This is a genomic window from Aporhodopirellula rubra (assembly GCF_014192335.1).
In the GTDB taxonomy this organism is placed as follows: domain Bacteria; phylum Planctomycetota; class Planctomycetia; order Pirellulales; family Pirellulaceae; genus Rhodopirellula; species Rhodopirellula rubra.
Window position 1 is genome coordinate 1 of the sequence record NZ_JACHXU010000019.1, and the last position, 115,343, is coordinate 115,343.

General features: G+C 54.6%; 83 protein-coding genes, 1 tRNA gene and 1 pseudogene. 34 read left to right on the forward strand and 51 right to left on the reverse strand.

Annotation, left to right across the window (positions count from 1 at the left end):
- The 6 genes and pseudogenes from FHS27_RS22025 to FHS27_RS22050 all read left to right on the forward strand — a co-directional run.
- Positions 1-678, forward strand: a pseudogene (locus FHS27_RS22025) (hypothetical protein); the annotation flags it as partial.
- 240 nt (positions 679-918) lie between these two features.
- A complete protein-coding gene (locus tag FHS27_RS22030) occupies positions 919-1,353 on the forward strand; it encodes an ATP-binding protein (protein WP_221225304.1) in 435 nt (144 codons plus the stop codon).
- A gap of 729 nt (positions 1,354-2,082) precedes the next feature.
- Complete coding sequence (locus tag FHS27_RS22035; protein WP_184307078.1) at positions 2,083-2,376, forward strand: hypothetical protein; 294 nt, start codon at positions 2,083-2,085, stop codon at positions 2,374-2,376.
- 143 nt (positions 2,377-2,519) lie between these two features.
- On the forward strand, positions 2,520-3,713 hold the full coding sequence (locus FHS27_RS22040; protein WP_184307080.1) for a DUF1559 domain-containing protein: 1,194 nt from the start codon (positions 2,520-2,522) through the stop codon (positions 3,711-3,713).
- A gap of 253 nt (positions 3,714-3,966) precedes the next feature.
- Positions 3,967-7,128: an FG-GAP-like repeat-containing protein gene (locus tag FHS27_RS22045; protein ID WP_184307081.1), complete on the forward strand. Its 3,162-nt coding sequence runs from the start codon at positions 3,967-3,969 to the stop codon at positions 7,126-7,128.
- A gap of 96 nt (positions 7,129-7,224) precedes the next feature.
- Positions 7,225-10,287 carry a CRTAC1 family protein gene (locus FHS27_RS22050; protein WP_221225305.1) on the forward strand — a complete coding sequence of 1,021 codons (3,063 nt, stop codon included), beginning with the start codon at positions 7,225-7,227 and terminating at the stop codon, positions 10,285-10,287.
- 186 nt (positions 10,288-10,473) lie between these two features.
- Here the strand turns inward: FHS27_RS22050 and FHS27_RS22055 are convergent, their stop codons facing one another.
- Positions 10,474-11,637, reverse strand: a complete 1,164-nt coding sequence (locus FHS27_RS22055) for an AraC family transcriptional regulator (RefSeq protein ID WP_184307085.1) — start codon at positions 11,635-11,637, stop codon at positions 10,474-10,476.
- Between the two features lie 234 nt (positions 11,638-11,871).
- Positions 11,872-13,284 (reverse strand): PQQ-binding-like beta-propeller repeat protein, encoded by a 1,413-nt coding sequence (locus tag FHS27_RS22060; RefSeq protein WP_221225308.1) that lies wholly within the window; start codon positions 13,282-13,284, stop codon positions 11,872-11,874.
- A gap of 369 nt (positions 13,285-13,653) precedes the next feature.
- Between FHS27_RS22060 and FHS27_RS22065 the strand changes: the two genes are divergently transcribed.
- Together FHS27_RS22065 and FHS27_RS22070 are read left to right on the forward strand one after the other, a co-directional pair.
- Positions 13,654-14,541, forward strand: a complete 888-nt coding sequence (locus FHS27_RS22065; protein ID WP_184307089.1) for a dienelactone hydrolase family protein — start codon at positions 13,654-13,656, stop codon at positions 14,539-14,541.
- Between the two features lie 382 nt (positions 14,542-14,923).
- On the forward strand, positions 14,924-16,414 hold the full coding sequence (locus tag FHS27_RS22070) for a sialate O-acetylesterase (protein WP_184307091.1): 1,491 nt from the start codon (positions 14,924-14,926) through the stop codon (positions 16,412-16,414).
- A 110-nt stretch (positions 16,415-16,524) separates the two neighbouring features.
- On the opposite strand, the gene FHS27_RS22075 is transcribed toward FHS27_RS22070, so the two are convergent.
- Positions 16,525-18,675 carry a glycosyl hydrolase family 95 catalytic domain-containing protein gene (locus FHS27_RS22075; RefSeq protein WP_246420577.1) on the reverse strand — a complete coding sequence of 717 codons (2,151 nt, stop codon included), beginning with the start codon at positions 18,673-18,675 and terminating at the stop codon, positions 16,525-16,527.
- Between the two features lie 528 nt (positions 18,676-19,203).
- On the opposite strand from FHS27_RS22075, the gene FHS27_RS22080 reads away from it, so the two are divergent.
- A complete protein-coding gene (locus FHS27_RS22080; protein ID WP_315854656.1) occupies positions 19,204-20,973 on the forward strand; it encodes a sulfatase in 1,770 nt (589 codons plus the stop codon).
- 17 nt (positions 20,974-20,990) lie between these two features.
- Here the strand turns inward: FHS27_RS22080 and FHS27_RS22085 are convergent, their stop codons facing one another.
- Positions 20,991-22,394 (reverse strand): outer membrane protein assembly factor BamB family protein, encoded by a 1,404-nt coding sequence (locus tag FHS27_RS22085; protein ID WP_184307095.1) that lies wholly within the window; start codon positions 22,392-22,394, stop codon positions 20,991-20,993.
- A 5-nt stretch (positions 22,395-22,399) separates the two neighbouring features.
- Positions 22,400-23,548: an FG-GAP repeat domain-containing protein gene (locus FHS27_RS22090; RefSeq protein WP_184307097.1), complete on the reverse strand. Its 1,149-nt coding sequence runs from the start codon at positions 23,546-23,548 to the stop codon at positions 22,400-22,402.
- 258 nt (positions 23,549-23,806) lie between these two features.
- Between FHS27_RS22090 and FHS27_RS22095 the strand changes: the two genes are divergently transcribed.
- The gene (locus FHS27_RS22095) at positions 23,807-25,336 is read left to right on the forward strand and encodes a twin-arginine translocation signal domain-containing protein (protein ID WP_184307099.1); all 1,530 of its coding nucleotides are present in this window, start codon (positions 23,807-23,809) and stop codon (positions 25,334-25,336) included.
- A gap of 408 nt (positions 25,337-25,744) precedes the next feature.
- Entirely contained in the window at positions 25,745-26,173 is a 429-nt protein-coding gene (locus FHS27_RS22100) for a hypothetical protein (RefSeq protein WP_184307101.1), read from the forward strand.
- A gap of 502 nt (positions 26,174-26,675) precedes the next feature.
- Here FHS27_RS22100 and FHS27_RS22105 read toward each other — a convergent pair.
- The 5 genes from FHS27_RS22105 to FHS27_RS22125 all read right to left on the reverse strand — a co-directional run bounded on the left by FHS27_RS22105 (position 26,676) and on the right by FHS27_RS22125 (position 32,466).
- On the reverse strand, positions 26,676-27,584 hold the full coding sequence (locus FHS27_RS22105; protein ID WP_184307102.1) for an RNA polymerase sigma factor: 909 nt from the start codon (positions 27,582-27,584) through the stop codon (positions 26,676-26,678).
- A 172-nt stretch (positions 27,585-27,756) separates the two neighbouring features.
- Entirely contained in the window at positions 27,757-28,983 is a 1,227-nt protein-coding gene (locus FHS27_RS22110; RefSeq protein WP_184307104.1) for a hypothetical protein, read from the reverse strand.
- A complete protein-coding gene (locus tag FHS27_RS22115; protein ID WP_184307106.1) occupies positions 28,980-30,632 on the reverse strand; it encodes a serine/threonine protein kinase in 1,653 nt (550 codons plus the stop codon). The genes FHS27_RS22110 and FHS27_RS22115 overlap by 4 nt, the downstream gene beginning before the upstream one ends.
- Entirely contained in the window at positions 30,632-31,555 is a 924-nt protein-coding gene (locus FHS27_RS22120; RefSeq protein WP_246420579.1) for a hypothetical protein, read from the reverse strand. The genes FHS27_RS22115 and FHS27_RS22120 overlap by 1 nt, the downstream gene beginning before the upstream one ends.
- Before the next feature lie 74 nt (positions 31,556-31,629).
- Positions 31,630-32,466 (reverse strand): signal peptide-containing protein, encoded by an 837-nt coding sequence (locus FHS27_RS22125; protein WP_184307110.1) that lies wholly within the window; start codon positions 32,464-32,466, stop codon positions 31,630-31,632.
- 337 nt (positions 32,467-32,803) lie between these two features.
- Here FHS27_RS22125 and FHS27_RS22130 point away from each other — a divergent pair, with 337 nt between their 5' ends.
- The 9 genes from FHS27_RS22130 (at position 32,804) to FHS27_RS22170 (ending at position 42,242) form a co-directional block, all read left to right on the forward strand.
- Positions 32,804-36,037 carry a S9 family peptidase gene (locus FHS27_RS22130; RefSeq protein ID WP_184307112.1) on the forward strand — a complete coding sequence of 1,078 codons (3,234 nt, stop codon included), beginning with the start codon at positions 32,804-32,806 and terminating at the stop codon, positions 36,035-36,037.
- Positions 36,038-36,487: 450 nt separating this feature from the next.
- Positions 36,488-37,714 carry an ACR3 family arsenite efflux transporter gene (arsB, locus tag FHS27_RS22135; protein ID WP_184307114.1) on the forward strand — a complete coding sequence of 409 codons (1,227 nt, stop codon included), beginning with the start codon at positions 36,488-36,490 and terminating at the stop codon, positions 37,712-37,714.
- A complete protein-coding gene (locus FHS27_RS22140; RefSeq protein WP_184307116.1) occupies positions 37,711-37,971 on the forward strand; it encodes a hypothetical protein in 261 nt (86 codons plus the stop codon). The genes arsB and FHS27_RS22140 overlap by 4 nt, the downstream gene beginning before the upstream one ends.
- Positions 37,972-38,144: 173 nt before the next feature.
- Positions 38,145-38,468 carry an ArsR/SmtB family transcription factor gene (locus FHS27_RS22145; RefSeq protein WP_184307117.1) on the forward strand — a complete coding sequence of 108 codons (324 nt, stop codon included), beginning with the start codon at positions 38,145-38,147 and terminating at the stop codon, positions 38,466-38,468.
- A 67-nt stretch (positions 38,469-38,535) separates the two neighbouring features.
- Positions 38,536-39,951 carry a permease gene (locus FHS27_RS22150; RefSeq protein WP_184307119.1) on the forward strand — a complete coding sequence of 472 codons (1,416 nt, stop codon included), beginning with the start codon at positions 38,536-38,538 and terminating at the stop codon, positions 39,949-39,951.
- Between the two features lie 16 nt (positions 39,952-39,967).
- The gene (locus tag FHS27_RS22155) at positions 39,968-40,204 is read left to right on the forward strand and encodes a thioredoxin family protein (RefSeq protein WP_083904821.1); all 237 of its coding nucleotides are present in this window, start codon (positions 39,968-39,970) and stop codon (positions 40,202-40,204) included.
- A gap of 358 nt (positions 40,205-40,562) precedes the next feature.
- The gene (locus FHS27_RS22160) at positions 40,563-41,036 is read left to right on the forward strand and encodes a nitrophenyl compound nitroreductase subunit ArsF family protein (protein ID WP_184307121.1); all 474 of its coding nucleotides are present in this window, start codon (positions 40,563-40,565) and stop codon (positions 41,034-41,036) included.
- Positions 41,037-41,046: 10 nt separating this feature from the next.
- Entirely contained in the window at positions 41,047-41,562 is a 516-nt protein-coding gene (locus tag FHS27_RS22165) for a nitrophenyl compound nitroreductase subunit ArsF family protein (RefSeq protein ID WP_184307123.1), read from the forward strand.
- Complete coding sequence (locus FHS27_RS22170) at positions 41,559-42,242, forward strand: aromatic aminobenezylarsenical efflux permease ArsG family transporter (RefSeq protein ID WP_184307125.1); 684 nt, start codon at positions 41,559-41,561, stop codon at positions 42,240-42,242. The genes FHS27_RS22165 and FHS27_RS22170 overlap by 4 nt, the downstream gene beginning before the upstream one ends.
- 84 nt (positions 42,243-42,326) lie before the next feature.
- Here the strand turns inward: FHS27_RS22170 and FHS27_RS22175 are convergent, their stop codons facing one another.
- From FHS27_RS22175 to FHS27_RS22215, 9 genes are all read right to left on the reverse strand, one after another.
- A complete protein-coding gene (locus tag FHS27_RS22175) occupies positions 42,327-44,558 on the reverse strand; it encodes an amino acid permease (protein WP_184307127.1) in 2,232 nt (743 codons plus the stop codon).
- 352 nt (positions 44,559-44,910) lie between these two features.
- A complete protein-coding gene (locus tag FHS27_RS22180; protein ID WP_246420581.1) occupies positions 44,911-46,302 on the reverse strand; it encodes an MFS transporter in 1,392 nt (463 codons plus the stop codon).
- Entirely contained in the window at positions 46,247-47,023 is a 777-nt protein-coding gene (locus FHS27_RS22185) for an N-formylglutamate amidohydrolase (RefSeq protein ID WP_184307300.1), read from the reverse strand. The genes FHS27_RS22180 and FHS27_RS22185 overlap by 56 nt, the downstream gene beginning before the upstream one ends.
- Positions 47,020-48,252 carry a glutamate-cysteine ligase family protein gene (locus FHS27_RS22190; protein WP_184307129.1) on the reverse strand — a complete coding sequence of 411 codons (1,233 nt, stop codon included), beginning with the start codon at positions 48,250-48,252 and terminating at the stop codon, positions 47,020-47,022. Before FHS27_RS22190 ends, FHS27_RS22185 begins: the two co-directional genes overlap by 4 nt.
- Positions 48,253-48,354: 102 nt before the next feature.
- Positions 48,355-49,827: a RimK family protein gene (locus FHS27_RS22195; protein ID WP_184307130.1), complete on the reverse strand. Its 1,473-nt coding sequence runs from the start codon at positions 49,825-49,827 to the stop codon at positions 48,355-48,357.
- 4 nt (positions 49,828-49,831) lie between these two features.
- Complete coding sequence (locus FHS27_RS22200; RefSeq protein WP_184307302.1) at positions 49,832-50,581, reverse strand: cysteine peptidase family C39 domain-containing protein; 750 nt, start codon at positions 50,579-50,581, stop codon at positions 49,832-49,834.
- A complete protein-coding gene (locus FHS27_RS22205) occupies positions 50,569-50,817 on the reverse strand; it encodes a hypothetical protein (protein WP_184307319.1) in 249 nt (82 codons plus the stop codon). The genes FHS27_RS22200 and FHS27_RS22205 overlap by 13 nt, the downstream gene beginning before the upstream one ends.
- A 473-nt stretch (positions 50,818-51,290) precedes the next feature.
- Positions 51,291-52,949, reverse strand: a complete 1,659-nt coding sequence (locus FHS27_RS22210) for a sulfatase family protein (RefSeq protein WP_184307133.1) — start codon at positions 52,947-52,949, stop codon at positions 51,291-51,293.
- A 112-nt stretch (positions 52,950-53,061) separates the two neighbouring features.
- Positions 53,062-56,493 carry a PVC-type heme-binding CxxCH protein gene (locus FHS27_RS22215; protein ID WP_390854249.1) on the reverse strand — a complete coding sequence of 1,144 codons (3,432 nt, stop codon included), beginning with the start codon at positions 56,491-56,493 and terminating at the stop codon, positions 53,062-53,064.
- A 456-nt stretch (positions 56,494-56,949) separates the two neighbouring features.
- On the opposite strand from FHS27_RS22215, the gene FHS27_RS22220 reads away from it, so the two are divergent.
- Positions 56,950-57,204, forward strand: coding sequence for a hypothetical protein (locus tag FHS27_RS22220; protein ID WP_246420586.1), 255 nt, complete (start codon positions 56,950-56,952; stop codon positions 57,202-57,204).
- Positions 57,205-57,411: 207 nt separating this feature from the next.
- Complete coding sequence (locus tag FHS27_RS22225; protein WP_184307137.1) at positions 57,412-58,404, forward strand: tyrosine-type recombinase/integrase; 993 nt, start codon at positions 57,412-57,414, stop codon at positions 58,402-58,404.
- Positions 58,405-58,439: 35 nt separating this feature from the next.
- On the opposite strand, the gene FHS27_RS31700 is transcribed toward FHS27_RS22225, so the two are convergent.
- The 8 genes from FHS27_RS31700 to FHS27_RS22265 form a co-directional block, all read right to left on the reverse strand.
- Positions 58,440-58,652, reverse strand: a complete 213-nt coding sequence (locus FHS27_RS31700) for a helix-turn-helix domain-containing protein (protein WP_184307139.1) — start codon at positions 58,650-58,652, stop codon at positions 58,440-58,442.
- Entirely contained in the window at positions 58,606-58,827 is a 222-nt protein-coding gene (locus FHS27_RS22235; protein ID WP_184307321.1) for a hypothetical protein, read from the reverse strand. The genes FHS27_RS31700 and FHS27_RS22235 overlap by 47 nt, the downstream gene beginning before the upstream one ends.
- Complete coding sequence (locus tag FHS27_RS22240; RefSeq protein ID WP_184307141.1) at positions 58,820-59,170, reverse strand: hypothetical protein; 351 nt, start codon at positions 59,168-59,170, stop codon at positions 58,820-58,822. Before FHS27_RS22240 ends, FHS27_RS22235 begins: the two co-directional genes overlap by 8 nt.
- Before the next feature lie 104 nt (positions 59,171-59,274).
- Entirely contained in the window at positions 59,275-60,027 is a 753-nt protein-coding gene (locus tag FHS27_RS22245; protein ID WP_184307143.1) for a bifunctional DNA primase/polymerase, read from the reverse strand.
- A gap of 383 nt (positions 60,028-60,410) precedes the next feature.
- Complete coding sequence (locus tag FHS27_RS22250) at positions 60,411-60,677, reverse strand: hypothetical protein (protein WP_184307146.1); 267 nt, start codon at positions 60,675-60,677, stop codon at positions 60,411-60,413.
- Positions 60,674-61,366: a hypothetical protein gene (locus FHS27_RS22255; protein ID WP_184307148.1), complete on the reverse strand. Its 693-nt coding sequence runs from the start codon at positions 61,364-61,366 to the stop codon at positions 60,674-60,676. Before FHS27_RS22255 ends, FHS27_RS22250 begins: the two co-directional genes overlap by 4 nt.
- Complete coding sequence (locus tag FHS27_RS22260; RefSeq protein ID WP_184307149.1) at positions 61,366-62,001, reverse strand: hypothetical protein; 636 nt, start codon at positions 61,999-62,001, stop codon at positions 61,366-61,368. The genes FHS27_RS22255 and FHS27_RS22260 overlap by 1 nt, the downstream gene beginning before the upstream one ends.
- Before the next feature lie 358 nt (positions 62,002-62,359).
- Positions 62,360-63,217, reverse strand: coding sequence for a hypothetical protein (locus tag FHS27_RS22265; protein ID WP_184307151.1), 858 nt, complete (start codon positions 63,215-63,217; stop codon positions 62,360-62,362).
- Positions 63,218-64,808: 1,591 nt separating this feature from the next.
- Between FHS27_RS22265 and FHS27_RS22270 the strand changes: the two genes are divergently transcribed.
- Positions 64,809-65,807 carry a tyrosine-type recombinase/integrase gene (locus FHS27_RS22270; RefSeq protein ID WP_184307153.1) on the forward strand — a complete coding sequence of 333 codons (999 nt, stop codon included), beginning with the start codon at positions 64,809-64,811 and terminating at the stop codon, positions 65,805-65,807.
- A 37-nt stretch (positions 65,808-65,844) separates the two neighbouring features.
- Here FHS27_RS22270 and FHS27_RS22275 read toward each other — a convergent pair whose 3' ends face one another.
- The 6 genes from FHS27_RS22275 to FHS27_RS22300 form a co-directional block, all read right to left on the reverse strand.
- Positions 65,845-66,168, reverse strand: a complete 324-nt coding sequence (locus FHS27_RS22275; protein WP_184307155.1) for a DUF262 domain-containing protein — start codon at positions 66,166-66,168, stop codon at positions 65,845-65,847.
- A 30-nt stretch (positions 66,169-66,198) separates the two neighbouring features.
- A complete protein-coding gene (locus tag FHS27_RS22280) occupies positions 66,199-69,309 on the reverse strand; it encodes a UvrD-helicase domain-containing protein (RefSeq protein WP_184307157.1) in 3,111 nt (1,036 codons plus the stop codon).
- A complete protein-coding gene (locus FHS27_RS22285; protein ID WP_184307159.1) occupies positions 69,306-71,990 on the reverse strand; it encodes a PD-(D/E)XK nuclease family protein in 2,685 nt (894 codons plus the stop codon). Before FHS27_RS22285 ends, FHS27_RS22280 begins: the two co-directional genes overlap by 4 nt.
- A 58-nt stretch (positions 71,991-72,048) precedes the next feature.
- Complete coding sequence (locus FHS27_RS22290; protein ID WP_184307161.1) at positions 72,049-74,925, reverse strand: DNA methyltransferase; 2,877 nt, start codon at positions 74,923-74,925, stop codon at positions 72,049-72,051.
- A gap of 84 nt (positions 74,926-75,009) precedes the next feature.
- On the reverse strand, positions 75,010-75,900 hold the full coding sequence (locus tag FHS27_RS22295) for an ImmA/IrrE family metallo-endopeptidase (protein WP_184307163.1): 891 nt from the start codon (positions 75,898-75,900) through the stop codon (positions 75,010-75,012).
- Between the two features lie 119 nt (positions 75,901-76,019).
- Positions 76,020-76,469: a helix-turn-helix domain-containing protein gene (locus FHS27_RS22300; RefSeq protein ID WP_221225306.1), complete on the reverse strand. Its 450-nt coding sequence runs from the start codon at positions 76,467-76,469 to the stop codon at positions 76,020-76,022.
- A gap of 158 nt (positions 76,470-76,627) precedes the next feature.
- Between FHS27_RS22300 and FHS27_RS22305 the strand changes: the two genes are divergently transcribed.
- The 3 genes from FHS27_RS22305 to FHS27_RS22315 are packed head-to-tail and all read left to right on the forward strand — an operon-like array spanning position 76,628 to position 79,582.
- Positions 76,628-76,861, forward strand: a complete 234-nt coding sequence (locus tag FHS27_RS22305; RefSeq protein WP_184307165.1) for a DUF2188 domain-containing protein — start codon at positions 76,628-76,630, stop codon at positions 76,859-76,861.
- Between the two features lie 4 nt (positions 76,862-76,865).
- Positions 76,866-78,002 carry an SAVED domain-containing protein gene (locus FHS27_RS22310; protein WP_184307168.1) on the forward strand — a complete coding sequence of 379 codons (1,137 nt, stop codon included), beginning with the start codon at positions 76,866-76,868 and terminating at the stop codon, positions 78,000-78,002.
- Entirely contained in the window at positions 77,999-79,582 is a 1,584-nt protein-coding gene (locus FHS27_RS22315; RefSeq protein ID WP_184307170.1) for a nucleotidyltransferase, read from the forward strand. Before FHS27_RS22310 ends, FHS27_RS22315 begins: the two co-directional genes overlap by 4 nt.
- A gap of 222 nt (positions 79,583-79,804) precedes the next feature.
- Here FHS27_RS22315 and FHS27_RS22320 read toward each other — a convergent pair whose 3' ends face one another.
- The 13 genes from FHS27_RS22320 to FHS27_RS22380 form a co-directional block, all read right to left on the reverse strand.
- Positions 79,805-79,945, reverse strand: a complete 141-nt coding sequence (locus tag FHS27_RS22320; protein WP_184307172.1) for a hypothetical protein — start codon at positions 79,943-79,945, stop codon at positions 79,805-79,807.
- A 67-nt stretch (positions 79,946-80,012) separates the two neighbouring features.
- Complete coding sequence (locus FHS27_RS22325; RefSeq protein ID WP_184307174.1) at positions 80,013-80,264, reverse strand: hypothetical protein; 252 nt, start codon at positions 80,262-80,264, stop codon at positions 80,013-80,015.
- On the reverse strand, positions 80,264-80,473 hold the full coding sequence (locus tag FHS27_RS22330) for a hypothetical protein (protein ID WP_184307176.1): 210 nt from the start codon (positions 80,471-80,473) through the stop codon (positions 80,264-80,266). Before FHS27_RS22330 ends, FHS27_RS22325 begins: the two co-directional genes overlap by 1 nt.
- Positions 80,474-80,582: 109 nt before the next feature.
- Positions 80,583-81,089: a DUF6884 domain-containing protein gene (locus FHS27_RS22335; RefSeq protein WP_390854285.1), complete on the reverse strand. Its 507-nt coding sequence runs from the start codon at positions 81,087-81,089 to the stop codon at positions 80,583-80,585.
- Between the two features lie 28 nt (positions 81,090-81,117).
- Positions 81,118-81,735 carry an HNH endonuclease gene (locus FHS27_RS22340; RefSeq protein WP_184307180.1) on the reverse strand — a complete coding sequence of 206 codons (618 nt, stop codon included), beginning with the start codon at positions 81,733-81,735 and terminating at the stop codon, positions 81,118-81,120.
- On the reverse strand, positions 81,728-82,072 hold the full coding sequence (locus tag FHS27_RS22345) for a hypothetical protein (protein ID WP_184307182.1): 345 nt from the start codon (positions 82,070-82,072) through the stop codon (positions 81,728-81,730). The genes FHS27_RS22340 and FHS27_RS22345 overlap by 8 nt, the downstream gene beginning before the upstream one ends.
- A 126-nt stretch (positions 82,073-82,198) precedes the next feature.
- Positions 82,199-82,507: a hypothetical protein gene (locus FHS27_RS22350; protein WP_184307184.1), complete on the reverse strand. Its 309-nt coding sequence runs from the start codon at positions 82,505-82,507 to the stop codon at positions 82,199-82,201.
- A 74-nt stretch (positions 82,508-82,581) separates the two neighbouring features.
- Complete coding sequence (locus tag FHS27_RS31705; protein WP_246420588.1) at positions 82,582-82,857, reverse strand: DUF2958 domain-containing protein; 276 nt, start codon at positions 82,855-82,857, stop codon at positions 82,582-82,584.
- 261 nt (positions 82,858-83,118) lie between these two features.
- Positions 83,119-83,397, reverse strand: a complete 279-nt coding sequence (locus tag FHS27_RS22360; RefSeq protein WP_184307186.1) for a hypothetical protein — start codon at positions 83,395-83,397, stop codon at positions 83,119-83,121.
- Positions 83,398-83,519: 122 nt separating this feature from the next.
- Positions 83,520-83,804, reverse strand: coding sequence for a hypothetical protein (locus tag FHS27_RS22365; RefSeq protein WP_184307188.1), 285 nt, complete (start codon positions 83,802-83,804; stop codon positions 83,520-83,522).
- 189 nt (positions 83,805-83,993) lie between these two features.
- Positions 83,994-84,968, reverse strand: coding sequence for a JAB domain-containing protein (locus FHS27_RS22370; protein WP_184307190.1), 975 nt, complete (start codon positions 84,966-84,968; stop codon positions 83,994-83,996).
- Positions 84,969-85,021: 53 nt separating this feature from the next.
- Complete coding sequence (locus tag FHS27_RS22375; RefSeq protein WP_184307192.1) at positions 85,022-87,208, reverse strand: type IV secretory system conjugative DNA transfer family protein; 2,187 nt, start codon at positions 87,206-87,208, stop codon at positions 85,022-85,024.
- A 293-nt stretch (positions 87,209-87,501) separates the two neighbouring features.
- The gene (locus FHS27_RS22380; protein ID WP_184307194.1) at positions 87,502-88,383 is read right to left on the reverse strand and encodes a replication-relaxation family protein; all 882 of its coding nucleotides are present in this window, start codon (positions 88,381-88,383) and stop codon (positions 87,502-87,504) included.
- 55 nt (positions 88,384-88,438) lie between these two features.
- Between FHS27_RS22380 and FHS27_RS22385 the strand changes: the two genes are divergently transcribed.
- Positions 88,439-89,635: a DNA primase gene (locus FHS27_RS22385; RefSeq protein WP_246420590.1), complete on the forward strand. Its 1,197-nt coding sequence runs from the start codon at positions 88,439-88,441 to the stop codon at positions 89,633-89,635.
- Positions 89,636-90,397: 762 nt separating this feature from the next.
- Here FHS27_RS22385 and FHS27_RS22390 read toward each other — a convergent pair.
- From FHS27_RS22390 to FHS27_RS22400, 3 genes are all read right to left on the reverse strand, one after another.
- Positions 90,398-91,744 (reverse strand): hypothetical protein, encoded by a 1,347-nt coding sequence (locus FHS27_RS22390; RefSeq protein WP_315854658.1) that lies wholly within the window; start codon positions 91,742-91,744, stop codon positions 90,398-90,400.
- A 108-nt stretch (positions 91,745-91,852) separates the two neighbouring features.
- Positions 91,853-92,398, reverse strand: coding sequence for a hypothetical protein (locus FHS27_RS22395; protein ID WP_184307199.1), 546 nt, complete (start codon positions 92,396-92,398; stop codon positions 91,853-91,855).
- Positions 92,399-93,523: 1,125 nt separating this feature from the next.
- Positions 93,524-93,597, reverse strand: a tRNA-Asp gene (locus FHS27_RS22400).
- 348 nt (positions 93,598-93,945) lie between these two features.
- Here FHS27_RS22400 and FHS27_RS22405 point away from each other — a divergent pair.
- Complete coding sequence (locus FHS27_RS22405) at positions 93,946-94,116, forward strand: hypothetical protein (protein ID WP_184307201.1); 171 nt, start codon at positions 93,946-93,948, stop codon at positions 94,114-94,116.
- A gap of 311 nt (positions 94,117-94,427) precedes the next feature.
- On the opposite strand, the gene FHS27_RS22410 is transcribed toward FHS27_RS22405, so the two are convergent.
- The gene (locus FHS27_RS22410; RefSeq protein WP_184307203.1) at positions 94,428-97,922 is read right to left on the reverse strand and encodes a pyruvate carboxylase; all 3,495 of its coding nucleotides are present in this window, start codon (positions 97,920-97,922) and stop codon (positions 94,428-94,430) included.
- A gap of 531 nt (positions 97,923-98,453) precedes the next feature.
- Positions 98,454-99,038 (reverse strand): hypothetical protein, encoded by a 585-nt coding sequence (locus FHS27_RS22415; protein WP_184307205.1) that lies wholly within the window; start codon positions 99,036-99,038, stop codon positions 98,454-98,456.
- A gap of 358 nt (positions 99,039-99,396) precedes the next feature.
- Here FHS27_RS22415 and FHS27_RS22420 point away from each other — a divergent pair, with 358 nt between their 5' ends.
- The 6 genes from FHS27_RS22420 to FHS27_RS22445 all read left to right on the forward strand — a co-directional run bounded on the left by FHS27_RS22420 (position 99,397) and on the right by FHS27_RS22445 (position 115,094).
- Entirely contained in the window at positions 99,397-100,449 is a 1,053-nt protein-coding gene (locus FHS27_RS22420; RefSeq protein WP_246420592.1) for a DUF58 domain-containing protein, read from the forward strand.
- Positions 100,446-102,926, forward strand: a complete 2,481-nt coding sequence (locus tag FHS27_RS22425; RefSeq protein WP_184307209.1) for a BatA domain-containing protein — start codon at positions 100,446-100,448, stop codon at positions 102,924-102,926. Before FHS27_RS22420 ends, FHS27_RS22425 begins: the two co-directional genes overlap by 4 nt.
- 26 nt (positions 102,927-102,952) lie before the next feature.
- The gene (locus FHS27_RS22430; protein ID WP_315854659.1) at positions 102,953-105,631 is read left to right on the forward strand and encodes a VWA domain-containing protein; all 2,679 of its coding nucleotides are present in this window, start codon (positions 102,953-102,955) and stop codon (positions 105,629-105,631) included.
- The gene (locus FHS27_RS22435; protein WP_184307211.1) at positions 105,628-111,675 is read left to right on the forward strand and encodes a hypothetical protein; all 6,048 of its coding nucleotides are present in this window, start codon (positions 105,628-105,630) and stop codon (positions 111,673-111,675) included. The genes FHS27_RS22430 and FHS27_RS22435 overlap by 4 nt, the downstream gene beginning before the upstream one ends.
- On the forward strand, positions 111,672-112,784 hold the full coding sequence (locus tag FHS27_RS22440) for a prenyltransferase/squalene oxidase repeat-containing protein (RefSeq protein WP_184307213.1): 1,113 nt from the start codon (positions 111,672-111,674) through the stop codon (positions 112,782-112,784). Before FHS27_RS22435 ends, FHS27_RS22440 begins: the two co-directional genes overlap by 4 nt.
- Positions 112,785-113,054: 270 nt before the next feature.
- A complete protein-coding gene (locus tag FHS27_RS22445; protein ID WP_184307215.1) occupies positions 113,055-115,094 on the forward strand; it encodes a flagellin N-terminal helical domain-containing protein in 2,040 nt (679 codons plus the stop codon).
- The last annotated feature ends 249 nt before the right edge of the window (positions 115,095-115,343 follow it).

Genomic DNA, 115,343 nt, shown 5'->3' on the forward strand with positions numbered 1-115,343 from the left:
TCCAGGAGGTGGGGCTTGTTGCCCACTCAAACCCGATCACTTACGTTTTTACTAGAGAGACCATCACGAGTTTCAACAACGAATGGGACATCCCCCGAGACCAACGACGAAGAGACTGATGACGAAAACGAAGATGTTGAAGACGACGAACATGATTGTCATGAAGGCGTCCGGCTGCACCACCATCATCGATTTGGCGTTGTCAGCGTCGGGTTGTTTGGGGGCGATGCGGAATCGCTGATCACTCGGTTCGATACCGATGACGATGGATCGTTGACCGAAGAGGAAGTGTCCGATCGCGTGTGGGCGAAACTCACCGCCGTCGGTGTCGACTCCGACGCGGACGGAATCGTGACTCTCGTGGAACTCGAAACGGCAATCGATACCGCTCGTCAAGAAGCTTTCGACACGAAAGACGTCAACGCCGATGGATTGTTGAGCGAGGACGAAGTCAGCGAGCGTTTCTGGAGCAAAATTTCTGACGCCGATACCGATTCCGTCGAAGGCGTTTCGCTGGATGAGCTCGATGCGTTTTATACCGAGCAGGCTGCGGAGCGAGTGGACTCGGCGGGCGAATTTCGGCATCGCCATCGAATCGCGGACGAAGTGTTCGCATCGATCGGGCGTGCTCAATCAAGTTCGCGCGCCACGGCTTTCCGATTCGGCCGAGGCCGGTAGTGGGCTGCGATTGAAATCGAACCCTGAGGCTTCAACCGGCGTGTCGCTTAAAAAGATGACGCCGGTTCGGCCCTGTTGCTACCCATTTCTGTAATCTATCGAGCGTCGCAATCGTTCAATGCAGAGGGATCCGCCCTTCGTTTGTTGTGAAAAGATTTTGGATTCATCCGTTACCTGGATCGTGGTCTGGTGTTTTATCGCTATACCCACCGCGCGTCAGGAGACTACGGAGTGAATCCTATGCAATCGCACACTGTCATTTGCCCGCAAGGTCATCACCTGCGCGCTTCACAACGCGTGGTTGGTAAAACACTGCCATGTCCCGTTTGCAAAGAAATGGTCATCGTTGACGCATCGTCTGCGGTACCGCCGAGTCATCTTGCCTCGCCCTCACGTGTGAATTCGCCGGTTGGTCGCGATTCGACTAAACAAGAATCGATCTCTCGGCTGGCGCCCGCTCCAGGCGAGAAACGCGATACGCTTTCGGACACCGGCGTGATGCGTATCCTCGGTGACTTCGTCGCTCCTCGGGTCGATCCCGTCGTGGAGGATGAACGCAAGTTCCGAAGCTGTCCGGTTTGTGGATGTGGTGTTGTTGAGTCGGCGTCCGTTTGTAAAACGTGTCAGTGCTACATTGGCCCGTCACCGGACTTCTTCAAAAACTTTGCAAAGTGAACCGCCTTATTCCATCGATCTCAAAACACGATTCGATTAAATCGCCAACTGCACTTGTGCGTGGTGATCATGCATAAGGCGACTGGCCACGCCGTTGGTCCAAAGATAGTGCAGGTCGCAAAGGGTGTGTCGGGTGATTCCCTAATGTCCGCGTAATCCGCATTGTTGACATAGGACGCAAAACTCAGTCCGTTCGCCAATCGTACAGGCAGAGTCTCATCTGCAGTTGGCGGCTCTGTGTGAGTTGCAGTTTGGTTCTGATGCATTTGCGCCAAATTTTTGCAACGCCGACCTGCTTTTGTGATCGATCGGCCGCGCCACTCTCGGGATGCTCTTACGTTTCCGGGAAAATGTGGTTGCCTAAAGAGTTGGGCTCTTGAGTGCGTTCGCTATGGCGCTGTTGATCGGCGTATTGGTCATTGGAGTCGTGTCATGGTCGGTCTGGGCCGAGCCAATTTCGCGAATCTATATCGTGTCTTGGAGTCCGCCACTACCTCGGTCGTTTCGGACCAAACTGAGGGAAACGCGACAAAGGGCAATTTCCTCGTTTCCGATGCGTTGCAAGACGTAGAATTGAATGCTCTTCAAAACACCTTTAGCCCCGTGTTACGGCGGCAGGGTTTGTGAATGGAAGCGGGGATTGGAGATTGCCTGAGGGTTGGATTCTCACGCAAACTCGTTTTTACGGCGACCGGGTTGCGTGAGAAATAACATGTTTAATACGCGATATTGCATGTCGCTGTTTGGTCTTCCGTTCTATTTTCAGCTCTGACAGTTTTCGTCGCCAGCGGATTGTTGGCGAATTTGATAATCAATACCGAGGAAGAAATCATGATTTGCCGTGTCGCTCTGGTTGTTTTAGTGTTTGTTGCAGCGCCCTTGGTAGGGGGTTGTGGAGGTACCGATGGCGGTGCGCAAAAAGTAGAGACCACTGAATTCACTGCGGCTGACGCTGCACGTCTCGAAGAGCGGGCTGCGCAGCAGATGTCGGAAAGCGATCGTCGTCGCTCTGAGCAAAAATAGACTTGTGAAATATTGCATTGCAAGAACGTATTATTGCATTGCCGGATCGAGGTGGACAGTCGATGATTAAATATTAGTGAAAGTGGGGTTTTCGAACCTCGCTTTCACATACCCACTTTTCTTACTTAACAGGGACTTTTAAAATGAGCAGAAAACATTTCAATCAACGCGGCTTTACGCTGGTTGAGCTTTTGGTCGTGATCGCGATTATCGGCGTTCTCGTCGGTTTGTTGTTGCCGGCCGTCCAGGCCGCACGTGAAGCGGCTCGTCGGATGAGTTGCAGTAACAACTTCAAGCAAATCGGTTTGGGGCTCCACAACTACCACGCTGCCTATAACATGTTGCCGATGAATTTCGGCGGCACGGACAATGAAGGCGGAACGGGCTGGACTCAAAACAACGAATTGCAAGCCAGCTTTCTTGTCGGGTTGACCCCATTCGTTGAGCAACAGGCCGTATGGGAGCAAATCAGCAATCCAATGTCTGTCGGTCGCGATGGCAGTGCTCTCTCGCCTGTCTTCCCAGCAATGGGGCCAATTCCATGGCACACGAACTACACGCCATGGATGACGCAAATCGGTACGTTCCGATGCCCAAGTGACCCGACCGTTCCAGGTGCGAATGAAGTTGGTTTCACCAACTACGCTGCCTGTCACGGCGACTCGTTCTGGGAACAAACGAACGTTGGTATCGAAGCGAACGGTAATTCCCATGGCGATGCGACTTGGGGAGAAAGCAACACGAAGAAGTATGCTCGTGGGGTCTTCACTGCGAAACACTTCACTCGATTCCGAAATATCTTGGATGGACTGTCGAACACTCTGATGTGCGGCGAAATCGTTGTTGACAACGGGCAGCGTGAAATCGTCGGTACCGCAATTCGTGCAGGGGACGATTCGCACAACTTGTCACCTGGTTCGTGGGCAACAAACACTGCGGCCACTCCAGCCATCGACGTTGAGCGTCCTCAGTTCTACACCTATGAGCATGGTGAATTCGATGTACCCGAACGAGACCGTGGTCGTGGACGTTTGTGGACCAGTGGCCGCGAAAACAGCAGCCGATTCCACGCTATCCGTCCACCCAATAGTTACAACGTGATGCGTTGGTGGGATAACCACGGGATGTGGGGGGCATCGAGTCGTCACCAAGGTGGTGCTCACGTCCTGATGGGCGACGGGGCAGTCAAGTTCATCACGGACTCGGTCGACACCGGCGACCAAAACGCATTGCCAATCGGCCCCGGCGGTCGTGGTCTTGGAGAAGAAAGTCCATACGGTGTTTGGGGAGCGGCGGGAACGATCGCATCCAAGGAAACACTGACTCTTGAGAATTAGTTCTCAGGATCTCTGCTGAATGAATTGCAACGAGTGTTTTCGAACATTCGGTTCAATTTCAACACCATGGGCGGGCTCTTACGAGTTCGCCCATGTTTTTTATTTTGGGGTAGAGGCTAACTTGAGTTATTGCCGGAAGGTTGTGAAGATGAGATGTTGCAAGCCAAGTCTTGTCGTCCCGTCAGCAATTTTCTCAGGTAGCTACTTGTAATGATACAGGCGGCTTCGGCGACTTAATCGGAGGGGTGTTCCCGTGGGACTGAATCGAATGCTGCGGGCCATTGATGGTTGGCGTTTTGAATTCTGCCCTGAATGGATTTGGTGCGGGCTGGTGGTGGGGGCTTTATTACTGCCGGTGGGGTGCGGAGCTGAGATCGCCAGTCCGGAGCCGGGCACGAATGCGTCATCGGGGGCTTCAGGTAAAACTGAATCCGTCTTTTCAAACGACATTCAATCGGCTTCGGGGCAGCAGTCGGGCGATGAGTCGAAAGGCGGGATGGAGGGGGGATCGGGAAATGACGCTACGAGCGTTACTGATCCCGTAGGAGGGGACTGGAGATCGGTGGCTCGAGAGTTCATTGAGGACCGCCAATACCAGCAAGCGATTGCCGCGTTGACCGCCAAATTGATTCGTGATCCTGAAACTCCCGAGGCGAGTTTGATGCTGGCGGAATGTTACGCTGGCCTGCAAAATTTTGATCTCGCGATTGAGACTTCTGAAGGGATACCCCTGCGAGAGGAAGGGCAGAGCGTCTCGCCGTTCGGGCTAGCAGCGCTCGGGCAATCTGCGATGTGGTGTGTGAATGCACATCGGTATGATGATGCGATTGCTAAATATCTCGAGTTGATTGACGCCATACCCACTTCGGGGCGTGCGCATCGGGAAGTTGCTTACTTGCTCAACCGACAAGGTCGCCGTCATGAGGCGGCTCGGCATATCCGCGTGCTGTGCAAGATGGGCGACATTCGCCGTGACGAATTGCACTCCTTGATGGTCCTCAGTGATGCGATCTATGACGATCCTGGGCAGTTGTCTGAATCGAAAGCCGGTGAGCGACGCTATGAACCAATCGGAGCGTCGGGGGTGGCGCGAAAACTGTTTGCGGAAGCTCGTTATGTCGACGCGGCGAGTCTACTGGAGGAGTCAGTGGTCAGCGGTCAATCGCAGGGAGCGGTTCGCGCTCTGTTTGGTCGTTGTCTGGCTGAGGCGCAGGACGATCAGCGTTTTGCACGCTGGGTAACGACCAACGACGACGAGTCGTTGCAGTACGCCGAATATTGGGCCGCCATGGGGGCTTGGCTGGTCAACCAGCAGCGTTTTGACGAGGCAGTCCGTGCGTTGTCGGAGGCCATTCTTCTCGATCCAACGGACGTTCGATCTTATCGACGGTTGGAGCAGTGTTTCACTGCGTTGCAGCGAACGGACGATGCGAAGCGATGGTACGATCGGCATCAGTTGTTGCGAGAAGTAACGCTCGCTAGCAATATGATTGGATCCAGTTCACCTCCGCAGCAAGCCTCCTTCGCCACCGTTTCTGACGGTTTGAAACGACTCGGTCGACCGTTAGAGGCGTTGCTTTGGGAAGTGATGGGATTGCAATCGCTCAGTCAGAACGATGCGCAAATGGCAGCCGATGGGCTGACTCTCGATTCGCGATTTGAAGAATTGAACCAACGACTTCTCAAAATCGTTCGTTCGGGAGATTCATTTCCGTCGCGCGAAGAGCGTTTGATTGGATTGGACTACCGATCTTATCCTATGTTTCATTTCGACCCCGCGCTCGTGAGCGTGAAAGAACGTGCTCCGAATCGGAAGGCCTCAGCAACGACGACTCCCCATTGGGTTGATGTGGCGAGGGACGTAGGTGTCACACACAGTTATCAGGTGGCGTCGAATCCACAGGACTCCGAGTTTTCGATCTATCAGGTCGTTGGTGGCGGTGTTGCCGTGATCGACTATGACCTTGATGGGCATGTGGATTTATATTTTGCCCAGGGAGGAGCGGATCCGCCGGATTTCCAGGGGCAAATCTCGAATCAGTTATACCGTCAATCGGAGTCGAAATTCATTGACGTTAGTAGTCGATCTGGAACGATCGAGACTCGGTACAGCACCGGAGTGACAGCGGGTGACTGGAACCAAGATGGTTTTCCTGATTTGATCGTTGCCAATCTGGGGATCAATTCGCTGATGATTAACAATGGCGACGGAACGTTTCGTCGTGAGCCGACTGATGAGTTGGATGATCTGTCGATGGTGAGTTCGTCGATCGGGATGGCGGATTTGGATGGCGATCATTTGCCCGATCTATTCGAGCAAACCTATGTGCACGATCCTGCTTTCACGCGTAGGCCGACACGTAACGCAGGTGGAATTGTCGAGATTCTGTCTCCGTTTCTCTTTCAGCCTGGTATGGATCGAATCCTCTTTAATGATGGAATGGGAGGGCGTGTCGCAACCGACGTCAGCGTTTCGGGTGACGCACGTGGTACGGGCCTTGGGCTCGTTATCGCGGATTTTGATGGGCAGTCGGGTAACGAAATTTACGTTGCCAACGATATGCTGCCAAATCAGCTTTGGAAACGAACTGACGAAAAGAAGCTTGCCGATATGGCACCGATGTCGGGTGCCTCGTTAGGGCATGATGGGACGCGAACATCGTCGATGGGAGTTGCGGCGGGCGATTTTGATCTCAACGGATCTCTCGATCTGCACATCACTAATTTTGAAAATGCGCCGGTACGGCTTTACCTTAGTCAACGCGGCGTCTATCGAGATCGCGCGATCACCTTTGGCCTCGCCGAACCGAGTTATGAGTTCGTCGGCTTTGGAACGCAGGCGATCGATTATGACAACGATGGACTCGAGGATTTGGTTGTCGCCAACGGGCATGTCGAGAACACTGGAATCGAGACTTCGCCTTTTGCACAGTTTCCGCAAACGTTTACAAATCTGGGCGACCGATTTCGGTTGGTTGATTTCGGCGGCGAATCAGAGTATTTCATGACACCGCATGTCGGGCGTGCTCTCGCTCGTGCGGATATTAATTCCGATGGACGTGACGACTGTGTGGTGACTCATCTCGGCGAAAATTCAGCCATCTTGATCAACGAGACGAAGTCAGAGAATCACTTTCTGAGAGTCAAATTGGTTGGGACGCATAGCGAAAGAGATGCTATTGGAGCGACAGTGAGTATCGGAACAAAGTCGCACTCTTCGCAAACGAAATGGGTAACTTCTGGCGATGGTTACTTATGCCGTAACGAGCAAGTTGTGACATTCGGATTGGGGAAAGATGCTGAGGTCCAAACGCTTGGAGTGAGTTGGCCCGATGGAACGCAGGAAACGTTTGAAAATATTGCGGTCGATCGAACGTACTTAATCGTTCAGGATCAGGGCGAGTTTGAGTATTAGGGCGATGGTTTCTACCGCTCCTGTTTCGGTTGAAAAGTGGCCGTCGAGTTGATCAACGCGAGCGGTGTTTCAAATCGAGAGATGAAGGCATTCAATATGAAGGACGCTCGAATCGTCGCCGCTCATCAGTGGGGACGCTACGCTCCTTTCACTCTAGCGGTGATGTTTGGGTTTGTTTTCCCGTTCGTTGGGTGCACAAAGCAAACAGGGCCCGACGCCCCGCCGGCTGGGCAATCGAGTCACCTGTCGACGCAGGCACGTGCTGAGGCGAGTGCGAAGGCCCCGAAGTCGAGAACGGAAAAAGAGCTACTGTCGCGGGCTCGACAGGAGATGCAGCGTGGAGACGTTGATTCCGCACGACGGTACCTTCGCGAGTTTCTGGTTGGTTTGCCCGACGATCGTGATCTCATTCAGAATGCCGCCGAGTTGTTCGTCTCGCTCGGCGACATCGGCGACGCTGTGCAATTGTATGGTGATCTCGTTGCATCCGCAGACGTTCCTTCGAAAGAACTGTTGTACGGATACGCAAGGGGTTTGATGCAACAAGGGCGACCGTTTGAGACAGTTGAGGTGCTTCGGCAGGCTGTTGCGGCATACCCGAATGATGCGTCAGCACGTCGTGATCTGGCGGGGTTGTTGGCGTCGTTGGGATTACAAAGCGAGGCTGGAGAACACTTGCGGTGGTTAGTCCAGCGTGGTTTTGGTGGCCCGCAAGAGTTAGTGATACTCTCGGATTTGACTCGACCGCAAACGGATGAAAAGACATGTGAATATGCACTGGAGAATTATCCCGAGGACCAACGTCCCCGCTATTCGCTCGCAGTGAAAGCAGCTCATTCAGGGAAATGGGATGAGGTCGCCGGTCACTGCCAACGCTTGCTCGAAACGCACCCCACGTTTGTGCCCGGGATAGCGTTGTACGGTCGCGTAATTGTGGAGCGACACCCCGCGAGCGGCAGTGACTCAAACTGGTTGTCCTGGAAGGCAGCGTTGCCGGAAACCATCGAGAAATACCCTGATTATTGGCACGCGTTAGGCGGAAACTCGCTACGGCAAAACGACGACGAGGAAGCGGCGTTTGCGTTTTGGAAAGCCGGGTTGCTTAATGAGAATGATACCGAAGCGATTCATCAGTTGACCAATTGTCTTGCAAAGCTAGGGATTGAGGACGCATGGCGTAGCGAACTCGCTGAGCGAATTGATGGTATCTCACGATTGCGTCAGTTGGTTGATTTGATTTCGTTGAATCAACTGAACTCGCAAAAGACAGCTGTGGAGATTTCATCGGTGTTGGTGTCTCTCGGTCGCCTTTGGGAGGCGGCATCTTGGTTGCGTGCAGGATCCAAGATGACATCGGATCTCGAGCCAGAATTAGGTGACCGGTATCGCGATGTCCGTGCGAAAATGACGTCGAAGACGCCCTGGATGTTAGCTACCTCACGCGTGGTGGGATCGCGTGATCTGAGTGCATTTGACTCATCCGGCAAAGAAGACCGCGTTGCGCTGAGCGATAACCCGGCGCCAGCGATGAATGCCAATACTGAGTCGGCGCCGACGGCGATTCGATTTAAAGATGAAGCATCCAAACGGGCGCTTCACCACAGGTGTGTGATATCAAAGCCGGACGGCGAGGAGTCTGATTTGTGGATTTATCAATCAATCGCCGGTGGTGCCGCCGTGCTCGACTTTGATTGTGACGGTTGGCCTGATTTCTATTTCACATCGATGGATGGTCAGCCAATGAAATCTGATTCGCAACCCAATCATTTATACCGCAATTTGCAATCACGTTTTGAACGCTGTACGGAATATGCGAGCGTCGGCGATCGTGGTTTTTCTCAAGGGGTTGCCGTTGGTGATTTCAATAGCGATGGGTTTCCTGATTTGATGGTATCCAATATTGGTGTCAACCGTTTGTATCAAAACAACGGCGATGGGACGTTTCGCGAAGTCGCGAAAGAGCGAGGTTTGGGCGGTGAGGATTGGACGACATCGGTGGCGTTGGCCGATGTTGATTTGGATGGTGTCATGGATGTTTTCGAGGTGGGTTATTGTCGTGGTGATCTTCCTTTTCAAAGCAAATGCACACGAGATGGTTTCACTCGGACTTGTTCACCACTTTCGTTCCCCGCACAACCTGACCGAGTTTGGAAAGGAACGGAGAATGGACGGTTTATCGATTTCAGTTCAAATTGGCTCGTCGGCCAGCAACCCAGTTATGGATTAGCCATCCTCGTCGGGCAATTTGATGCCGCACCGGGTCTGGATTTGTTCGTCGCGAATGATATGGCGCCGAACCACTTCTGGTCGACGCGAAATGACGGGAGCGACGACTTTCGGCTTTCTGAGCAAGCGGCGATTGCCGGGGTTGCTGTCGATGAACGCTCGCGTCGCCAAGCGTCCATGGGGATGACCGTCGGCGATCCTGATCACGATGGTGATTTTGATTTCTTTATTACGAACCATGCGAACGAGTCGAATACGTACTACGAGCAGGTTCATCCTGGCACTTGGATCGACCAAACGAGGAAGGTCGGTTTGAGAGAGTCTTCGATTCCCATGCTGGGATTCGGGACGACCTGGTTTGACGCCGATAACGATGGTGAATTGGAATTGCTGGTCTGCAACGGACACGTTGACGACTTCTCGCATCTCGGGGAGCCGTTGCGAATGCCAATGCAGTTGTATCGACGCCATGTGAACGGACGGTGGAATTTGTTGCCCGTTAGTGACATTGGTGAACCCATGGCGAAGAAGCGAGTGGCACGCAATGTGGTTCTCGCGGACGTTGATCGCGATGGCAGAACGGACGCCGCAGTGACTGGGCTTTTCGATCCGGTGGCGTTGTTGATGAACGATTCTGAGGTTCGTGGTCAATCCGTAAGTGTTTATCTGCGCGGGACCAGCAGTCATCGGGATGCGGTGGGTTCGATCGTCACGGCGAAAATCGGAGAACGGCTCTTGCGGCAGCAATTGATTGCGGGAGACGGTTTTCAATGCAGTTCTGAAAAATGCCTTCGTTTCGCGGTCCCTGAAAACACATCGATCGAGCAAGTGACCGTTCAGTGGCCCGGAGGACGCATCTCACAATATGAAACATTGATGCAATCAGGTCGCATCCTACTGATCGAAAACGAATCAGAGCCGTACAGCTATTGAATGCTGGTCTCAAACGTTCGTGCGACGCGACGGTGAAATTTCGACGGTGAAAATCCGATGAGGTCCAGTGACGGCTATCGCCATTCTGGGTTGGTCGTCGTTGAAAAGGTGATCGATAAGATTGGGACGCTTTGTCAGGTGGACGCGAGACGTGTGAGTGATGCGAACCAAGAGATGCAGTCGCTGTTAAACGCCTCGGTGTTCGCGTCGATATTGGCCGGGCGGTTTTCCGGTGGCCCGCCGGAACGCGACGCTCATGTATTCTTGGGTTTGGAATCCGCTCTGCGAGGCGATCTGGGCGAGTGTCAAATCGCTGTTTCGGAGCAGCATTCGTACGTTTTCGAGGCGTCGTCGCGCGATCTCCTCGTGGGGTGAGCAGCCGAGGCGATCTTGGAATCGGTATTCGAGTATGCGTCGTGAGAGTGGGACGCGTTTGAGGATATCTTGAACCGTGATCGTTTCGCGAAAGTGATCGCGAATGAATCGCACCGCGTTCGCGATATCTGGGTCATCGATTGCGACAATATCGGTCGACTGCCGCGTGTTGAGGCCTATCGGCGGGACCAGAATTGACGCCGTCTTTTTTGAAGAACTGCGTGTTTTGTTGTTCATCAGGTCATCGAGCATCTCGGCTGCTTTGCGTCCCGTTTGGTGAGCGGCAGGCGTGATGCTCGACAGCGGCGGTGTGCACAGGTCGCAGATCAGTTCATCGTCGTCGATCCCGAGAACGGCGATTTCGAATGGCACGCGCAAATCATTTTCGCGGCAGATTTCGAGCACCACGTGTGCCTTTTTGTCGTAACAGGCTAGCAGCCCGACGGGTTTGGGGAGTCCCTTGAGCCATTGTGTCAGGAGGCCTCGGTCGGCGTCGGGCGAAACCTGTTTGTGTGATTTCGAAACGTAAACCGAACACCCGTAGCCTTCCTCGGCGGCGCATCGAACGAAGGCTTTCTCGCGGTTATTGGACCACGCGAAAACGGAATCACCGCAATACGCAAACGTATCGAAACCTCGTTCACGAAAGTGCCGAAATGCCATCGCCGCGATCGCTTCGTCGTCTGTTTCGACAAACGGAATCTCCGGCAATTGCCGCGCCGCACTGACGTCGACGACGGGAATATTGAGAGGGGCGATCGCTTTCGCAATCGCACTGTTTTCGATGCGCGCAATGACGCCGTCGCCGTCCCATTGATGGAGCCAGTTCGGTGGAGTGGCGCCGCGTTCCTGTTCGGGCAGGTAGACGGACCATTCGTTTTTTTCGTGGATATACGAGGCGATTCCGCGAAGCAATCCTCTCGCGTACGAGTTGGATGTTTCGATGAGCAACGCGACTTTTTTCTTCTTCGACACAACAAACTCAATAGGATAACTGTCGAACAGGATCTTTTTCCATCGTGTCAACGAGCCCTGCGTTGGTGAAACCCGGGGAGGTTTTCTTGCGCAGCGAAAAGGATCGATCTAACAGTTCATACCATATCGAATTGGACGTCGTCTGTGTTAGGCGAAGATCATCCGCGGCCAGATGTTTGGGCTGCGAACCGGTCGCCGATTCGCAGCCGTTTGTATTTCTCGACAGCGATCGTGCTACTGATTTCGAATGCAGTAGAGGTGCTCTTTTCCGCGGAGGAAAATTTCATCGCCGACGATGGCGGCCGATGCGTCGATTGTCTCATCGAGTTTGTTCGACGCGATGACCTCAAAATTCTTGCCGTGTTTCAGGACCACGGTCGTTCCGTCGCGGCCGGTCAAGTAGACATGGTTTGCGGCGGCTACCGGCGATGCGTAGACCGTCGAGAGGTCAGGAACGCGAGTTTGGTCGATCAGAAGTTCGCCTGTTTTGGCGTCGCGTGACACAAGAACCCCGTTGTTGGATTTGAAGAAATACAGTTGCCCTTGATAGAGAACGGGCGAGGGAACGTAAGGGGCTGCGTCCTCTTCGATCCAAGTGATCGTTTCGCTGTCGGTGATGTCGCCGTGCGAGTTCAGTGGGATCGAGTAGATTGCGTATCCGCGATATCCCGTCATCACGATCACGTTGTCTTCGAACCGAACCGGTGAGGGAATCGGGTTCCCCGCTTGTCCGCCGCATTCCCAGATGATTTCACCCGACGCCAGGTCATAACTGCGAACGCGATTGGACCCGTTCGCGATGACTTGAACACGTCCGTCGTATTCGGTGATCAGGGGCGTGGACCAGGTCGTTTGTTCATCGCGTGGTTGCCGCCACTTTTCTTCGCCGGTTTGGGCATCGAGTGCGACGATGAAGGAGTCCCCTTCGTGGTCAAACGGCACCACGAGTGTTCCTTTGTAGATTGCGGCGGAACTGCCCTCGCCGAATTGGTTGCGGGTTTGCATCTTGCCGAGATCTTTGCTCCACAGCAAATTGCCGTCGAGGTCCAAGCAGTGGACGCCTCGCGAACCGAATGAGACGTAGATTCGCTCACCGTCTGTAACCGGCGATGAGGAGGCGAACGTGTTGGTGTTGTGACCGGACTCGTGTGGAACTTGTTCGATGGCGGTCGTTCGCCATATTTCTTTACCGGTCGCGCGATCAAGGCACAGCACCATGAATGCGTAATAATGGGTTGGGGAGGCGCCACCACCGGACCCCCGCCGGCCTCGACGTCCACCGCGTGCATCGCCACCGCGACCACCTCGCTCGCCACCACGCTGTGCACCGCCGCGATCGCTTGCATTGCGATCACCGGCATCGGGCGTGTTTCTGTCGCTTTCTGTTTGAGCTGTGGGCGTGGCGTCGGCTCCCTCTTTGACGCGATCGGTCTTCATCGCCGCGGAGACATAGATGCGGTCACCTAGGACGATCGGGGTTGAGCTGCCTGTTCCGGGCACGGGGACCTTCCAGGCGATGTTTTCGGACTCGCTCCAACTCGTCGGCGGATTGGTCGACGCCGAGGCACCCGACCCGTCTGGTCCTCGCCATTGAGGCCAATCGTTGATGAAGCCTTCGGCGGAAGTGTGGGTGATAGCACAGAACATGAGCAGAGTCAGTACAGCGGATTGAATCTTCACGCGACGGTTCCATTGGAAAGTGGGGGAGACAGGACGGTACGGGGATGGAACACCGGTTTAAGTCTGAAGTCTCGTTTTCGCGTGCGGATTCGAAACCTCGAACGCGTGGTGGGGTTTTTCAACGGACCGCGATTCACGAGTGATCGGTTCGCAATCATTCTCGGTGCGAGGCCGCACGGCGTACGCAGGAGTCCGTTCATTTATTTGGCGGCGGGATTCGACTCGTCCCCGTTCGAGCATGTGCCATGGGTCGCTTGGTCGAATCACGTGTTCTGATCGAGCACCGATCACTTTGTTTTCTCCCTCCCCACTCTATCTGCAAACGGTAACTGTCTGATGAAACGTACGACTGCCAAAGATCTCGACCAGGGCTTGCTCGACTTATACGACGACTATGCCCACGGGCGGCTGACTCGTCGAGATTACGTAAAACGATTGACTGCGTTTGCAGTTGGCGGGCTCACCGTGGAAACGTTGGAACAAACACTCGCACCCAACTACGCACTGGCAGAGCAGGTTTCGCCGGACGACCCGCGGATCAAAACGGAAACGATCGAGTACGCCTCGCCTCAAGGTGGTGGAACGATCAAGGGGCTGCTGGCACGGCCTGCGACCGGCGAGTCGTTCCCCGCTGTGGTTGTGATTCACGAAAACCGCGGGCTGAATCCGTACGTTGCGGATGTCGCACGACGCCTCGCCGTTGACGGTTTTTTGGCTCTCGCGCCTGATGCTCTGTCGCCGCTCGGTGGATACCCCGGCAACGACGACGACGGACGAGCGATGCAGGCGAAGCGAGATCGGACCGAGATGCTCGAGGACTTTATTGCTGCGGCAAAATTGCTGGACACTCACGAATTGTCGACTGGCAAAGTTGGCGCCGTCGGGTTCTGTTTCGGCGGAGGGATCGTCAATCAACTCGCCGTTCGGATTCCCGATATTCTTGACGCGGGCGTTCCCTTTTACGGACGGCAACCGGAGGCCACCGACGTGTCCAAAATCAAAACGCCGTTACTGATTCAGAACGCGGGCCTCGATCGGCGGATCCTCGCCGGTGCACCCGCGTTCGAAAAGGCCCTCGCGGAGAACGGCGTTCCGTTCGAAGCTCACGTCTACGAGGACGTCAATCACGGTTTCCATAACGACACGACTCCACGTTATGACGAACCGGCGGCAAAGCTAGCTTGGACACGCACAATTGCGTGGTTCAAAAAATACCTTGCATAAAAGTTTGCTCGGTTGGCTAAGCAATTTTCAACTCTGCGTTTTGGGATATTCGGCGTAGATTCGACCGATTTGTGCCCTGCCGGTTTGAAAGGGTGAGGCCTGCGCATATTTGAGATGTTTGCGTCTAACACGATGAACAGAGGCATCGACGCGAACAGTCCCTACGCTCGAAATGCGAAACTTGATCGATAGTTTGCGAAAGAGTAGCCTCAACCGCGAACGTTTTTTTATCGACATGCACTGTTGAAAATAGGCATGTTGTGGGGGCTCAATCAGCCCTTGAGGAAACGTTCACGTTGTTGAGTTACCGATGGTGACGTCTGTCACATCGAGTGTTCGAGATCGCATCTCTGTTAAAAGAAAACTGTTAAGAAATCGAGTTATGCACCTAGCCGTCCGAGTCGCCCGACAAACGATCGCATTTGCGATGTTGTGGGTGTTGATGTTTTCCGCCGCGTTTGCCGCCGAGGTGAAGCCGCTCCGCGTTGCGGGCATATTCGGTGATCAGATGGTTCTGCAGCAGCAAAGCGTGAACCCGATTTGGGGGACGGCGGAAGCAAACTCGCGAGTGTCCGTGAATGGATCGTGGTCGGATCAAACGGTTTCGACCGTTGCGGACGGCCAAGGGAATTGGCGTGTTGAGTTGGAAACGCCTGCGGCGGGTGGCCCGTTCTCGGTCACGATTAAGACAAGCGACGATGAGCTCCAACTCAGTGATGTGTATGTCGGTGAGGTTTGGATTTGTTCGGGACAGTCCAACATGCAGTGGCGGATGCGTGGTTTCGGCGTGGATCATTTCAAAGCGGACGTCGAAAAGGCAAACTATCCTCGCATCCGGTACACCGAAGTTCCGGCGATGTTGGCTTTGGAAGGCCAGGACGACGTCGACGTGAAGTGGACCGTGTGCGATCCGCAGACGGTGCTGAATCTCAGCGCGGTGGGTTACTTCTTTGGCTCGCAACTGCACCAAGAACTCGACGTGCCGATCGGGCTGGTCTCGACGAATTGGGGTGGATCGAGTGTGGAGGCCTGGGTCAGCCCTGAGGTTCTGCGCGAGCAATTTCCCGAGTTCAATGAAGTGCTCGATGGGTATCCTACAATCATGAAGAACGCGGGCGTTAAATTCATGCGTGGGCAAGAGAAACCGAAGGGGCTGAACCAGAGAAGTCCAGCGCTTTTGTACAACAGCATGATCCGCCCTTTGATTCCGTTTTCGTTCCGTGGTGTGATTTGGTACCAAGGCGAATCAAACGTGCAGAATCCGAAACAGTATCAAACGTTGTTTCCTGCGATGATTCGCGATTGGCGGACGCGTTGGGGACAGGGCGATTTCCCGTTCTACTTTGTTCAAATCGCTCCGTTTGCTTACAAAACGAATCCGATGAGTGCGGCGTTCTTACGCGAAGCTCAAATGATGTCGTTGACCGAGCCGAACACCGGGATGGTGGTGACGATGGACATCGGTGACGCCACCAACATTCACCCGAAACAAAAGAAACCCGTTGGCGAACGGCTCGCGAAGATGGCGTTGGCTCGCGACTACGGTCGTTCGGATGTAGTCGATGACGGACCTCTGTATCAAAATTACTCGGTCGAGGATGGAGCCATTCGGCTCACGTTCACTGAATTGGGTGGCGGATTGGTCGCTCGTGATGGTAATGCGTTGAGCCACTTCACGATCGCGGGTGCGGACAAGAAATTCGTCGAAGCGGAAGCGATCATCGATGGCGATTCGATTGTCGTTAGCAGCGAAAACGTGCCTGACCCTGTTGCGGTGCGATTCGGATGGGGCAGCGGTGACATGCCAAACCTCTCCAACAAAGCAGGCCTGCCTGCGTCTTCATTCCGAACAGATGATTGGCCGATCCAGTAGCAGGTTAGCTGCCTCATCGGCGTGGTTACAGACTCCGTTTGTGACCACGTCGTGTAAAAGACGGTCGCGAAGGTTCGGTCGCCGCTAACTCGATCGCATCCGGTGGCGAACTAGGTGCCGGGTGTGACGAGTCCGAATGGATTGGGATTCGTGGTGTCGGCGGAGGTGGTGATCACGGGCGTTGGCTGTGGAGTTCCTTTCGGCCAGAACAGAACGCGATCGCCTTTGGGTAGCGAAACCCGGTAAATGCCATCGGGCAATCGTTCGACTTGCGCGTTTTCCGACGTTGTCCAATGTGCGTCGATCAGTTGAGGTTGGACCTCGACGCTGCCGCCGGTTTCCGCGGTGATCTCTAACCATCGAGTTGCTCCTGACTCGCGTTTGGCACTGACGAGGAAAGCACCTTCGCACCGGAAACGATCGAATTGGGCGTTATCCCATTTTTTCGGGACGGCGGGAAACACTCGGATTCGACCACCCCAACTCTGTAGCAACATTTCCTGCATGGTGGTCGCGCCGTGCAGTGGAGTTTCGATGACAGGCAACGTTCCCAATTCCGTGTAGAACGTGTTGGGGTGTAGGAACGACTTGAGTCGATTGAGGAACTCGTAGGCTCGTTCGCCGTCACCCAGAATCGCCGCGATGCAGGCTCCTCCGGTCACGGAATATCCGGCCATGGGTTTGCCGTGACCGTGCCAATTTTCCAGACTCAATTCGATCAGTTCCCGGTCGGCTGGCTCCTCCGGCGTCAGGGTGTGCAGTGGGTAGATCGCGAGCAAATGCGACCAATGGCGATGCGGGCCTTTCAGTGACACGTCGCGACCGATCATGCGTCCGGTCTCGTTGACGTGAGTCGGGACAAGTTTGGCTTGCAAGGTTTTCCAAAACGGAATCAATGGTTGTTCCGATTCGTCCAAACCCAATTCGGATGTTAGTTCCAAGAGACGACCGGAGCCCCAACGGAGCAAATCGATATCGTACGTGCAATCTTCGGCGACGCGGTATTCGGGGCTGTAGGAAAGTGGCAAATGAAGATAGCCGTCGGGCTCTTCGACTAAAAAGTGTCGGTAGTAGTTCACTGCGCGAACGAGCAGGGGATACAGAACGCGATCTCGTAATTCTTCGTCTTGCCAATACATGTATTCGAGGTCAACGTTGTGCAGTGCCCACAGTAGGTTCGCCGATTCGCGACCAATGTTGCCGTCTTTCGGTGGGCGTCCTTTGCCAGGTTGTCCGGCGTGACCCGCTAAATCCCAACCTGACGAGCTGCGTCCGATCGCGTAGGAGTCATGGCGGTACTCTTGGGCAACATTGAGTGCGAGTTGATCGCGACATTCATCGAGTCGCCGTCCGAGCGCCGCGCCCATGCCTCGCCGATTTGCGGTCGCGAAACCACTGTGTGAGAGTTGTGCGTTGAGGTTCCACCAGATCGCATTCCAGGCGGTCGGTTGTAGCCACGGGCCTTGATTGTCGATGATCCATTTGTCGGCTCGCGTCGCACACGCGAGTTTGTATTGTTGGATCCAATAGAACGCGTCCCAGTATTCGTCACCGGTGGACAGGAAACTTTGGCGGTAGTAGTCCTGCCACCACTGGTGATGTTGGTCGGTCCATTCGTCTTGGTCTGACGAAACGGCCTTCCGCACGGCAGCGATCGCGTGGCTCTCTGCATCGGCTTCTGGGAACGAATGCATCACGCTCAGCCACAACGTTGTATGATCACCCGTTTGGGATTGGTGCCACGCCACCGCTGTTTGACCACCGGCGTGAAGATTGTGAACGGCGGTTTGAATTTCACCGGCGTGGGTGGTGAGAACGGCCGGAGGGTTGGCCGGGGACCGTGGCAGTTTTGCTCGCAGTGCTCGCGGGTTGCGAGCATCGACGGGGACATAGACGAATTTCGCGCCGGCGAGATCGGCTTCGGCTGTGAGATCAAAACGCATCACCGGTTCGTTGGCGTGCACGATCGTTGACCAGCGAGCTTCGCCTGCGTCCGACCGTACCTCTCCGCTCGCTTCGGCATTCCAAAGTGAGAGGCGAGACGAGCTCTTTTTCAATGCCTCGGGAAACTCAATCCTTAGATGACCAATGTTGATACGGCCGCGGTTGAGAACTTCGACGTTTTTTTCGCTGAAATCGTCTTCGCTGGCCGGCCGATGGTCGTGGGCGGCGGAGTTGCCGATGCTCCAGCGAAGCGTTCGGTCGTCCTCGCGATACATCATCGTTCCCTGCTCGCCGTTGCCGAGAAAGGGAGCTTCCATCCAACGGGTTGGGAGTCGGTCCCAAATCAGATCGTGTTTCGACAATTCATCTGACCACGCGATTGTGTTCTCAGCCGCTCTCGTTGTCGAGCAAGTGACCGATTGCGTTAGTAGGATTCCTGCGCAGATAAGCATGCATGAAAACACCCGCGCACAACATAAGCGATTGTTGTTTGATGTTTTCAATATGTAGGAATCAGAACGAAGAATGGGTGTCTTCATGGTATCGTTTCACGCGAGTTAATTGAGGCGGTAGCGAACCTCCGTTCTAGTCGGACGCGCAATCGTTATCTAGGTGTGGATTGGTACTGCCCCCGTGACGTGTCACCCTTGTTGTGTCCCGAAGGCGATCCAAATGCCGTTCTTGCGATTGTGAATGCGTGCGATCGTCATCGTCGAGTATGTTGGTCGGCAACGATGCGATCGAAGGGTCGTTCTTGATTGTTGTTCACACGAATCAAGCATCGGGCCGAGTGTTGGCGATGACGCTGTTGATGACCACGCGTGGACTGATCTTCGAAACAGAAAATGAATCACGATATGCAACTGAAAACGTTCTCGAAAATCTTGTTGTTGACCCTGATCTTGGTGCCTTGTTCGGTCAATGCTGGGGAACGCCCGAATGTGTTGTTCATCGCGGTTGATGATCTGCGTCCGTCGATCGGTTGCTACGGCGATCCACACGCGATCACGCCGAATTTGGATCGATTGGCGGCGAGTGGTGTGCAGTTCAATCGAGCGTATTGCCAAGTCGCGGTTTGCAATCCTTCACGAGCCAGTTTGATGACGGGGCTGCGGCCGGACAAATTGGGTGTTTGGACGTTGCCGATTCACTTTCGCGAGGCGATGCCCGACGCGATCACGATGCCGCAGTGGTTTCGTAAGTTTGGCTATACGGCGGTCAGCCACGGTAAGATCTACCACAATCCGACGCCTGATCCGCAATCGTGGAGCGAACCGATTCGCAGCCTTCCCTCGCTGCCTTATGTCTATCCCGAAGGCACGCGGACGCGGGTGAAGAAGGTGCAGGACGGTTTGCCCAAGAACGATTGGCGGAAGAACAACTTGCGTGGCCCGAGTACGGCGTCACCGGATTTTGCGGACGATCAAGTTCTCGATGGGGCGAGGACGAAGATGGCGATAGAAGATTTGCGACGTCTGGGAAAACAGTCTGAACCGTTCTTTTTGGCGATGGGGTTTATCAGGCCACACTTGGCATGGGTTGCACCGAAAAAGTATTGGGACATGCACGACCCGAGTGAGTTGCCCGTCGTTTCCGATCAGCGAATCACGCCAAACACGCCCGCCTATGCACTGCATAACAACAGCGAGTTGACGCACTACGTTGATCTCAAGGATCTGCCGCGTCCGTGGGACGACCGTGACGTCTCGGCGGAAAAGGCTCGCCATTTGATGCACGCGTATTATGCCTGCGTTTCTTACGTTGACGCACAAATCGGTCGGCTTTTGGACGCTCTCGAAGAGGAGGGGCTCGCCGATAATACGATCGTTGTTTTGTGGAGTGATCACGGTTGGAAACTCGGCGAGTATCGCGGTTGGGGGAAGATGACCAATTACGAAATCGACGCTCGCGTGCCTTTGTTGATCGCGGGGCCGGGCGTGCAAGAGGTCGGCAAGCAGACCGACCAACTGGCCGAGTTGTTGGATTTGTTTCCAACGCTCTGTGAAATGACAGGCATCGAAGTGCCGAAGTTTGTCGATGGGAAAAGTTTGATGCCGATCTTAAAGGATGTCGACGCGAGCGTTCACGAAGGCGCGGTCAATCAATACTATCGCAACTTCGGCGGCAACCAATACATGGGCTACTCGATCCGAACGAACGAGTACCGCTTGATCGAATGGCGTGATTTCGACAGTGGGCACGTTACCGATCGTGAGTTGTACGATCACCGGACGGAACACTCCGAAACCGTCAACATTGTTGAGTCCGCCGACAAAGGTGTGGTCGACCAGCTCACAGATGTCTTACTGCAAACGCATCCTCGTAAAGGATTGGTGATGCGACCCCTGATTCATTCCGATCCGCACCCCGAGAAGTTGCAGTCGGAGATGTTTTTTCAAAATGCCACCGATTCGGTCGTCCAGGTTTATCCGATTACTCCCGCCGGGCGACGCGGCAAGGTTCTCAGGTTGCAACCCGATGGATTACGAACGGTCAGCGCGATCGTCGGTACCGTTTATGTCGCCGAGTCAGTCGATGGATCGATTTACGAAATTCATACCGCAACCGAGTCAGGGGTGACTGTTGTCTTTCGCGACGGTGCGATATCGGAGTGAATGGCTTTGGGGGTCGTCTAATTTGACGGGGACTGATCGGGATGGATCGCAACGAGACGTTTGGTGGTGCGAACGAAAAGTGTTCCGCTGGAAACCGCGGGCGTCGCGAAACAGGGCTCACCCATCGGATTGGTTTCGAGGACGTTGAATTCGGGGCCCGATTCAAGAACGTAGACGTTGCCGTCTTCGGAGGCACAGATGACTTTTTCGTTGTCTGCGATTAGCGACGCGATTACACCGGCGCCTTTGCCGAGGCGTTTCTCAAACATCTTTTCACCCGTCCTCGCGTGGAAGCAACGTACGACTCCGTTGGAGTTTCCGAGGTAGAGGTAGTCGCCTGACACGACGGGTGTCGACATGTACGATCCGCCACGTTCGACGCTCCAAACGATTGCGTTTGAGTCCTCATCCGATTCTTCATCTGATTTGTCTTCGGAATTAACGCTCAGCGTGCCGCGTGAGTCGGGACGCACGACGTAGATTGGGGCTTTTCCGCCGTGAGCGTTGGTGATGTAGATCCATCCGTTGGCCTCAAACGGAGTCGGGATCGGATTGTCGCCGCCGCCCTCGAGTCGCCACAACTCTTCGCCTGTTCCGAAATCGTAAGACACGATCCAAGGCCAACCGTTCACGATCATCTGAGTGGTGTCCTCGGTTTGGTAAATCAGCGGGCTGCCCCAACTTCGTTCACAAACGTCGGCCCGGTCGACTTTCCAAACTTCTTCCCCGTCGGTCAGGTTCAGCACCGTGGCAAACGGATGATCTGGATCGTCGCAGATCAACGCGATTCGATTGTCGTGGATCGCGGGTGAACTGGCGTAGCCCCAACCGATTCCGTATTTGCTAACATCGATCACGCCGAGGTCACGTTTCCAAATCAACGTTCCATCGAGATCGTAGCAATACAAACCTTCGGATCCGAAACACGCGACCACGCGGTCACCGCTGACGCAAACGGTCGTGTTTGCATGGGTGGCTTTGCTGTGGCGGGTTGCACGCGGCATGCCCTGATGGGCGATTTGACGCCAAAGTTCGCCGCCGGTCGCTTTGTCGTAGCACAGGACAATCCAGCTTTGCTCGCCATCGTTTTCGGCCGCTTCGATATTGCCACCCGCGGCGATGTTGAGTTCAGGTTCGCCGTCGTCCGCGATCGCCGTGAGCAAGAACACTCTGTCACCGGCCACCACGGGACTCGAATGTCCCAGTCCAGGAACCTCGGTTTCCCAAATCACACCTTCGTGAGGTCCGTTTTCGGGATCGGCGTTCCAAGATTGTGGAATCGAACCGTCGCTCGCCACACCACGGGCACCTTCTCCGCGGAACGCGGCCCAATCGGTCGGTGATTGAGCACACGCGTGGCACGCCAGTGTGAGCGAGAGAGCGGCGATTGGAATCGTTGTCAGGAAAGGCTTCCAGATCATGCGTTTTACTTTTTTGCGGGACGGTTGAGAAAGAAGCGGTTCATCGAACCTGAGTTTGCCACGGCGATATCGGCAAACCCGTCGTTGTCAAGATCACCGACGCAGAGACCGTAGGTGGCAAACGAATCGCCAAATGGGACATCGTCAAAAACGAGAATGTCCGACGTCGGATCTTTTCCTCGTTGAAAGGAGACCGACCCGGGGGCATCCACGTTTCCGACGATGATGTCGAGCAACCCGTCGTTGTCCATGTCGGCGATGGCCAACGCATAGGTTTGATCTTCGGCGTTGCCGAGGCTTTGTGTTTGCGACACTCCTCCCATCCCGTCACCGAGGTAGATCAGGTTGGTTTGCCCGATGTTTCCGACGACCCAATCCAGATTGCCGTCGTTGTTGAGATCGGCGACCGCGATGGAACGCGATTGATCCTGACCGCTGCCAAACGGAATGCGTTGAGCAAACGTCAGGCTGTTGTTTCCGAGGAGAATTTCGTTGGGTTGGCGATCTCGATTGGCGAGCAGCAAATCGACATGCCCGTCATTGTTGACGTCGCCGGCAGCAACATCGATGGTCGAATCGTTGTCCGTTCCAAATGAAGGGCCCTTTCGAAAGTTGGCATGGGCGTCGTTGAGGTAGACACGATTAGGGCGTCCGCGACACGTGGCGATCAGGTCGATATCGCCATCCCGATCGATGTCGAACGTCATTAGACTGCGTAAACTCGAGACGTCACCGAATTCGGAATGCTCCGCTAGGTTTCCTGCGCCATCATTGAGAAAAATCTGCCCCTTGGCCATGTCGTTGCCCGTCGCGATGTCCAAATCGCCATCGTTGTCCAAATCGGCGAATTCGCAGGCGTAGGTTGGACGCATGTCGGTACCCAGCGGTCGGAGGACGCTGAATTTGGCACGTCCCTGATTGACGAACAACTCGTTGCGCTGGGGCCAATGCCGGCCGTTTGCGGCAACAATGTCGAGATCTCCGTCGCCGTCGATGTCTCCCATTCGAACGGAAGCGGAGCGGAAGGTTTCCGTACCGAGCGTCATTCGTTCACTGGTCACGAAGAGACGGTTCTCCGCGTGCAGAGACGTGCTGCAAACACTGGCCAGGGTCGCGGCGATCAAACAAAAGACGCGTTGGCGGTGGTCGGTCATGTGGCGTTCCGGCGTCGCGTTGCGGTAAGAAATCGAGCGATGGGCGGCTCGGACAGTTTAGTCCTAGCCGTATGCGTTGGCCACGCGATATGCGCAAAAGACCGTGCTTACAGCATCCGTTTTGGACAATGGAAGATGGCAGTCCGTTTGGCAAAACGTTACGTGCGATCGAGAATCGTTAGACGCTTTGAGATTGTGCGCGGTAACATACAGTGACGTAGGGCGGACCTGATTCGTATTAGAAAAGAGGGGATCGAAATGGACGGTAAATCGAACACTCGTGCGCGACGCAATTTTCTGCGGATGGCGGGGGTAACCGGAGCGACGGTAGGGCTGGGGCAGTTTGAGTTTCTCGGTCGGTTGCCGCGGCTTTCGGCGGCGGAGACGCGATTGCCTGCCGACGCGGTTCAGTTCTCGTCCGACATCGAGCCGCTCGTGCGGTTGCTGGAAGAGACGCCGCGTGAGAAGGTCATCGAAACGTTTGCCCGGCGAATTCAATCCGGCACGAGCTACCGCGAAGTGTTGGCCGCGTTGTTGTTGGCCGGGGTTCGTAACGTCCAGCCGCGTCCGAGTGTCGGATTTAAATTTCACGCTGTCCTAGTTGTTAACTCCGCACATCTCGCTAGTCTCGCGGCCCCGGACACGGACCGGTGGCTGCCTATCTTCTGGGCGCTCGATTACTTCAAGTCTTCACAGGCACGCGATGTCAGCGAAGGAGATTGGACGATGTCCGCCATTGACGAGTCAAAGGTGCCACCGTCGCACCAAGCCGAGAACGCGTTCCGGGACGCGATGGATCGATGGGACGAAGAGGCGGCCGACGTCGCGATCGTCGCTTTATGCCGAACCGCACCAGCGGCAAAAGTATTCGACGTGCTGGCTCATTACGGTTGTCGTGACTTTCGCAGTATCGGACACAAAGCGATCTACGTTGCGAACTCTTATCGAACGCTGCAGTGTATCGGTTGGCGGTACGCCGAACCGGTTCTTCGCTCGCTCACCTACGCGATCCTGAATCACAGCGGCGAGCCTAATCCGTCGACCAGTGATTTGGCGGCTGATGCGGCATGGCAGGTCACCACTCGCAGGAGTAACGGTCTCAGTGAGAGTTGGAGACACGGACGTCTCGATTCAGGGGCAACCTCCTCGTTGCTGAGTACGCTTCGTGAGGCCACTCCTGGTGAAGCGGTCGATGCCACCGCGACGATGTTGGAAGATGGAATCGCACCGCAATCCATCAGTGATGCGTTGTTCCTGTCCGCAGCCGAAATGCTAGGCCAACAACCCGGCATCGTGTCGCTGCATTCAGCAACGTCAACCAATGCGTTGCAGTATGCATTTCGATCGACGTATCGCGACGAAACCCGGCGCGAACTGTTGCTGCAGAACGCAGCGTTCATTCCCTACTTCCGGCAGTCCATGCGGTCACGCGGAAACGTCCGTTCGATGGAGATCGATCGAGTTGATGCAGTCGACCCATCTGCGGCAACGGTGAATCAGATATTCGAAACCGTCTCGAAGGATCGCGAAAAGGCGTCAGCAGAGATACGAGGGTTCCTCGGATCCGGCGGGCAACCCGAGACGCTCATCAACGAAGCTCGACGGCTCGTGTTTTTGAAGGGCAACGATTCGCACGACTACAAATTCAGTTCCGCTGTCCTGGAAGACTACTACGCGATCTCACCCGAATTTCGTTCCGCCTACCTCGCCAACGCCGCGTACCTCTTGCCAGGCAGCAAAGACCGCGACAACGGATTAGTCGACCGCGTTCACGCCGCAATTGCGTAGCGTGTTTCCGTTGGCTGCCCGCAATCAAAAAACGCATCTTGTTGTGACAATGCTGGTTCCAGGACTCACGACAATCTCGGCGTTCCTACGGATCTGAGATGCCCTCCGGATCTGGAGGAAATACTCTTTCTAATTGCGTTCACTTTGTTTGATTTATCGTGATTGCCTGTTCGTCTTGCGGCACGTCAGCATCTGTAAGAACGCTAATTCTCCACAATTTACTTGCATTCTAGCTTTTCGACGCCAATAATCTGGCCTGCTTCCGGTGCGGGGGTTGTGGGTGGCCCCCTGGGGGTGGTTGGTGTTGCTGGATGCTGTCCGCGTCTGCTGGATGGGCCACGTTCACTACCAAAGCATCTGCAGGAGCTTTCCAGTCAGCGAGTGAACTTAAAGAGCAGGACTCTCAAGATGACCAATGTATCGATCCGCATTGTTGCGACGTTTTTGTTTGGCATGCTCGCAGCAACCTGCTTTGCACCTGTTGCCACATCGCAAGACAATTTTGATGGTGCCGTATGGGCATTTAAGATGTCAAAAAAGCAGGAGCCGAAAAAGATCATAGGAGGTCGGTTTCGCGTGTCTAACCATGTCTTATTTCAGAAATTCGACCCATCCGACGCGCAATTTTCAAAAAGGGTTGGGAAAAATCATCCTAACGGGCAGAAAACTCGGTTTGACGTTGATGACTTCCGTGTATTCACAGAGCCGAAGAAACGGCTCATTCTGATTAAGGGGACAGGGCGACTATCGATGGACAAAATTGGAGAATGGAGCGGAATTTTCACCGACGGGAGAGGATCTAATTGGACATTTAAGGCGTCGAGAATCAAGGAATAATCTCGTCTCTGTTTCATGAATGTAATGAGATAGGCATCGATCGAATGATGGTTTTGCACGTTCCAGGATCGACGCGAGACTCCGGCCAGCTTTTGAATCTTGTTGCAGTGTTGAAATGTAATTGGGTTCCGTCAATCTAAGAAGATCAGCGAAAAAGAGTTTCACCGAGTCCTCGCTCGTTAATGACGCGACGATGGACACTTTGTCGAGTGCCCCGCATTGGCTGTCTAACGGTTCCATCTTTATGAACATGTTTGTCTTAGGTTGCTCAGTTCAGACGGTTTGCAGGGACATGTTCAATGCCTACGCATTGTGCTTTCGGAATTCGTGTTGCACTCATGCATGGGCAGCACTGTTGCGAGTTCCGTCGCTGTTAAGAGTCTTTGTTCGAAAGCCTTCAGGGATCTTGCGGGAGCATGCGTGAAGGAAGGATTCCGTCATCTCACCTTCCAAACGCACGGTGGCACTGTCCTGCTTGCGTGATGGCAAAACGCTTCACCTCTCAGTCGAGAGTTGGCTTTAGGAATCCGATTGTGGATTGAAAGAGTCGGTCGTCGCGGCGGTTCGGTGTTGGGACGGATTTCAGTTCCGTGAGGTTCGCGAGGCAGTAGCGGCAGCCGAGAGTTTCGACATGGAATGAAACGAAGTCTTGCCACGGCGGTGGTAGGATGCCAAGTGTGTACCGGCGTAGTGTCGAGCGTTTGGGGCAGCTAGGCCGATGGACTTCCCAGGCGGTGATCAGGTCCGTTTCGATCCTCTCTGACGCTGCGTTCACCGGTCCCAATACGCAACAGACTTGGTCGTTGAGCCGTTGGAGTAGTCGATGTTTGACGACTGCGACTTCGTTGGGGGCAATGGATATCAATTCGGCGAGTTTTTGATTTCGAAGGCCTGCGTAGAACAAACCCTCGGCAATTTTGAGATCACGGAACTTATGCGACTCGCGTAGTTCGTTGGTTACGCTGCCGATCGCGACGCTGAGTGCGTTTTGATGGGCGTCAATCTGTTCTTCGTTATGAACGTGCTGACTCGCGGTCGTGTCTTTCGATGGAACATTTTCCAAGTTGAGGTGCACTGGCTCATCGCCGATCTCGCACGCATGAACCACGTGATGTTGTCCGCGGGAGCGGTAGTGGTCCACAATCCGGCGACGCAGAATCCGAAACAGAAACGATTCCAGCGATGCGTTACCCTGGAAACGGTTCATCGATTGGAGGAACCCGATGAATGTTTCTTGAACGAGATCTTGAGCAGTCGCGGACTGGTCGAGTCGACCGAGGGCAAACGCGAATAGTCGCTGTTCGTATCGATTCACGAGTTGACGCCATCCGTCGGCATCACCGGCACGCACGAGTCGCAACAAAAGCGTTTCTGCTGCGTTCAATGCATTGGTACTGTTCGTGTCGGACATTGTTCAATCGCATGTCAAAAAGAGACAGCTTAGCCGAAGAGCATGACGGTTTCGGCCGCATCAGCAACTAAAGCACTTCAAATGATGCCGTGCACGTTCACCGTGGCTGCATTGACCAAGATTCAGCTCCCCGAGATTTGCCTGCATCGGCTACTGAGATTTGGGAGATGTGCTAGCTAATCGTTTTGCGATGGTACCCCTGCGTCAACAGATTGCCGAAGACGCAAATCGCAATCGCTGCCAAGATGATGAGGGTTGCAATGACGGTGTTTGCCCGGATCATCATGCTAGACGAGGTTGCAACTGCGGCCGCATGATCAGTCGCTGTGGCTTGCATCGTTCCTTGCGAGAGGTCGATTAGCACCGCTTCCCGCCATACGTCGCCGTACGGACGTGACAGTTTTTGTGCGAAGCGATCGATGACATTGGTTTCATTGATCAAGGTGTGGATTCCCGAGTTTTTCGCGAACGATGTGAGCTGAACTTGTGATTGCGCGTTCTGCATCGCGGATTGTCGAGCCTCGGCTTCGGTGGACGCGAGCGATTCGCTGTACCCCACGACAAATTGCTTTATGGAAAACTCGGAAACAATCTGTTCGAAGTGGTTGACCCAGGGTTTGGCGACGAAGTTGACTCGTGTTTCCACCGATCGGTTGCCTGCTTCGATGCGAGCATCGACATGGCCAGACTCTGAGGGAATGCGAGGATTCCATGCCGCTGCTGTGTTGATCTTGCGAATGAGGGCCGAAAGGCTGACGACGATCGTTCGTTCATTTGCGGAGGGAGGCAGATTCGACTCAGCGTCGTCATGATCGGATTCCAAAACACGTGCGTCTGGGAATCGCTTTTCAAGAGATCTGGAAAACGTCGAACGAAACGTCGTCCGATTCTCATTGAAGGATCGATCGGCCCGAACGTTGATGATGAGCGAATCTGCGGGCTCCGTGTCGCTTTCAGGAAGCAGGCCGTTTTGTGTTATCTGTTCGGCGACCAAATGGGCAAGTGGGCCCGCTGTCTCGATCATGCTCGGATAAAGGTCGGCGCGAAAATCTTCTAGCTCAGTCGTCGACCAATTGGCGGGTCGTGAATCAGGAGATGCGGTTACCATGAAAGCGGGAGCGTCAACCGCCTTGGGCTTCGCCGTCGTACTCGTTTGGGAGCGTGCTGTCGCCACGGTTGGCATATCCCGCGCAGCATCTACTTTTTGCACTCGCCCAACAGCGAGGAAGCTAATTGCGATCAAGGGCAGGATCATTACCGCCATCAGCATGCCCAATGCGGCAGCGGCTCCGTGTCGGCGTCCTACGGCGATCAGTAGCGCGACGACGCCCACGAGGATGCAGCCGAGGATCGATAAGAAGAGGGCGACCATTAATATTCCAATAATACTGATGTTCATGATTTGGCAAAGGCAGGAGATGCAGGTTGGTTTTTGACGAGAAGGTTTGGGCTTTTCTGGTCGACCGTGTCTGATGGATTGACTGCTTGACCGGTGGAATTGATCGGACGTCGATGAGGCGCGACTAGTTGAATGACGATTGACGATGCGCATGCGATCGCTATGCCGAATAGAATGTGATCTTCGCCCTCGTCATACAGTGCTGTTGCAATCATCGTGATGCCTCCGGCCATCCCTGTTTTTGTCATGCTGATACGAGGGTAGCGGTCGGCGGATAGGAGGCATCGGTAGTCCATGATCGCATGGGCAGTCATGAGGCCAACGACGATGCTGATGTAAGGGTTCAACTCCATATGCGGCGGCATGGAATCGAAAAGAATGCCGATCACGATGAAGGGGGCAACCGCGATGCCACGCGTTAGAATTGCGTTGAGCAGACCGGAGCCATGCGGCATCGCTGCGAGGTAGCCCCAACACGCGATTGAACTACCGGCCGCACACACCAGCGAGAGTGTGAATACATCGCCCCAAAACCAGGGCTTTAGATCTCCCATGCATCCCAACGGTACAAGCATCAGGCATGCCGCCGCGGCAATCAGCAATCGCACCCCGATCGAAGTCGAATCTTTCGCGAGTGGTCCAGTTTGATTCGGTCGCCACCGCAACCCCACGGAGCTCAGGTCTGAACCGCTGGGACGCTCGAACGGTAATGATTCGTCTTGGTGAGTGTCTCGCAACGCGACCGGAGTCACGAATGTTTCCGCCAAGGCGGCCTCGGATGGCTTCGAGTCGGCACGTTGCCGGACCGCCCTTTCTCCAATCATCGATAACGTTGCCGGCGGTCGGGAATGATCGAGGGTGTTGCCCGGCGTGAGATCCCGTTTCATCTCGCTGGCGGATTGGTATCTCTGATCTGGATCTCGATTCATCGCCTTGGCAACGATCCGGTCAAACGGGGCGGGCAGGCCACTGACATCGGGATCGCTCGAGAGGTGTTTCATGAGCACCTCGCCCATGCTGTCGCCTTCAAACGGTGGTGCCCCCGTCAGCATCTCGAAGAGGATCACGCCAAGTGCGTAGATGTCAACGGTCTTATCGTATTGCCCCCGACTGATTTCAGGTGCCATGTAATGCACACTGCCGACGGTGGTCGTGTGGCCGCTGCGATGACTGGTGGTGATCGCTTTGCTGAGACTGTAGTCGCCAATTTTGACCACGCCGTCCTCGAAGAAAATATTGTTCGGTTTGAGATCGCGATGGACCACGCCAGCGTCGTGCAAGTAGGACAGTCCGCTGCACAGTTCACGTAGAAAATAGGTGGCCTGTTCGGTACCGAGACCCGACGGAGCTTCGTCCAGAATCTCCCGTAAATTGGCACCGGCAACGTATTCCATGATGACCCACGCGGTGCCCTCATGGTCTTTCTTGACATCAAAGATCATCACGAGGTGTTGCGATTTCAGGTTCATGCAATGGCTGATGCCACGCAGTTCAATGTCCTCGTAGTTCTGAACCGCCTTCAACGCAACTTCACGGCCGGCATCGCTGATCGCGAAGTACACTTCGCCAAATCCACCTCTGCCGAGTGCATGTTGGATCGTGTAGCCATCCAGTGGTGAATCGCCGGTTTGGTATCGGTACGCAGGCATCAAACCATCGCTTCCGATTTTGAGTGAGTGGTCAGTGTGAATCGCGTGCCCTCGATACTCAGACTGCCGCCGGTCTTGAGATTTTGCACGTCAGAGCCGCCTTGTCGGTGAAGCGAGTAGCCGTCACGCGTTGGTTGCAAGATCACGGGCGGACCGGAGGTGGGTAACGAGAAATGGCATCCCGATCTTCCAAACAAGAGCGAGTCGGCCAATAGCACAACTCGGCGGATGTCGCGGCGAAGTAGCATCACGCCATTGATCTCGAGTATCGCCGAATCGCTAGCAGCGACCGGTTTGGTGAATCGTAATCGGCCTCGACGTCCAACCGATATCGAATCACAGAAGGAGAGTAGCCGCTGTTGAGGTGTGCGCAAAAAGTAGTCTTCCTCGTCGCGATTGATTGAGATCGGTTCGGTGTTATCTTCGGTTTGCAACACAATGTCGTACTGGGTGGACGATGAACGGGGGCCAATCGATACGGTATCGGATTGAAGCAGGAGCAGGCTGCCGATTCCGTCCACCTGCAGGATATCGCCAGTGAGTTTCGCGTGAGTTTTCATTGCGTCGGCTTGAGGGCTTCTCATCTCTCGATCGTGCTGTGCGATGCGGTGTTTCAGTTTCGCGATGTCGATTTGTGGGCCACCCAACTGGAATGCAGCGTCCGCATCATATTGTGCATCATCGTGACGCTGCTCATCAAAATGTTGGTTGCCGCGACGGATCAACTCCGTGATGATCCGATCGGTCAGCATCTGCGTTTCGTGGTGGTGTCGGTATAGCGACGATTTCAAAAGTGCAAACTGTATCAGAGTGAACGCTTCATCCAATCTGCCGGCTTCCAACGCGAGCTTGGTTTGCTCGAGATCGTTGTGGCACGGATCGTCGTGGCAAAGATCTCTGTTACACAGATTATCGTTACACAAGGTGATTGCCTCCAATCGAGTTCGATTCGCATCGGCTGTTTCCGGCGGGGACGGCAAGTGCTACCTGACGAGGCTCATTTTGAGGTCAGTTCGAGGCGCGAATTCTTGTCGGTTGAAATACTTTGGCTCCCGTTCTCTTTGCCGAAATGCTCATCGTAGGCGGTCAAAACCGCGTCTTCGGTCAAAACGGATGGCTCGAGTGGAATCGCAAACTCATCTTGTTCATGATCAAGTACACGCTGAGCGACGGCCAAACGGGTTTCGATTTGGTCGAGCAGTTGATCTGCGCTAGAGAGACCGCTGCCGTCGATTGCGATCCCGGCGTCGACCTGGGATGCCTTCAGTAATCGATCCTGAGCCACCAGCATTTCGACTTTCTGTTCGAGTTGCAATTTGCGGTTTCGCATTTGGTCCAACATCGTGAGTGCCGCGTTCAATCCGTCACGTCGTTTTTGCAGCAAGTCGCTCTTTGTGGTGATCGCGAGTTCACCTTGTTGGAAGCGTTCCAGCCGAGAACGTAATTGTTCGGCGAGTTGTTCACGCGAGACCATCCGTCCGCCGATCGCGTAGGAGACCTGCTGAACACGCATTCGGTTTCGAAGTGAAGCGAGCGTCGCCTTCTCTTCGTGCAGCTTTTGGCTGCTCGCGAGGATATCGTTTTCGAGGGCTTTGATCGCGACTTCCTCTTCGGCAATCACGCGAACCTGCGTTTGCAGGTCTGGAAGGATCGCATCGATCAAATCGCGAGCCCGTCGGAGTTCAAATTCTAGCGGAACAGCATCCTGGACTGATTCCTGTACCGCCCGCGTCGAAGTCCGAATGTAGCTGGTGAAATTGGCTCCCAGCAAAAGGAAGCCTCCTACGATTAATACGGCGGTTGCCCACAGTGAGTATTTAACGATGTGAAGCATGTTGGTTGACCCTCCCGAGAGTCCTGAGTGGAACTGTTCGAACCGCGATAAGCGGTCTCTATCCAGGCAGTCGTACGTTGCAAGAGAATGTTGCACGACAAACGAAAAAAAAACAGAACCGTTGCATGGGCGGATACGGCACCATTGATCGCTGTCGCGCGAAATCGGCCCTGACGTATCAACACGGTATTTACGGCGTTTTTGTGTCGTTTCGAGTTCTGGCTAGATGAAGTGGCGATCGGTTCGCATTTGATTTGCACGCCTCCGCCGGAGTCATCTGGGTTGAATGTGATTATCTTGTGTCGCTCGGATTCGATCGCTTCCCCGGACTTCACCAATGCCTTCACATTCTGTTTTCGGACCTCGTCTTTGCGTTTATGCATGGGTGTTCACTTTTGCCAGCTGCATCGCCGTCGACGGGCTTCACTCGCAGGACGTCACTCGGAAAACGCTCGACCATGGCGACTACGACGTCTGGAATTCTCTCTCCGGCCCGAGTCTCTCGCATGACGGGAATTGGATCCTGTACACGGTCAAGAGTGGCGAGATCGACGGGGAAGGCACGTTGCATATCCAGCAGACCACAACGGGGCGCGAGTACGTTATCGAACGCGGAACGGGAGCACGTTTCACCGCCGACAGCCGATTCGTGATTTACCGCATCACACCGGAAAAGAAGAAGGTGAAGCAACTGCGGAAGCAGAAAAAGGATTCTGATGAGATGCCCCAAGCGATCCTGCAGATCGTCGAACTCGATTCAGGCGACGTGATGACATTGGAAGGTGTGCGATCGTTCGCACTTCCCAAGGAGAACGGGGATTGGGTTGCCTGCCTGATGGAGAAGTCGAATGAACCCGACGAAATCGACAAGACCGCCTCGGGGGATCGCGAGATCTACGTGGTCACACCTGAAGGACTTCAGCGACCCGCGAAGAAACTGAAGCTGAAGAGTCGCGAGGAAGTTGCTCGGCAACGCGGGAGCATCGAGGCGGCTGCGAAGACGGAAGTTGCAGAAGAGACTGCATCGGAGAAACACGACGAGGATGAGGATGACGAATCCGAGCAGAAGGACAAGCCGACCGGCACGCCGCTTAAATTGATTCACCTCGATACCCAAGTGGTGCGGACGTTTCCCGCCGTTCGATCGTTTCGCTTTTCGAAAGAAGGGAAGTGGCTCGCCTTCGTAACCTCCGTTGACGCCCCCGAATCAGGCGAACGAAAACCTTCGAACCAATCGGACAAGCAAAAGGGGAAGAAAGCCAAGGGGGCGGAATCCAAAGAGCGAGACGCAAGCGAGCAAACGGATCGTGGCCCTGGCGACGGCGTTCACGTCATCGAGCTTAAGTCACTCGCTTTGCGTACGATTGTGAGCGGTGTCGGTGAATACAAAAATCTGGCGTTCAACGAAGACGGTTCGCGATTGGCGTTCATCGGTAACAAAGAGGATTACGAGTCGAAAACGCCTTCGTGGGATCTCTACCAATGGAACGCGGGTGCGAAGAAGGCAACCCGTCTCGTCACCGAAGGCGACCAGGGGCTCCCGGCGCGATGGTGGATTGCGCCACAATCCATCCCCATTTTTTCAGACGATGACCGTCGGTTGTATTTTCAGACGGCGCCGATCCCTGAAGCGGTTTTGAAACAGCGAAAGGCAAAGGCAAAGGCCAAGGCAAAGGCGGAGGAGCGAGAAGTCGAGGACGATGATTCCGACGATCGTGCCAAACTCGATATTTGGCATTGGCAGGATCCGACACTGCAACCGCAACAACTCCTCGAGGCGGAACGCGAACGCAATCGACGCTACCGTGCTGCCTACGTCTTTAAATCAAAACGAATGATCCAATTGGAGGACAGCGAGATCCCGTCGATCCGCGTCGACGAACGATCGCCCGCTCAACTCGCGGTTGCCAACACGGATGTTCCCTATCGTAAAACGCTCTCGTGGGAGGTTCCGGGATTTCAGGATGTTTATCTCGTGAATCTCAATTCGGGGCGTCGCGAGCGGGTGTTGGAAAACGTTCGATGGGATGCGTCGATTTCACCACACGGGAAGTATCTTGTTTGGTTCGATGCGGAGCAAGAGAAGTGGTTCGCCAAAGCGACCAAGGGGAAGGATGCTAAAACGATCGAAATCAGCAAAGGGATCAAACACTCGCTTCATGACGAACTCGACGACCACCCCACCCTTCCGCCCGCGTATGGAACGGCGGGGTGGATGGACGATGATCGAGCCATCTTGATCTACGACTCGCACGACATTTGGAAACTCGATCCGACCGGTGAATCGAAACCCAACTGCATCACGCAGGGGCAGGGCCGGAAACGTGATATCCGCTTTCGCTATCGTCGGCTCGATCAAGAGCAGCGTTCGATTGACCCAGCCGCGACATTGATCCTGACCGCGTTTCACCGCGATACGAAAGCAAGCGGCTTCTACGCACTTGATCTGGCAAGCCTTGAGCGGGACGGCAAGAAGCAGAACGCAAAGGAAGGGGACACGAAAAAGAAGTCGCTGCGGCAATTGATTATCTTGGATGAGAATCTTTCGGAATTACAAAAGGCCAAAGAGAGTGACCGAGTGGTTTTCACTCGCAGCACGTTTCGGCGGTTTCCTGATCTTTGGACGAGCACGACCGATTTCGAGGAAATTCACCGCGTTAGCGATGCCAATCCGCAACAGGATGAGTACTCATGGGGCACCGCCGAGTTGACTCATTGGAAAGCGCAGGATGATCAAGCTCTCGACGGAATTCTGATGAAGCCGGATGGTTTCGATCCGTCCAAACAGTACCCGATGCTCGTCTATTTTTATGAACGCAGCTCGGATAATCTGCATCGCTACTTTCCACCGGCGGCGGGGCGTTCGATCATCTGTTTTAGTTTTTATGTCAGCCGTGGGTATGTCGTCTTCATTCCGGACATCCCCTACACGACGGGACAGCCCGGCCAGAGTGCCGCCAATGCGATCCTTCCGGGCGTTGACCATTTGATCGCCCAGGGGTTCGTGGACAAAGATCGAATCGGAATGCAGGGCCATAGTTGGGGCGGCTATCAAACGGCTTACCTCGTGACGCAGACCGATCGGTTCGCATGCGCCGAAGCGGGAGCCCCGGTGAGCAACATGACCAGTGCGTACGGCGGGATTCGTTGGAGCAGCGGTAGGAGTCGCATGTTTCAATACGAGAGGACCCAAAGCCGGATCGGTGAGGACCTTTGGTCGGCGCGGAAAAAGTACATCGAGAATTCTCCGCTCTTCTTCGCCGACAAAGTCAACACACCGCTCTTGATTCTGCACAACGATCAAGACGGTGCGGTTCCCTGGTATCAGGGAATCGAGCTGTTCGTTGCGTTGCGGCGTCTCGAGAAACCAGCGTGGATGCTTAACTACAACGGTGATCCGCACTGGGTGATGGGGGACCACAATCGCCGCGACTTTGCGATTCGCATGCAACAGTTCTTTGACCACTATCTCAAAGATGCACCCGAGCCGGAGTGGATGGCCGTGGGTGTGCCCGCGGTCGAAAAGGGTGAGAACTTCGGCCTCGATTTGCTCGAACCGATGGAAGAGTGATGTTGTGCGATCGCGCAATATCGGCTGAGAGTGCGGCCGCATCCAAGATGCGTGTCCAGTGACGTGAATCGTGTCTGCTCTCGCACGCAATCACGATTTGACTGTGCACGGTGACGAATCTGCCGACGTGGGTGGAGCAAAATGTCGCAATTGACGCCTCGCGGGAGTCGGCGTATCGTGTATCGTAGATAGGCGATAGGGGTTCTCGCAGGGTGACCGTTTGGTTGTCGGTTCGGTCGAAAGCAACACTTGCGTGTCACCGAGAGCGAAGCGTAGTCATAATGCGAACTTATGTGGCTTTTTTTTGCACTTGAAGATCGTTTATCGCCGATAGGCGATTTTGTGGGGCCGATGTCAGATGCTCTGCCGGAAAACGAAGTGAGCAACGTGGAACGAGCGACTCGGTGAACATAGCCGGCCGATCGAAAGAGGTTTCAAAGGAGATTGGAAATGAATCAAGAGAGCAACTGTCCCGTCGACGAGTCAAAACAGATGGGGGTCTTTGAACGCTATCTGACGGTTTGGGTTGCGGCGTGCATCGTGATTGGAATCGCGCTGGGAAAAATTTCGCCAGGTTTGTCGAAGTCGCTCGATGGGATGGCGATTTACGTCAATGACGCTCCGGTGATTTCGATTCCGATTGCCATTTGTTTGTTTTTCATGATGTATCCGATCATGGTCAAGATTGACTTTGGCGAAGTGGTCCGCGCTGGCAAATCGCTTCGTCCGGTCGGATTGACACTGTTCATCAACTGGGCGATCAAGCCGTTCACGATGTACGCGATCGCCAGCTTTTTTCTGGGGACCGTCTTTCTCGGGTTCATCGGGCCTGATGCGGTGGACCTCGTGAAGGCTCCGCTGGGCAGCAATCTCGAACTCGGTGCGACCTATGGCGCCGGTGAAGTCGTGTTGGTCGATGGAGTGAAGATGTTGCAGGTTCCGCTTTGGCGTAGCTATCTCGCCGGTTGCATCCTGTTAGGCATTGCTCCGTGTACGGCGATGGTGTTGGTGTGGGGGTATCTGTCCAAAGGGAACGATGGCCACACGTTGGTCATGGTGGCAGTCAATTCGTTAACCATGCTCGTGCTATACGGTGTGCTGGGAGGATTCCTCTTGGGCGTCGGTCAGTTGCCTGTCCCGTGGCAAGCGTTGTTGCTCTCGATCTTGGTTTACGTCGCGTTGCCGTTGGTCGCGGGATACCTGTCCCGTCGGTGGCTGATTGGTGCGAAAGGCGAACAGTGGTTTCGCGAATCGTTCCTTCACTATTTGACGCCGGTCACGATCACCGCGTTGTTGGCGACGTTGGTGTTGTTGTTTTCGTTCAAAGGCGAAACCATTGTTGCCAATCCACTGACAATTCTTTGGATCGCGATCCCCCTGACTATTCAAACGATTGCCATTTTCGCCCTCGGCTATGTGGCGTCGAAGTTGTTCGGGTTCACGTACGAGACCGCGGCACCGACAGCGATGATCGGTGCGTCCAATCATTTCGAGGTCGCGATCGCAACGGCCACGATGCTTTACGGATTGTCATCGGGGGCAGCCCTCGCGACGGTCGTTGGCGTACTGATCGAAGTCCCGCTGATGCTGATGTTGGTCAAGTTTTGCCTGCGGACGCAGGGATGGTTCTCGACGGCATCACCGCGTGCGGCCGCCATCCAAGGAGTCAATCGATGAACGACCACGCGCACCCGGATTGCTTTGGCGAGATGTTTCCCAATGGATTGCGTTTGCAAGCGAACCGTCCTAACCGAGGCAAAGTCTTCACGGTGAATTTGACGAAGGAGGCCGGTTTCTATCCTGGATTCAGCCGTCGCTCGGTCGAGACGGACGTAGAACAGTGGGACGAGTGTCAGCGGTGCCCCGTTTTCGATCATTGCTACAAACTCTGTATGGCGAAGGTCGCGTTGGAGTCCGTCGTGCAGAATGGCTGAACTTTGGAGAACGCGTCCGCATGGCAAAAGTGAATTGGCCTAACCCGTCCTGGCATTTCAGGGCAGATCCGGTAGCAGGATTTCGGGCGACGCTTTCGTTGATGTTGACGTTGGTATGTCGCAGGCCTATGTTTGCATAAAGATGCAAATACGCAAATGACGATAGTGGTGACATGAATAAAGAAGAGAAAGCCAAATACGAAACGCGAGTGAAGGTGCTCAAGGCGCTGGCTCACCCGGCACGGTTGAAGCTGATCGATGTGTTGGCGGAGCATGAGGAGGTTTGCGTTTGCGACTTAACCGAAGCGATCGGGACGGACATGTCCACGGTTTCTCGGCACCTCACTCAGCTCAAAAATGCGGGCATCGTTGAGAGTGAAAAACACGGGCAGATGGTGTTTTATCGTCTGAGAGTTAAGTGTTTGACGGGCCTGTTCGGATGTATCGAATCGGTCGTCCAGGGACATTTGAAGAGTCAGTTGAAAGTGCTGTCCTAGCGGCAGCCTTTTTTTATTAGTGTAATTGCACACTTGTGCAAATACGCACGAAAGGGTGTTGAGAGTCATGAACCGGGAATTGAAAATCTTTGCTGCTTTTCTAGCCGTCTTCCTGTTTGCCTATTTCGTGCCACTGGCGACACCGAGTTTTGCTGAGGGGACGAGTCCGGTTGCCGCGATGGTGACCGGCGCGATCGTCGAAGCGTTTGTGCTTTTGCAGTGGTACGCTCGCAACCATACGCTGGCCTGCGTGGTCCCCGCATTGTTTATCGCTGGTGCGATCACGACGTTTCTGACGAAGGAGTCCGTGCTGAAACATCTGGGCCCCAAGGCGAACAAGGTCGAGGCGTATAGCGTTGCTTCGATTTCGGGCACGGTGTTGGCCGTTTGTTCTTGCAGCGTTCTGCCGATGTTCGCGGGCATCTATCGAATTGGTGCGGGGCTCGGTCCGGCGGCCTGTTTTCTCTACGCCGGACCGGCCATCAATGTGTTGGCGATCTTTCTGACCGCTCGCGTGCTCGGGTTCGAATTGGGCGTGGCTCGTGTGATCGGAGCGATCGTCTTTGGGGTGATCATCGGAATTTTGATGTCGATGTTCTTCCGCAGTAGCGAAGAGGATCGAAATCAGGCGACCTTGGCGATGCCCGATCCGCCCGCTTCCAAACGGCCTCTGTGGCAATCGGCGGCGATGTTGGCTGCGATGTTGTTATTCCTTATTTTTAGCGACTGGTTTAACCCAGGCGACAAAGACGTGCAGCTCACCGACGGGACTCAGTTCGCCGCGACGCTGCAGTATGAAACTGAAAACAGCTACGACCTTCGGCTGAAGGCGGCGGTGCTCGGACACGAGCAGGCGGACGTGGTGCGGTTGGCCAAGTCCGAAATTGCCAGCATCAAAGATGTCGAAACTTGGGTGACCACGATCCATCACTACCGCTGGTATCTCGCGGGAATGATGGGGCTAGTCGTCGTGGCCATGAGCGTTGCTTGGTTGGACCGAGAGGACTTCGGCCAATGGATGGATCACACCTGGGAGTTTGCGAAATTGCTGGTGCCGTTGCTCTTTGGCGGCGTGTTCGTCGTTGGGTTCCTCGGTGCGTTGGTGCCTGAAAAGCAGGTCGCTGCTCTGGTGGGCGACAACAGCTTCACGTCGAATTTGATTGCGTCGATCATCGGCTGTTTGTTCTACTTCGCGACGCTGACCGAGGTCCCTATTCTAGAAGCGTTGATGCGAAACGGCATGGCGTCGGGACCGGCGTTGGCGTTGTTGTTGGCGGGGCCAGCTCTGTCGCTGCCCAGCATTCTGGTGATTCGCAGCGTTGTTGGTAATGCGAAAACGGCCGCGTTCGTTGCGCTCGTGATCGTCATGGCAACCGTGGCAGGGATGGGATACGGGACGCTTTATCCGAGTCATGCTCAACCCACGGCGGATGCAGTTGCGTCCGCCGATTTCGTTTCACTCACACACTCTCTCAAACCTTAGAAAAGAGGAAATGGTAATGATGACTGTTCAAGTACTCGGGACCGGATGTAGGAAGTGCGTCGCGTTGAAGGAGCACGTCGATGCGGCGATTCAGCAAGCCGGCATCCAAGCGGACGTGCAAAAAGTCGAAGACATCAACGAGATCGTCAAGTTTGGTGTGATGAGCACACCGGCTCTCGCGGTCGACGGCGAAGTCAAGATCGTCGGCAAGGTGGCGACGGTTGATGAAATCGTGAAAGTCTTGCAGAGCTAACGCAACCGGTTCGTATGCGTGGGCACCGAGCGAATGTCCAGTGTTGTTTGCTTCGCCAGGTAGGTCCGGATCTCCAAGGTGGACACCGAATCGAACCCACGGTTTGCGTGAGTCTTAAAGACAAACGCGTGCGTGTCAGTTACCCGACGGGCGACAACGTAGGTGGCATTGGACAGGTTTCACCGGTGGTTCGTGGCCGAGGGCGAAGCGAGCAGATTGTCGCACACGACGTCAAAAACATTGCATCCTGCTACGGTATGATCACAAGATGACACCCGAAATGAGCCCGGTGGGATGATCGCTAACGTAGCGGAGCCCATGCTAGCTCAAACAAAACAAAATAATTTGGGAGTGTTCCGTGAACAGAATCAAAAGCGTGTTTTCGATTGGGTTGCTGTTGTTTGTCGGAGCGACGGTCGCGACCGCGGTCGTCAAGCAATCCGGCGAAGAGCCCGCGGTCGACAATGCGACTTCGGCGCGAGCAGATGCGTTGCCATCAGATGGGCTGGTCGCCACGTTTTTTCACGGTGACGTTCGATGTCCGACTTGTCGAAACATCGAGAACTACGCCCAACAGGCGATAGAGGAAAACTTCGCAGGACAATTGACATCCGGTGATCTTCATTGGCACACGGCCAATTACGAAGCTCCTGCGAACAAGCACTACGCGGATGACTACGAGATCTTCTCGTCGACGGTGGTTCTGGTCCGCATGGTTGATGGGAAACCTGCCGACTGGCGAAACCTGAATCGTGTCTGGGAATTTGTCGGCGACGAGCAAGCGTTCAAGGGATATGTCGTCGAGCAGGCGGAAGAAATGTTGAAGATGTAAGACCGGAGTATTGTCAGTACCAACAACGGAATTCAACGGAGAAGTCAAAATGCGTCAACGAGTGATCGGTATTGTGGTCTGGTGTCTCGTGTCCGCCACCGTCATGGTCACGCACGCCGCCGGCGATGATGTGACGAAAGCGAAAAGCGACGTTCTCGCACCATCACATCAGGTGATCGCGGCCTATTTTCATCGCACCGAACGGTGTCCGACGTGTAAACGGATCGGAGCTTTGGCGAGTGAAACGATGACGAAGGGGTTTGTGTCCGAGATGGAGTCGAAGGCGGTTCAAATTCGGTTGGTTGACTTTCAGGATCCGAAGTACTCGCAGTTAGCGGCGTACTACAAGATCAAGGGACCGACTCTCATCCTGATGGACGTTAACGATGGAAAGGTGACACGGTGGATGCCAATGCCGAAGGTTTGGCAATTTGTCGGGCAGCCTGAGAAATTCCACGCGTATGTCGGTGATGCCGTGAAAGGATATTTGAACGGAACGCTCGTTGAGCCCGAGGTGAATCAATGACTGAGATCGCCGTCGCCGCGTTCTCGGCATTGTGGTTGGGCGTTCTGACTTCGATCAGTCCGTGTCCTTTGGCGACAAATATTGCTGCCATCAGCTACATCGGCGGTCGGGGGGAAGACACTCGTCGCGTGCTAATCGCGGGAGTGCTCTACACGCTGGGCCGGATGGTCGCGTACCTGGGGCTCGCTTTCGTGCTCGTGAACACGATGCTGTCGGTTCCGCAGGCGTCGATGTTCTTGCAAAAGTACATGCACATGTTTCTCGGGCCGCTATTGATTATCGTCGCCATGTTTTTGCTGGGCGTGATCCAGATTGATGTCGGTGGTGGCGGTGTGTCCGAACGGTTGAAGGACCGAGTCGACTCGCTCGGTATCTGGGGATCGCTACTGTTGGGGATCGTGTTTGCGCTCGCGTTTTGTCCGACCTCAGCCGCCTTGTTTTTCGGCAACGTGATGGCCTCACTCGGTGCGGGTTCGACTTTTACGATGCCGCTGCTGTACGGCATCGGAACAGCAGTGCCGGTCATCGTGTTCGCTCTACTGATTGCGATCGGTTCCAAAAAACTCGGCACCGCGTTCAATGCCGTCGGCAAGATTGAGTGGTGGGCGCGAAACGCGACCGGCGCGGTCATGTTGGTGATCGGCGTCTACATGTCGGTTCGCTACGTCTTCATGGCATAGACGCTCGTGGCATGTTCTCGTTTCCGTCCGGTGATTCTCCGATCGCACATTGCCGGACGCGCTAACAACGGAGAGTTTCTTCGCCTACGATTCCAATGCCATGCCACCGGCGCTATCGATGAAGAGCACGCGGGGAAGGTTGCCTGCGATGGATTCCATGCGTTGATAGAGTTCCATCTCGTGGCCTTCCTCGGGAGTTTGGAAACCGAGCAAGACGATCGCGGCGTCGGCAGACTCTTTAGGAATCACTTCATGTGCCGGGCGATCAGTCACGACAACGTTTGGTAGGAAGGTGATACGTGAGGCGGCGCCGAGTTCGGACATGTGGCGTTCGACTTCCGGTTTCGTTTCAACGGAATCCACCACCCGCATCATTCGGATTGTATTGTTTCGCCATCCCGGGTTTTTGTGCAGCAGGTGGGCGAGCAACAGCATCAACGCTCCGTTGGCCATCCCACGCCACCATACGTCGATGGTCCCTTGTGGAACGCTCCAATGTTCATCCAACGCGGTCGATTCGTCGGAGTCCGTGGTGTTGTCGCGATGCGATGTGAATCGGGCCGCCAGGATGCTGCGGTTCATTCTCGCGATGACGCGTATGTTCGCCCCAAACGATTCGGCTTTCTCCTCACGCGGCCAACCCATCAGCACCGTGTTCGGACGGATGCCTCCGATACCGTGGCACTGAATTAACGACTCGATCCCGTCGGACAGCATTTCGTTGCACGTCACCACGGGGAATGCGTCGAGTTCTTCGCGGGCGATGAAATTGCGAAGCGTCTTTTCGTACCGCTCGCGTCGTTCAGCGTGATCCTCGATGTCACCGCAGACGACGTGTGCCAACGTCAGAATGCCGTGCCCGGAGGTTAGCCAGTATCCCAAAATCGGGATGTGAGGGCGTGTCCATCCCGTTCCACTGAGTGCCATGATGACGGGACGCCAGTTTTTCGGATGATAGGCCTCGAGTTCCAAACGCAGCAGCGCCTTTCGTGCCCGTTCGAACATCACTCCGCTCTGCAAATCACCCCATCGGGATTCAATTTCTTTGGATCGGATGTACCAATGAAGCCCGCCGATGAACGCGATCGAAACGGTCGCCCAAACCCAATTGATCAGGAACATTACGCCGACGCAGCCGAGCGTGCCGAGTAGTGACGTAACCCAGTGGCTGTATCGGAACGTCGGGCGGTAGCTGGGGTTTTTCGTAATCGCTTCGTAGAACGTCGCTAGGTTCAGCAGCCCGTACGTGATCATGAAGAACATCGTGATGATCGGCGCGATCGCGTTGAGGTCGCCTAATAGGATACACACTTGGGCGACGATAAAGGTTAGCACGGTGGCGCGTCGTGGTTCGTTCGTTTCGCCGCTGCCGGCACCGAAAAACTCGAGCGAAGAGAAGATTTGATCTCTCGCGAACGCTTGCAAGATTCGCGGTGCACCCATCATGCTGCCCAAGGCAGATGAGAGCGTGGCGGCGAACACGCCCGCCGTGATCGCCAGCGGCCAAACCGCGATATCGCGGATGACCATGTTGTTGTTGACCAATTCTTCGGCCGGTCGGGCACATCCCAACAGGAAGGCTTGCGACAGATAGACGACCGCCGTCACGGCAATGGCCAACAGCGTGCCTCGCGGAATCGAGCGCGACGGGTTCGCCAAATCGCCCGACATGTTCGTTCCCGCCATAATCCCCGTCACCGCGGGGAAGAACAACGCAAACATGGTGAAGAGACTTTCGCCGTCGGAAAACCGCGGCGTCATGTTTGCGTGTAAATATTCCGGATTGAAATCTTGGATCGCGCCGGCGTAGAACGATGCTAGCGCCGCGACCAGAATCGCGAGGATGAAATATTGCACACGGATCGTCCAACCGGCGCCGATGTAGACGCAAATGAACGTGAGCAGATTGACGAAGGTGGCGACCTCCGTGAAATAGGGTGCGAGTTTCGGAAACGTCACCGAGAACGCTTCGGTGAAACCGATCACGTACATCGCCACCGAGATCGCCTGAGCGGAGAAGAACAGCACGCCGATCGCGCCGCCAAACTCGACACCCAAACTGCGGCTGATCAGGTAGTACGCTCCACCGCCTTTGACGCGGGTGTTCGTCGCGATCGAGGACAGCGACAACGTGGTCAGCGTCGTGATGGTCTTCGCAGCCAAGACAATCAAAATCGCATCAAAGATTCCTGCTTGGCCGACGACTTGGCCGAACCGCAGGAACATGATCACGCCCAGGATCGTGAGCGTGCATGGAGTGAACACGCCACCGAACGTTCCAAACTTGCCCGGTTGACCTCCTTGCAGGTCCGTCATCGGCGATGACAGCGATTGGTCTTTTTGGAAGTAGATACGACTGCGCCTTTTTGTTCTGACACGCTTTCCGATGCGATGGCGAGATTGTAACGCTCGCCGTGGCTATCGCGTCAGCGGTACGGCTTCGATAAACCGATGGGACAAAAGCTATCTCTTAAGGAAGCCACTGGGTGACGGATTTCGTCGTTGCCGCTCGCGGTAGTGGCGGTGCGATCGCCCGGGCCTGGCATCTCGAAGATGCAGCAGGGCGGGACCGGTCGTTTTGCATTCGATTTTTGCGACGAAAGACAAACGGCGAGCGAAGACATCGAACGATGCCGTGTCTGTCTTAACGCATCGGCGGGTGACGACGCTAGGGCTCTTCAGCACTGGCGATGATCGGCGCCGTCACGCTGGCGGCACCCGGACGGACCGAGAGGATGCGCATTCGGATTGCTTTCAACGAAACGTTCGGCAAGACGATTCCCGCCAACAGCGCGAGACACAACATGCGACCGACCGACGAAATCCCAAACAGGTAATAGTAGGTCTCCGATTCGCAGCCGAATTGCGAAAGGATGGCCGCTCCCGTGAGTGCGCCCAAGCACACCGCCAACGTGTTTGCGAAGTTATAGTAGGTCAATAAACGCGTCCGTTGATTTGCAGGCAGCATCTCGAAGAACAGCAGGAAGAACCCGAGTTCATACGCCGCCCACGCCACGCCGCTGACCATTTGGATCATTGCGAGCCAATAGATATTGGTCGATACGATCCAAAGCGACGCCAACGGCACCAAACCGATTCCGCCGAACCACAGCACTTTCGTCGCACCGGCCTTTTCGGCAACCCGGCCCCAAAATGATAACGCGATGACTTTGCTGAGAAACGCGATCGCGACCAAGCTGACATAGACGCCGTAACCGAACTCCAACTGTCCGAGCATGTAAGGGACGAAGTACGGCCCGCTGAGTTGGATGAACACTTGCATTGCGACGAGGTACACCAGCAGACGCAGGGCCGCGCGAGTGCTAGTTGTTTGTGGCACGTCTGCGGACGTGTTCGCGGCCGTATTCGCAACGCTATCCGATTCGGCCGAGGAAAGCTCTACCGAGGTTTCGTCGAGACCGCTGGGTTCCCGGGTCCGGTGCAAAAAACCGGCGGACATCAATCGCAGCAATGCCGCCAATCCGAATAGGCCCGCAAAGCCCAGTAGCGCGATGCCTTCACGTGATGTCCAGTGCAGAACGAGTCCGGCGATCATCAATGTGCCGAACGTGCACGATTGCTGCAAACGAGAACGACGAGAGAAAAAACGAGCACGTTGTTGCGACGGGACAATTTGTTCGATCCAAGTGTTCCACGCCGGGCCGGTCGACAATCCCGCGGCCCAGTAGACCGACGCGATCAGCAACATCATCGGCAGGGTGAGGAACTCGTGCCAGGCCGCCAACGCGAGCGGCACGAACGCGAGTGCTTGCAACGCGGCGCCGGCAACGATCCAACGCCGGAATCCGCCGACCCACTGAATCGCCATGGGAGAGATTAACTGCAACACGCCACCGACCAACAGCGGGATGCTGGCTACCAGACCCGATGCGGTTTCGCCGAGGCCGACCGCTAACGCGAACGCGGAAAAGTAGCTTTCGCCGCAACCGACCATTCCGCCGAAACAAGCTGCGTCGCCCATGCTGCGACCCAAATTGCGCTCGTCACCCTCCTCCTTTTCCAGGTCTGCGACTTCGCGAAAGGTGAGTATCCGATCCATCGAAAGTGAGTGTCCGGTGGGGAAGAGTTTGCAGGAGAGCTATTACCGGTTTGGCGAAGGCGTTCAAAGATCGTTTTGCAAATCGGTTGTTGATTTCAATTTCCACACCAACGTAGTCGCGGGCCGCGTATTGTCGACGCAAAGCGGCCGTAAAACCGTCGTCGACGCCCTTATACGGTTCGTTGGGGCGCACCCGCAGCGAAGGGGAACTGCTCGCGAGTCTCTGCCGCCATTGCTCGCAAAACTCTACCTCGCAATTGCGACCCGGATCGAACAAAAGTCCGACGTCAATGTGCCTCCACACACCCTTGAATCGAGGCGTGAAGGTGTGGACCGACAGATGGATAACGGGACGCGATTCGGCCAATTGCTGATCGATCGCCGCGACGGTTCGTTGACGGTAGGGATGGTAGTGGGCCGCCAACAACTCTGTTTGTTCGTGCGGAGAGAGATGACGCGTGTATTTTGAAAAAAGTTCAGCGTTGTCGATCGAGCGATTCAGGTCGACGAGCAAACGAGTCGTCGTCGACGCGATAAGTTCGGCGCCAAGGTGCTGTTGGAACTGTTCGGCGGCGGCCAGTGCACCGGGATCGTAGCCTCGATGGCTCCGCAGATCGGCTCGAGCGCCGGCGCTCTTGAACAGCTCGTCGTAAGCGGGCGGAACGGTATTTCCGCCGTGTTCACAGGTGACTAGGAACGACGCGTCGACGAAACCGGTCACGGCTGGAACGGTTCCCAGTTGTCGAGGCAATCGGCGATTTCATCGTAAACGTGATGCAACGCTTGCCTGTCAAAGTTACCACCGAGGCTCGTTAAGATTCGTGTTGCGAGGGTGCCGTGATCCAAGATGATCTCCAGAGGCGCGTATAGCGTCGCGAGCGTCTGGTCGTCACGGCGGACTCGGCCGAGCAGCGTGGCCCACAATTCTTTCGCCGTCAAAGATGATTTGGTTACGTTGAACAAACGCAGGAAGTCAGCGTCGTCGATCACAGCATTCTCAGCGAGAATCGTGGTGCGTTCGAGCAGTTCGCGCAGCCGCGTCGTCGAAAAACCCTGTTGATCGCTCAAGTTTGACCAGTCTTCGCGGACCAATGATTTGATCACCGCAATCGCAGCGGCGCAGATCGCAACGTCGGCCCCGGGGTATTCCTGGACGTCCATCACACGCAGCTCAATCGAACCGCGGTCAAATCGAGCGATTGCCCCTCGCGCGTTCAAAAAGTCGACTTCAAACACACCGTCGGGATCGTGCGGTCGGACGTCATTGGCAATCGTGTCGAAAATTTCATGCCGGTAACTGGCTTCGTCGTAGATCGGTTCGGGGACGAGATCGCCGGTCAACGAGGGCATCACACTGCAGTGGCCAGCGTAGTGACGCATTCGCGTATCGAGCATGCCCGTTCGGTGTCCGTCGAGTACCGGGGAACTGGCCGCCAACGCGGGCAATAGCGGCAGCACCAATCGGATCGCGGCGTGCAATTTCGCGAATTCATCATCGCCGTCGAACGGAAGATTCAGGTGAACGCTTTGTACGTTCGCCCATCCGTGCGTTTTGCAGTCGAAGATGCGATCGAACGCTTGGTAGATTTCGAAATTTTCATGCGGCCAGACGATCGTTTCGATCGCGGGGTTCATCCACGGGTGCATCGCCGTCGGCAGCAATCGGGCGTTCAGCCGGTCGAGCACCGGACGCAAATCACCGATCGCGGTTTCGAACTGCGATGGAAGCGAACGGAGGTTCGTGGTTGGCAGAGTCGTCTTGAGTTCGATGACGTGTAGCGCAAGTTCATTCGACCAGGTGATCGGACCCGATTCGTGATCGCACGCCGTCCGCCCTCCCGACAAGATAGCGAGTAACGTGTCAGCGATCGGGCGAACGTTCAACGTGTCGCGATCGACCAGCATGTATTCCATTTCGATGCCAAAAGCGTCGAACAATTTGAGCGGCATAGGGGCCTTCGCAGGGAGCGAGTGTTGAGTGAGGTAGCGGGGGAAAGGATACGGAAATGAAAATGAGAGTTGGTGTGGGGATAGTTCGCCGCGAACCGTGTTCTACACCGATGTTTGCCGGGACGCTTCGATGCGACGGACGAAAGATTCCATGATTCGACGATAGAGTTCTTCGCGGAGGACTGCGTCTTCGACTCCTGAATCTAAATTGGGGTTGTCGTTCACCTCAATCACGTAGAACTGCCCGTCGACCTCTTTCACGTCGACGCCGTAGAGACCGTTGCCGATCAAGTTGGCTGCCTTGACGGCGGTCGCGACTGCTTTGCGTGGGGCGGTCTCGACGGGGAACGTGTCGCATTTTCCGAATTGAGGTTTCGCGGGTGAGTTGGCATCGTGTTTGGCGATTTGCCAGTGTCCACGCGCCATGTGGTACTTGCACGCGAACAACGCTCGGCCGTCCATAACGCCGATACGCCAATCAAAATCGGTTCGCATGTAGCGTTGGGCAATGACCAATTCGGAGTCTTCAAAAAATTCCGCTAACCGGGCGAGAAACTCATCGGAATCGTTCGCCTTGACGACGCCCTGTGAGAACGCACTGTCGGGACGTTTCAAAACGCACGGGTACGTGATTTGAGTCGCCAACTCATCCGCGTTGCGGCGGTGGACGATCGTCGTCTCGGGAGTCGGAACTTTCGCTCGCGTCAACAACTCCGCGAGGTAAACCTTGTTGCTGCACCGGAGAATCGACAAGGGATCATCGATGACCACCATTCCCGCTGCTTGGCCGCGTCTCGCCAAACGATAGGTGTGATGACTCACGGCGGTGGTTTCGCGAATGAAGAGTGCGTCAAATTCGAGGAGTCGACCCGACTCGTTTCTCGTGATCAGTTCGGCGTTAATGCCTTCCGCTGCCGCGGCGCGTACGATTTTCTTTAGCGCTGATTCATCCGAGGGAGCGAGATCACCTTCGGCCGGGTTGTGCAAAATCGCCATGTCGTAACGCATCGATTTACGTTTGGGGCGACTCGATCGACCGCGAGCGAAGTGACGTTTGGCCGCCTCGCTGACAAACGGCCGATGGTTTTGCGGTACGGCGCTGAGCGAGATCGCGGTGGCGTGCCGCAGTCGCCATTGGCTCCGACGCGAAAATGTGAACCGCAGCAAAGGGGCTTGGAACACGTTGTACAGTTCGCGAGAGAGTCGGTCATACTTCTTCGCGAGGTTTTCGCCGAAGTAAACGCTCAACACAAATTCTTCGCCTGTTAAACCCTTCAGCGATGACCGAATTAATTCTTCGAGGTGCTGCGGCAATAGACGAACTGCCGTGGATCCGGATAGATCCTGGATCGTCGTCACATCGGGAATCGGACGCTCGCCACGAGCCTCCGCGAGCAGAGACACGTAGTAACCCATGCTTTGATAGGCGTACGATCGGCTGAGGTTATAAACGCGAGTTCGACCGCGTGTTTTGGTATCGGGGAATGCCAAGTAATCGCGAGGGTCGACGATGGTGATATCATCGAACTCGCCAATCCAATCGTCGCCGGATTCGGCAACCAAAATGGTTTTCATGGATTTAAGATTTCTCGTCCGGATAGATGGTGAGCAGGTTTGCGTCGAAGGTGACAATGCCGAGCAAAATGGCGGACGTCACTCGCGACAATGGGGCAATGTATTTGTTTGTCGGTGCCATCGGATTCGGGTGCAGCGGGTCGGCGATCAGTACCGTGCGGTCTTTGGGCGAGAACCCGTGGAGGACAACGAAATGGCCGGTCGGATCACCGCCAACGTCGTCGGGTTTGCCCCACTTGGTTTCTCGGGACTCGCGATAAAGGTACGTGGCGCTGAGTCCACACAGGATCGGCGTTTCGCGAGCGAGCATGGTGACCAACAGCAGTTCGTCGAGCGGTTGCATGCGAACACGACCGCCGAGCGATAGGTAGTTCAGGTAGGACTGTGTCGATGCGGTTAGACGGGCGACGTCAATGTTGCTGCGATGCTGTTTGGAATCGAGTTGCCTCCGCAACCGATCCGACAAGACGTCGGCCGAGTCAATCTCACCGTCTTCGTTGAACCACGTCGGATCGAATAGCTGCAAATTGTAGGTGACGATCGAGGCCGCGAATCCACGTTGTAGTGCATCGCAGGCTAAGTCGACCGCCAACGTGCCACCGCCGTCGAGTTCGCCGATCTTTCGCAGCAACTCGGGTAAGTCGACCGGACGTTCCCAGTAGTCGTAGACGGCCGCGAGGCAAGTCGGTCCGCAGGAGGTGTCGTTGGGTTGGGATTGGATTTCGAGCGTGAGTTCGTGCGTCAAAATACACACCAAACCGACGTCAGAAACGCCTGTCGCCGACCTTGGAACGCCCGCAAGACGTCCTTGAGATTCCGCATGACCTTCACCACCAACAATCCCTTCCAAAGAGCAATCGTTACCGGATTCTTTTCGAGTTCCCCGAGGGAACCGGTTCGCACAATAAGTGTTAACACTTTCGCCTGCGAAGTCGTCTTCATAGCGAACCGGATGAGCGTCCACAATCCCATGCTAGACGAGATCCCCATGAAAGTTCGCCCCGAACGTAGGCCGGATCAAGGACGCAAAACGTGCCGAAGCCGCGCAGACACCTGCTATTCGAACAAAGCAAGAACTTTGAAACACGCTCACCATCGCGTCCGCCGCTCCGGCAATAGCGCTGTTTGCTTGGTCCGGCCTACGGAAGCACGCGGAGAACTTCGCGACAAATTGCCTAGCCGCGAGTTCGCATACGCCGAAGGCGTTCCAGACAATAGCCGGCAGTCGAGCGAAGCGAATACTGCCAGATCCAGTTGGCAGAAACGCAAATCCACCCCGAAGGTGGTTGCACCGTCACTCCACCGGTTTCTACTACCCGCTTCGGGGTCGACGAAACATGGGTTTTGCGAGGTATCCGTAGGTGCGCTGCGCGACCTACGGCTAATCTCCGCAATCCTTTGGGACAACTAAACGAGTTGCGGAGAAAGCGATAGCTCTTAACGACTTCCGCTTCGGGGGCGTTCTACTCGTGGCGGCCCGATGGGGATTGTTCGCGGATGGCCATGCAGGCTTTCTCGAGGCGGTCGGCAACTTCGGGGTGGTCGGCGATGACGTTGTTCGTTTCCGCAATATCGGTGGAGAGGTCGAACAACTGGTAGGGCCTTTGGTCGCGTTTGCCCCGGGGTTGTTCGCGACCTCCGGAGCCGTTGCCGAGCACGAGTTTCCACTTACCGTCACGTATTGCAAACATGCCGCTGACCGAGTGATGGATTACGGGAGCGCGTTCAAACGATTTACCCGACAACGCAGGCAGAAAACTGTAGCTGTCATCGGCACTGCGTGTGTCCATTTCAACGCCCGCGATCTCAGTCAACGTTGCAAACACGTCAGTCAAACAGACCGTCTGGGTTGCTTTGGTTCCTGGTTGCACTTGATCGGGCCAACGGACGAAGAACGGTACCCGGTGTCCGGCTTCCCAAATGTCTGCTTTCGTTCCCCGGTACGGTCCGTTGGCACGATGGTGGTCGCTGCGGTATTCCTGCACCGTTTCGTCGTCCACGTGATCGACGAAGTCAGGGTTGTCGGTGCACCGCATGAACGATCCGTTGTCGCTGGTGTAGATCACAATCGTGTTGTTGCGGATCTCAGCGTCGTCAATCGACTTCATGATTTGACCAACGGTCTCATCGACCTGCATCACAAAATCGCCGTACGGTCCGAGTTCGGTCTTGCCGTGAAATCGTGGGTGCGGCAAGACGGGTTTGTGTGGCCCCGTCAGTGGCACGTATAGGAAGAACGGTTCGTCGCCGGATGCGTGGCTGTCGATGTAGCGATCGGTCTCTCGCGCGATATCGTCAAGCACGTTCTCCATCACGAGATCTGGTGATCGTTCGCCTTGGCGGAGATACGCCGGGAAGCCGTTGGCGGCTTGAGGCAACGAGGGGAACTGAGTCAACTCACCGTTTCGGATGTAAACGTAGGGAGGGAAATCGAGTGACGCGGGGATGATGAACGATGAGTCAAAACCATGCGTGTGTGGACCATCGCTGACCGGTTGGGTGAAGTCGAAGTTCTTTCCGTCTTTTTGAAACCCGAGCCCGAGGTGCCACTTTCCAACGATGCCGGTGTGATATCCCGCTTCTTTGAGTGCTCCCGCGATTGTTACTCGATGCGACGTCATCAACGGCTCGCCGTATCCGTTCAAGACACCGGACTTCAGACGCGTGCGCCAGCAATAACGGCCCGTCAGCAAACCGTACCGGGTCGGTGTGCAAACTGAACTCGGCGTATGGGCGTCGGTGAACGTCATGCCGTCACCGGCGAGTTTGTCGAGATGCGGCGTTTGGATCTTCGACTCAGGGTTCAACACCTGAACATCGCCGGATCCCATGTCGTCGGCCAAAATCAAGATGACATTCGGTCGCGACTCCGACGTGTCGGCAGCGGATGTCATGCAAGGGAACGCGAAAAACGACGCACAAACAAAACACAGAAGGCGGTGCATGATGGGGACCTGTTTTCGAAAGTGGGCAAGCAACAAAGGTACGATAATCCAAACGACGTCCCGTGGGGAGATCGGGATATTCGGGCAACGCAGGACAACGACACCGGCGGCGGACACGCCCGCACTGAGGTCATGCGAATCGAGATCACGCGAATCGAGGTCGCGTGATGCGGGCAATCGTGCCGTGACCGATCCGGGGATGCGTCTTCCGATCAGAACCGGTTGAAGCGACGAAACCGTTCACGGACTACTGCCCGTGAACGGTTTCATTTGTCTTTCGTGATCTCGATTAGCGTTTGCGGACTTCGATGATGTACTTCATCAAGTCATCAAACTCAGAACGGCTCTTGAGTTGCCGAACCAAACTGTCAGGCATCAACGAGACTTTCGATTCGATGACCTCTTCGACGTCGTCTTGCGAGATCGTGATCGGTTCCGGGGCAGCGAGGTTTCGCAGCACAATTTCTTCGTCGTTGGATGAAACCTGCACTCCGGTCAGCAATTCGCCATCGGCCGTCAGCACGCTCACTTGCGCGAAATCCTTGTTGATCAGGCTCGACGGTCGAAGGATCGAGTCCACCAACTGTTCGGGCGAAAGTTGTGTGGTCATCGTCGCCAAATCTGGACCCAAACGTCCCGCACCGCCCGGAGGATCGTGGCAGGCGAAGCAAGCGGCGGTGGATTCGTAAAAGACCTTCTTGCCATGTTTGGCGTTCCCGCGTTCCACGGCCAATTTCGCTAACTCGGCTGCAGAGGCCGCTAGCAGTTCGGCTTCCAATTCCTCGTTAGAAAACTCTTCTACTGCGATCGCGTTTGCGCTGTTCGCGTATTCTGGCTCGAGAGGGTGCTCGGCCAATAAGTCTTCGGGTTTGTAAAACGTCGATCGGCCGCTCGTTTCTTCGCGAATGCGTTTGACGGTTTTGGCACTGATCGGTGATGCTTCGTTACCCCATGTGTTGCGTACAAACGTCAACACGGCGGCAACTTCCTTGTCTTTAAGCAGCGAACGGAACGCGGTCATGGGTGGCACCCCGCGAGACGGATCGAAGGTTTTGCCGTGAACCGTCAATTTGCCCCAGAGTCCGTGCAACGACATCTTGATCAATCGGTCTTCGCTGCCCAGCACCCAGGGGCTATCCACCAACGACGGGTAGACACTCTCGTTGCCTTTACCGTGCGTCAGGTGACATGTCGCGCAGTGCGATTCACGTTGATAGATTTCGGCACCGAGGCGGTATGCCTTCCGCTCGGAACGATCGAGATGTTCCGGAGGAGTGAACTTGACGAAGTCCGATTCGGCTTCCGATGCAAACCCTTGGGCACCCGTCGTGTCGACGTTTTCCCAGAAGTGTTGGACGGTTTTCGCCGCGACAACCGCGTGTTTGACTTCAGAGCTGAGCAGCGAGTTGAGCAATTCCTCATTGCGGAAACCGTGTTGCTGATGCAACCAAAGGGCTTCGAGCAAATGGTGGGCTTCGGTTTCGTCGTTCGGATCGAAGTCTTTGATCCACTGGCGTGCGGCGGCAATCACAGCGTCCGAATCACGAGCACTCAGCTCGACACGGGTTCGGTGACGAACGCCGTTGACGGGATGTTCCAAATTCTTCAATAACGCTTCGATCGGTTCGCCGGCGATCTTAACGGGTTTTTGCAAAGGTCGATCTTTCACCGTCAGGCGAACGATTCGTCCGTGAGCGTGATCGCGATTAGGGTCACGAATGTTATGTTGCATGTGACCGATAATCGCATTGTGCCAATCCGAAACGTACAAGGCACCGTCTTCACCGATGACCGCATCGGTCGGTCGGAAGTTGCGATCGTCGCTGTTGATCAGTTCGAGACCCGGGGTGCCCCACACTTCACCAATCTGGCGCGTCGTGCCGTCGCCTTCACGGTCGAGCGAATACTGTTTGACGCCGAGGAATCCGATCGTGTTGCAGATCAGGAAGTCGTTTTGAATTTCGTCGGGGAAGTGTTGCGATGACAGAATGGCGTTGGCCGCGACCGGACGAAACTCTTTGGTCAACAACGTGTGCATCTTGAAACCCTTGCCCTCCGGACGCACTTGGTACGAGCGACCGCCGGTACCGTCGTTGGCATAGCAATACCCCCAGTAATCAAAACTGGTGCCGTGTGGGTTCGGGCTGTTGGCCGCATGCGGCGTGATCGCGAAGGTTCGCGGATCGAACCGGTACATGCCCGACGCACCGATGTTCAGGTTTTGCTTCCATGGTGTTTCGTGATTGTGGACCAAGAAAATCCCGCTCTGCCAATAGATGCCCCCGTCGGGCCCGTAGACCAAATTGTTCGCTGCGTGGTGCGTGTCGGACGTGCCGAGACCTTGCAGCAATGGGTAACGGACGTCCGCTTTGTCGTCGCCGTCGGTGTCTTTGAGGAATAACAAATCGGGACCTGACGTGACAATGACGCCGCCGCCCCAGAACTCAAAACCCAGCGGGTTGTGGACGTTCGCAAAGATCTTTCGCGTGTCCGCTTTGCCGTCGTTGTCGGTGTCCTCCAGGATCATGAGGCTGTCCTTCAGTTCCGTTCCCGGTTCCCACTTCGGGTACGAGTTCCAACTCGCGACCCACAGTCGGCCTTTCGCGTCGACTTGCATTTGCACGGGGTTGGCGAGGTCGGGAAACTGAACTTCGGAGGCGAAGACGTTGAGTTCGTAGCCCTCGGGAACGTTCATCATCGCGATCGATTCTTCGGGCGTCAGGTATTCGATGCTGCCTTCTTTCGCGGCGCTCGAACTTCTGCTGCCACCACCGATGTTTGAGATCACCTCAACAGGAGGCGGCACGTTGCTGTCGTCGATCACGTGTTCCTTACCCGCCGCTGCCGCCCAAATGGCTTCGTCGCGGTTGGCCGTCTTCACGTCGAGCATTTCGAGTTCGTGTTTGAGAACGTCCGCGTTACTTTGTCCGTCGACGAACGTTAACGTCGAACGCGATCCCCAGATGTCGTTGCCATCGGTCGCGTGATAACGATTGTGCCAATGCCAGTTTTTGTCTTTGACGGCCGCGTAAATGTCATCGAGCCGTTCGTTCGGCTCAGCTTTTTTGTCGAGCAAGTTTTCTGAAATGATCTCGGCGAGCTTTTCGTATCCCTTCTCGTTGAGATGGATTCCGTTGATCGTGTAACGCAGTGTTGTTGACGCAAAGAGACGCCGGGTCGGCGTGAACAAGTCGACGAATGACGCACCTGTTTCCTCGGCCGCTTTGAGAGTGGCGTCGGTGTAGATTGCAAGGTTCGTATTCAGTTCCGTGCCTTCGGGAAGGCTTCGGTCGCCAACGTTCTGGTACGCGATGGGGCTAAACAAAACGAATCGAACTTTCTCGCCCTTCTCTTGCATCAGCTTGCGATATCGTTCAACAAGTTTGACCAACTCACCGCGATACGCGTCGGCACCTTCGGGACCCGCGAACGACTCGTTGTAACCGTAGAACGTAAACACGACGCTCGGTGCAACGTGTTGCAGGTACTCGTCGTCGTTAGTGAATCCCTTGCTGCGAGGTTTCTTGTTGACCATGTCGCCCGAGAAACTCATGTTTCGGAATCGGACGTTCAGGCCTTCGAGTTGGCTCTGCAAAACCGTCTCAACCCAAGGATCGTGCTGCATTCGATCGGCGAGACCGTTGCCGTAGACGGCAACCACGTCGTCTTGCTCAAACTCAAACGGTTCGGTGGCAGAGGATTGTGGCGAAACAAGAATCACGGAGAAAACGGCAGCGATCCAAACAAATTGCAATCGTTTCAGAGGTAAAACACGGCAAAGGCAAGTCATATTCCAAACTGCGGGTAGGTGGGATGGCGGCAGGCCAGATGCGCGAGCGGGCCCGCGGGCTAACGCCGAGAGGTGGGGAGGGTGAGGGGTGATCGTCACCAAAAGGGCGATTGGGGAAAGTATAGACTAAAAGATTTCAGCCATGCCGTCACCCGATTCACAAACGCGAGTCTCCGGAAAAAAGGAGAGGATCACGCCAATTCGTCGGCAGTCCGGTGGCCAAACGCAAAACCCATCCGGACTTTTGCCTCTGTTGAGATTGCCACCGAAGCAAACGCTGCTCGAATCTGCGGAATGTGGCCGTACGCTCCGCGTTCAAAACCCTGGCTTACCGACCGCGGAACATTCGGCCACATTCGATCAATCGCAGGTGCTTGGATGCCACCGATGCTGTCGCACCTTTTGATACATCAGCTTGCTTCTGATCCGAGTGCGAGGTGGGTTGAGTTGCGTGATCGGTATGAGCAAGCTTTGTCGGCGTACGTGAATGGGGAGCCAACGCAGTCGGCGGGGGAGTTGATCAAGTTGGTTGCTAACTTCCCGGAAGATGAACCGAGTCTGCTGTTGTTGCAGAGGGTTGTCGATTCGATTGCTGCGAAGGGGACCAAAATCGATCCTGTCATTCGTCTTCAACGAAAATAGACGAACGCGTTTGTCTGGATTCTGAGCCTTGAGTCCGCGCATAAAAAAAGCTTGGTTTGAAAACCAAGCTTTTAGAAGCGACGCGGACGGGACTCGAACCCGCAACCTCCGGATCGACAGACTGGAGGCTAAGTCGCTGAAACGCGGTGTTTCTTGCCTTTTTTCTCTTCATGGGTACTATTCGGGTACTAAACCGAGGAGAGAGCCATGGGACGTAAAAATAAGATGTGGTACCGAAAAGATCGAAAGGTCTGGATGGTGACTATCAATGGCAGACGCCACAATCTTGGATCGGATAAGCAACTGGCCGAGGACGAGTTCTATCGCCTCATGGCCGACAAAGATCCCAATACAAGCGACGAAGATTTGGTGGAAGACGTGATTTGCGACTTCATCTTGTGGTGTAAAGAGAACCGGGCGACCACCACTACCGCTCGATACAAAGAGCTCCTGGAAACCTTTACGGACAAGTACCCAACTGTTACGGTCGGTAAGATGACGCCGGCCTACGTCACGAAATGGATTCAGGACAGTACGACGTGGAATTCGACCACAAAGCGAAATGGAATGACGGCGATCAACCGTGTGTTCAATTGGGCCGTCGCCAACAGGGGATTGAAGCGAAACCCAGTCTCCGGGATGGAGAAGCCCAAAGCGCAGAGACGGACCAAGGTTGTCACTGACGACGACTTTGAGTGGTTGTTGGAACACGTCTCTCCAGCCTTCCGAGACCTGATGATCGTTTCGTGGGACTGTGGGTGCCGGCCTCAGGAAACGAAGCGTCTGGAAGCCAAACAAATCGATTTTGAACGGCAGCTAGCTTTGATCAAGGCGGAGGAAGGAGCAAAAGGGGGGAGGACTCGGCTTTTCTACATCCCCACAGAGCGGGCGATGGAAATCGTTCGGCGGCTAGCGGAGGAGAATCCCGAAGGACCGATCTTCCGAAATCGACTAGGGAATCCGTGGACAAAAGATGCGGTGAAATGCACGTTCCAGCGAATACGGCAAAAGCACGGAAAGGACTTCTTCCATTACGCCATGCGTCATTCTAACATCACAAAGAAACTGATTGCTGGTGTTGACAGTCACGTCGTGGCGAAACTAGCTGGACACACCAGCACGAGGCAATTGGACGACACCTACAGCCATGTTGCCCAGGATCACGAGTTCATGCTCAAACAAGCGAAGCGTGGAGCATAAAAAAAGACCCGCCACCTAAGCAGCGGATCTCAAATTCATAGCTCGATGTCTCGAAGTCTTTGGTTCCTACGCCTTTTAGTCTTCGGGGCATCGGACTTTTTTTCCGCCAAAAATTCCTGAATCTGCTCGTCGGTAATTCGTATCGCGCTGCCGATGCGGTAACACTGAAGGACACCCTGATTCACGAGTTTGTAGATAAGGCTAAGGCTGACGTTCAGCATGTCCGCCACTTGGCTCGGGCTGTGCATTTGCCTTCTCCTTGAATGCGAGCAGCTTCCTGATCATTGGCCAAGAAAGAAACTCTCGGGTAACGGACTTGTCAGCGAAGGAAACAACGGCTCCCTCAGCCGACTTACCCGAGAATGAACACTTTTGTTTTCCCATCGAATAGACAACGGCAATGGGCTTTTGAGTATCAGACATTGAGTAGTACCTCTTGTGCATGAGTAGCACAGACTGGTTGATCGACTCCGTTCACGTTTACAAAGTGCGTCGCTCTTTCTCCGCACTGACATAGTAAGCAATTTGGTCGTTCTTTCTTTCGAGTCTTTGCTTCTTCTATTTCCTTCTTTGCTTTCATGTAGCCTTCTCGGCTTGCCAGAGTTCCAACCAATCCTATGACTGCCAGTACCACAAGGGACATAAAGAAAAACACCTCCATGCCCATACTAGCGGCAGCCTCATTTTTGACGGCTTGCATCTGGGTTTCGGTAAGGTAGTAAACCACCACCTCGGTAGGCGGAGTAACTGGTGGACTAATCTGCATCTAGCTCATCCTCTAAAAGTAATTGAACACAATTTTCACACCAGTAAGAAACGCCCTCACTAGTCGTGTATTGGTAATCAGCCTGGCCGCCACATTTGCAGTAATCAACTTCCATAGCCTTTAGTTCGGTACGCATCTCTCAGCTTGTGTAAAAGTTCTTGCTCACTGAATGGTGGTTTGTTGCCTTCGTTCCAGTCACGCAAGATCGGCATTGCATCTTCGATAGAGAGAAACGAACCAACAAAGTCAGCTATCTTGCAGGCACAACGAAAGCAAGCGTTATGGCCACCTTGACCACTTACTGCGTGTTCTATCTGTCGCACGTAGTTCATGCAGCTTGCGACTGCCACGTCGTAGTTAAGACCTGTATTCATGATTGACTTCAGTTGTTTTCTTGGTTCTTCAAACCAGCGTGGATCAAACTGAGTCATCGCTTCCGTTGAATCCCAATCGTAGTACTCGCCTCTCATGTTTACCGATGGTGGAGCGACAATGTATCCGCCATCATTTCGAACATCTAAACCGTCTTTTTGGCTGTTCCTTCCTGGAGCGTGGTAGTGGTAGAAGTGATGCCCGTTTGGACTTGCCACTGCCAAACCGCTTGGTTCCGTTGTGAAGTAGTACTTTTCAATCGCTTCTTGGTTGTCGCAATCTACAACGGTGAGATTACTGATCTTGCCCGTAACAATGCCGATGTTGTTTCTCGTTTCTAAAAACCAGTACTTGAGTTCATCTTTCGTTGCTCGTTCTTCTTGAAGCCTTTTCCAAGACTCTAGCGGCATCTTCAATTCTGGTTTAAGTGGTAGCGCATTCCAGCCACGGTCAGCGTATTCAAGTGCGCTCTCGTATGTATTCATGACTGATCTATCACGCCGGTAAAATGCTTCTGAATCAAAAAGGGGGTAGCGATACCAAAACTATCGCTCCCTTGTTTGCTTACCTTCTCGAAAGTGCAATGGATGCTTGGTGAAAACATCGTTGCATCGCTCGTTGCATATCCGTGCAGTGTTCAAGAGGAATTTCACCGATTTGGTGAGTCTTCTTGCCATCTCTTCTGAGTAACTTCACTACGGTTGAATGATCTTTGCCTTTTGATTCAGAGATCATCTGACAAGTAATCGCTCCATAGCGTTCAGCGAACATCATTCGCTTTCGTTTTCCAAAATAGAGTTTCATCATGAATGAGGGTTAAGTAGCTACTTGGCCGAGGCCAGCATCTAGGTTTTGGCTAGATGTACGACTAACGACGACGTGCATTTGGTTCAACCGTAACGGTCATATCAATGAGCAACGCCTCTGTCGTCTGCTGAATTTTCAGCGTCATGTCTCCACCAGCTCCATCGAGTGTTTCAACAAAGCGTTGTGAGATTTCTTCAACGTCGATACCTGCGACAATATCCTTTGGTATCTCTCGGATAGACACAACGTCATTCGGAGTGATTTGACGAACGATAGCTCCGTCAACTGTCGCTGCGTCTAACAGTCGTTGTTGTGTTTGAGTTCTCATAGCTTCCACCCCCAGACGACACACGTGCCAAGAACGATGCATGGATCGATGGCGTGCATGAGACCGCTTTGGATAGCGTCTGCTGCATCGCTGATGTTCCTGCGGATGTTTCGACCGCTACGAATTGCCGAATCGACGGTGCTACCGATGGCTGATCGTTCAGACCAAGACTTAACCGTTTGCAAGTCCTCCTCGACCAAATCACCAGTGAGGATACGAACGTCACGTCCCAGGCCGACTTCCTCAAGTGCAGCGAGAATCTTTCGTCCCTTGCGTGGAATGTCAGAAACAGACTCTTTGTAACGCATTCGATAGTTGACCAAGCGGTGCGTATGCTTCACTCGATCAAACCTGTGGTTCATCACTCCGAGTTTCTTTTCTGTCTCGAAGAAGGTAGCGATTGCGTCATGCTCTCGTAGAGTTAGCGTTCCACAATCATTCGCTAGTAAAGTACGCTCCAACATCGAAGACCAAAGATCGGCATTCGCAACCAGGTCATCGACTCCTCGAATCGTTGGCAAATCAGGGGGCGGAATATCGACTTCAAGAACGGTAGATAACGTCTCGTTAATCTTCCGAGCTTTCGTCTCAAACATCGCATTGAAACGATGAGCCTTGCGATCACTCAACGGCACCTGCGGCAGTGCAGCACGAGTCATCACGGTGGTAGTGGGCTCTACAACTAACATCAGCTTTCTCCTAGAGAAGTTGGCCACCCCATGGGGTGTTGGTAAATTTCCAAGATTCGATCACAGAGTTTTGCAACACTCAGCTCACGCCCTTGGCCATCAAACAGCACAGACGCTCCGTGCAGCTTGTACAACGTGTTATCCGATGCATCCTTTCGTATCCAATCGATCTGCTTAACCGATGGAACACACCAAACGACAAAGCCGTCGTAGTCTCGGTATCGAACAACTTGTTTTCGTAATTGTTTTTGTGTTTCGTAACCGCGATCAAACTCGATGCTTAATCCGTCAATCTCTGCATCTGGCCGAAGAAAACCGTCGGTATTTCGTCCACGCTTCCACATCGTGAAGGGGATAGGCCAATCGATTAACTCTTCGCTGAGGAATACTTCGTGTTCGATCTTTGAAACTCGATGGGAACAGTACACTTTCGCCTCTCTACCCGAATCGTGCATCGCAACGGTACCAATGACACGAGGGGTACGACCTCTCTTGCGTTTCTTCAATCGAATAAGCCGTCGGTTCGCCGTCTGGTAGGACGGGAAGACGTTGAGCTTGACGAGTTGTCTTGTCGTGACTGGGGCGGTGTCGAAGATGTCGAATATTCTTCGATCTCGTTCGGTGGTGTTAACCATGTTTGACTCCTATAGGCTTCGAGTGCTTGATCGTTGGTAATCGTCGATTCAAAAAGGGGGACTCTGATAAAACGAACTTCGTTGTCGATTCGTACAAACGCTTCACCTACACCAAGCGACATAAGAATCTTGATCATGATTCCGAGTTGCTCTTGTGGCGCGTATCGTTCAAATCGTTGCTCTAAGAATATGTCGTCACCAATCGTGACGATGCGTTCGCTGATCTCTTTGACTAGGCTTGGATCGAACATCACACTTAGTAAGTCCTTCGCTGCTAACTCTGCCGAATCATGCGATCCTTGACCCATGAAAATGTGATCAGTGTTTTGCAGTATCGATTTGCTGACTTCACCGTCCATTAATCCCACTTAGCCTCTTGTGCAATGATGATCCAACGAACGCCAAACTTACGCAGTGTTCGTAGGTAGTTCGCTTCTTGTAACGTCAAACCGAGTGCCTGGCTTTCTTCAAGCACAATCGTTAAGTCTCTCTTTCCGCCTTGCATCTTGTATCTAACGACTTCCTTCAGTCGTAAGCTGATTGCTAATCGCATGTCAGTGCCGCTTGCGACACGTCCGCCTTCAAGCACGTAGCTGAATCCTTCGTCGATCAATTCGATGAATCTACTTTCACGGCTGGTACGAATGGCAATCGAAGGACTGCGTAACGGTTCAAGCAAACGATCCAGTGCACCGACAATGCGTTCACGGCTACTAGGATTACTCGGCAAATCAGACCAAAACAAACGTGCCTCTTTTCGATTGCATCCCATGATGAACTCGTTGAGCTTTTCTTGATTGTGGAAGATCGATAGTGCATCGTTGATCGTTACTTCTGTTTCTTGGCCGTAAACTAAGTTCGCCCAGTTGTTGAACGTGTGAGCGATGAGCGGTGAAGCGTCAGTATGGACAAGCCCACGTAAACGGATCAGCGTTTCGATTAATCCTTCGGAGTACCACCTCTCTTGAATCATCCGACCAGTGGCATTGTCGGCAATTGGCTTTAACAAAATCCCTAACTTCAGCAAGCGGGATGAATCGTCCAGGTTGTCCAGGCACACAGAACGGTTGGATTGAAGTGTCTGCTTGTAGATGTCCCACCCTGTCGCCCTCGACTGTTGATCGAACACGATTGTCTGTCCACTTATCAAGGCTTTCAGCAGGTTGCTCTTGCCTTTGCCAGTCGGTGCTACGATGCAGATATTGCCGTGAGACATTGAGTCCTACCTGTAAAACGATGAGAAGTGCGTAGATACCAAGGCCGATGAAAAACCATCGACGAAGTAAAGCGATCATGTCACCGACTCTTTGTGAGAGTGAACGTTGTTCAATTTGTTGGTTGACCCGAATCGGTGATTCATATTGGTCAACGAGATTACGCAAATCATTCATTGCGGATCTTGGGTAAGTGGGTTCAGAGTGAACCAAAGAGGCTCACAGACTAAGAAGCCTGTGGCGAAGAGAGATTAAAAACGCTAGTAGAATCGTGAGCATCCACTTAACACCCAGCCAAGGCTGAATTAGTAGAACGCTGTTGCTTGGGGAGCGTAAGACATTCCAGTGGTCACACAACTCTATCTAGCGTCCCCCTGACTTCTTACCACAGGCACCAGGGCTAGGCTGGAATGCCAAGCTCTAACTGCATGTGATACGTCGCTTCGGGGTAAGCCTCTCTGTTGCCAGAGTTGCCTGTGGTACTTGAAGCATAAGCAGGTGTCTGTGTGAAAAGCAAGTACCTAATTTCGATTTTTTTCGTGCAAATTAGCTCAGGGTGTAGCGAAAGCCTGTTGAAAAACCCCAGCTCAATAACTGAGCTGGGGACGTTCAGTACCTTCTTTTTGTTGGTTTTCGCAGGTGCATTTCCCGGACGCACTATTGCGACGTGAAAAAACTGTGGAGAGTTACGAACTCCGCCGCCACCTCGATTGGCGAACGCCGGAAACGTTCAGTCAGTACTTGAATAAACGCCTGGTACATATCGTATTGCGTCGATCCGCGATGCCTTTTAGGAGAAGCTGATCGCCACTGCGCAAGCACTTTCGGAACGTAACGCCATGGGATCACGGATGCTTCCGCGGCATGGACGATCAATGCTTCCGGTTCGCATACGCTGAAGACTCGTTTTTTCAGTGCGCGAATTTGATCTGCTTCGTCATCCGCCAATGATTTTAGCCGCTTTACAGCCGAATCAATTTCTTCGGCGTACCGAGAGTCAGCGTTCGGTGTGTGCCGTCGCCGTGAAACAACCTCGATCGCAAAAGAGAAGCACTTCGAGACTCGTGTGCGAGTTCCGCAGTACAATCCCATGGAAAACGATTTGTCGTGACTGTTTCGAATCCCGACGACTAGACTTTCTGTTTGCCCGACTTTGATATTTAGCTCGAGAATCGCGAACAATCGGTTGCCGGCTTTCGAAACCAAAAGTGTCTCGTTGGTTATTTTAATTCCGGATGTTTTTATCGAGGATTCAAGTGTCTGCAGAACGGAAAGGTGGGATACGGGATTCCATGTTTCTGAAGCAGCTTCGACAGGCAATGCGTTCAACGCACATCGCTTGATTTCAATTGCGGGTTGCATCTGGATGCTCCTGAGTAGTGAAAGTGAAAGAACTACTCGGAGGCTAGAAGTAAAACGCTTGACGCGCAACAATTTCGTTGTCTTTTTGCAATGGTGGCCGACGTCAGCGTCAAGTTGGGTTGACGAAGGTTTCGTTTGTGTCTGAATCGCTTTTAGGTTCGATCTCTTTGGTGTATCGTGCTATTGCATCTGATAAAGGACGTTATCCAATGTGTTTTTCCCTTCAAAGAAATGGACTTCCCAAAACCTGACCAAGCCATCGGTTTCTCTTCCCGTCAAGTGACGCCCTCGATCACCGACGGGGCGACCGTTCCCGCCTTGATTGAAAATGCGGGCCATGACACTAAACGAAGATATGTCGAGTTCTTTGCCGCCTCAGTTCGCAACAAGAATACGCGGCGGGCATACCTTCGTGCTATCGATCGGTTTTGCAGTTGGATGGAAGGTCGTGGGCTGACGAGGCTTGCCGATATTGAACCGACCATGATCGCTTTTTATGTCGAGGAGATGCAGGACGGTTACAGCAAGGCGTCGGTCAAGCAGAACCTTGCCGCGATCCGCATGATGTTTGACTACTTCGTGACCGGCGGGCTGATGCGGCACAACCCTTCACTGTCGGTCAAAGGACCGAAGCTCACGGTTGTAAAAGGAACGACGCCAGTTCTTCAGCCAGCCGATGCACGACTTCTACTTGACTCGATCAACACCGACACGGTCGGTGGCCTTCGTGATAAAGCTCTGATTTCGTTGATGCTATTCACGTTCGCTCGCATCGGAGCTGCGGTCGCGATGAACGTCGAAGACGTTTACCAGAACGGTCGCCGTTACTGGGTTCGCCTCAAAGAAAAAGGAGGACGCCAGCATGAAATGCCACTTCAGCACCACGCGGAAGAAGCCGTGATCGCATACTTGGACGGCGCCAACCTCTGGGGTCAGAACGGTACGCCGCTGTTCCGTTCACTTGATCGCAAACGCAACCTCTCCGAAAACCGGATGGCAGCGGAGTACTCGCGATGGATGGTGAAGCGACGATCCCGCAAAGCCGGTCTTGGTGACCTGTTCAACAACCACACGATGAGGGCCTCGGGCATCACCGCCTACATGATGGCTGGTGGCACACTGGAAAAGGCCCAGCAAATGGCCGCTCACGCATCGTCCAAGACGACGAATTTGTACAACCGAAGCAGCGATGCAGTGACGCTAGATGAGGTTGAACGAATTCTTATTTGACGATCAGTGCCGTTCATGGAACGGTTGCAGGGATCTGCTACGAATCTGAACCATTCCCCATTTGCTTCTCAATCGCGTTCGCCAAGGCAGCGAGGAACAGCGTCAGCGTCGTCAACCGCTGCTGTCCGTCGATGACAAGTAGCGGCTCTTGAACAGTTAGATTGGAATGCCCTTTTTGGATGTAGACAATCGAACCAACGAAGTGAGCATTGAGTTGAGCGTCATTACCTGTTCGGACGACGTCGTCCCATAATTGGCGACATTCTTTTTCTGTCCACGAATATGTTCGTTGATAGATCGGAATGACGAACTGCGGTGATTTTTTTAGAAACTCGATGAGTTTCGCTTCGGTAGCTTTCATGATGAGTATTAGGTTAGATAAACTTAATTGTTAATTGGCTTGCAATTTTGCAACTACTCCGGCCAATGGGAAGTGAATGTAGGTCGCGGCGATGATCTCGTCGGTCAGTTTTAATGAGTCGCCATAGGCGCGAAGTTGTCCGACATACTCACCAGCTTTCTTTTCACAACTGTCGCGTCGGATGGGCGCACTTTTATGATCGATCACGATAAGTTCGCCACTCGTCAACTGGAGTACTAAGTCGATTGCCCCATCCCACTGACCGCCATCTTCTCTTGGTCCGCTGACTGCAATTTCTGCGTGCCATGTCGCTCCTGGATAGGTCGCTTCGACCCAATCAATAAACCGATCACCGGAAGTGACTAGCACTGAGGCTGGAATGATGCCGGTTACGGAAAATGCGGACAAGCAACGCTCGGCAACGGCGGTCTTTTTCGATCCGCCCGCTTTCGCAAGTGACGGCAAAGCCGCCAAATAGCTGTGAACAGCATCGCCAATCATGGCAAATTGGGTTTCATCTACTTTGCCGGGGAAGAACGATTCGCCCGCAAGCGAAGTGCATTCAAACGAAAAAGTATCGTCGGTGCTTTTGACCGAACTGGGAGAATGAAACCGGTGAATCGGTGACGTTCCGTCGTCGTTTGGATTTCCTGCAAACCAAATCTGATGATCGTCGGTTTCGATTCGGCAATCGTCCAAGGCTTCATGCGATAGATGTCGAATCACAAGTGTTGTATCGACTTCTTCAATGCCGTGCTCGCCTTCACCCAATGAAGGATCAAGCAGATCACTTTCGTTGGATAGTTTTCCAAGCCACTTGCATTTTCCGTGACGGTGGGCAAAAACTAATTTCTGTTTCGCGCGGGTGCATCCAACGTAGAGTAATCGGAGGTTTTCATCGCTCTCGCGTACTCCTTGATCGACTCCTTCCGGTGTTGCAAGTGCTGCCGCCTCGAGCGTCTTATCCGCTTTTCTACCAGCAAAAGGGCCAGCGGTTTGACCGTATGGCCAAATCCATGATCGCAGTTCACGATTCAACAACGGGTCTTCATCGAAAGTAGCACTACGAACCACTGGCTTCCACATATCTGGATCTCTTGCTGAGTCCAGACCGCTGAGCACAACGACAGGCCATTCCAGACCTTTCGCACCGTGATAGGTCATCAGGGTGACTGCATCGTGCCCTTGAGACGTGAAACGCAAATCTGCTTCATCATCGGCGAGTTGTTCAAAATGCAAAATCAATCCGCTCAGTGTCGCACTGCCGTCGCCACTGAACGCTAATGCTTCGTAGTCACGAGCATGGCGTATCGCAGAATCGAGATTAGAGCATCGCCGGGCTGAGTCTCCCCATGCGTGAACATGTTTGGGTAACGCCAGTGCTTCGATCACTTGCTGTACCACCAATGATGGGGACAAACTTCTTTGGTCAATGGTTTCCAGTGGTGCAAGCGTTGGATCGGCTTCCCAAGGAAGCTGAAACACAGGTCTGCCGGTGTCGTCATCCAAGGGAGCCTCTGCAAGCCGCTTCAACCGATCAACGATCCATCCCGGCGTTGTTTCGGTGGCATCGCTCAATAAGTGCAGAACAGTTGCAGCGGCCAGAGAATCATTCCGATTGGCAACCAAGCGCATTCCCGCAAGCAGCAATTCGCCCTCGCGAGTCGAAAATAAGCCGGGGCTTTCAATCAAGTATGGAATACCAAGTTCATCAAAGGCCGTTGCAAGAGACTTCAGTTGGGCGTTTCCACGTTCCAGAACGGCAATGTCGCCAAAGGGAGTCCCCTCGGCGTGCAACTGAGCAATTCCGCAACCCAATGCACATGCCTCGTCAGGATTCTTCTTGGAATCGAAGAGCCAGCGTTCAACGCCTTTTGGCGAAGCCGGCTTCTGAGGAATCTGTGTTGGGTCTTCATCAAAGTGCGGTGAAAACAGCTTTCCGACTAATTGCACTAAACCTTTTTGACTGCGGTGATTATTTGGCAGAGTCGAGCGATCTTTTTCAGGAACACGATCCCAAACCTCACTGACCAGTCGAGGATCTGTATCGCGAAAACCGTAGATTGCTTGTCGTGAATCACCTACCCAACGGTTGCGAGGAACTAACGCTCGCAAACCCTGGAATATTGCAAGCTGTAGCGGATTCGTATCTTGGAACTCGTCCACCAATACGAGGTCGTAGTCCTTGGAGAGGCGGGTTGCCAGAGCTTCGTTGTTTAGTAGTTCAAGCAGTAACGTCTCCAAGTCCGTAAAATCGACCAGCCCTCGTTCAGCTTTGTAGGCAACGAACTGAGAGTCCAGTGCGATGGTTTCTTCTGAAAGTAAGCGTGCAAACTCCTTGATGTCAGCATGCAAATGCGGATTTCGACGAACCTCTCCTGCATGTAATCGTAAGGCGTCAAGGCACGTATTGGACTGCTTAGCTGCTTTGATTTTTGTGGCGTCAATGTAAGTCCCCCACTTTGACCCTTTGGCACTTCGCAACGCACGTAAATCTTGCTTCGCTTTAATCGTAGCCTTCGTTGTGTCAGTCGTAATCGCTTCGATGGCGGCTAACGCCTCGTCGGCCAGTTCAAAAAGCATGTTGCTTGGTGACTCGTCCGCCGACGGACCGTCTGGGGCCATGATTTCGCAAACGCGGTTGGCACTTGCTGTCACTTGTTCCTTGAACACTTGGTCGGAGATTCGATTTCCACGTTTCGCACCCAATAACCCGAGAATCCTTGCGGACAAATCAGTGACGCCCAACCTGTTGGCTGCTGATGAAAGTGCTTCCCAGCGATCGATAGGGATTCCGCCAAGCAAATCATCCAATACTCGATTGCCACCTTGTTCAAACACCTCTAAGCGAGGTGACAATCCCATCTCGATGGAATACCGGCGAATCAAATGATGAGCAACTCCATGCACGGTTCCTATCGCAGCTAACTCAAGACGGTCGGCGTGAGCATGACCGTTGCCTTCAAGCAACTTAGCCTGAACTCGTCCTTTCAGTTCAGCAGCAGCTTTCTTGGTAAACGTCGTTGCCAAAATACGTGCAGGATCGAGGCCATCAGCGACGGCTGTCGCGACAGTGTTGCAAAGATCGAATGTTTTGCCGGAGCCCGCACCGGCGCGGACGACTTCAAGAGTGTTTGTCATAGGAGTTGTCGTAGGCCGCATAAATGTTGGTAATCACAATACTTGCAGACCGACTGGCACTCGGTCGCTTTCAAGTTCGTTTCGAGCACAATCCGTGTTCCGTCCGGCCATTCTTCAAGCGTTTGAAGTGGTCTTGCCGGCACGAGTCCGCCATCGGTTAACCAGGACTCGGCTCCTGATATTGCTGATTCAAATTCGTTCCAGACTGCTTGAATACTCGGCCCTTCGACCACTGTTCGGTTGTCATCCCCATGAACGGGTCCACCAGTAGGTGTGTAGAACAAGCCGTCGGCCAATACCAAGTACGCCACCGCAGGGAATCGCCCCGCTTCTTTCGATCGACTGTACGCATACGTCGCAAGCTGAACCGCTTTCCCCTCGGCAATCCATTGCTCGTACTTTTTGCCGCCGTATTTGAAATCGACAATCGCTTCTTCTCCACTCTCACGTTCCGCGAGACAATCGATCGATCCAATGAACGGCTTTTCAAATGCTTCTCCCCGAACATCGACTTCTAATCCCTTGATTCGATAGCCGCCACTCTTCAATGTGCTGACCAATACTCGTGTCGCATGAGACAGCTCTTTGCGAAGTTGTTGTCGATCAAGATACTTGTCCGGTTGGGCAAAGGGGGCCGCGTCCAGTGGCAGACGCTCATCAAACACTTGCTCGACGCATGCGACAGCATCGTCAACCGACGTAAGCTCATCGCCGTCTCCAAATACATATTCGAGCACTTTGTGACAGAAGCTTCCCTTGAGCTGAAACTCGTTAGGCAATTGAGCGATCGAACTGGAATGCAGTTTTGCTTGATAGCTGAATACCCATTTCAATGGGCACGCCAAACGAGATTGGAGTTCAGTAGCGGAAACCGTTTCGCGGTCTTTCAACAGCTCCACCGGAATGTCCCAGACCGGACGAAGTCCTTGGGGAGCCTCTACCTGTTTGGATTCGATCGCAAACGTAAACGGCGTAAGCGATGAAACGTCGTTCGATTGAATAAGATTTTCGAGCACTGGTGGATTGTCGCGAGCGGTTTCCGATAACGCCGTCCGAATCGCCAGCCAAATAGGGTGCCAGCGTTTCTCAACATCCTGTGGAAGCAACACTGCGAGCAGTGCATCTTCCACAAAACATAATCCGCGAGCCTCAGCGGTACGCAGTGACGTTAAAGCATCCGTGCCATCATCAACCTGGATTCCTGAATCTCGCAGTCCATCCAGCTGGTCTGCCGACCAACGGCATGCACTCGCATCCCCTGTGCCAAGTCCAAGCCAGATTACTCGATGGCAAGCGTCCGTAATTTCAGCAAGCGAATGAACGTGAACGGGTCCGCCATTGGCCTGAATGCTGCCGACCGACTCAACACCGCTTGAGAGAGCCTCTTCAAGCAAGCGTGACAACTGAGGTTGCGACAACTCACTCCCTTGGCTTTCCACTAATTCACCCAATAAAGCCGCTTGGCCAGCCGCGACATGTAACGCATTGACAAGTAATTCTTGTGGCTCGTCTTGGTCTGCCATGAGCATTGCTCGGCCACTAGCCCACTTGGCCACCAACGCACAACGGTCGCGTACCGCACGCGCAGAAATCATGCTATCGCGTCTAACCCGGTCGCAAAATAACCATGCATCCAGTCGCTCACGAAGCTTACCCTCGGGGTCGTTTTCATCACTACAAAGGGAATGAAGCGTCTTTTCCCATGCTCCGCTTCCAAGACCTGGTTCTTCGGTCAATGCTTCTGCCAATGCAACAGCCGCTTTGCGAGGTATTGGGCAGATCGGTAACGTCAAAAAGTCCAGCAGAGATTGTGGATCAACTGGTTCCCAGCAAAGCGTCAAACAAAGTGGCAATACCTGTAACACTGGGTGAGCCGGTGAGCTGACAGATGCCCCCATCGTCGGCAATCCGTAGCGAGTTAGACAGCCATCCAATTGCATGGCGAGGCTGTCGTCTTCACAAACGACGATAGTACGACTCAACTCGGCTTTGTTTTCAGCCAACGTCGCGGCCACAAATTCAATTGCAGCAGACTGACTCAAAGTGTGAACGTACCGCAAACTGTCATCTAGCTCGATCGTCTCAATCGCTCCGCCCCGAACAATGGATTGAGCCTGATGTAGCGATCTCCCCTCGGAACAACTTAAATTGGCTTCGTCGATCGGCTGAGTCGTTAACCTCGATAGGACACGTTGCCATCGAACGGGCCAACGATCCGATGAATCAGCCAGAATGCAAGTATGCTCGGGAAGCGTTTGGCCGTCATCCAACGCATTCAAAACCGATTGCAATCTTTCAGAAACACTTGGAAAGACAAAACGATGGCCATCAGCAGCCGTTGCAAGGTCGCGCACCACGTCGGGCAACGTGTCGCTGTGCTCTTGGTCCCACCCGCTCAGTTGCAATTCGTCTCGCCGTGAAAGAAGTTCAGACGCGGTCGCCCAGCGATCCGTTTCCAAGCTAGGTGAAATTACTGAATCCGTAACAGTTTCCAATGCCGTCGCGTACTCGGTTACATGGCTCGCACGGTGAGCTTCCAATGTCGGCAAACCCAACTGCGTTTCCAGCCAGCGAAGCAAAGTTTCCGGTCCCCCACGAACCTCATTGATCGTGGTTCGAGCCAGTGCAGGACGCAGTGAGCCTGGAGTCAGCCGAATGTGTAGTCGCGTTTGTTGAATCATAATTATGTCTCAGTCAGATGCGTCTGCGCATCGAATCTCTTTAGCTCCAAACATAAGACTAGCGTGGCCGCACCGAGTCGCCACTAACAAGGTTTTCCCCGACGGCGATCGCGGGAAGCCCCGGGCCAACGACCTGCTCGCCAGCCTCTTCCTTCTTCGCAACTTTAAGGTTGAGCAAGAATAATTGCTCCAAAGGATCTGAGTTCGCAGGGAAACTGAAGGCCTTCTCTACTTCAGCATCAAGTCTTTCCTGACACTTTTTCAATGGGTTATCACCAGGAAGTTCGAGTGTGCGGTACAGTTCACGCAAGTCCCACTTGTTGTCCGTCATAATTGACGACCGACATTCTCGCAAAGCAACGGCTGCTTTCGCGACTGCTCGAATTGACGCAAGCGAAGGTTGTTGCGGCCATGCGAAAGAATCAAAAACGGTGTTCGATGTGTAGCGGAAATCGCTTTTAAGGGTAGAGCATCTCGAAAGAAACCAACGCCAATGAAGCGTTGACTGAAAAATACCAAACGAGTAGTCGTCTTCTACTGCAAAGACTTGCAGTGCATCGCTTGGGCGGATATCAGAACAGATGAAATCAAAAATTGGCCGTTTTGTTACTCTGGAGCAAACGATATACCTAGAGAGGCCGCCAATTTGAGAAAGCAGAGCTTTTCGGGCGTAGCTGAGCTGCCACCACTTATTCAAGAAATTTGCATGGTGCTTATTGATCCTAGCCGTCGGATCGCTTTCAAGAACTTCTGAATTTCGTTCACTTTCCTTGGCTGCTGCCTTTTCACGGTCCCCAAGTACTTTTGACTTGACTAACTCAAACGCTGCGGAGTACTTGGCAGCTGAATTTACGGGCTGCTGTTGAAAGTCAATGACGTGTCTTTGAGGGTGGGAAGGAAACGTGCTCAGTAAGTCGTCACCAGTCAGGTAAGGAAACAGAACATCGCGTAGAGTTGCATCCTTTGAAATTAGCGTTTCCGCTTCTTCATTGCTTAGCAGAAAACCCTCGTGACCAGGTGTTTGCCCCTGGTAGCAGACCTTTGAACGTGCATTCGTGGTTAGCTTTTTTGATTTGGAGACATCGAAATCTGATGACAGCGAAGACGGTATGACTTTAACGTTTTCGATCTTCCAAGGGGAATCTCTATCGTCCCCCATCTGTGTTCTTAAAGGACTCTCTTTCAAGCCCGATTTACCGCGAATCCAGTTTACGATTGAAACATGGACGACGGCATCACCTGACCACACTTGCGTGGCAACTGCATCGGTAATTGTCCCGTCGTTTTCCAGTATGTAGTCAAGCCCTGATTCGCGGGAGTAGGTTTGCCGCACCGTGTTGGTTCCAACCAGACCAGCTCTCTGTCCCTTTTCCAAGCAATCGTGTGATTTTCGGAACCAATAAACACAGAAATCCGCCAAGCCAGATATATCAGGAAATGCTTCACGGACTCGGTTTACATAAGCAAGGCCAAACTCCTCCTGCATTTTGTTTTTTGACTGAAAAGGAGGATTGCCAACGATGTAGTCGGCTTTTGGCCAATCAACGAATAGAGCGTCATCGCAGACGATTGACTCATCCAAGTTGTCAAGTGGAAGTGGCCTCTCGAATTCAAATGGAAGCTCGCCACTTCGGTCGAACCAACTGCCTTCGACCTCAGCAAGCGCAATGCGTTTCCCGAGCATTAGCGTGACTTTTGCGAGCTCAACTGCGAATTCATCTATATCGATCCCGAAGAATTGGGTGGTGCTAACCAGTGATGCGGTTCCGACAGCTTTTTTGGCTCGCTCGCCAAACTTCTCATGGATCTTGGCCAATATCTCCATTTCTAAGTTCATTAGTTCACGATACGCGACGTAAAGAAAATTGCCGCTCCCGCACGCAGGATCAAGCACTCTGACCTTAAGAAGCTTCTCTGCCAAACTGGTCAATTCCTTCAATGTGTTCGCTTTTTCAATTCTTGCTCGCCAAGGCTTCACAATTGTGGGCAGAATCACCTTTTGAATATCAGCCTCATTTGTAAAGTGAGCACCCATCGCATGACGTTTATCAGCGTTCATGCTGCTCTGAAACAGAGTTCCAAAAATCGGTGGGTCGACCTTGTCCCATTTCTCTCTTGCGGCATCATAAAGCAACTTCGTTTCGGTTTCTGACAGCTCGACGGGCTCAATCACATCGAAAAGCCCACCATTAAAGTACTCGACACCTTGAAACCGACCGCCGCGAGCAGGGCTAGGACTATTCATCTGCGTGAATAGAGAACCAATGAGGTCGTACGTGTTTCCTTTTTGCTCGACACATTCCTTCAATAGTTTTGTAAACAGCGCATCAGGAAGCAGTTTGCAGTCTTCCGCAAACATTGCGACGACGCACTGCAAGATAAATTTCTGTGCTCTTTTTGGATTCTCTCCACGAGACACCATCTCGTTAAACACGTGCGCAACTTTGTCTGCGGCCTCTCGAGTTACCTTTACACGGTTGTTCTCAAAAAGTGGCTCTTGTTCAATCGGACGCATGAAGTTGAAAGCTTGTGCGCGATCAACCAATTCGTGGATAGAAATCCTGTCAACAGGATCATGAAGCTGAGTGTTAAAATCGTAAATCCAAAACTCGTCGAAGTTGCAAAGTACAACATAACGAGGCCTGTCTGGGACCATGTTGGTCCAATACTCGAATGCCTGTTGGTAATGACGCTGTAGCTTTTCACCGCGACTCTTCATCTCCATGAGCATTCTCGGTCGCCAAGACAGATCAGCAAAGCCAGTTCCACGGCCTTTTCGTTTCACCCTGTCTTCCAAGATTGCACCGGCTTCTTTGTACCCAGCGTGCCCAAACGCTTGAAACAACCGGTCACAAAAGACTTGTGCTTCGCCTTTTTCATCCCCTTTGAGAGTGCCGACATAGGAGACAAATGTTTGGATCGATTCTGGTGTCATCGCGAGAAGAATATCACATTAAGGGTTAGATGCAAAACAAGGAGAAGCACCGACAATAGACTTAAGATTGGTTGAATCTGACTTTCAGTCGAACAGCGTGGGCGAGTTGTCGGGTGCCGCACTGCGTTTCTTTTTTGCCTTTTGAACCCCTACGGGTCGAACGATTGCAGCAACGCAGTACTCACCGTTCGGTCCACGCTGGTTTCGATCGGTTGGCAGCGGAATCGCCATCACGTTGTAGGTGCCGGATGCTGGCCCAAAATCGAGATGACATTCGCCGTCAAAGCAAGATGCGGTAGATGATGCCTCAAAAATCGGACCATCGTTCTTGATTGATTTTTCAGGCGGGATGAAGTGTCCCAGTGAATCGAAGGTTGTACTTCGGATCACGTAGTCGATCCGCAATTGCAAAGCATCGCGGACTTGGTCTTCGTGACTGATACCAAACAGATTGGCTTGGTCTTCGTTATCAACGACGCCTTTTTGGACTGGCTTTAACTTCCAGGTAAAGAAAACGGCAGCGATCGGTTCTGTTGAGAGTTCAGCGAATCGACGTAGGGTTGCCTCTCGCGATCCATGATAGGTGTCGGCTAACGCAACAAGCCCCGATGCATTGGATACCTGATTCGCATCTTCCGAAAACCATGGCTGTGGAAACAACAGCTCAGCTGCACCGATGTCACAGAGCATTTCAAGATATTGGTCAGGATCATTTCGATCCCGAAAGCGAGCATCTGTTCGACACCATGATTTCTGTTCGTATTCAGGAAAGAAGGTGTGGCTGATCTCGTGTGCAACGCTGAACCGTTTTCGTGTCTCCGGTCGATCGGGGTGAACCCGCATTTCAACGCCACCTTCGCTGCGAGGCGCAAGTTCGGCGTCGGGACTTTGAATCGGTAGGTCCCCGCTCACATGAATGCCCTGCAGGCTAGTGAGAATGTTGACATCGATCGGCATTTCCGGACGACCAAACATGGCTTCGCACGTTTGAATCAATGTCCTCGCTTTTAAGCGAATTGCCTCTTCCGCAGAGCTTGCCCCTGTTGATCGAACTAACTCGTCAATAAACGTTTGTGTTGTCGATTGCCCCGAACTCATTTTGTTGGCTTCCGTGAATTGCTGGCCATCAATAGATAAAGCTGGTGCCACTCGTCGGGCGTTTGAGGCTGACCGCCTCGAAAACGCGTCTTTGCAAGGTCTTGCAGATCAGACTCGGAAAGCTCGGTGCCCTGGCTTTTCAGTCGGTCGCGAAACGCGACAAGCGACGAAGGAATCTCACGCGGGCCGTCAGTTGTCTGGATCGATGGCAGGCTAAGAAGGTCTGCAAGTGTCCTGGAAAGGGCGGCGGCAATCTGCATTAGCACCACCGCAGAGGGTTTCTTGCTTCCCTCTGTGTCTCGTTCAAGCTCCCATAGGTATGCCTTGGAGATTTTCGCTTGTTTAGCGACTTGATCCAACGACAAACCCTTCTCCTCGCGGTACTTACGCAAGTTCTCTGCGAGCGGGATTTTTGGAGTTTCGTCGGGTTTTGGGGCGTCTTCCATGTCAAAAGTGTACCAGTTACATGGGGTCGAAGCAAGACGCGGCGTTCGTTATAGTTGACAGCCTGCGAGCGAACGGGTATGTTCGTTATAGACATACGGCGAGCGTCGGTAAACCTGATAAACGCCACCACTTTTACTTCCTTACACCAGGAAAACAGATGACGAAAAAAGACTATCACGTTGTGCCCAACGGAGACGAATGGGCGGTCAAACGCGAGGGCGGCGAACGGGCTTCATCGGTCCATGGCACCCAGCGTGAAGCAATTGATGCTGGTCGCGACCTAGCTAAGAAGAACGAAACGGAACTCGTGATTCACCGACCCAACGGACAGATCCGTGACTCGGATAGCTATGGGAACGATCCGCATCCTCCCAAAGACACTAAGCACTAAACCCATGTCAGTGTCTTACATTCCTGAATGGACCAAGCTCTGCCTCTGGGGCAGAGCGGCGGGGCGATGCCAATACGAAGGCTGCAATGAAGTTCTGCACCGTGACAAGGTGACCAAGGCGGAGTTCAACCAAGCCTATGTCGCTCATATTATCGCGGACAAGCCCGCAGGTCCGCGTGGCGATTCCGTTCTTTCAGAGAAGCTGAAAAAAGATCTCTCGAATTTAATGCTGCTCTGTGACGTGCATCACCGACTCGTTGACAAGATCGATGTCGATGGGCATCCGGTTGCTCGCCTTCAGCAGATGAAGAGCGACCACGAACGTCGAATCGAAACCGTGACAAATATCGACACCGACCGACAGTCACATGTCCTGTTTTACGGTGCCAGAATTGGCGAGCATGGCACACCACTAACTCTTGCAAACGCGAAATTGGCGATGATACCGACGCGGTATCCAGCCAGTCACGAACCGATTTCGCTAGGGTTGAAAGACAGCACGTTTGGAGACCATGAGCCTGAGTATTGGTCGATTGAATCCCGGCACTTGCGACGGCAATTCGCCTCCCGTGTGACACCGCGACTGAACGAGGATATTCAGCATCTTTCGGTCTTTGGCCTTGCTCCAATGCCTTTACTGATTGAATTGGGGCGACTGATCTCCGACATACACGCTGTCGATGTCTATCAATTGCACCGCGAGCCAGCAGGTTGGGCATGGCAAGACCCACCAACAGATTTCCAGTTCAATCAATCTTGCATTGGACCAACCGATGCCAAAGATGTTGCTCTCAACTTGTCGCTGAGTGCGAGTGTTGCGAATGATCGAATCCACAATGCAATTGGTAACGATTGCTGCATTTGGACGATCTCTGCACCTCAGCCGGGCAACGATTTCTTGCAAAGCAATTTGCACCTACAGCGATTTCGCGAAGTGATGCGAAAAACGTTAGACGCGATCAAGCTTCAGCACGGAGAGGACGCACGGCTTTCACTTTTCCCTGCGGTTCCTGTATCAGCGGCAATCGAGATTGGCCGCGTTTGGATGCCGAAAGCTGACCTTCCATTATCCGTCTACGACCAAAACCGAGCGACCGGTGGGTTCTCGCCTGCCCTAACTATTTCCCAACAACACTCATGAATTCAACCATGATCGATAACCGAATCCTGATCGTCAATTCGATCCTGCAAGACATTGCCAAAGAACTCGATATTCCGCCGAGCAAATATAAGCAGGCGGTCGAGAGATACACCTCTGTTGGAAAGTGGCTCGAATCGGGCGTTTACCCCGATTCAACTGGCACGCCAGTGATCTATCCCCAAGGATCATTCAGGCTAGGAACCGTCGTGCGACCGATTCACAATGGTGTCGAATCGGACTATGACATTGACTTGTCATGTGAACTCCTCATCCCGAAACAACAGACAAGCCCCGAGCAAATTCGCCACTATGTTGGTGATCGACTCAAAGAACACGGGACGTATGAGCGATTGCTCGACGACGAAGGGCGGCGATGCTGGACGCTGCTGTACGCGGAACAAGACGGTGCGGGTTTCCACTTAGACGTGCTGCCTTGCGTTCCTGATCCAATGACGTTTGCGGGTGTGGACCAATCAATGAGCCTGAAATCGGTCGCCCTAACCGATCGCAGCAAATCTGGGGCGTCGTATGAATGGGGCTTTACAAACCCCGCTGGTTACGCGGACTGGTTTGCCGAATGTCAACGCCAAATCTTTAACCGCACGGCTTCACTCCGCAAGAGTCAGATTTTCCGCGAGCACGGCGAGGTGTTTGCAAGTGTCGATGAAGTTCCCGACCAATTGGTGCGAACGCCACTCCAACGAATGGTCCAGATTTTGAAACGACATCGAGATATCCGTTTCGCTGGACAGACTAATAGCGACGAACGTCCTATTTCAGTCATCATCACGACTCTGGCGGCGATTGCGTATCAACAGGAACCCGATGTCTATTCCGCACTGGCGAACTTTTTGGATCGGGTCACACGGTATCAAGAAACCGGAATGATTCGATGTGAAGACGATAAGTGGGTTATCGCCAACCCCGTAAATCCCAACGAGAATTTTGCGGATCGTTGGAATGAACCAGACAGCGGACGACCGGATGCATTCTTCCAATGGGTGAATTGGCTACAAGAAGACATCGACGAATTGTTGAATGCCGCAACACCAAAAGAGCTTGAACGAGCTTTGCAAGCTTCATTCGGCGAATCAATCGGAAAGAGAGTGGCATCTGAGCATGAAGGGCGGGTTCCCGCGGGACAAAGAACGCCGGTTTCTGCGTTTGGCCGAGTGGCCAAGCAGTTGTTGCGTTTCGATGTCGCTCACAGGGAACCACCACGGTGGCACATGCAACCGACAACACGCCAAGCACGCATCAAGGCTCGATTCACCCGAAAGGGATTTCGCCCGACTGCTTTCCGAAGCAACTCACCCGCAATTCCTAAGTACGCCGATTTAGTTTTTGAAATCGAAACAGACGTACCGAAGCCTTACACGGTCTATTGGCAAGTGGTTAACACTGGTGCCGAAGCGGCAAACGAGAGCAACTTACGTGGCGACTTTTACGATGGTGGGCAGTCTGGGAAAATCCGAAGAGAAAGCACGAAGTATCGTGGAATGCACTGGGTGGAAGCGTTTGTCGTCAAGAACGACACCTGCGTTGCACGAAGTGGTGAGTTCGTAGTCAACATTCAGTGAATGCAGAGAACGCAATGCTGGCGGAAACCAGCCAAGACGGTTCGCCCCAAAGAAGAGGACTTCATGGGGCCATCGATTTCAATCTCTGGTCAATGACATAAAATTCACCAGCAAGCAAATTTGATTGATAGAATGACGTGACGGTACTTTCACAAGATTTCTTTGAGCGGCAAAAAGAGTGATTCAACAATGACTGGAGGAAACATCGAACCCGACGACAGCTTACTTCTCAGTGATGACGAGATAGACCGATTCGTCGCCGACAATCCCGAGCTGTGTCAGCAGGTTTCCGTGCAGCTTGACGCCTTCCATCGGCAAATGGAACTTCTGCTTCAGGAAAGCGAGACCGAAGGACAATCTCAAGGTTCAGAATGAAAAAGGCACCGCACTTCGGAAAGTGGATGCCTTGGTTTGGCGGGAGTGCGGAGACTCATACCGGTTCGCTCGTTTCGATGAGACATTGTCGGTAGATGCAGTCACAAGTCGCGATTGCAATTGCTCGCGATAGGTGTTCGTCTGGCTGCATGGTGAGTGCACCGCTACACGAACCGATGGTTGGATGCGGTGGGAAACCGCCTCCATCGAGCCAGTTTTTGAGGGCTTCGGCATAGTCGAACGCTTCGGACCATTGTTTGGTCGCGTAAGCCGTGAGCATGCTGTCCCACGCTGAGTTTGGGTCCATCATTCGTCTCCATAGTTTTCAACGAGGTATCGCTCGGTTGTAAACGGGAAGTAGTACGTCACGCAGCCGTCGCCAAAGGCGTCAGGCTCAACGTCGTAGCTTTCACCACACTCGGTACATTTCACGGCCATCGAGCAATCATCAGCGTCGATAATTTCGAGCTGACCTTCACACTCGTAGCATTTGCCATCGTTCGGATCGACCAACATGGCATTCCTCCGCAAAGAAAGAACGAAACCGCCATAGGCGGTCGACTGTCCAGCGTGGACAGAAGCGGAAGTAGAATGCCTGGAAAAAATCGATTGCGCAAACGATCGTTTAGAACAATTCCAATTGAGAATTCACGTTCGAGCGCGTCTGGGCCTTGAACCAAGCAAGCCGATCACCGATGCCAAGTCCACGAAGTGGATCTTCAAAGTCGTACTTGTCGCGTCCAGCCAAGATGCGATCGTAGAAACCACGCAGATAGAGCTGACTTGCAAGCAGAACGACTCGCGGCTTATCGACTGCAACGGTGAATCCATTGGAGTTTCGGCCAAACTTGCAGTACTCCACCCAACGCATATGAAACTGACTTTCGATTTGTCGGGCTCTCCATCGTTGCTCATCGCTCGGCAAGTCGGTCATCGCCAGATCGTACGGGTCGATGATCGTGTAAGGTTCGATAACAAGGTGCTTTGCCGACACAATGAAGTAGGCGTCTGTGTTCTGCTCAGCCCAGCGTCTTGAGGCCTGGAATAGCGGCCCGGTGTAGAGTTCGCACGCTGGGGCGGCTCGATTGGCTTTCTCTTTTCCGCAGCCGATCAGGGCGATGGTTTGCTTGATAAGAAATGCGAGAAAATTCTATCGTTGCTTAGACGATGAATCCGTCAGATAAGCTGCCGTCAGCACGCATTGCAAAATACGAACGCTCGACACCTTCAGGTCGAGTGTTGCTTGGTGGCGTGAGTACTGACAGGTCTGGCATTTCGTCGGGATAACCCATCAGCGAAGCGAAGAGATCAGGATCAGTCTTCTGGCAAATGTCGATGATCCGCATCCAAGTGAGCCGCCATCGAACAAGGTTTGCCGAATTCAATCCCATCACCGCAATGACGCGGCGGGCCTCGTCAGTCAGGCCGGAAAGGCGCCCATCGAGATGGACTCGGACAGCCGATTCCAAAAGAGCCTGTGTCGGGTCTGGCACCTGTCGTTTTCCTTTGCGGAGATTACAGGCATGACAGGAGTAGACAAGATTGTCGTACTCCAGGCTCGCCTCTGGCGAACTGGCCACCGGCTCGAAATGGTCGAGGTCGAATTCACCTAACCGCTTTCCCCACTGTTCACGAACCAAACAGTACACACAGCGAAACGAAAACTCGTCACGCAACCATGGCCGGAACGATTGCACGTCCAAATAACCACTCGGCCCGTGGCGACGAACTAACGGTCCGCCGGGGTATGTGAACGCAAGCGGTGGCACACTACGCATCCGGTTGGGAGAGTAGCCGCTTGTGTAGCTTGAGAGCCTCTTCCATCGGTGGTGATGCTATTTCATCGAAGTGCTTCTCTGCCATCCTTTGCAAACCCGCAAGCTCGGCACGTTCAGGCACACTGATGGTGCCAGCAATTTCACGGTCAATCAGCTCACAGCGACGGTCGTCTTTGTCCTGTGTCCACTGAGAATCGTCTCCGTTCGCACCCACTTCCTCAGAAACAAACCGCGTCACAGCAAGTTGGATCAAATGCACAACGTCTTGCCCTGTCTCGTTGGCACGAGCGGAAAGACAATGCTGGATATCGGCGGGAAGATCGATTTCGTACTTCATGCGTCCATTGTATCACGAGAAACGACAAAAAGGCCAGCGAATACTGCGGTACCACGCACGCTGGAAGCGTGACCAGGACATTTTCAGCACAAAGAAAGGGAATTTACCGTTTTCAGCGTCCATCGCTCAATAGTCCGATGGAAGCAGCCCCGTGATGGCTCCCCCATCGCCGTCTTCGATGAACCAAAGATCCTCGCCTTTGGTGTCATCCTCGAACACTTGCAGGTAGTCGATCCCGTCGTGTTGCTGAGCAAGTTGCCGCAATACGAGATAGCAGGCAAGCACGGTTTCGTGCGTGTGCATTTCGATGGCTGCTGGCGTAGCGAGCAGAGGCTTATCCGGCCCAGCGATGAAGCGAAAGCAGGAGTCAGGGTGATCGAACGGAATCTCTTGAGGTTTAAGTCGCGGTAGGCTCATGAACGAAGGGGACGCCATCCCAAGTCTATCACTTTGATTGCCGATCATGCACGAAAAAGGCCCTCGAAGATCGAGAGCCTTTGACATCGAGGCTAAGCTCGGTTCATGACCTGCGATACCGGCTGCGGATCGAATTGAAGGTCGCGTTCGACGGGAAGCCCGAGTGAGCCGCGTATCTCTTCAACTTCATCGAGATAGAAGGTACCGAATTCTTGTTCAAGTCCGTGGACCAGGCCGTAGCCGATATGTGACTCAGGGTCGTACTCGATGACCCACCAAGTCCAATTGGAGTCAGGCGTAAACCATTTGACCTGGACGATCGGATCGCGGATTTCGGAAGTTGATCCGAGTGCAGGAAGTTTGGCCAAGATGCCTTTGGTAAGAAGTCTGTGTGCCGGTGATTGAGTTCGTGGGCATTTCACGATTGAAGGGGGAAGAAAGTAAATTGCCACTGAGGGCACGCTTTCTAATGCACAATCAAGAGCGGTGTCACAAAGCAGAGCCGCAGGAAGCTTTTGACACGAGAGCGAATGATAGTGCGGTCCTTGTCGTGCCTCGTGGTGATGTCTTTCAGACTCCAATCGTGTTGGGTATGGATTCACCCGGCGGCAACAACGAGAGGCTTGGCGTCATTCGTTCAGGTCGAACGGCGGATCAATTTGCGAGTACGCGTACGTGCCTGGACAAGACATGGTCTCCGCCTCTTTCTGGATCGTCCCGTCGTTGTTGTAGACTGTCATCAGAACGGGTGGATTGCCGTGATACGGTGGTTTGCCTGGAAGCTCACCCGATTCTTGCCCATCGATCGAAACCACCTTCGCGATAATCGTGCTCCACGAGTCTCGCCGCACGAAAAAGCCTGCGGTGTCGCCATTATCATGGTACATCTGGTAGATGTTCTTGCTCATGCTTTTCCATCGCTGAAATTTTGGGTGCAGTTTGAATTGCAAATACGGATCGACTTGCGTTTGATTCTGCCAAGTCTCGCGGCCAGTATCAACTCGTCCAGCTTCTATGTTTGAACGAAATCTCAGTTCAGTCGACAGACTGGCAACATGCCCAACGGCGGGTTGACTGTGCGAACGACTTTGATTCGTCGGGTGTGCATCATGGCTTGAAGCAGACCTTCGTTGCCACTGTACGTTTTGAAGATGAATTCGCCTTCGGCCAAAGGGATGTCGGGAATGCAGACTGAAAGGTCGGCGTACAGATCACCGTTTGGTTCTTCGAGGGCAACGTAGAGTTGCTCGTTGTCACTGTAACGGCCGGTGATGAGTTCAAGTCGTTGCTGACCGTGATGATAAATTGTGAACATAGTGAAAAAGGAAAAAGTCAAAATGAGCGGCCATTAGGCCACGGTGGTAAAGCTGCATTCCGGAATTCCGGATCAAGGTGGAGCTGCGCACAGACAACCTTGATCGTTAGGAATTCCGAGGATGACATGCTGGCACCGTTTGCCGTTAGTAGCACTCGCTCATTGCCGACTGCTCGTTCAGTTGTTCACTCAGCACTCACGCAGCGAAACGGCTTCATCGGTGCCATCTGCATACACGACGTGATCTAGCACGGTGACACCGACGATTTTCCCGACTTCGGTCAAGCGTTCAGTCACAGCATGGTCCTCGCGGCTTGGCGTTGGATCTCCCGAGGGATGGTTGTGACTGAGGCATATGGCACTACTTCCCTCGATGAAAGCCGGCTTAAAGACTTCGCGAGGGTGCACGAGCGATGCGTCCAATGTCCCCTGCGTGATGGCCACAACGCATTGAACGGTGTGCTTGGTATCGAGGTATGCGACAGCGAATCGCTCCTGGTCCGGAGATGGATTCTCTTGCCAATACTGGCGAAAAAAATCGCACGCTTCCTTCGTGCTCGTCAACTTATGCCGCCCTTTCATGGAGCCGACGCGGACAAGTGAAACGATCTTGAGGGACGTGTATTGCGTCTGTTTATGAACTCGCATCGCGACTTGCTCTTGGACACTGAGCGTCCCAAGCGTTTCACCGACGTGATCGCTGGCAGTGGTTGTCAAGTTTGTCTTTGGTGCTTCATGCTCGATAGCTGGGAACACGCATGCGGTATCGAACCAAGTTTCTGATTCGTCTCCGGCGATTGCAACACGAACTTGCTGTCGCTTGTTCGATATACCAACAACAAAGCCGTAACCAAGTGTCTCCGCGTCAATGTATACTTCGACATAGTCGTGACGGCGCATCTCGAAACGATGCGCGGGGCCATCAATGTCGTTGCGAACTCGATCAACTGTGATCGAGTCACGATTTACTTCGGGTGCTGGCCACTGTTCGTGCGGAAGGCCATCGTAGTGGTGCTGCCGATCCGGGTTGACGAACAGTTCCCGCAGATCGTTCCTAGTCACCTCAACTTGCTCAAGCGGTGCGTCAGCTATCGGTGTGACAATAGTCTGTTCTTCGGTTTGGATCTCAGAGCCATCATCCCAAAATTTGAGTTGTCGTTGCATGCTGGCAAACAGATTGCCACTGGTCACAGCAAGAACCAAGAAAACGCGGCACTTTATCCGAACAATGCGTCGGTTTGCCGCTCCAACTCTGCTCGTGGTCGTGCAAACTGTCGGAGCGACTGCCGCTTCAGCTTCTCCACCTTGGACGCAAAACCAATTGGTGGTGGCATCGTCTTGATCGTCATCGGACCAGAGGGCATTCCGTCAATCAGGATGTTCGCAACGGCATGATACTTTGGCATTGCCATCAGGCTTTCCGGCGTTACCGCTCCGCCAAAATGGCGTGACCAGAACGGGGCGTCTTCGGAGCCAACTTGAAACGTCACCACCGAACCACAGTTGCCAACGATGGCAGAACGGAGTTCGGGTGCTAACTGTTCACGATATTGGTTCGCCAAAACGAACAACGGTGCCCGGTACTTTCGGGCTTCCGACAAGCTCGTCGCCAAAGCCGTCGTTGAGTAGTTCTGGAGTTCATCGACGTAACATACGAAGTCTCGACGCTCGCACTCCGGAATATCGGCCCGTGACTCCCCTGCCAATTGCAACGAACTGAGCAACAACGCACCAAGCAAATTAGCCGGGTCTTCGCCGAGCCGTCCTTTCGATAAGTTGCAAAGCAGAATCCCGCCCTCGTCCATCACGCGTCGAAGATTGAAACCGCTCTGAGGCTGGCCAAGAATTAGCTGCAATTGCCGATTGGAAAGAAATGCGCCCAGTTTGTTTTGCAACGATGCGAGGAACTGAGCCCGATCGCGTTCATGCCACCTCCCAAACTCACCGTGCCAAAACTCACGAACAGCTGGGTTGCTGACTCGGGCAACGGCAGACTTTCGATAGGCTGCATCAGTTAGTAACCGATTGATTCCGATTAACGTCGCGTCCGGTTGCTCCACCAGTGTGTAAAGAGCATTCCGAAAGATGTGGAGCAATCGTGGTGCTGTTGCCGCATCAAGGCCGAAGACTTTTACAAACGCGGACAAGACTCCATCGGCGACCCGCCCACGATCAATCCCGCTTGAGGCATCCAGCGGATTGAACGGCACAAGCTCTTGATCACTGCCTGGATCAAACAGGATGAGTTGGTTCGTGCGTCGCTTGGGCGTCTGGCACAAGACATCCAAGTACAAATCTCCGTGCGGGTCGATCAAGGCGATGCCAAGATTGTCCCGCATGTTGGCGGTCATCATCGAAAGCATCAGCGATGATTTCCCTACCCCCGTCTTTCCAGTTACGTACGCATGCCTGCGAAGTGATTCGATTGGTAAACCAACAAGACGATTGTCTTTGCGATACGCCGTCCGTCCCAATGGCGTCAAGCGGAGGTGCCGTTCCTGGAGCGGTAATTCGATTGGCGGTTCGACCTCGACACTTTCGATACGCTGCAGTTTTGACACCTGAACTTCAGCCTTGACAGGATGCCACATCAATGCGATCTCGTCGGGTGTCAACAAACCAGAGTATCCACCGGGCCGCTCCGAACTCGCTACAGCTACGGTGAATCTATTTTCATTCGAGGCGAACAGGGCGAATGCCCCGGCAATGTCTGTCAGTTTCTCACTAGCGATCGCTTCGTTTGTTTGGTCCGATTGAACTTCAATGCAAACCTGGGTTTCAAACAAACAGTCGGTCAATTTATCGCCTGGTTCCGGCGAACGCTTCGACTTTCGCACAAAGACTCGGGCCAACAGGCGTGACATCCAGCGAACGAGTCTTCTCTCGTGAACGACTCCACCAACAAGCCACCGTTGAACTGCTTTGCTGTGGCATCGCCCGTGGTGCAAACGACAGGAGCGTTCTGCAGCACGGAGGCACGCTTCACGTGCCGGACACAACCGAACCACAATCCGTGCGTGACTTGACGTCGTTCCAGGACTCTTGAGCAGACTGAGCACTGCCGTCATCGGATCATGCCGATCGAATTGACGACGCAAAAACTCGAACTCAAGATGCGGGCGAAGTAGGACAATTCGTGACTTGGTTCGTTCGTCTGCATGAAAAAGTGAATCGCTACACCGTTCCAGTTTGGCACCTGGAAACGCGTCAAGCAGATGCACCAATAGTAACGCTCTCAACTCCAATGGGCATTCGATAAAGAACTGGATACTGCCTTCGTGATCCGCAAGGATTAGCTCGACCGAATGGCGTTCACGGTTGGCAACGTGCACACTTCGCAACACGCCAGCCATCGCTTCCGGTCCAGTTTGGTTGCCGGTGGGAAACGTCAGCTTGTGCAGCATTGAGTTGAAGTTAGGTTGACTCGCTCGGCGGGGCCATGCATTACGGCCACGCCGAGACGAGACCGATCAATGTCAACAAGTCATCGAGAGTTTCCATACCCATTCCCTTCTCGATCCAAGTGTGTTCTACACTGGTCCAGCGGTGCGGAGCGAAGAGACGCAACCTGCATTCGCCCAGAAACGCTGGTTGAGTTGCGGAGGAAGGGGCAGCACGCATAGGAGCAGTGCAATAGACGATGAGTCTAGTGAGGTATCAACCGGCAACTTAGACTAGCAGTTTCTGACCGTAATCGTCACGGAGTTTTGTCAACAACTCCGGAGACGCTAGATTTGATTCGGTGTTTGCCAACAGGGATTAGCGTTCGCATGATTCCGTTATTGCTTTGGAGCATTGGGTCAGCGAAAGGGTCACCTGACAATAGCCGATCGAGCGTGCCACCTAGAAAGAGTGTTCGATCGGGATTGCGAATAAGCGCCCTGCACGTGGACAAGACATTCTCAAGACGACGTTCGCTTCGGGTCGTCACGAACAGCACCAAATACCGAGCGGGGTCATCACGTTTGTAGCGAGATTGGTGCAAATCGTATGTGCGAATCTTTCGTTCAATCGACTCAGTGTCGCGTGAACTTCGGACGCGTTCGCTTCCGTTGTCGAGTTCAAGAACGAAGGGGAAAGGACGGTCAGGTTGCGATGGGTAAACAAGCCGGAACGCTCCGTCTGGATAAACGTGTGACTGGCCTACCTTCAGCTTCAACGAATTTTCACGGGCAAAGTGGTCCATTTCAACTTGATGGCGAGCGGCTGTGGCTACGAAGTGTGCGACTAGCGATGCGATCGCATGCGTGTGAACGTGGTGACCCACCGATACCTCAGAGAAGTATCGACGCCCCGGAAGGGTGGCGTTGACTCCGTAGATCAGTCGATAACCGCTGCGAGTCAACTTCCAGTATTTTGGGGCTCGCCCTTCGCTGACTAAAGAATATGGAAACGCATTTGCAAATCCAGCCTCTCGCAAGCGACCCAGCCTACGCCGCACCAAAGCTTCAGCTGCGAACGGCTGACAAAACGCTTGGCTGGCGACATGAAGTTGCCGCGGAGTCATCGGAGTCCTGTCGAGACAGGTCAAGATTTCGAGGTCTCGAGCCGTCAAAGCTGTCGTGTTTCTTTTTGCCATCAAGTGATGATGAGCGTACCATAACTCGCGAAGAATCACTCCCCTTTTCCCTTGCATGAACTCCCGAAAACCATCTTCATATATGAGCGATATTGATGACTTGATCGCTCAAACTCCTCTCGAGCTAGTGCTGTCGCACTACGGTCTTCCCTTGCCGCCCGTGGGAGCCCGCGAACACCGAATGAAGTGCGTGTTCAACGAAACGTGCAGCGATAGTAAGTACGGAAACTTGTCCGTGCAGATGGATGCGGCGAAGCGTTTGCATTGCCACGTTTGCAAGACTTCAGGTAATGTGTTGAGCTTATTGCATGGACTTGAACACCATCAGCCGCCTGCAGGAGGCCGATTGCGGGGGCAGGAGTTCAAAGACGCAGTGGCGAAACTGCGTGAGATTAATGGATTGGTCGAAGAGCAGGTTGGAAAACCGGCGGTCAAGCCAACGTCAGCGGCAAAGCCGGAGCCAATGTCGACAGCGAAGGAAGCCAACACGCCGATGATTCGGCACGAAAAAGAGGCGGCACGAGAGCTCGCCAACTTGTGCGATGACCTAGTCGTCGATGTTTCCGAAATGAGTCCCGATGCTGCTCAATACGTTCGCAAACGCCCTTGGCTAACACCGGAACAAATGAAAGCTTGGGGCGTAGGTATCATCCCTGGGAACGGGCGAAGCCTGTTTCGCAAGAAGTATTTCGTCTACACGCACCGAAATGAGCGTGGCGAAGTGGTCAGCTATTCTGGAAGGGACCTAGCGTTTGACACCAAGTGGACGAAGTGGCTGCGTGATGGCAAACCAGAAGGAAAGAAGCCGAACAAGCACCGGTATGTGTCGGGTTACAAACGAGGCCTGGAACTGTATGGCGGACACGCTGATCGATTGAACGAGCCTTACGTCCAGGAGTCGTTGCGTGAGTTCGGCGTTGTCGTCTGCGAAGGCCAAAATGAGATTTTGCGAATGGAGAGCCTTGGCGTTGCCGCCGTGGGTCTGGGATGTAACAAGGCCACTGATCATCAAGTTGAGAAGCTAGTTCGCTTCGCGAAGAACGCGGGCGGCAACCGAGCGTTGCTCTTGCCCGACTGTGATGAAGAGGGCGAAGCCGGCTTTAAGGAATTGTTGTGGCGACTATCGGAAGCCGGTGTGCAAACGCGACTCGGATTCACCAGCAACACCCACGACGGAATGATGCGAGGACGTCAGCCCGAGGATTTGACGGACGAGGAATGGGCAGTGATCCGCCAAACGCTTTCGGTGTAGCCGATTCGGAGGACGCATTTGGTGCATTTGGCACCAGAAGCAAAATCCCATTTTGCGGGCGTATGAGCTCCGCGACCCTTTCCGGCTTGGTGAATGTCGGTGCGATAGCGATCAACGCTGAGAGACGCGTTAGCGTTGCATTTTGGAGTAAGTGGAGAGAGGTGCCACGGCGGTAGCCGGACTTCGTCCGGCGATTGGCGGCGGCTTTGCCGCTGGTGAAGTGGTGTGCGGCGACGCGTCGAGGACCGAGCGAAGCGAGTGTCAGCGACCCCAGGCGGGTTCGCCGTGGCTCCGTCCGCGATAGTCGAAAAGCCGCCTGGGGTCGCGGACGTTAGTCCAGTCGACGCGTCGCCGTTACAGAGGTGTCGAGAGCGGCTTTCCCAAGCCAAGATGAGCGTGCAGTCCCCTGCCGCGAAACCTGACACGAAAGCTCACATGCTTGTGGGGCACGCCACGCATCAGCCAATTGGCTGGGCCTCTCATTTCTCTTTGTGGGGAATTCATGAGTCGATAGATGAGGCTGTACGCCTTCTCAGATTCTGTTTTTCAATCGATAGCGAGCTTCTGCTCGCCCTTTGATTAACAGTTTCTTTGTAACAGTTCTTTGGCGTTTGATCGTCGTGAATGATTTGACGCTTCACCGAGCCATTCGATTATCAAATGACGAATAAAAAGGTGACGCTAACTGCGGGTTTCTCTTGCAAAAGGTGACGGCTGTTGCGGTCGATCGACTCAAAAAAGGTGACGCGAGATGCGGGTGATTCATTGCTGATATTGTTTCAGGATCGAGGCAATGGCAGAGGGTTCATTGTCGGTCGCACCCCCTTTCTGTCGAAATATCTTTCGCAGGTTCATTTTGGCTGAATACGTTGCGTTGGCTTTGGCTTGTGATGGAGACTGCCCAGCATCTTGTAGGCCAACCATTAGTCGATTCATCACCCGCTCGAAGGCCTCGCGTCCTTCTGTTTTCAAAAACTCCTCAAAACTTCGATCATCGTTCGCAAACTCAGGTCGATTCGCTCGTTGCTGCTCGAATTCCTCACGGCGAAGTTCACGCCACCAGTCCGGTGGCGTTGTTCGCTTAGCTGCAGCCAACTTAACGTGATACTGAAAGAATGCCTCTGGCGATTGATTGATTCGTTTTTGCTCGATCGCTGACAGCGTGACATCCGCCCACTGCTGGAGTAACGAACCAGAGTATGTCTCGGTTAGGCGGTGAATCGTCGCCGCATCGAAACCGATTTTTTGCAACGGATCAAAGAGCGGTGAATCCTCGACCGAAAATTTGGTTTTGTAGACTCCCCCATCGAAGAACGTTCCTTTATCGAAAGTAACTGTGAACTTGCCCTTGCTTTCTTTGCGGAAAAGCTCTTTCACGGATTTGCAACGGTCGTGCAGTGCTATCACATTCAGATCCACCAGTTTATCGATGCAGCGAATCAGTTTCTGTTTGATTTCTTTGGTTGCTAATCGATCCGAAAACCCGAGCGTTGCAATGCCAAGCTGTCGAATCTCGAATGAAGGTGATCGATCGAGTCGATAGAAAACTTTTTGCAGTAGCAGGAACATTCGACGTGATGCGTAGTCCAGTTGCCGATAGGAAGCAAAGTCGAACGAGAAGCTGCCCTGAACGGCACGGCACATTTCAAACCATTGGGAATCGTGAACAAACTGCCACGCACGAGAGCTATTGGGGTCGATCGGTAGCGAGTACTTAAGGAAACCGAAGGCTACGTCGCGATGTTCACCACGGACGGGGTCCCAGAATGCATCGTTGGTGTAAGTGACACCGGCAAGACGACGAATCGCATCTCGAAACCCCTGGTATCGTTGTGCTTGCTGATTGCTTGCGTCCACAATCCCAAGCTGTCGCAAACACCAATGAGGCGTTGCGTAGAAATCCTGCTGTGGCTCGGTTTGTGCGAACGTCAACGAAAGCAATCCGAACAGGTACAGTTCGTCGTTAGGTGACAAACCAAATGGAGCGGCGATCTGCACATTGGCCGTCTTCCGATTGCGACTCCTGTCGGTGTAGTGATACGAAGTGTTGTGCAACAAACCAGGTGTGATCGAAACGCGAGCGTCGATCGGGCACAGAGCGTGTTCCACTAGCGAGTGCTGGGCGAGTCCGCAATGCCGCGAGGTCTTCGGGCGTCTGGTTGTTGGCCGTGTCTGGGAAGTGGTTTTCAATTCAGGGTTGTGAACAGGATGAATCCGCTAACTGCGACTCCCCTCTTTTTTTCGCTGAAACAATCCGCCAAACAGCGGGCGTTTTGTTTTTGGAACTTCATCCTTCTTGATTTTCGATTCTTCAACGGTAATCGTCTCAGGAGCTGGAGCCGTCAATGCCAATCGCTTTTGCAAATCTTGCATCAAGACATGCGTTTCCTGCATCCGATCATCCTGACGTTTGATTTGGTCATCCTTGCGGTCTAGCTGCGTCTCAAGCGTCCGGATTTGCTGATCTTTTGCCTCAAGTTGTTGCCGAAGGATGTTCAGTACCTCACTCGATGTTTCACCGTCGTCCCCTTTCTTCGATTCCTCGGCGGTTCCAAATTGTTCAATGACAAATTCACGTTCGATTTTCCACCGATACGGCTCCCCTGCTTCTTGAGCACGCTTGAGTTCTTCAGGTGAAGGTTGAATCTTATCGCGTGATTCGTGGTTGTGATCGTCGACCACATCACGAATGAACCGCTTGATAGTGCTTGCGGATACGGGTGTCAGTTTACCCGCCTCGACTGCAGAAATGAATTCTGACATAGGGTGAGATTGGAAAGTAGCTAGACGCTACAGCACCTGAAATAGAAAGGCAAGCAAATGATCGAGTGATTGAACCGAGCGTTCATCAATCAAGCCGCTACCGATCAAGACCCATTCGTGGACAATTCCAGAGACCGTTCAAATATTGTGAACGCAGTTAATTCGCCAAATCGATAAGGTCAGCGGACGTAAACCGACCGGTTCAGTGCTGACATCGACATTGTTCGGTTCAGAGTGGGGGAGTGGTCACATGCTCGATTCAGGACGGTAATGTCAGTCGCCGCGATCACTGGCGTTCAAGACCGGGCTTTGCCCTGATCGTTACCGATTCAGAAACGATCTAAACCGATTCGAAGAGGATTTGGAAGATATTGAGAGGGGACTGGGCATCTTCCCTGAACCCATTTTGACTCGACAGTGACCCGAGCAGGTTTGGTGAACTGTTCCGGTTGTTGACCGACAAATTCTGTGCCCCGACCTCGACCAGGCGTGGTCGACTCATGACCGAACCACCGCCCCGACCGAACTCGATTCGGCTTTGGAAGACCAGCAGGAACGGGAGAGCCGTTACTGAGTTGAAGCTCAGTCGTTGGCCGCCAATCTGAACGGGAATCAACGAGTTTGTCCAAGGCTGTTTTGCTTGCGGTTGTGCATGAAGGCGTGATAAAGTTGGAGAAGTATAGAAGAGGGGAGTGGTAACACCGCTCCCTTGTTTGCTTTTTTGGTGGCCGTCAACGAGCGTCGTTAAAGAAGGCACCGTGCTCTCAGCTCGCCATAGGTGACGAACTCAGAATTTATCAGCACAACTGTGCGCGAGTCTGTCTTTGCAGCAGATGAAAGGGCACTCTCACCGGTGAAGATCCGACTCCCAACGCACTGGTTCGGTTGTGCACCTCGATGCCGCATTCAGCGGTCCGTTAGGGATGCCGAGAAGAGTGGGTGCCTTGATGAAATAAAGGGATCACACTGCGAAAGAACGCAGGCACGGTGACCAAATCTTGGGTACTAAACGGGTACTAAATGGGTGTGATTTGGTACTAAATCGTGCTATTCTGTGTGAATTCAACCACCCATGAACATGAAAAAACCCTGCCGTAACTTGTTGTTACGACAGGGTTTAGGAAGCGACGCGGACGGGACTCGAACCCGCAACCTCCGGATCGACAGTCCGGGGCTCTAACCAATTGAGCTACCGCGCCTTGTTTTGACACTCGACGTTTTTCACGTTTCGTGTCTCCGATTTTGACGACTCGCGTCTCCATCAAAGGCTCTGAGAAAAGGAAGATCGAAGCCTCCTTGGCTCAGGTGCGTGGAAGTATATCCATGCCATCGTCTCGTGCAATAGGTGTCTGCACCGAGATCGGAAATTCTGCAAATTCCTTGGCTCGAAAAGTGCGTTTTGTAATGAATGAGGGCGTTTTTCCGGCTGCGACGAATTTTCTGTAGCTGGATTTCTTCGATTTTTTTGGATCCTCGCACTCGGTGCGTGGCGTGACCTAGGGTTCGACGGAATTCTATTTTCGACTGAGCTTCCTAGGGATCTAAAAATGATGGACTACTTGCTGCTCGCCTTCTCGGTTACCGACTGGTTTTGGGACTCGTGGTACGAGTTGCGACACTACGCGACCCACCTGAATAAAACCCAATGGGCCATCATGGCCGGCGCGTCGTGCGTGTTCGGTTTCGTTTGCCTGAAAGGCAACGCGTTGAGGATTTAAGATCGCTGTCGATTGGCGGAGGTTCGCCTCGGTCGTCTGCCGACGCAAATTTGTCGGTAGCGATTTGGCGATGCAAATTTGCGGTTTCAGATTGGAAGGTGCAAATATACCGGTGCCGTGTTGTGGCTGAACGTTTCGCTTGGCGGCGAGTCGGATGGCGTCATGCACGCAGCGAATCGAGACCTAAGTCAATTGTGCGAATGAATGGCCACGACGAAACTCATGGCGAGTTCCGCTTCTTTTCTAGCGGCCACGATCGTGGGGTGTGCCGCGTTTCTGAGTGAGCAATCGCTTTTAGTGGACGATCGTCTTTAGTGGACAATCGCGAGTAGGTCACCGGCTTCGACTTGGGTGCCCGGCGGCGTGTAGATCTTTTCGACGGTTCCGTCAGCGGCAGCGTTGATCGTCGTTTCCATCTTCATGGCTTCGAGAACAAGTAGTTTCTGGCCCGCTTTTACTTTCTCGCCTTCGGCTGCCGCGACGGTGATGACCATCCCCGGCATGGAGGCGGAGACGTGAGTCGGATCGTCGGGGTCTGCTTTCATCGCCGCTTTGACTTCGACGTTCAGCGAGCGGTCAATGACGGAGACTTCCCGCGGTTGGCCGTTGAGTTCGAAGAACACGGTTCGCGAGCCGTTGGGGTATGGTTGTCCGACGGCGAGGTATTTGACGATCAGTCGTTTGCCCGGTTCGATGTCGACCGCGATTTCGTCGCCGGGCTTTTGGCCGTAAAGGAAGTTCGGTGTCGGTAGGATACCGACGTCGCCATAGGTTTCGCGGTGTGCGGCGAACTCTTCGAATACCTTCGGGTACAGCAGGTAGGTGACGGCGTCTCGGTCGTTCGGTGCGTCCTTCGTCATCGCGGCCGCTTTGGTGCGGGCTTCGTCAATGTCGGCCGGAGGCATGGTGCTGCCGGGGCGATTCATGACGGGTTTTTCGCCCGCCAAGATGACCTTGGTGACTTCGTCGGGGAATCCGCCGGGCGGTTGGCCCATGCGGCCGCCGATCAAATCCAAGACGCTGGCAGGGAACGCGAGCTGCTTGTCGCTGGTGAGGACTTTGTGAGCTGACATCTCGTTGGCGACGAGGAACAAGGCCATGTCGCCGACGGCTTTACTCGTCGGTGTGACTTTGACGATATCGCCAAACAGTTCGTTGACTTCGGCGTAGGCGCGGCAGACGCCGGACCATTGGTCGGAGAGTCCGAGAGCGCGGGCTTGTTGGTAAAGGTTGGTGTACTGGCCGCCGGGCATCTCGTGTTCGTACAGGTCGCCGGTCGCGGGCAACACGTCGCTCTCGAAGGGGCGATAGAACTCGCGGGCGGCCTGCCAGTACGTCGCCAGCTCGGTCAGCGATTCGCTGTTGAGTTCCGATTCACGTTCGGTAAAACGCAGTGCCTCGACGAGCGTGTTCAAGTTCACTTGGCTGGTGCCGCCGGACAATGGTGCCAGGGCGGCGTCGGCGATTTGTAGTCCTTCTTCGGCGGCCGCGAGAACCGTTGCGGCTTGGATGCCCGCGGTGTCGTGCGTGTGCAGATGGATCGGGATTCCGATTTCTTCCCGCAAGGCACGGATCAGCGTCACGGCGGCTTTGGGTTTGAGGAGCCCGGCCATGTCTTTGATCGCGAGGAGGTGGGCGCCACCGGCTTCGAGTTTCTTCGCGAGGTCGACGTAGTACTTCAAGTTGTACTTCGTTCGGCCGGGGTTCTGTAAATCTCCGGTGTAACAAATGGATGCTTCGCAGATGCCTCCTTCGGCGAGCACGGCGTCCATCGCGACTCGCATGTTTTCTTCCCAGTTCAGTGCGTCGAACACGCGGAAGATATCCATGCCGGCCTGGACGGCTTCGCGGACGAACAATCGTACGACGTTGTCGGGATAGTTCGTGTATCCGACCGCGTTGCTGGCGCGGAGGAGCATTTGCGTGAGCACGTTAGGAACGGCAGCCCGGAGGTCGGCGAGGCGTTGCCATGGTGATTCTTTGAGGAACCGCATGGACGTGTCGAACGTGGCACCGCCCCACATTTCGAGCGAGAAGAGCTGCGGCGCCAGGTGCGCGTACGCGGGGGCGATTTGCAGCATGTCGTGCGTCCGCACGCGAGTGGCGAGCAACGATTGGTGGGCGTCTCGCATCGTCGTGTCGGTGATCAGCAATCCCTTTTGTTGACCGATCCAGCGGGTGAGTCCGTCGATGCCTTCTTCACGGAAAATATCCGCGGTGCCGCGAGGCGTTTGTTCTAGCGGTGGATAGCTGGGGACCGGTGCGGGCAGAACGCGAGTGGAGGGCGGGCGTCCGGCGACGAGCGGGTTTCCGTTGACGATGGTTTCGCCCAAGAAGGTCAGCAGTTTGGTCGCCCGGTCTCGGCGACGTGGCAGGCGGAACAGTTCGGGCGTCGTGTCGATCAAACGCGTGGTCGCTTCACCGGCCAAGAAAATCGGATGGTTGACGAGTTTGAGCAGGAAAGGAATGTTCGTTTTCACGCCACGGATGCGGAACTCCTGCAATACGCGGTCCATCCGCGACGCGGCGGCCTCGAGGGTTGGGGCACGGGCGGTGACCTTCACCAACATTGAATCGTAAAACGGATTGACGACCGCGCCGCTGTACGCGCTCCCTGCGTCGAGCCGGATGCCCAAACCCGCGGCACTGCGGTAGTGGCTGATCCGGCCGTAATCGGGGCGGAACTCCGACGCGGGGTCTTCCGTCGTGACACGGCACTGCATCGCGTAGCCGTTGGTGCGGATGGATTCTTGCGATCCGAGGCCGACCTTTTCGCTGCCGAGCGGATGGCCTTGAGCGACGAGGATTTGGCTGCTGACGATATCGATGCCCGTGACTTCTTCGGTGACGGTATGTTCGACTTGGATGCGCGGGTTGACTTCGATGAAATAGAATTGGTTGGCGTCGACGTCGAGCAGGAACTCCACCGTGCCGGCGTTTTCATATCCGCTGCCACCGCCGACGGCGCGTCCGATTTGCAACGCGGACTCGCACAACTCTTGTCGCATTTCGGGCGACAAGTTGGGTGCCGGCGCGAGCTCGACGACTTTCTGATGACGCCGCTGGACGCTGCAGTCACGTTCGTAGAGATGGACGAGGTTGCCGTGACGGTCGCCGAGCAGTTGCACCTCGAGGTGACGGGCGCGCTGCACGAATTTTTCTAAGAAGACCTCGTCGCTGCCGAACGCCGTTTTAGCTTCGCGTTGTGCGGAATCGAGGGAGGCGGCGAGTTCATCGCTCTTCATCACGACTCGCATGCCGCGTCCGCCGCCACCTTTGGCCGCCTTGAGCATGATCGGGTAGCCGAGTTTTTCGGCGGCGGCTTCGGCTTCCCCGAGCGAGGTGACCGATTCGGCGGTCCCGCCGAGGACACGCACGCCAGCGATCTCGGCAAGCTTTCGTGCGCTGGTCTTGTCGCCGAGGTCTCTCAGCGAGCGTTCGCTCGGACCGATGAAGAGCACACCGGCGGCTTCCAGCGCGGCGGCAAAATCGGGGTTCTCGGACAGGAATCCGTAGCCCGGGTGCACCGCGTCGACGTCGTGCTTTTTGCAGATCTCGACAATCGCCTGGATGTTCAGGTAGGACCGGATCGGTTCACCGGCTTCGCCGATTTGGTACGCCTCGTCGGCTTTGAAGCGGTGCAATGCGTAGCGATCTTCGTGGGAATAGATCGCAACGGTGCGGATGCCCAGCTCGGTGGCGGATCGGAAAACGCGGGTCGCAATTTCACTGCGGTTGGCTACCAGAAGTTTGCGAATCGGGCGAACGGAATCGGTCGAACTGACGGAACCAGAAAGATGAGTCATTTGCAAATCTATACAGCAGGCGGGGTGTTGAAGTTGGGGCTAGGTTAGCGAATGATAGCCCCGGCTGTGAAGTCGTTAGACGGGGCTGCGGGCCTGATTTCGCGCATTTAGGGGCGACAAGGGCATCGATCATGCCGACTTTGCGGAAGCGAGGTTTGCGGAAGCGGCACGCCATCGCGGGCGCCGGGCAACTCGTGGGTGTGGGCTCTCGACGGGGGCCTGCCGCTCGTTGCGAGTGGCTGGCACTCATTGCAGCTGGGACTCATTGCAGCAGACCGACGCAAAGGGCTGGCAATCGGCTGGCGGAGCGTCGTTTGGCGGGCGGCGATCGCTTGTTTCCGTCGCGGCTCGGCAGAACCAGGTGGGGTTCGAACAGCCGCGAGTCAAACATCCGCGCCGGCCGTCCTCGCGAGGGGAGCGGCTGGCTGGGTTAACGCTGTTTGCTGTGGGCGCGGCTCGTTCGGCGGTGCGTCGGCAATGCAGGCGTGAGGCCCTGGTTGCCAAACCTGCAGATTGGAATCGGAAGTTCGATCAGGATTTCGAGAGGTCGAGTTCCGAGAGGGTTTCGACGGCGGTGTCGATCTTGCTCGAAACGTCCGAGTAGTCTTTGCCGAGATCACCGTGCAGTTTTGCGTCGACGTCGCCGAATGCGTCGAACAGCGTGTCGATCGCCGAGGCGGCTTTGTCTTTCGTTTCCTTTGGCAAATCGCTCGAGCTAACCTTGGATTCGAGGTATTCGAGGAGACCGCCGATTGAGTGAAGCTGATCGTGGATCGCGTCGACATCGTCGTCTTCAAAGCCCTTGGCAATGACGTCTCTGAGCGACACGAGTTGTTCGACACCGTCGGCGAGCGAGGCCGGTGCGGCGGGAGCGTCGATCGGCATGAGTGAATCAACGTCGATATCGGCCGAGTCGTGGTCGTGCCCGTCGTGGTCATGTCCCTCATGATCATGATCATGCCCGTCATGGTCATGGTCGTGATCATCATGTTCGGCAGGGGTATCCGCAGGCGGCGGTGCGGTTTGCCCGCATCCGGTTACTGCGACGGCGTAAGCCAAGACGGTCATCAGCACGCAGAAACGTGCTGAGCCGGTAAACCAAAATTGACGTGACATGGGAATTTCCTTGTGAGGCAGGGATAGGCGTGTTTTTTGGGGGGGCGTGCGAGACGGATTTGATTGTAACGCGTCTCGCTGGTGTGGGGGTGGGTGTGTGTGGGCGTGCGGCAGAGCCACGGCAAAGCAGTCTATCAAAGGTGGCAATGACTCGGGTTGCGGGGGGGAATCACCCGGTCGGGGAAAACGAACGGCTTATGCAATTCGCTTGCAATTGTTTGCTGGAGAGGGACATCGGCGGGCGTGATCGCTGAATTGCACCGAATCTGTGTCCGGAAAAGCATGACGGCGATCTATTGAGCCGCTAAGATGACTTGTTCACCCACCTGCCTTTTTGCCCGCCTTGGAAGCTCGCCTGATGCGTCTTGCCGATTTATTTCGCGCCCGCGATGTGTCTCGCATTGAATCGTTGCGACTGGTCGCTCGCGGCGCTGTTGAGGGTTTGGCTGCCGGGCGACATCGTTCACCCAATAAGGGATCAAGCGTCGAGTTCAAGGAACATCGTCCGTACGTTCCCGGTGATGAACTAAGGAATATCGATTGGAAAGCGTTTGGTAAGAGCGACCGATTGTATATCCGGGAGTTCGAAGAAGAGACCAATTTGCGTTGCATGTTATTGGTCGACCAAAGTGGCAGCATGGCGTACGGCGGTGACCGGGCGGTCGCGTTGACGCCTGACGCATCGCATTCGGAATCGTCGCGAAAGTCGACCGCGACGTCACCAGGTTCTGTGACTCACGAACCTCCGCCGTCGTGGTGGAAAGGGACGAAACAGGAATACGCATGTGGGCTCGCGGCGGCGTTGTCGTATCTGCTGTTATCCAATCAAGACTCGGTCGGTCTGATGACGTTCGATTCACGCGTTCGGGATTACGTTCCTCCGCGGATGTTGCCGTCGCATTTGAATTTGGTGCTGACGACGCTCGCGAACAAGTACCGCGGTGGTGAAACGGACTTGGGAACGGTGCTGCGTCAAGCGACGGTGAAGTTGCCGCGTCGTGGTTTGGTGGTGTTGATCTCCGACGGGTTTGGTGACGTCGAGTCGCTCGGTCGTTCGCTGACGTTGCTCCGGGCGGAAAGGCAAGACGTTATCTTTCTGCAGATACTCGACCCCGATGAAGTGAACTTTCCGTTTCGCGAAAGAATCGAATTTCGAAATCTCGAGGCCGCCAACGAGACGGAGATCATCGACTCGCGGGTCGTACGCGATCGTTACCTCGAGTCGTTGAAACGTCACAACGCGATGATCGCGGCGGCGTGTCGTCGCAACCGCGTGGATCACTTGATGATTACGACCGATATGCCGTTGGTCGATTGTTTGGCTCGGTTCATTGCGATTCGGCAGGCCGGCCCGGTTTCGGGTGCGGTGTCGGCGGAATCGTTGCAGTCGAAACGGGGAACGCCGCAATGACGTTCGTGAACGCAGTGATGGCTCTCGGAGCGGTCGCGTTTGTTGTGCCGTTGGCGATTCATTTGTTGTTTCGCAGTCGCTACCGGACGATGGATTGGGGGGCGATGTTTCTGCTGCAGGACGTCGTGCGTGCGAATCGTCGTCGGATGCAGTGGCACCAGTGGATCCTGCTCGCACTGCGATGTGCGATCCCGATCCTGTTGGCGCTTGCGATGGCGAGGCCGCTGATTTCGTCGGTGCAATCGATGGCGGGCAAGCAACCGGTTTCGTTGGTATTGATGATCGATGACAGCCGTTCGATGTCGGCGGGGGCACGTTCGACGCGCGCGATCGAAGGCGTCTTGGATTTGCTCGACTCGATGTCACGTGGGGACGAAGTGATCGTGATGCCGACCAGCCAATTGTCGGCCCCGGTTTCGATCGGATCGGTGATCGATGCGAAAAGTCTGGTTAAGGAGCTTCGATTTGACGCATCGGCGATGGACCTCACCGCGACGTTGCAATCGGCGGTGGCGGCGTGTCGTCGGGCAACGAACCCGTACTGCCGAATCGTCGTGGTGTCGGACTTTCAAGAAAACGTGTTGGCTGTGAATGAGTCGGCGTCGATGCTCGCGGTGATCGATTCAATTGGTGAACGCCTCGATCAGTTTGACCCGCGACCGCAATTGGATTTTCTCGATGTCAGTGCGTCGGACGAGGACGCCAATGTGATGGCGAACGTACTTGTGGAGTCGATTGAAGCGGATGTGCCTGCGGTGATGGCGGGGCACGACGTTCCGATTGTTGCGACGATTCGTAACGATTCCGATCGGCCGGTGACCAACCTTCGCGCCAATTGGTTGGTAGATGGTCGGGTGTTCGAAACCGAAACCGTTGAGATCCAACCACGGGGAACGGTCAGTTTAAATTGGCGGGTTCGATTTGATACACCGGGCGGCGTCAGCGTTGGATTGGCGATCGAGCACACCGACGCGATTCCCGCCGACAATCGGCGACTGCACGCGATCAAAGTGCAGCGACCGATCCGTGTCTGGTTGGTGGATGGTGAGCCATCGAGTGAGCCGCTGCAGAGCGAAACGGACTTTTTGAAAGTTGCGTTGAGTCCGTTCGCGTTTCGTTCGGCTGAAGTCGGAAATCGCATGCCGACCCGTTCTCCTCGCCAGCGTTCCTCGGAACGCTTCGATGACGCCACGCAGCGTGACGTGGTCTCGACCAAAGTGATGACGTCGAAGTCCTTCGTCAAAGAATTGGCGAACGTGATGGGGAACGACGACAACGCAGGAGAAGATCATCCCGACTTGATCGTCTTTGCGAACGTGGCACGTCCACCGCAAATGTCGGCACAGAAGTCGGGTAATCCGAATTCCGAATCGGATGATCTCGTGACGCGATACCTCACCACGGGCGGTCACGTGATGTTCTTCGATGGCGATCTCGTCGACGGGGCGGCTTGGAACGAGAGTGGCTGGTTGCCCGGCAAACTCGAGGAGATGGTGGACGCGGAAGGTGGGCCGTTTCGTATCGAGTCGCCGGGGGCACGCGTTGCCGTTTGGGAGGAGCTCGGTAGCGATGAAGAATCGTTGTTCGATTCGGTTGAAATTCTTCGGCGGCGAAGTTTGACGATCGATTCCAAGTCGACATCGGTGTTGTTGAAGTCGCAGGCGGGCGAACCGCTCGTCACAACACGCAGGATCGAGCGTCCGGATATCACTGGATCGATAGGCGGCGATGCGACGGGAGGCAAACCGAATGCCGTGATTGACGAGTCGAATTCGCAGGTTCCCGGCGGGCATCGCGGTGGCCGTGTGGTTCAGTTTGCGTTGCCTTGTGATACGGCATGGTCGAATTTGCCGCTTCGTCCCGTGTTCTTGCCGATGGTTCAGCAGTTGGTTTTGGAGATGGCGGGTGGCGACGAACAGGCGAACGTCCTACCGGGGACGGCGATGGTGATTTACCCGGATCGACACATCGGGGGTGGTAAGGACGACCAAGTATGGCAAGTAATACGTCCCGATGGTGCCAGTCAAACGTACGTGACCTCCGGAGGAAATCCGCTCGTTTATGGGGACACCCATCGTGTGGGGGCGTATCGGTTTGGACCGGCGGAAGATGGGCTGGGACCTGATGAGCGTGCATTGAACGCGGAGGATGTTTCGGCGGACGAAGAGCGATCGAGTGGTGAGCTTGATCCCTCGGTCCAGGTTCGCGTCGTGGAGGTTCCGGCTTCGGAATCGGTGTTGAGACGTGCGTCGCCGGAGATCTTGGCGGAGTGTGACCAACGCTTGCGAGCGAACCGTTACGGTGACGCGGAAGGCTTAGTCGCTGCAGCCCAACGCGAACGGTTTGGCACGGAAATTTGGCGACCGCTGTTGTGGGCATTGCTCGCTGTGATGATTGGCGAAGTTTTGTGGCAGCAGCTCAAGGTGACAAAGCCAGCGAATCGGTTCGCGGGTGCCGGGACGGGGGTGGCGTCATGAACGAAGTATTTAACGGGATGTGCAGGGTGCCTACGTTCGTTCCACGTTTGATCCCAGATTGGGTCGCTCATGTGGAACCGCCTCTGAGTCGGATGGGGAATGTCGGTGGCGTGCGGTTTTCGACGGATTGGCCGGCGTGGTTGATCGTGTCGGGGGCGTTGGCGATCGCGTTGTTCGTGATGTGGCTCTATTTGCGGGAGACATCACAGATCGGTTCGCCGTTTTCATGGTTGTTGCCCGCGATGCGAGGAACGGCGGTCGTGTTGGCGTGTCTGTTATTGGCAGGGCCGGTGTGGCATCATCGTCAAGTGATCGGGAATCCGGCGCAAGTTGTCTGGGTGGTGGATCGATCGCAAAGTATGGGAGAGCATGATTCGCAGTCGAGCAGGAATGCGAGCCGATTGGGACGGGCGACCGATTTATTGTTCGGGCATGATCGTGAGGACGGATGGATCGAAAGCCTTCACGCCACGCACTTGATGGACGTATTGGCGTTTGATGATGCCGCTCGCGTCGCGTGGAGTTCGCAGTCGCCTGATGGTTTGCAGGTGCCAGGAAATGCGCCGGAGAATGACGTGCCCCGCGAACCGGGGGCCGCGAACGTTCGGTTGAGTGAATTGCTCGAAGAAGCGGGCGGGGTGCGGACTGATTTGAGTGCGCCGTTGTCGCGGGTGTTTGAGGGGACGCGTGCCGCACTGTCTTCGGAATCAGGCTCAGACGAAGGTCGTGCCGAAGACGAACAATCCGCTTCTCGGGTGGTCGTGATGTTTTCCGACGGGCGTGATTCGGCCGCGACGACGGACGCGGCGGAAGTGGCAACTCGATTGGCGGACGCGGGATGGCAGGTGCACGCGATCGGAATGGGAAGCGTCGAGGAGTCGCCGGATGTGGGTGTCGTGGATGTGGATGTTCCCGAACGGGTTGCCGATGACGGCCGATTGGCGGGGCGTGTTTGGGTGAAGCACTATGGGCACGACCAGCAAACCGTGAGGGTTCAGATCCGCAGCGAAGGTACGGTCGTGTGGTCGGATGTGCTGAAACTTCGAGGCGATGGCAAGACTCCGGTCGATTTTGATTTTGCCGTCGAGTCGTTGATGGCTCGGGTAGCCGAGAACGACGTACGAGGAGTGAATCGTGACAGTGTGGCCCTGTCATTGGTCGCGAGCGTTTGGCTCGATGAGTCAGGCAACGACCAGGTGTCAGGTCGAGATCGGGAATCCGGTGCGAACGAGCGATCTGGTCGCATGATTGATTCGTCGTCCGCCGGCGTTGATCGGCCGAGCGACGCTACTTCGGTGAACGACTCGATCGCGTTCCGCGTGGCCGCCGCGTCGCGGGATCGCCGATTGCTGATTCTCGATGGATCGTCGCGTTGGGAGATGCGTTACCTGCGGAATCTGTTCTCTCGTGATCCCGCATGGGCGGTCGACACGGTGTTGTTCGGACGCGGGACGGATTCGCCGGCGGCGCGTCGCGGTGATGATGCCGGGGAGTTGCCCGATTCGCAACGATCATGGGCCCGCTACGACGCTGTGATCCTCGGTGAGATTCCTCCCGACCAATGGACGCGTCGGGATGCCACGCATTTGACTGAATTTGTTGCCGGAGGTGGAGGCCTGATTGTTGTCGATGGGCGGTACGGGCGTATCGCGGAATTCGTTGCCGGTGCAAACACGCCGTCGGGTTCGGCCGCATCCCCAGTGCGTTCCAACACGGGTGATGGCGAAGAGGCAATCATGTCGGCTCTGATCCCTGTCCGATTCGATCCCGGAGTGAGGAGTCAGGTGCGGACAGGCTGGATCGAACCGACGAGCATCGGCCGCACGCATCCAGTGATGATGTTGAATGTGGGTGACGAACGCCAAACCGATCGGGACGACGCCGATGGTGTTTGGAAACGGTTGCCTGCCCCGACCTCGATCGCGAGTGTGACGGCTCAACCCGATGCTGAGGTTTGGGCGGAAGCCGTCGATGACGCGGGGAATCGGTCACCATGGTTGGTGACGCGGTTGTTCGGTGCGGGACGTGTGTTCTATTTTTCTGCTGATCAGACATGGCGGTGGCGATACAAAATTGAGAGTACTTTGCACAGCCGTTTTTGGAATCAATTGATGACTGCGGCAATGCCACCGCCTTATGCGGTGCGTGACGATTTTGTTGCGATCGGAACGGACAAGATTGATTACCGTGTCGGTCAGTCGGCGACGATTAGGGTTCGTTTGCTGAACGGCTCGCCGACGGAGAATGACGGCGTGGCGGCTCCGACGGTGGACGCGTTGTTGTTGCGAGACGAACAAGTGGTCGCGTCGATTCCCTTGCGTTTGGATGATGCTCAGCGACGAACGTATGTCGGTGCGACGGATGGACTGCCTGCCGGCGAATACCGTGTTCGGGTTCGAGCGAGCGGGTTTGATTCGGCGGCATTGAAAGCTACGACTCCGTTTTGGGTGGTGCCGCCGCGAACGGGGGAATTAGACCGGTTGTCGCTCGACGAGACGTCGCTGCAGAGGATCGCAAACGGGGGCGGCGGTGAATACGTTCACGAGTCGTCTGCCGAAGACATTTTGGCGTTGTTGAAACCGCTGTCCGGTGGACGAATTATCGAGTCGGACACGCCTCTGTGGCAAACATGGTGGGTCTTCACGCTCATCGTGATGTTGTTGGCGACGGAATGGTGGTTCCGTAAAAAGGTGGGGTTGGTATGAGCGATTCTTATCCGTCGAAAAACGAAGGTCGTGGGATGTTATTAACTGATCCTCCTCCGCCTGCTGTTGGAACCGAACCGCCGACGCGTAGTGAGATGCTGCCACAAACGCAGACCGCGATTGAGCGGTTCGCCAGTCGCCGGGCACGGTTGCAAATGTGCCGAGGGGTTGCGATCGGGTTGGCAACGCTGATGGTCGGGATGTTGGTCGTCGTTCTGGTCGATCATCTGTTTCGGATGAGTACGCCACTGCGGACGGCGTTAACCCTGTTGGTTGACGTTGCCGCGATTGCTGCGGCTTGGTTCGGCGGGATTCGGCAATCACGTGAACGAGATTGGACCGCGATCGCACGAGGGATGGAAACGGCCACTCCACCGCTGCGAGAACGATTGTTGTCGGCTGTCGAGTTGGAAGATCCACGGGTGGCGAACGGATCGGTGGATTTTCGGACGACGCTGCAGTCGGGCGTTGCAACGGAATTGTCATCGGTGGACATCCGGAGAATGTTGCCGTGGAGGTTGGTCCGACGTTCCATTCAGGCTGCCGTGGGGATCGTGATTGCGGTCGGTTTGCTCAGTGCGGTGCCGTCGCTGCAATTGCCAAGGCGGTTGGCTCGAGCGTTCGTGCCGATGGCGCCGATAGAGCGAGCGTCGGTGACGAAGGTTGCTATCGTGTCGCCAACGCCCCCGACCTGCGATGTTGCCGAAGGTGATCTGGTCGCCGTCACCGTATCGGTGGGGCGTCTAGGTAACGGGGACGTCGAACTGCAGTGGCGAGATGACAACGGACGCGAAGGGCATTTGCGAATGGCGGCGCGAGATGGGCAATTGACGCCTCTCGCCGTTGGTATGGCTGATACCGCTCGTGGAGATGATTTGGCCGAGGACGGTGGCGTTGTTGATGATTTGCAAAACGCTGCTGGGGCCGAACGTGAATCCTTCGCCGCCAATGTGCAGGTGGATTCGAATCCGGTGCACTATCGTGTTCTCGCGGGAGATGCGGAGACGTTGTGGCATACGTTTACACCCCTGCCGCGACCGCGAGTCGTTGAATTTGAAAAGCGATACCAGTTTCCCTCGTATGCCAAATTGCCTGACGAGGTTTTGGTCGAAGAACACGGCGACTTGGAGGCGATTGTGGGAACGAGTGCCGAGGTAATGGTCGCGTTCGATCAACCCGTACGTGCGGCAGAGATCGTATTCGGTGGTGCGAGTTCGGATGTTCGTATTCCGATGCAGGAAATCGACAACGATCCGACACGCTTTCGTTTTCGATTTTCCATTACGACGCCGGGGAGTTACCGCGTTAACGCGACAAGCCTACGAGGCGAACTCGATAATCCGTTTTTGCCTCGGAACGTGATCGATCCGGTCACTGACCGTTCGCCCGTTGCGACTTGGTCGTCAGAGGTACCCGCACGGCAGATTTGTTCGCCCGCGTCGGTCATTGAACTCGGCGGACGCGTCGAGGATGATTTGCCGATGGAGCGCTGGGTTTTTCAGTACATCCGTGACGATGGTCCGGTCCGCGAGAGATCCTTGTCGATTGATCCGTCTCGCGATGTTCACGACGTTACGTTCGAATGGGACATGGAGGATCTTACCGGGCGAGGAAATCCTTCGGAGACATTGCCTGCGGGCACTCGGTTGAAGGCTCGTTTGATTGCGTTGGATCGGGCAGGGCACCGAGGGGAATCGGAATGGATACACGTCTTTATCGGAGGCAGCCGTTTTGATCCCAATCGCCACGCACGCCTGTTTGAACTGCATGCGTTTACCGCCAAGATCAACCAGTGGTGGAACGATCTGGATGAATGGAGTGAACGGGCGGGCGAAAGTGTCGAGGCGATCGCGGAACAAGTCGAGAACGGGCTGCCGGCACCCAATGGGCAAACCATTCAAGAACTCGAGCGGTTGACAACGCGTTGGCGAGAGATCGCAGGCGATTTTGATGCGGTTGCTCTGAGACGTGCCATCGAGATGCGCCGGAGCAACGAGACGGACCGACAATCGGACGCTCCTGTTTCGATGGACATGTTAATGTCGCAATCCAGTGACCCCGTTGCGGTTGACCGATTGTCGTTGATCGATCGTGCCGTTGGACACTCGCTTACTGAACTCGACGACGCGTTTGCACGTTGGCAGGACCTCGGTGCAATGAACAATTCGTTGGATGCTCGCGAGCGGGAAGCCTTGATTCGCGAAGTTGCCGAGAGGCTCCGTCAGGTCGGCGCGGTAACCAGACGGACCCGCGAATTGCCGTCGCAAACGCTCGCGATTGAGTTGTCGGCGGCGATGCTGCAGGACATGGATTCCATCAACGGCGCGGTTGGCATGTTGTCCAGCGAGCAGTCGACAATCCCGATCGAAAGGTTGCCCGGTCGATCGGAACTGCTGGTGGAGCGACTTCAGCAATTGGATTCCCTGGTGACGAGCGTTCAGGACGAGTTGCCCGAGGAAACGGTGAACCATCTCAGGAACGTTCGTAACTTTTTTGGCGAGTCGGCGAACCGAATTGAGGAGGCGGCAGAGAAACTGAGGTTGGATCGGAATCCTGACGTCGAGGAAAATTTCCGGGAATCGATTGGCCGGTTGAAGGAGGACATGTCGCGTCATCACGTCGGTTCACTGGTGCACGGGAATACCTACCACCGAATCACTGGATCGGTCCGTGATTTGAGTAAAGAAGACCAGCAAGCTCGATCGCAGATCAGGCTGTTGATGCGTGAGGGGCTGGATTGGAAAAAGGCGATCGAGAAGAAGGGACAAGCGGTCAAGAAAGAAGATTCGTCTCAGATCGATGTGGCCACGACGATCGAAGCGATGCGGCAACGAGAGTTCACCGATCGTCGTGAATCTTTGATCCGTCGGTACGACCGTGCGGAGACGCACGAGCAAGTCAGGGCTGATTCGCAGACCAAAATCGCCAGCGATTTTCGACTCGTTCGAAGAGTCATCGAGCACGTTGCGGGGGACGGATGGGAGGCGGAACCTGACAGCAATTTGGGGCCGTTGTTCGAACGCATTGATCGTGCCGCCATGATGTTGGAGTCGGGCGGCCAATCGATTCGTTTTCTGCGGCAGTTGCAGGATATCAATGACCGCGAACGATACGGAACCAGTGAAGCGGATCTGAAAGTTCGGCAGGGTCTCCGTTTAGAACACTATCAGGTCTTCGGGGAAACACCGCTGCAACAATTGCACGATCTACATCATGGCATTGGAGTGTTCGAGGAATTGCGAGCGACGCGGTGGAATCAGGATTACTCGCAGGCTAGCGATCGCATTTTGCAGCGACGTTATAACGGTGGGCCGGTCGTCTCCGCGGCCGCTGCGGTGCAACGTATGGTGGACGTTTATGGGCGTGCGATGCCGATGATCGAACGTTCGATGGCGGAAGCACGGGCGGAGTTGTGGTCGATGTTGCCGTCGACCAGTGAACTGGCCAAGGCCGCGGCTGAAGAAGCGAGGCGAGAACCGGCGAATCCTCGGCTCGATGAGTTGCAAGAAAAGGTCGAACGGGTTGCCGAAGATCTCGTTGATCGTGCCAACAATGCGAACTTGGCGGACGATGATGAACGCGAACTGGCTCGTGATGCAGATGCGGCCCTCAAGAAAATTCAGGCGGAAATGGAATCCGTTGCCTCGCCACTGCGGCAGACGCCTGAATCCGAAACGGCCCCCGACGTGCGTGAACCGCTGGAACGATTGGCCGAAACACTTGAACAGACGGCCGATCATTTCGACGCCGCTGACGCAGGCGAAGATCTCACCGAAACGCGGCAGATGCTTCGTGAGCCGACCGAGCAAGAACCGATGCTGGACGCGATCGACGATGCAAGAGAAAGAGCGGCGTCTGCCGATGAGCTGGCTCAGGCGACCCCAGAGGAATTGTTAAGGCGGCTCGAAGAACAATTGAAACGAGATCCGCCGATGCAAGAAGACCTCGCCGAGATTTCCGACAAGACGGTCGCTGACGTCGAACGTGCGGTGCGAGCGGCGTCGGAACGCGAAGACCAACTTCAGCGTGAGCTTGAGCGAGCCGATCCGGAATTTTTGGAACAAAAACGAACGCTTCGTGATGAGCTTCGATCGATCGCAGATCAAGCTCGATCCGTAGACGATCAATGGCTGGCGACGGCGGAAAACGCGAGTTTCCGTTTGCGTGATCAAGAGTCGCTCGACCAAATTCGCGAGATGCGAACGAGGTTGCGTGACGCGATTAGCGGTGCCGACCAAACTCAACATGATAACGCGTTGATGCAGGACATCCGGCAGGCGACACAGCGATTGAAGGAAACACTCGCTGACGCATCCGCCGATGCCGGAGAAATGCAACAGCAGGCTGAGCAATCGTCAAGCGAAGAAGTTCATCCTAACGAGAATGAGCAGCAGCAAAGTGCGAAGGCCGCCGAGGCGGCACAGCGACGGGCGCAGAACGAATGGGTGAAAGCACTCGGTCGCCAAAAGGAAGAGTGGCGTCGTCGTCGCGACGAAGCGAGCCGGCGAATGCAACAAAATCAGAATCAGAAACGCGGTGCTGAGAACCAGTTGCGTCAGGCGGAGAAACAATTGGCCGCGAACCCGGAACAGCAATGGGCCCAGCAAAACGTTGCCGACAGTCGTGCACGTGTCGCCGAAGCGGATCGTGCCGTCAAGGCCGCGCAGCGAACTCATGATGCGGCCGTCGAGGGCGAGAAGCGTGCCGACCGAATCAGCGAATCGGCGAAGAAGGAGTCCGTTGGAGAGTTTGATGCTAAGAATCCCGCCGCCGAACTGCTCGCGCGGACGTCCGATATCGCTCGTCGTGAGATGGAACGTTTGACGAACGGGTTGGAAAACGTTGAGCAGCAAGCGAAACCGGACCAAGAACCGTCGCCGTCCGCAGCGGCCTCGAAATCGCTCGCACAGCAACAGGAGCAAACCCGTGAGGCGGTCACGCAGGCAGCCGATGATTTACAACGAGCGGCTCGTCACGAAGCACGATTGGGGAACACTGACGAGGCGGCATCGCTGCGTGAGGCAGCCGAGCATTTGGCCGAGATCGCCGCGTCCCCCATGCGTGACGCGGAGCAGAGTTTGAAGAAGGCGGCGGAAGAAGGCGAAACTGCTGAAGCTTCCACGTCGGACTCACCCGAGAGTGCTGAGCGATCGGGAGCATCGCCGGCCCGCGGTCAGCTCGGGGAAGCGTCGGCGAGATTGGCGGAGCAAGCCGAATCGATCGCGAGGATTGCTGGTGCGATGGCGTCCGATGGTAACGACGGCGAGCGGTCAAATGCGGCGGTGAACGAAGACTTTGTCGAAGAGCCAATGGATGCACCGGAGCGTGAAGGCACTCTCGCGGAGACCGATCGATCTGAGAAACTCGCCCGAACGCTCGATGAACTCGATCGCGAGATCAACCGTCGACCACCCGATGGTTCGTCGCAAATGGCACAGGGCGATGACAGCGGACAGAGCGGCAAGCAGGAGGCTGGGGAAGGCGAACAGGCGGGAAGTGGCAATCCGGGCCAGGCTGCTCAGGCGTCTGGGGCGGATTCTCAATCTGGTTCTTCGTCGAAGCAATCTGCGGGGCAGGCTTCTTCGACTCTCGGCCGGGCCTCGGAAGCGGCGGCGCGTCGACTCGCCGCGTCGCGACAACAGCGGTTGAGTCAGATCGCGGCGGCGGGGCAGCCCGCGTCTTCGTCCGAAGACGCGATGGGAGAGTCGTCCGATGGTACGTCCGATGCCGGTTCGCCTGAAAATGGGACGCGGAACATGTCGGGCCGACCTGGACAGCGTTCGGGTGAATCGATGGAGATGCCCGGTGGAGGATATCTGACGCTCGATGGTCAATCTCGCGCGGACGGGCGTTGGGGTGATCTGCGGGAACGCAAGAGCAATGACGTGATCCAAGATCGAAAGACACAAATTCCGTTGTCGTATCGTCCTGCGATCGAAGCCTATTTCCAAGCGATCGCGGCCGAGGCGTCGCGTCGAGGTCCGCGTCCTGGCGGCACAGGAAACATGAATGGCTCTACGAGCACCGAGGAGGGCGGACCATGATGGATCATCGATCGCGGCGACAATTCTTATCGTTGTTGTGTGCAGGCTCGGTTCTCGCGGGCGGGCGTACGTCGGTACGGAACCCGTTGCAGGCGGATGAGGATCTCGAGAATCTTTACGTGCCTGACGCGGTTGATCGTGCGGTGCAGCGAGGGGTCGATTCGTTGCTGCATCACCAGAACGATGACGGCTCGATTACCGATCGGCGACACGCGACGGCGATGACGTCGCTATCCATCATGGCGCTCGCGTCGGTCGGTGTGATTTCAGGGGAGGATTCTCCGCGAGGCCGTGCGATGCATCGGGCGATCGAATTTGTGTTGACGCCGAGAAATCAATCCGACGGCTATTTCGGCAGACAGGACGGTTCAAGGATGTATGGTCATGGCATCACTACCTTGATGTTAACTGAGATTCTTGGGATGGGATCGTCGATCGATCAAAACGAGCGGATTCATCAATCACTCGACGCGGCGATCAAGTTGATTTTGAAATCGCAATTGGTCAGCAAACCGAAAAATTTGACGGGCGGATGGCGATACACGCCTGACGCGAGAGATTCCGATTTGTCGGTATCGGTTTGGCAAGTGATGGCGTTGCGGTCGGCGAAAAACGATGGGCTCGACGTTCCGGTTGACGCGATCAACAAGGCGGTTGCCTACTTAGAGAACTCATACACGTCACCGCTCGATCAGCGAGGCGTTCCACGAGAGCCGATCGGCGGATTTGCCTACACTCCGGGAACGCGTCATCCTTCGTTTACGATGACGGCGGCAGGAATGCTCGCGATGCAAACGTGCGGTCGTTACGATTCGCCGTTGGTGTCCGGCGCAGCGAAATGGTTGCTGGAGAATCCGCCCCGCAATAATGATCGATTTTTCTTCTATGGGATGTATTACTACGCTCAAGGGATGCATCAAGTTGGCGGGGAAGCGGCGGAGACGGCAAAGCGTCTGACCAATGAGTTGTTGTTGCGGTTGCAGTCTCAGGGCGGGCACTGGATCAGCGTTGAGGGTGAAGAGCAGAATATTGGCATCGTGTATGCAACGACGCTCGCGATTCTGAGTCTTGGCGTGCGATATCACTACCTGCCCATCTATCAGCGGTAGGTTTCCGCCCGTTTGGCGGTGTTCGGGCACCCGGCGACCTTGAGGCGATTTCTCATCGAGAGGGTTGTGCAGGTTAGCGTGTCTGCGTGTGGCCTGGCCGGTAGGGAGGGTTGGAAAATCTTGGGGTTTTTTGCGCACGGCACTTGATCGCGGGCCATGTTTGTGGTGGACGCCCCGCCTCCGTGCGTGGAGTTCCAGTCCGGCCACGAAATAGTGTTGGTCCGGGTTGTTACTTAAAAAAAACAATCAACCCAGCTTGGGAATATCAACATGACTCGAATTAACACTAACGTTTCGTCTTTGGTCGCGCAAAATCGACTTCAAAGTAGCAACAATGACCTTCAAACCTCGCTGACACGTCTTTCAACCGGTTTGCGAATCAACTCTGGTAGCGACGATCCTGCAGGTTTGTTGGCCAGTGAAGCTCTTCGTAGCGAAATCACCGGATTGACCAAGTCGATCAGTAACACACAGCGTGCCAGCCAAATCATCAGCACCGCGGACAGCGCCCTCGGTCAGGTCAGCAACCTGCTCAACGACATCAAGGGTCTCGTTGTCGAAGCCGGTAACTCCGGTGCACTGAGCGACGACGAAATTGCGGCTAACCAACTTCAAATCGACTCCTCGCTCGAAGCAATCAACCGGATCGCTCAAACGACGACGTTCCAAGGTCGTAAACTGCTCGACGGTTCACAAGACTTCGTCAGCACGATTGGTAGCGTATCGACGGTGAAAGACGCTTCGATCGATCAAGCCAAACTCGGCAAGACCGGCAAGATCGATGTGAGCGTCGACATCACGGCCGCAGCTGAGAAAGCCAGCGTTTCGATCAGCAGCGACGCATTCAACGCAGCGGATATCGATCCCGAAGCAACCAACAACGTTGCGACCAAAACCATCGACATCTCGGTCGGCGGTGAAACTGTTACGGTAACGGGGAACGCAGATTTCTCCAGCATTACGCTGACGGCAGACAACGCACACGCCGCCACGGCATCGGCGGTGAATACAGCCGGGGCGATCGAAGTCACCTTCGACGGTGACTCGGACCCATCGGACGTTCAAGACGTTTTGGATGCTTTGAACGGAATCGAAGGCATTGTGGCAACGAGCGATGGCCCCGGAACCGGTACCGTCGTTACGGGCGATGCAGCAGCATCCGCTAACACCTCCGATGGAACGGACGTCGGGCTGACGGTCACCGGTGCAGGCCTCGACGACATCACGGTCAACTACACCGCCGGAACTGATGCCGATGTCGTTGCAACGTTCGACGCGGATACCAACACGCTGAACGTCGCCCTCGGAACAACGACGTCCAACAACTCGTTGACGAACATCAAATCCAAAATCGACGCACTCGATGATCTCTCCAGCGAAATTGTTGACGATGCTGGCGATGCTTTGGCCGGATTCGGCGATCTGACTGTGGCGACCGGCGATCTTCCTGCCGAAGCAACCGGAACGGCAACCAAGGCTGGTCTCAAAGATGACCTCGTCTTCCAACTCAACGGTAGCGACGGTGCTGAAACGTTCAACTTCGGTGCAGGAACCACGGTCGATCAGATCAAGGCCGCTATCAACCTCGTCAGCGACTCCACCGGTGTCAGTGCAGAAGGCACGACAGACGTGACGTTGAGTAGCGACGCCTATGGTAGCGACGCTCTCGTCAGCGTTGACGTGATCAGCGAAGGCGACGACGGTGCATTCGCATCGAGCCTGTCGGAAACTCGTGCGACCGGTACTGACATCAAAGCAAGCGTGAACGGTGTCGAAGCCAGCGGCGACGGCAACAGTCTCTCGATCAACACGGCAACGCTCGACCTTTCGTTGACCGTTGACGAAGGCAGCTCAACCGACTTCAGCTTCAGCATCACCGGTGGCGGTGCAACGTTCCAACTCGGCCCTGAAGTGAACAGCCAGCAGCAAGCAAGTCTCGGTATCAGCAGCGTGTCGACCGGTCAGCTCGGTGGTGTTTCGGGACGTCTCTATGAGCTCGGCAGCGGCCAATCAAAGAGCTTGACCAGCGACGTCAGTGGTGCGGCCGACGTGATCAACGAAGTCATCAGCAAGGTGGCTCAAACTCGTGGTCGATTGGGATCGTTCCAATCCACGACGCTCGAAAGTAACTTGGTCTCACTCAACGAAACCAAAGCAAACTTGCAAGAAGCGGAAAGCACCATCCGTGACGCTGACTTCGCTCAAGAATCGGCTAACCTGACACGGGCTCAGATCCTCGTTCAATCGGGAACGAACGTTCTGTCGCTCGCTAACCAGAACCCGCAAAACGTTCTTTCGCTCCTGCGATAAACGCGAATTGAGTCGGGGTAATCCTCCGGCTCAGTGATTGGTACGTCAGCCACCATAAGGCTGACAAGATGCGGATGGTTCCGTCGGTAACGATGATATCATCCGAAAAATTGTCCGGGGGGACAACATTGCAATGAGCTCGAGGCCCTGGGGTACGATTATTCGTGCCCCAGGGTTTCTTGTGTGCTCTGCTTAGTCAATTTGACGACGCTTGATGGGACTCCCCTTAAAAACGCCCCTCGAGCCATC

Coding starts and splice junctions, on each gene's coding strand:
- FHS27_RS22435 (WP_184307211.1), top strand. CDS start 105,628: ATGAGCGATTCTTATCCGTCGAAAAACGAAGGTCGTGGGATGTTATTA.
- FHS27_RS22030 (WP_221225304.1), top strand. CDS start 919: ATGCAATCGCACACTGTCATTTGCCCGCAAGGTCATCACCTGCGCGCT.
- FHS27_RS22180 (WP_246420581.1), bottom strand. CDS start 46,302: ATGGATCGGATACTCACCTTTCGCGAAGTCGCAGACCTGGAAAAGGAG.
- FHS27_RS22290 (WP_184307161.1), bottom strand. CDS start 74,925: ATGACACCAGAATCGATCCAAACATTTGTCTCCTATGTCGGCACTCTC.
- FHS27_RS22310 (WP_184307168.1), top strand. CDS start 76,866: ATGTCAGTGTCTTACATTCCTGAATGGACCAAGCTCTGCCTCTGGGGC.
- FHS27_RS22305 (WP_184307165.1), top strand. CDS start 76,628: ATGACGAAAAAAGACTATCACGTTGTGCCCAACGGAGACGAATGGGCG.
- FHS27_RS22340 (WP_184307180.1), bottom strand. CDS start 81,735: ATGCGTAGTGTGCCACCGCTTGCGTTCACATACCCCGGCGGACCGTTA.
- FHS27_RS22410 (WP_184307203.1), bottom strand. CDS start 97,922: ATGACTCATCTTTCTGGTTCCGTCAGTTCGACCGATTCCGTTCGCCCG.
- FHS27_RS22405 (WP_184307201.1), top strand. CDS start 93,946: ATGATGGACTACTTGCTGCTCGCCTTCTCGGTTACCGACTGGTTTTGG.
- FHS27_RS22365 (WP_184307188.1), bottom strand. CDS start 83,804: ATGTTCACAATTTATCATCACGGTCAGCAACGACTTGAACTCATCACC.
- FHS27_RS22345 (WP_184307182.1), bottom strand. CDS start 82,072: ATGAAGTACGAAATCGATCTTCCCGCCGATATCCAGCATTGTCTTTCC.
- FHS27_RS22195 (WP_184307130.1), bottom strand. CDS start 49,827: ATGAAAACCATTTTGGTTGCCGAATCCGGCGACGATTGGATTGGCGAG.
- FHS27_RS22270 (WP_184307153.1), top strand. CDS start 64,809: ATGGACTTCCCAAAACCTGACCAAGCCATCGGTTTCTCTTCCCGTCAA.
- FHS27_RS22235 (WP_184307321.1), bottom strand. CDS start 58,827: ATGTCTGATACTCAAAAGCCCATTGCCGTTGTCTATTCGATGGGAAAA.
- FHS27_RS22085 (WP_184307095.1), bottom strand. CDS start 22,394: ATGATCTGGAAGCCTTTCCTGACAACGATTCCAATCGCCGCTCTCTCG.
- FHS27_RS22250 (WP_184307146.1), bottom strand. CDS start 60,677: ATGAGAACTCAAACACAACAACGACTGTTAGACGCAGCGACAGTTGAC.
- FHS27_RS22245 (WP_184307143.1), bottom strand. CDS start 60,027: ATGAATACATACGAGAGCGCACTTGAATACGCTGACCGTGGCTGGAAT.
- FHS27_RS22040 (WP_184307080.1), top strand. CDS start 2,520: ATGAGCAGAAAACATTTCAATCAACGCGGCTTTACGCTGGTTGAGCTT.
- FHS27_RS22285 (WP_184307159.1), bottom strand. CDS start 71,990: ATGATTCAACAAACGCGACTACACATTCGGCTGACTCCAGGCTCACTG.
- FHS27_RS22155 (WP_083904821.1), top strand. CDS start 39,968: ATGATGACTGTTCAAGTACTCGGGACCGGATGTAGGAAGTGCGTCGCG.
- FHS27_RS22445 (WP_184307215.1), top strand. CDS start 113,055: ATGACTCGAATTAACACTAACGTTTCGTCTTTGGTCGCGCAAAATCGA.
- FHS27_RS22075 (WP_246420577.1), bottom strand. CDS start 18,675: ATGGAAGCTCCCTTTCTCGGCAACGGCGAGCAGGGAACGATGATGTAT.
- FHS27_RS22070 (WP_184307091.1), top strand. CDS start 14,924: ATGCACCTAGCCGTCCGAGTCGCCCGACAAACGATCGCATTTGCGATG.
- FHS27_RS22110 (WP_184307104.1), bottom strand. CDS start 28,983: ATGAACATCAGTATTATTGGAATATTAATGGTCGCCCTCTTCTTATCG.
- FHS27_RS22350 (WP_184307184.1), bottom strand. CDS start 82,507: ATGGCGTCCCCTTCGTTCATGAGCCTACCGCGACTTAAACCTCAAGAG.
- FHS27_RS22315 (WP_184307170.1), top strand. CDS start 77,999: ATGAATTCAACCATGATCGATAACCGAATCCTGATCGTCAATTCGATC.
- FHS27_RS22395 (WP_184307199.1), bottom strand. CDS start 92,398: ATGTCAGAATTCATTTCTGCAGTCGAGGCGGGTAAACTGACACCCGTA.
- FHS27_RS22240 (WP_184307141.1), bottom strand. CDS start 59,170: ATGCAGATTAGTCCACCAGTTACTCCGCCTACCGAGGTGGTGGTTTAC.
- FHS27_RS22130 (WP_184307112.1), top strand. CDS start 32,804: ATGCCTTCACATTCTGTTTTCGGACCTCGTCTTTGCGTTTATGCATGG.
- FHS27_RS22415 (WP_184307205.1), bottom strand. CDS start 99,038: ATGTCACGTCAATTTTGGTTTACCGGCTCAGCACGTTTCTGCGTGCTG.
- FHS27_RS22060 (WP_221225308.1), bottom strand. CDS start 13,284: ATGTTCTGTGCTATCACCCACACTTCCGCCGAAGGCTTCATCAACGAT.
- FHS27_RS22370 (WP_184307190.1), bottom strand. CDS start 84,968: ATGCAACGACAACTCAAATTTTGGGATGATGGCTCTGAGATCCAAACC.
- FHS27_RS22175 (WP_184307127.1), bottom strand. CDS start 44,558: ATGACGGACCTGCAAGGAGGTCAACCGGGCAAGTTTGGAACGTTCGGT.
- FHS27_RS22280 (WP_184307157.1), bottom strand. CDS start 69,309: ATGACAAACACTCTTGAAGTCGTCCGCGCCGGTGCGGGCTCCGGCAAA.
- FHS27_RS22425 (WP_184307209.1), top strand. CDS start 100,446: ATGACGTTCGTGAACGCAGTGATGGCTCTCGGAGCGGTCGCGTTTGTT.
- FHS27_RS22170 (WP_184307125.1), top strand. CDS start 41,559: ATGACTGAGATCGCCGTCGCCGCGTTCTCGGCATTGTGGTTGGGCGTT.
- FHS27_RS22140 (WP_184307116.1), top strand. CDS start 37,711: ATGAACGACCACGCGCACCCGGATTGCTTTGGCGAGATGTTTCCCAAT.
- FHS27_RS22255 (WP_184307148.1), bottom strand. CDS start 61,366: ATGTTAGTTGTAGAGCCCACTACCACCGTGATGACTCGTGCTGCACTG.
- arsB (WP_184307114.1), top strand. CDS start 36,488: ATGAATCAAGAGAGCAACTGTCCCGTCGACGAGTCAAAACAGATGGGG.
- FHS27_RS22090 (WP_184307097.1), bottom strand. CDS start 23,548: ATGACCGACCACCGCCAACGCGTCTTTTGTTTGATCGCCGCGACCCTG.
- FHS27_RS22220 (WP_246420586.1), top strand. CDS start 56,950: ATGCTGTCGCACCTTTTGATACATCAGCTTGCTTCTGATCCGAGTGCG.
- FHS27_RS22100 (WP_184307101.1), top strand. CDS start 25,745: ATGACCAATGTATCGATCCGCATTGTTGCGACGTTTTTGTTTGGCATG.
- FHS27_RS22205 (WP_184307319.1), bottom strand. CDS start 50,817: ATGGGGATCTCGTCTAGCATGGGATTGTGGACGCTCATCCGGTTCGCT.
- FHS27_RS22260 (WP_184307149.1), bottom strand. CDS start 62,001: ATGGTTAACACCACCGAACGAGATCGAAGAATATTCGACATCTTCGAC.
- FHS27_RS22065 (WP_184307089.1), top strand. CDS start 13,654: ATGAAACGTACGACTGCCAAAGATCTCGACCAGGGCTTGCTCGACTTA.
- FHS27_RS22115 (WP_184307106.1), bottom strand. CDS start 30,632: ATGCCTGCGTACCGATACCAAACCGGCGATTCACCACTGGATGGCTAC.
- FHS27_RS22385 (WP_246420590.1), top strand. CDS start 88,439: ATGAACTCCCGAAAACCATCTTCATATATGAGCGATATTGATGACTTG.
- FHS27_RS22330 (WP_184307176.1), bottom strand. CDS start 80,473: ATGTTGGTCGATCCGAACGATGGCAAATGCTACGAGTGTGAAGGTCAG.
- FHS27_RS22145 (WP_184307117.1), top strand. CDS start 38,145: ATGAATAAAGAAGAGAAAGCCAAATACGAAACGCGAGTGAAGGTGCTC.
- FHS27_RS22105 (WP_184307102.1), bottom strand. CDS start 27,584: ATGTCCGACACGAACAGTACCAATGCATTGAACGCAGCAGAAACGCTT.
- FHS27_RS31700 (WP_184307139.1), bottom strand. CDS start 58,652: ATGCACAGCCCGAGCCAAGTGGCGGACATGCTGAACGTCAGCCTTAGC.
- FHS27_RS22300 (WP_221225306.1), bottom strand. CDS start 76,469: ATGGAAGACGCCCCAAAACCCGACGAAACTCCAAAAATCCCGCTCGCA.
- FHS27_RS22440 (WP_184307213.1), top strand. CDS start 111,672: ATGATGGATCATCGATCGCGGCGACAATTCTTATCGTTGTTGTGTGCA.
- FHS27_RS22150 (WP_184307119.1), top strand. CDS start 38,536: ATGAACCGGGAATTGAAAATCTTTGCTGCTTTTCTAGCCGTCTTCCTG.
- FHS27_RS22295 (WP_184307163.1), bottom strand. CDS start 75,900: ATGTTTGGTCGTCCGGAAATGCCGATCGATGTCAACATTCTCACTAGC.
- FHS27_RS22265 (WP_184307151.1), bottom strand. CDS start 63,217: ATGTCTCACGGCAATATCTGCATCGTAGCACCGACTGGCAAAGGCAAG.
- FHS27_RS22095 (WP_184307099.1), top strand. CDS start 23,807: ATGGACGGTAAATCGAACACTCGTGCGCGACGCAATTTTCTGCGGATG.
- FHS27_RS22190 (WP_184307129.1), bottom strand. CDS start 48,252: ATGCCGCTCAAATTGTTCGACGCTTTTGGCATCGAAATGGAATACATG.
- FHS27_RS22325 (WP_184307174.1), bottom strand. CDS start 80,264: ATGGACCCAAACTCAGCGTGGGACAGCATGCTCACGGCTTACGCGACC.
- FHS27_RS22375 (WP_184307192.1), bottom strand. CDS start 87,208: ATGCTGCACAAGCTGACGTTTCCCACCGGCAACCAAACTGGACCGGAA.
- FHS27_RS22380 (WP_184307194.1), bottom strand. CDS start 88,383: ATGGCAAAAAGAAACACGACAGCTTTGACGGCTCGAGACCTCGAAATC.
- FHS27_RS22080 (WP_315854656.1), top strand. CDS start 19,204: ATGAATCACGATATGCAACTGAAAACGTTCTCGAAAATCTTGTTGTTG.
- FHS27_RS22125 (WP_184307110.1), bottom strand. CDS start 32,466: ATGCTTCACATCGTTAAATACTCACTGTGGGCAACCGCCGTATTAATC.
- FHS27_RS22225 (WP_184307137.1), top strand. CDS start 57,412: ATGGGACGTAAAAATAAGATGTGGTACCGAAAAGATCGAAAGGTCTGG.
- FHS27_RS22420 (WP_246420592.1), top strand. CDS start 99,397: ATGCGTCTTGCCGATTTATTTCGCGCCCGCGATGTGTCTCGCATTGAA.
- FHS27_RS22050 (WP_221225305.1), top strand. CDS start 7,225: ATGAAGGACGCTCGAATCGTCGCCGCTCATCAGTGGGGACGCTACGCT.
- FHS27_RS22360 (WP_184307186.1), bottom strand. CDS start 83,397: ATGAGCAAGAACATCTACCAGATGTACCATGATAATGGCGACACCGCA.
- FHS27_RS22275 (WP_184307155.1), bottom strand. CDS start 66,168: ATGAAAGCTACCGAAGCGAAACTCATCGAGTTTCTAAAAAAATCACCG.